Source organism: Mycobacterium sp. 3-98 (assembly GCF_035918355.1).
Lineage (GTDB): Bacteria > Actinomycetota > Actinomycetes > Mycobacteriales > Mycobacteriaceae > Mycobacterium > Mycobacterium intracellulare.
In genome coordinates this window covers 4,092,818-4,208,160 of record NZ_CP142360.1, presented here as the reverse complement: position 1 = coordinate 4,208,160, position 115,343 = coordinate 4,092,818, and the positions used below count along the sequence as shown (strand labels likewise).

General features: G+C 65.9%; 95 protein-coding genes and 3 pseudogenes (1 of these 98 cut by a window edge). 56 read left to right on the top strand and 42 right to left on the bottom strand.

The window, feature by feature from the left end; all coding sequences use genetic code 11:
* The 4 genes from QGN30_RS19770 to QGN30_RS19755 form a co-directional block, all read right to left on the bottom strand.
* Window positions 1-1,207 carry the 5' portion of an AMP-binding protein gene (locus QGN30_RS19770; protein WP_225346106.1) on the bottom strand. 560 nt of this gene lie to the left of the window's left edge, so only the first 1,207 of its 1,767 coding nucleotides appear in the window; it begins with the start codon at window positions 1,205-1,207; the stop codon falls past the left edge of the window.
* An 8-nt stretch (window positions 1,208-1,215) separates the two neighbouring features.
* A complete protein-coding gene (gene pe, locus QGN30_RS19765; protein WP_136243989.1) occupies window positions 1,216-2,343 on the bottom strand; it encodes an acyltransferase PE in 1,128 nt (375 codons plus the stop codon).
* Between the two features lie 57 nt (window positions 2,344-2,400).
* Window positions 2,401-5,409 carry an MMPL/RND family transporter gene (locus QGN30_RS19760; RefSeq protein WP_248923579.1) on the bottom strand — a complete coding sequence of 1,003 codons (3,009 nt, stop codon included), beginning with the start codon at window positions 5,407-5,409 and terminating at the stop codon, window positions 2,401-2,403.
* A 97-nt stretch (window positions 5,410-5,506) separates the two neighbouring features.
* Window positions 5,507-6,928 carry a condensation domain-containing protein gene (locus tag QGN30_RS19755; RefSeq protein WP_201358769.1) on the bottom strand — a complete coding sequence of 474 codons (1,422 nt, stop codon included), beginning with the start codon at window positions 6,926-6,928 and terminating at the stop codon, window positions 5,507-5,509.
* Window positions 6,929-7,248: 320 nt separating this feature from the next.
* Here QGN30_RS19755 and QGN30_RS19750 point away from each other — a divergent pair, with 320 nt between their 5' ends.
* On the top strand, window positions 7,249-18,270 hold the full coding sequence (locus tag QGN30_RS19750; protein ID WP_248923580.1) for a type I polyketide synthase: 11,022 nt from the start codon (window positions 7,249-7,251) through the stop codon (window positions 18,268-18,270).
* A 93-nt stretch (window positions 18,271-18,363) separates the two neighbouring features.
* On the opposite strand, the gene QGN30_RS19745 is transcribed toward QGN30_RS19750, so the two are convergent.
* From QGN30_RS19745 to QGN30_RS19735, 3 genes are read right to left on the bottom strand one after another with little or no spacing between them, the layout of a single operon-like run.
* Entirely contained in the window at window positions 18,364-18,786 is a 423-nt protein-coding gene (locus QGN30_RS19745; protein ID WP_008255252.1) for a PPOX class F420-dependent oxidoreductase, read from the bottom strand.
* A 3-nt stretch (window positions 18,787-18,789) separates the two neighbouring features.
* Entirely contained in the window at window positions 18,790-19,905 is a 1,116-nt protein-coding gene (locus QGN30_RS19740) for an acyl-CoA dehydrogenase family protein (protein WP_014379697.1), read from the bottom strand.
* Window positions 19,906-19,912: 7 nt separating this feature from the next.
* On the bottom strand, window positions 19,913-21,073 hold the full coding sequence (locus QGN30_RS19735) for an acyl-CoA dehydrogenase family protein (RefSeq protein ID WP_248923581.1): 1,161 nt from the start codon (window positions 21,071-21,073) through the stop codon (window positions 19,913-19,915).
* A 200-nt stretch (window positions 21,074-21,273) separates the two neighbouring features.
* Here QGN30_RS19735 and QGN30_RS19730 point away from each other — a divergent pair, with 200 nt between their 5' ends.
* The 3 genes from QGN30_RS19730 to holA are packed head-to-tail and all read left to right on the top strand — an operon-like array spanning window position 21,274 to window position 24,674.
* Entirely contained in the window at window positions 21,274-22,137 is an 864-nt protein-coding gene (locus QGN30_RS19730; protein WP_014379698.1) for a ComEA family DNA-binding protein, read from the top strand.
* A gap of 47 nt (window positions 22,138-22,184) precedes the next feature.
* The gene (locus QGN30_RS19725) at window positions 22,185-23,690 is read left to right on the top strand and encodes a ComEC/Rec2 family competence protein (RefSeq protein ID WP_014384185.1); all 1,506 of its coding nucleotides are present in this window, start codon (window positions 22,185-22,187) and stop codon (window positions 23,688-23,690) included.
* A gap of 30 nt (window positions 23,691-23,720) precedes the next feature.
* Complete coding sequence (holA, locus tag QGN30_RS19720; protein ID WP_085977676.1) at window positions 23,721-24,674, top strand: DNA polymerase III subunit delta; 954 nt, start codon at window positions 23,721-23,723, stop codon at window positions 24,672-24,674.
* Between the two features lie 9 nt (window positions 24,675-24,683).
* On the opposite strand, the gene rpsT is transcribed toward holA, so the two are convergent.
* Window positions 24,684-24,944, bottom strand: coding sequence for a 30S ribosomal protein S20 (gene rpsT, locus QGN30_RS19715; protein ID WP_008255272.1), 261 nt, complete (start codon window positions 24,942-24,944; stop codon window positions 24,684-24,686).
* Between the two features lie 145 nt (window positions 24,945-25,089).
* On the opposite strand from rpsT, the gene QGN30_RS19710 reads away from it, so the two are divergent.
* Genes QGN30_RS19710 through QGN30_RS19700 form a run of 3 tightly spaced genes read left to right on the top strand, consistent with a single transcriptional unit; the run spans window position 25,090 to window position 28,581 of the window.
* On the top strand, window positions 25,090-26,778 hold the full coding sequence (locus QGN30_RS19710) for a circularly permuted type 2 ATP-grasp protein (protein ID WP_014382197.1): 1,689 nt from the start codon (window positions 25,090-25,092) through the stop codon (window positions 26,776-26,778).
* Window positions 26,765-27,742 carry an alpha-E domain-containing protein gene (locus QGN30_RS19705; RefSeq protein ID WP_014382198.1) on the top strand — a complete coding sequence of 326 codons (978 nt, stop codon included), beginning with the start codon at window positions 26,765-26,767 and terminating at the stop codon, window positions 27,740-27,742. Before QGN30_RS19710 ends, QGN30_RS19705 begins: the two co-directional genes overlap by 14 nt.
* Entirely contained in the window at window positions 27,742-28,581 is an 840-nt protein-coding gene (locus QGN30_RS19700) for a transglutaminase family protein (protein WP_095763023.1), read from the top strand. The genes QGN30_RS19705 and QGN30_RS19700 overlap by 1 nt, the downstream gene beginning before the upstream one ends.
* A 16-nt stretch (window positions 28,582-28,597) precedes the next feature.
* Here the strand turns inward: QGN30_RS19700 and QGN30_RS19695 are convergent, their stop codons facing one another.
* On the bottom strand, window positions 28,598-28,957 hold the full coding sequence (locus QGN30_RS19695) for a winged helix-turn-helix transcriptional regulator (RefSeq protein ID WP_225330814.1): 360 nt from the start codon (window positions 28,955-28,957) through the stop codon (window positions 28,598-28,600).
* A 105-nt stretch (window positions 28,958-29,062) separates the two neighbouring features.
* Between QGN30_RS19695 and QGN30_RS19690 the strand changes: the two genes are divergently transcribed.
* Together QGN30_RS19690 and QGN30_RS19685 are read left to right on the top strand one after the other, a co-directional pair.
* On the top strand, window positions 29,063-29,431 hold the full coding sequence (locus QGN30_RS19690) for a DoxX family protein (protein ID WP_036396759.1): 369 nt from the start codon (window positions 29,063-29,065) through the stop codon (window positions 29,429-29,431).
* Window positions 29,432-29,527: 96 nt separating this feature from the next.
* Window positions 29,528-30,226 (top strand): hypothetical protein, encoded by a 699-nt coding sequence (locus QGN30_RS19685; RefSeq protein ID WP_248913591.1) that lies wholly within the window; start codon window positions 29,528-29,530, stop codon window positions 30,224-30,226.
* Window positions 30,227-30,230: 4 nt separating this feature from the next.
* Here QGN30_RS19685 and QGN30_RS19680 read toward each other — a convergent pair whose 3' ends face one another.
* Complete coding sequence (locus tag QGN30_RS19680) at window positions 30,231-31,073, bottom strand: ribonuclease Z (protein ID WP_026071544.1); 843 nt, start codon at window positions 31,071-31,073, stop codon at window positions 30,231-30,233.
* Between the two features lie 168 nt (window positions 31,074-31,241).
* Here QGN30_RS19680 and QGN30_RS19675 point away from each other — a divergent pair, with 168 nt between their 5' ends.
* Entirely contained in the window at window positions 31,242-31,670 is a 429-nt protein-coding gene (locus QGN30_RS19675) for a CBS domain-containing protein (protein WP_008255284.1), read from the top strand.
* 126 nt (window positions 31,671-31,796) lie between these two features.
* Here QGN30_RS19675 and QGN30_RS19670 read toward each other — a convergent pair whose 3' ends face one another.
* On the bottom strand, window positions 31,797-32,399 hold the full coding sequence (locus QGN30_RS19670; RefSeq protein ID WP_008255287.1) for a type II toxin-antitoxin system PemK/MazF family toxin: 603 nt from the start codon (window positions 32,397-32,399) through the stop codon (window positions 31,797-31,799).
* A 117-nt stretch (window positions 32,400-32,516) separates the two neighbouring features.
* Between QGN30_RS19670 and lepA the strand changes: the two genes are divergently transcribed.
* The 3 genes from lepA to QGN30_RS19655 are packed head-to-tail and all read left to right on the top strand — an operon-like array spanning window position 32,517 to window position 35,909.
* Window positions 32,517-34,388: a translation elongation factor 4 gene (lepA, locus tag QGN30_RS19665; protein WP_080587992.1), complete on the top strand. Its 1,872-nt coding sequence runs from the start codon at window positions 32,517-32,519 to the stop codon at window positions 34,386-34,388.
* A gap of 2 nt (window positions 34,389-34,390) precedes the next feature.
* Window positions 34,391-35,149 carry a sensor domain-containing protein gene (locus QGN30_RS19660; protein WP_009952323.1) on the top strand — a complete coding sequence of 253 codons (759 nt, stop codon included), beginning with the start codon at window positions 34,391-34,393 and terminating at the stop codon, window positions 35,147-35,149.
* A gap of 16 nt (window positions 35,150-35,165) precedes the next feature.
* On the top strand, window positions 35,166-35,909 hold the full coding sequence (locus QGN30_RS19655; RefSeq protein WP_014384191.1) for a sensor domain-containing protein: 744 nt from the start codon (window positions 35,166-35,168) through the stop codon (window positions 35,907-35,909).
* A 17-nt stretch (window positions 35,910-35,926) separates the two neighbouring features.
* On the opposite strand, the gene QGN30_RS19650 is transcribed toward QGN30_RS19655, so the two are convergent.
* A complete protein-coding gene (locus tag QGN30_RS19650; protein ID WP_172417567.1) occupies window positions 35,927-37,885 on the bottom strand; it encodes a glycoside hydrolase family 15 protein in 1,959 nt (652 codons plus the stop codon).
* 217 nt (window positions 37,886-38,102) lie between these two features.
* Here QGN30_RS19650 and QGN30_RS19645 point away from each other — a divergent pair, with 217 nt between their 5' ends.
* The 5 genes from QGN30_RS19645 (at window position 38,103) to QGN30_RS19625 (ending at window position 42,453) form a co-directional block, all read left to right on the top strand.
* Window positions 38,103-38,297, top strand: coding sequence for a hypothetical protein (locus QGN30_RS19645; protein WP_009952319.1), 195 nt, complete (start codon window positions 38,103-38,105; stop codon window positions 38,295-38,297).
* Between the two features lie 335 nt (window positions 38,298-38,632).
* Window positions 38,633-39,673 (top strand): sulfate ABC transporter substrate-binding protein, encoded by a 1,041-nt coding sequence (locus QGN30_RS19640; protein WP_051473031.1) that lies wholly within the window; start codon window positions 38,633-38,635, stop codon window positions 39,671-39,673.
* Window positions 39,670-40,542: a sulfate ABC transporter permease subunit CysT gene (gene cysT, locus QGN30_RS19635; RefSeq protein WP_009952316.1), complete on the top strand. Its 873-nt coding sequence runs from the start codon at window positions 39,670-39,672 to the stop codon at window positions 40,540-40,542. The genes QGN30_RS19640 and cysT overlap by 4 nt, the downstream gene beginning before the upstream one ends.
* Window positions 40,539-41,357, top strand: coding sequence for a sulfate ABC transporter permease subunit CysW (cysW, locus tag QGN30_RS19630; protein ID WP_248923582.1), 819 nt, complete (start codon window positions 40,539-40,541; stop codon window positions 41,355-41,357). Before cysT ends, cysW begins: the two co-directional genes overlap by 4 nt.
* A gap of 13 nt (window positions 41,358-41,370) precedes the next feature.
* A complete protein-coding gene (locus QGN30_RS19625; RefSeq protein ID WP_009952315.1) occupies window positions 41,371-42,453 on the top strand; it encodes a sulfate/molybdate ABC transporter ATP-binding protein in 1,083 nt (360 codons plus the stop codon).
* A 4-nt stretch (window positions 42,454-42,457) separates the two neighbouring features.
* Here the strand turns inward: QGN30_RS19625 and QGN30_RS19620 are convergent, their stop codons facing one another.
* The 3 genes from QGN30_RS19620 to QGN30_RS25795 form a co-directional block, all read right to left on the bottom strand.
* A complete protein-coding gene (locus QGN30_RS19620) occupies window positions 42,458-43,201 on the bottom strand; it encodes a phosphoadenylyl-sulfate reductase (RefSeq protein ID WP_009952314.1) in 744 nt (247 codons plus the stop codon).
* Window positions 43,198-44,865: a nitrite/sulfite reductase gene (locus QGN30_RS19615; protein ID WP_008255305.1), complete on the bottom strand. Its 1,668-nt coding sequence runs from the start codon at window positions 44,863-44,865 to the stop codon at window positions 43,198-43,200. The genes QGN30_RS19620 and QGN30_RS19615 overlap by 4 nt, the downstream gene beginning before the upstream one ends.
* A gap of 112 nt (window positions 44,866-44,977) precedes the next feature.
* Entirely contained in the window at window positions 44,978-45,034 is a 57-nt protein-coding gene (locus QGN30_RS25795) for an Ms4527A family Cys-rich leader peptide (RefSeq protein WP_350494663.1), read from the bottom strand.
* A 288-nt stretch (window positions 45,035-45,322) separates the two neighbouring features.
* Between QGN30_RS25795 and hemW the strand changes: the two genes are divergently transcribed.
* Window positions 45,323-46,495, top strand: a complete 1,173-nt coding sequence (gene hemW, locus QGN30_RS19610) for a radical SAM family heme chaperone HemW (RefSeq protein ID WP_009956572.1) — start codon at window positions 45,323-45,325, stop codon at window positions 46,493-46,495.
* Between the two features lie 8 nt (window positions 46,496-46,503).
* On the opposite strand, the gene QGN30_RS19605 is transcribed toward hemW, so the two are convergent.
* Window positions 46,504-47,715, bottom strand: coding sequence for a sodium-dependent bicarbonate transport family permease (locus tag QGN30_RS19605; RefSeq protein ID WP_009956571.1), 1,212 nt, complete (start codon window positions 47,713-47,715; stop codon window positions 46,504-46,506).
* A 282-nt stretch (window positions 47,716-47,997) separates the two neighbouring features.
* Window positions 47,998-48,210 (bottom strand): hypothetical protein, encoded by a 213-nt coding sequence (locus QGN30_RS19600; protein ID WP_009956568.1) that lies wholly within the window; start codon window positions 48,208-48,210, stop codon window positions 47,998-48,000.
* Window positions 48,211-48,556: 346 nt separating this feature from the next.
* Between QGN30_RS19600 and QGN30_RS19595 the strand changes: the two genes are divergently transcribed.
* A complete protein-coding gene (locus QGN30_RS19595) occupies window positions 48,557-49,909 on the top strand; it encodes a salicylate synthase (protein WP_009956566.1) in 1,353 nt (450 codons plus the stop codon).
* Between the two features lie 443 nt (window positions 49,910-50,352).
* On the opposite strand, the gene QGN30_RS19590 is transcribed toward QGN30_RS19595, so the two are convergent.
* The 6 genes from QGN30_RS19590 to QGN30_RS19565 form a co-directional block, all read right to left on the bottom strand.
* Window positions 50,353-51,270: a MerR family transcriptional regulator gene (locus QGN30_RS19590; RefSeq protein WP_009956565.1), complete on the bottom strand. Its 918-nt coding sequence runs from the start codon at window positions 51,268-51,270 to the stop codon at window positions 50,353-50,355.
* A gap of 14 nt (window positions 51,271-51,284) precedes the next feature.
* The gene (locus tag QGN30_RS19585) at window positions 51,285-52,787 is read right to left on the bottom strand and encodes a flavin-containing monooxygenase (RefSeq protein ID WP_009956564.1); all 1,503 of its coding nucleotides are present in this window, start codon (window positions 52,785-52,787) and stop codon (window positions 51,285-51,287) included.
* On the bottom strand, window positions 52,784-53,704 hold the full coding sequence (locus QGN30_RS19580) for a hypothetical protein (protein ID WP_009956563.1): 921 nt from the start codon (window positions 53,702-53,704) through the stop codon (window positions 52,784-52,786). Before QGN30_RS19580 ends, QGN30_RS19585 begins: the two co-directional genes overlap by 4 nt.
* Before the next feature lie 25 nt (window positions 53,705-53,729).
* The gene (locus tag QGN30_RS19575; protein ID WP_009956562.1) at window positions 53,730-54,569 is read right to left on the bottom strand and encodes an SDR family NAD(P)-dependent oxidoreductase; all 840 of its coding nucleotides are present in this window, start codon (window positions 54,567-54,569) and stop codon (window positions 53,730-53,732) included.
* Window positions 54,570-54,571: 2 nt separating this feature from the next.
* Window positions 54,572-55,576 carry an alpha/beta hydrolase gene (locus QGN30_RS19570; protein WP_080587993.1) on the bottom strand — a complete coding sequence of 335 codons (1,005 nt, stop codon included), beginning with the start codon at window positions 55,574-55,576 and terminating at the stop codon, window positions 54,572-54,574.
* 506 nt (window positions 55,577-56,082) lie between these two features.
* Window positions 56,083-56,676 carry a helix-turn-helix domain-containing protein gene (locus QGN30_RS19565; protein WP_042792355.1) on the bottom strand — a complete coding sequence of 198 codons (594 nt, stop codon included), beginning with the start codon at window positions 56,674-56,676 and terminating at the stop codon, window positions 56,083-56,085.
* 499 nt (window positions 56,677-57,175) lie between these two features.
* Here QGN30_RS19565 and QGN30_RS19560 point away from each other — a divergent pair, with 499 nt between their 5' ends.
* From QGN30_RS19560 to QGN30_RS19545, 4 genes are read left to right on the top strand one after another with little or no spacing between them, the layout of a single operon-like run.
* Window positions 57,176-57,916: a TnsA-like heteromeric transposase endonuclease subunit gene (locus QGN30_RS19560; RefSeq protein ID WP_225331798.1), complete on the top strand. Its 741-nt coding sequence runs from the start codon at window positions 57,176-57,178 to the stop codon at window positions 57,914-57,916.
* Entirely contained in the window at window positions 57,913-60,042 is a 2,130-nt protein-coding gene (locus tag QGN30_RS19555) for a Mu transposase C-terminal domain-containing protein (RefSeq protein ID WP_042909669.1), read from the top strand. The genes QGN30_RS19560 and QGN30_RS19555 overlap by 4 nt, the downstream gene beginning before the upstream one ends.
* Window positions 60,039-61,190 (top strand): AAA family ATPase, encoded by a 1,152-nt coding sequence (locus QGN30_RS19550; protein ID WP_248923584.1) that lies wholly within the window; start codon window positions 60,039-60,041, stop codon window positions 61,188-61,190. Before QGN30_RS19555 ends, QGN30_RS19550 begins: the two co-directional genes overlap by 4 nt.
* On the top strand, window positions 61,187-64,651 hold the full coding sequence (locus QGN30_RS19545) for a TniQ family protein (RefSeq protein ID WP_082278475.1): 3,465 nt from the start codon (window positions 61,187-61,189) through the stop codon (window positions 64,649-64,651). The genes QGN30_RS19550 and QGN30_RS19545 overlap by 4 nt, the downstream gene beginning before the upstream one ends.
* A 181-nt stretch (window positions 64,652-64,832) precedes the next feature.
* On the opposite strand, the gene QGN30_RS19540 is transcribed toward QGN30_RS19545, so the two are convergent.
* Entirely contained in the window at window positions 64,833-65,684 is an 852-nt protein-coding gene (locus QGN30_RS19540) for a hypothetical protein (RefSeq protein ID WP_042792267.1), read from the bottom strand.
* 220 nt (window positions 65,685-65,904) lie between these two features.
* Here QGN30_RS19540 and QGN30_RS19535 point away from each other — a divergent pair, with 220 nt between their 5' ends.
* Window positions 65,905-67,302 carry an ATP-binding protein gene (locus tag QGN30_RS19535; RefSeq protein WP_042792359.1) on the top strand — a complete coding sequence of 466 codons (1,398 nt, stop codon included), beginning with the start codon at window positions 65,905-65,907 and terminating at the stop codon, window positions 67,300-67,302.
* Between the two features lie 150 nt (window positions 67,303-67,452).
* Here the strand turns inward: QGN30_RS19535 and QGN30_RS19530 are convergent, their stop codons facing one another.
* Together QGN30_RS19530 and QGN30_RS25790 are read right to left on the bottom strand one after the other, a co-directional pair.
* Window positions 67,453-68,619 (bottom strand): hypothetical protein, encoded by a 1,167-nt coding sequence (locus QGN30_RS19530; protein WP_225346374.1) that lies wholly within the window; start codon window positions 68,617-68,619, stop codon window positions 67,453-67,455.
* A gap of 210 nt (window positions 68,620-68,829) precedes the next feature.
* A pseudogene (locus QGN30_RS25790) lies at window positions 68,830-69,189 on the bottom strand (TniQ family protein); the annotation flags it as partial.
* A 223-nt stretch (window positions 69,190-69,412) separates the two neighbouring features.
* On the opposite strand from QGN30_RS25790, the gene QGN30_RS19525 reads away from it, so the two are divergent.
* The 3 genes from QGN30_RS19525 to QGN30_RS19515 all read left to right on the top strand — a co-directional run bounded on the left by QGN30_RS19525 (window position 69,413) and on the right by QGN30_RS19515 (window position 71,642).
* On the top strand, window positions 69,413-69,697 hold the full coding sequence (locus QGN30_RS19525; RefSeq protein WP_042792269.1) for a helix-turn-helix domain-containing protein: 285 nt from the start codon (window positions 69,413-69,415) through the stop codon (window positions 69,695-69,697).
* 359 nt (window positions 69,698-70,056) lie between these two features.
* The gene (locus tag QGN30_RS19520; protein WP_042792270.1) at window positions 70,057-71,469 is read left to right on the top strand and encodes a deaminase; all 1,413 of its coding nucleotides are present in this window, start codon (window positions 70,057-70,059) and stop codon (window positions 71,467-71,469) included.
* Window positions 71,466-71,642: a hypothetical protein gene (locus tag QGN30_RS19515; RefSeq protein WP_165576450.1), complete on the top strand. Its 177-nt coding sequence runs from the start codon at window positions 71,466-71,468 to the stop codon at window positions 71,640-71,642. Before QGN30_RS19520 ends, QGN30_RS19515 begins: the two co-directional genes overlap by 4 nt.
* A gap of 232 nt (window positions 71,643-71,874) precedes the next feature.
* On the opposite strand, the gene QGN30_RS25785 is transcribed toward QGN30_RS19515, so the two are convergent.
* Genes QGN30_RS25785 through QGN30_RS19505 form a run of 3 tightly spaced genes read right to left on the bottom strand, consistent with a single transcriptional unit; the run spans window position 71,875 to window position 73,659 of the window.
* Complete coding sequence (locus tag QGN30_RS25785; RefSeq protein ID WP_225331762.1) at window positions 71,875-72,213, bottom strand: DUF6527 family protein; 339 nt, start codon at window positions 72,211-72,213, stop codon at window positions 71,875-71,877.
* Between the two features lie 50 nt (window positions 72,214-72,263).
* The gene (locus QGN30_RS19510) at window positions 72,264-73,382 is read right to left on the bottom strand and encodes a ThiF family adenylyltransferase (RefSeq protein WP_051473033.1); all 1,119 of its coding nucleotides are present in this window, start codon (window positions 73,380-73,382) and stop codon (window positions 72,264-72,266) included.
* Window positions 73,383-73,401: 19 nt separating this feature from the next.
* Window positions 73,402-73,659 carry a multiubiquitin domain-containing protein gene (locus QGN30_RS19505; protein ID WP_042792271.1) on the bottom strand — a complete coding sequence of 86 codons (258 nt, stop codon included), beginning with the start codon at window positions 73,657-73,659 and terminating at the stop codon, window positions 73,402-73,404.
* 145 nt (window positions 73,660-73,804) lie between these two features.
* Here QGN30_RS19505 and QGN30_RS19500 point away from each other — a divergent pair, with 145 nt between their 5' ends.
* Window positions 73,805-74,179 carry a helix-turn-helix domain-containing protein gene (locus tag QGN30_RS19500; RefSeq protein ID WP_042792272.1) on the top strand — a complete coding sequence of 125 codons (375 nt, stop codon included), beginning with the start codon at window positions 73,805-73,807 and terminating at the stop codon, window positions 74,177-74,179.
* Window positions 74,180-74,764 (top strand): ImmA/IrrE family metallo-endopeptidase, encoded by a 585-nt coding sequence (locus tag QGN30_RS19495; RefSeq protein ID WP_042792273.1) that lies wholly within the window; start codon window positions 74,180-74,182, stop codon window positions 74,762-74,764.
* A 301-nt stretch (window positions 74,765-75,065) separates the two neighbouring features.
* Here the strand turns inward: QGN30_RS19495 and QGN30_RS19490 are convergent, their stop codons facing one another.
* Window positions 75,066-75,908: an SDR family oxidoreductase gene (locus QGN30_RS19490; protein WP_009953190.1), complete on the bottom strand. Its 843-nt coding sequence runs from the start codon at window positions 75,906-75,908 to the stop codon at window positions 75,066-75,068.
* A 225-nt stretch (window positions 75,909-76,133) separates the two neighbouring features.
* On the opposite strand from QGN30_RS19490, the gene QGN30_RS19485 reads away from it, so the two are divergent.
* From QGN30_RS19485 to QGN30_RS19475, 3 genes are all read left to right on the top strand, one after another.
* Window positions 76,134-77,636: an aldehyde dehydrogenase family protein gene (locus tag QGN30_RS19485; protein ID WP_044059229.1), complete on the top strand. Its 1,503-nt coding sequence runs from the start codon at window positions 76,134-76,136 to the stop codon at window positions 77,634-77,636.
* Window positions 77,637-77,871: 235 nt separating this feature from the next.
* Window positions 77,872-78,666 (top strand): alpha/beta fold hydrolase, encoded by a 795-nt coding sequence (locus QGN30_RS19480; protein WP_038535367.1) that lies wholly within the window; start codon window positions 77,872-77,874, stop codon window positions 78,664-78,666.
* Window positions 78,650-79,339: a TetR/AcrR family transcriptional regulator gene (locus QGN30_RS19475; protein ID WP_038535369.1), complete on the top strand. Its 690-nt coding sequence runs from the start codon at window positions 78,650-78,652 to the stop codon at window positions 79,337-79,339. Before QGN30_RS19480 ends, QGN30_RS19475 begins: the two co-directional genes overlap by 17 nt.
* Before the next feature lie 18 nt (window positions 79,340-79,357).
* Here the strand turns inward: QGN30_RS19475 and QGN30_RS19470 are convergent, their stop codons facing one another.
* On the bottom strand, window positions 79,358-80,569 hold the full coding sequence (locus QGN30_RS19470; protein WP_080749698.1) for a CaiB/BaiF CoA transferase family protein: 1,212 nt from the start codon (window positions 80,567-80,569) through the stop codon (window positions 79,358-79,360).
* A 40-nt stretch (window positions 80,570-80,609) separates the two neighbouring features.
* Entirely contained in the window at window positions 80,610-81,371 is a 762-nt protein-coding gene (locus QGN30_RS19465) for an SDR family oxidoreductase (RefSeq protein WP_038535373.1), read from the bottom strand.
* A gap of 175 nt (window positions 81,372-81,546) precedes the next feature.
* Between QGN30_RS19465 and QGN30_RS19460 the strand changes: the two genes are divergently transcribed.
* The 8 genes from QGN30_RS19460 to QGN30_RS19425 are packed head-to-tail and all read left to right on the top strand — an operon-like array spanning window position 81,547 to window position 89,529.
* Window positions 81,547-82,545, top strand: a complete 999-nt coding sequence (locus QGN30_RS19460) for a dihydrodipicolinate synthase family protein (RefSeq protein WP_038535376.1) — start codon at window positions 81,547-81,549, stop codon at window positions 82,543-82,545.
* A 15-nt stretch (window positions 82,546-82,560) separates the two neighbouring features.
* Window positions 82,561-83,679, top strand: coding sequence for an acyl-CoA dehydrogenase family protein (locus QGN30_RS19455; RefSeq protein ID WP_038535378.1), 1,119 nt, complete (start codon window positions 82,561-82,563; stop codon window positions 83,677-83,679).
* On the top strand, window positions 83,676-84,680 hold the full coding sequence (locus tag QGN30_RS19450; RefSeq protein WP_225331755.1) for an acyl-CoA dehydrogenase family protein: 1,005 nt from the start codon (window positions 83,676-83,678) through the stop codon (window positions 84,678-84,680). The genes QGN30_RS19455 and QGN30_RS19450 overlap by 4 nt, the downstream gene beginning before the upstream one ends.
* Window positions 84,677-85,489 (top strand): enoyl-CoA hydratase/isomerase family protein, encoded by an 813-nt coding sequence (locus QGN30_RS19445; protein ID WP_038535380.1) that lies wholly within the window; start codon window positions 84,677-84,679, stop codon window positions 85,487-85,489. The genes QGN30_RS19450 and QGN30_RS19445 overlap by 4 nt, the downstream gene beginning before the upstream one ends.
* Entirely contained in the window at window positions 85,489-86,229 is a 741-nt protein-coding gene (locus tag QGN30_RS19440; protein ID WP_038535383.1) for an SDR family oxidoreductase, read from the top strand. The genes QGN30_RS19445 and QGN30_RS19440 overlap by 1 nt, the downstream gene beginning before the upstream one ends.
* A 2-nt stretch (window positions 86,230-86,231) precedes the next feature.
* Complete coding sequence (locus QGN30_RS19435) at window positions 86,232-87,863, top strand: AMP-binding protein (RefSeq protein ID WP_038535384.1); 1,632 nt, start codon at window positions 86,232-86,234, stop codon at window positions 87,861-87,863.
* Window positions 87,860-88,693: an acyl-CoA thioesterase gene (locus QGN30_RS19430; RefSeq protein WP_248923585.1), complete on the top strand. Its 834-nt coding sequence runs from the start codon at window positions 87,860-87,862 to the stop codon at window positions 88,691-88,693. The genes QGN30_RS19435 and QGN30_RS19430 overlap by 4 nt, the downstream gene beginning before the upstream one ends.
* Window positions 88,690-89,529, top strand: coding sequence for an enoyl-CoA hydratase (locus tag QGN30_RS19425; RefSeq protein WP_038535386.1), 840 nt, complete (start codon window positions 88,690-88,692; stop codon window positions 89,527-89,529). The genes QGN30_RS19430 and QGN30_RS19425 overlap by 4 nt, the downstream gene beginning before the upstream one ends.
* A gap of 122 nt (window positions 89,530-89,651) precedes the next feature.
* On the opposite strand, the gene QGN30_RS19420 is transcribed toward QGN30_RS19425, so the two are convergent.
* The gene (locus QGN30_RS19420) at window positions 89,652-90,158 is read right to left on the bottom strand and encodes a pyridoxamine 5'-phosphate oxidase family protein (protein WP_051473050.1); all 507 of its coding nucleotides are present in this window, start codon (window positions 90,156-90,158) and stop codon (window positions 89,652-89,654) included.
* A 79-nt stretch (window positions 90,159-90,237) separates the two neighbouring features.
* Here QGN30_RS19420 and QGN30_RS19415 point away from each other — a divergent pair, with 79 nt between their 5' ends.
* The 5 genes and pseudogenes from QGN30_RS19415 (at window position 90,238) to QGN30_RS19390 (ending at window position 93,388) form a co-directional block, all read left to right on the top strand.
* Entirely contained in the window at window positions 90,238-90,360 is a 123-nt protein-coding gene (locus QGN30_RS19415; protein WP_263656984.1) for a hypothetical protein, read from the top strand.
* 76 nt (window positions 90,361-90,436) lie between these two features.
* Window positions 90,437-91,000, top strand: coding sequence for a MarR family winged helix-turn-helix transcriptional regulator (locus QGN30_RS19410; protein WP_225331754.1), 564 nt, complete (start codon window positions 90,437-90,439; stop codon window positions 90,998-91,000).
* An 836-nt stretch (window positions 91,001-91,836) separates the two neighbouring features.
* Window positions 91,837-92,333, top strand: a pseudogene (locus tag QGN30_RS19405) (Dps family protein).
* A gap of 168 nt (window positions 92,334-92,501) precedes the next feature.
* Window positions 92,502-93,204: pseudogene (locus tag QGN30_RS25780) on the top strand (MIP/aquaporin family protein).
* A complete protein-coding gene (locus tag QGN30_RS19390) occupies window positions 93,158-93,388 on the top strand; it encodes a hypothetical protein (RefSeq protein WP_165576438.1) in 231 nt (76 codons plus the stop codon). The pseudogene QGN30_RS25780 and the gene QGN30_RS19390 overlap by 47 nt, the downstream one beginning before the upstream one ends.
* Here QGN30_RS19390 and QGN30_RS19385 read toward each other — a convergent pair.
* Genes QGN30_RS19385 through QGN30_RS19375 form a run of 3 tightly spaced genes read right to left on the bottom strand, consistent with a single transcriptional unit; the run spans window position 93,375 to window position 97,430 of the window.
* Window positions 93,375-95,000, bottom strand: a complete 1,626-nt coding sequence (locus tag QGN30_RS19385; RefSeq protein ID WP_038535389.1) for a class I adenylate-forming enzyme family protein — start codon at window positions 94,998-95,000, stop codon at window positions 93,375-93,377. The genes QGN30_RS19390 and QGN30_RS19385 overlap by 14 nt on opposite strands.
* Complete coding sequence (locus QGN30_RS19380; protein WP_038535391.1) at window positions 95,000-96,244, bottom strand: cytochrome P450; 1,245 nt, start codon at window positions 96,242-96,244, stop codon at window positions 95,000-95,002. The genes QGN30_RS19385 and QGN30_RS19380 overlap by 1 nt, the downstream gene beginning before the upstream one ends.
* Before the next feature lies 1 nt (window position 96,245).
* A complete protein-coding gene (locus QGN30_RS19375) occupies window positions 96,246-97,430 on the bottom strand; it encodes an amidohydrolase family protein (RefSeq protein WP_038535393.1) in 1,185 nt (394 codons plus the stop codon).
* 223 nt (window positions 97,431-97,653) lie between these two features.
* Between QGN30_RS19375 and QGN30_RS19370 the strand changes: the two genes are divergently transcribed.
* Complete coding sequence (locus QGN30_RS19370) at window positions 97,654-98,679, top strand: acyl-CoA dehydrogenase family protein (RefSeq protein WP_038535395.1); 1,026 nt, start codon at window positions 97,654-97,656, stop codon at window positions 98,677-98,679.
* A 4-nt stretch (window positions 98,680-98,683) separates the two neighbouring features.
* Window positions 98,684-99,850, top strand: a complete 1,167-nt coding sequence (locus QGN30_RS19365; protein WP_038535397.1) for an acyl-CoA dehydrogenase family protein — start codon at window positions 98,684-98,686, stop codon at window positions 99,848-99,850.
* 38 nt (window positions 99,851-99,888) lie between these two features.
* Here the strand turns inward: QGN30_RS19365 and QGN30_RS19360 are convergent, their stop codons facing one another.
* Together QGN30_RS19360 and QGN30_RS19355 are read right to left on the bottom strand one after the other, a co-directional pair.
* Complete coding sequence (locus QGN30_RS19360) at window positions 99,889-100,683, bottom strand: SDR family NAD(P)-dependent oxidoreductase (protein ID WP_038535398.1); 795 nt, start codon at window positions 100,681-100,683, stop codon at window positions 99,889-99,891.
* Between the two features lie 12 nt (window positions 100,684-100,695).
* Entirely contained in the window at window positions 100,696-101,460 is a 765-nt protein-coding gene (locus QGN30_RS19355; RefSeq protein ID WP_038535400.1) for an SDR family NAD(P)-dependent oxidoreductase, read from the bottom strand.
* Between the two features lie 153 nt (window positions 101,461-101,613).
* Between QGN30_RS19355 and QGN30_RS19350 the strand changes: the two genes are divergently transcribed.
* From QGN30_RS19350 to QGN30_RS19340, 3 genes are read left to right on the top strand one after another with little or no spacing between them, the layout of a single operon-like run.
* Window positions 101,614-103,284, top strand: coding sequence for a thiolase C-terminal domain-containing protein (locus QGN30_RS19350; protein ID WP_326565309.1), 1,671 nt, complete (start codon window positions 101,614-101,616; stop codon window positions 103,282-103,284).
* Between the two features lie 16 nt (window positions 103,285-103,300).
* A complete protein-coding gene (locus QGN30_RS19345) occupies window positions 103,301-104,500 on the top strand; it encodes an acyl-CoA dehydrogenase family protein (protein ID WP_009953683.1) in 1,200 nt (399 codons plus the stop codon).
* An 18-nt stretch (window positions 104,501-104,518) separates the two neighbouring features.
* Window positions 104,519-105,649, top strand: coding sequence for an acyl-CoA dehydrogenase family protein (locus QGN30_RS19340; protein WP_009953684.1), 1,131 nt, complete (start codon window positions 104,519-104,521; stop codon window positions 105,647-105,649).
* Here the strand turns inward: QGN30_RS19340 and QGN30_RS19335 are convergent.
* Window positions 105,646-106,584, bottom strand: a complete 939-nt coding sequence (locus QGN30_RS19335) for an alpha/beta hydrolase (RefSeq protein WP_009953686.1) — start codon at window positions 106,582-106,584, stop codon at window positions 105,646-105,648. The genes QGN30_RS19340 and QGN30_RS19335 overlap by 4 nt on opposite strands.
* Window positions 106,584-107,420, bottom strand: coding sequence for an SDR family oxidoreductase (locus QGN30_RS19330; RefSeq protein ID WP_036396783.1), 837 nt, complete (start codon window positions 107,418-107,420; stop codon window positions 106,584-106,586). The genes QGN30_RS19335 and QGN30_RS19330 overlap by 1 nt, the downstream gene beginning before the upstream one ends.
* A gap of 153 nt (window positions 107,421-107,573) precedes the next feature.
* Between QGN30_RS19330 and QGN30_RS19325 the strand changes: the two genes are divergently transcribed.
* The 3 genes from QGN30_RS19325 (at window position 107,574) to QGN30_RS19315 (ending at window position 110,486) form a co-directional block, all read left to right on the top strand.
* Window positions 107,574-107,762: a ferredoxin gene (locus QGN30_RS19325; protein ID WP_372457228.1), complete on the top strand. Its 189-nt coding sequence runs from the start codon at window positions 107,574-107,576 to the stop codon at window positions 107,760-107,762.
* A 133-nt stretch (window positions 107,763-107,895) separates the two neighbouring features.
* Entirely contained in the window at window positions 107,896-109,023 is a 1,128-nt protein-coding gene (locus QGN30_RS19320) for an amidohydrolase family protein (RefSeq protein WP_009953692.1), read from the top strand.
* 302 nt (window positions 109,024-109,325) lie between these two features.
* A complete protein-coding gene (locus QGN30_RS19315; RefSeq protein WP_009953694.1) occupies window positions 109,326-110,486 on the top strand; it encodes a thiolase family protein in 1,161 nt (386 codons plus the stop codon).
* 15 nt (window positions 110,487-110,501) lie between these two features.
* On the opposite strand, the gene QGN30_RS19310 is transcribed toward QGN30_RS19315, so the two are convergent.
* Window positions 110,502-111,524: a hypothetical protein gene (locus tag QGN30_RS19310; protein ID WP_014379498.1), complete on the bottom strand. Its 1,023-nt coding sequence runs from the start codon at window positions 111,522-111,524 to the stop codon at window positions 110,502-110,504.
* Window positions 111,525-111,603: 79 nt separating this feature from the next.
* Window positions 111,604-112,560 (bottom strand): hypothetical protein, encoded by a 957-nt coding sequence (locus tag QGN30_RS19305; protein ID WP_014379499.1) that lies wholly within the window; start codon window positions 112,558-112,560, stop codon window positions 111,604-111,606.
* Window positions 112,561-112,789: 229 nt separating this feature from the next.
* Here QGN30_RS19305 and QGN30_RS19300 point away from each other — a divergent pair, with 229 nt between their 5' ends.
* Complete coding sequence (locus QGN30_RS19300) at window positions 112,790-114,043, top strand: cytochrome P450 (protein ID WP_009953698.1); 1,254 nt, start codon at window positions 112,790-112,792, stop codon at window positions 114,041-114,043.
* A 39-nt stretch (window positions 114,044-114,082) separates the two neighbouring features.
* Window positions 114,083-115,294 (top strand): cytochrome P450, encoded by a 1,212-nt coding sequence (locus tag QGN30_RS19295; RefSeq protein ID WP_009953700.1) that lies wholly within the window; start codon window positions 114,083-114,085, stop codon window positions 115,292-115,294.
* The last annotated feature ends 49 nt before the right edge of the window (window positions 115,295-115,343 follow it).

The window sequence follows — 115,343 nt, the reverse complement described above, 5'->3', positions numbered from 1 at the left end:
GCGGGCATTCGCGGCTCGTCTCGCTGTCGACGATCCGGAGCATGGGCGACTGCGGCACCCGGTACTTGACGAGCGCCGTCGCTTTCGCGGTCGCCGTTCCCCTTCCGGGTGCGCACGGCCGAACGCGGCCCGCCCCGAGCTCTTCGGCGTCGAAGTGGCCCGCCGGCGCGGATTCACTCCACGTGCCGGTCGCCACGAAGACGGTCGCCTCGGCCAAGCCGTATGAGGGACGCATCATGTGGTCCCGGAAATTGAAGTGCGCGAACCGATCCACGAAGCGGTGCAGGGTGGCCGCCTCGACACGCTCCGCGCCGCTGATGATGCCCAGCACGTCGCCGAGGTCCAGGCCGGCCAGGTCTTTGTCGGTGGTCTTGCGGGCGGCCAGGTCGAAGGCGAAGTTGGGCGCCGACGACCAGGTGTGCGGATGTTCGGCCAGCGTTCGCATCCACCTGGCCGGCCTCTCCAAGAACGCGACCGGACTCGTCAGCTCGGCGCGGTGGCCGCTCAGGATGGGCGCGCAGACGCCCAGCACCAGACCCATGTCGTGGTAGAAGGGCAACCACGACACGATCGTGGCCTCGGTCGGAAACTTAGTTCCGAAGTCCACGAAGAAGCTGCGCATCAGCTGTTCGAAATTGGCCTCGAGGTTTCGATGCGAAATCATCACCCCGGTCGGCGTTCGGGTCGAACCCGAGCTGTACTGCAAATACGCGACGGTCGGCAAATCATCCGTCGGAACGTTTGCTTCGCCCTCGACATCGAGGTTCATCGAATCGATTTCGACGATCTTGGGGACATCGTCCATGCGTGCCCGGTCGACGTATTCGGCGACATCCTCCGCGACGTCGGACGTCGTGAGAACCACCGACGGCGACGTGTCGGCGAGGACCGCGCTGACCCGCGCATCACTGGAACCGCGATGCGGCAGCGGCAGCGGCACGGCGATGAGCCCGGCCTGCATGGACCCCAGGAACGCCGCGATGTAATCCAGGCCCTGGGGCGCCAGGATCACCGCCCTGTCGCCGACCGACCCGTGCGGGCCGAGGTCCCGTGCCACATTGAGTGTGCGGCGCGAGACTTGCGACCACGTGAGCGTCTCGCGCACACCGTCCCAGTCGTGCTGATAGTCGGTGAACGTGTAGGCAACATCGTGGGGCCGCAGGCTGGCACGTCCGTGCAGCATGGCGAGGATCGACGACTGAGACATAGGCGCGCTCAGTCGGTAACTTCGCTTGCGCCGTGCGAGAACACGGACGTGGCACCGGCGAGGATCTGCGAGAGCGGGTCGGCGTCGCCGCCGAAGGTCGCCTGGTTGGCCGGCGCGGTGACCTCCGCCGGGTCGAAGCCGTGCACCGGGTCCACCTGAATCGGGGCGGTCGACGGGTCGTCGTTTCGCGAGTAGCCCGCATTCACGCGGGGAATCAGGATCGCGTCGAGCTTGTTCAGCGTGTCCTCGTCAATCCCGACGTATTTCAGCGGCATGACCAGCGGAAGGTGCTTTTCCGGAACCATGATCGTCGTGTCTTTCGCGCCCCTGGAGTTGATCGTCGTCCTGATGTTCTGCGGCGGCACCATGCTCGGGTTCGTGAAGGCCACCGCCGTGTGACCGGTGGCGAGGCCGAGCAGCGTGTTGGCGAGCGCGAACATGTTGTCCGGCCGGTCGGGGAAGTCCGCGATCGAGTCGTACGCGGCCACGAACCTGTTTGTGTCGTACTGGCTCTCATACGGCGGCGGCATGGTGTAGTCGAGCGCGGGGACGACGCTGCCGACCGGGAACATTGCGGTCAGGAAACTCTGACCGAAGGCGTGACGTCCGATCGGGTCGCCGAACGTGGCGAAGTTGAGCTTGTCCGGCGGGGGAGCGGTCGGGTCGTTCGCCAGCCGAGCCTGCACGCCGTCGACCACGAACGCGCCCTCCGACAAGCCGATCGCCGTACCCGGGCGGCCGGTGCGGATCGCCGCATCGAGGTTGTCGATTCCCACGTCCACCGACTCGCCGACGCTGGGGCCGTCCGCGCCCAGCCCCGGGAACTGCTCATCGAGCTTGCCGATGCCCGGGAAGAGCCGCTCCAGCACGTGCCCCTGAACCTGGCCCGCCGGGTAACGGACGATTTCGCGCTTCTGACCGGGGAACCATTGCGCGCCCTCCTGACGGATGTACTCGTCGTAGGGGATGCCCAGAACGTGAGCCCCGCCGAGCGCGAACGCAGTCTGGTCGCCCGGGGCCCCCGGGGTCGGCGGACCGCCGATGGGCGACTCGTCGGCGGTCGCGGTATTGACGCCGAAACACCCTGTGGCACCGACGGTTACCAGCGCCGTCACTCCCGCGAGTAGTTTCTTCATCCCTACTCCTGACCGCTCGAATTCGCCTCGTAGTCTCACATACATCATGTGCAGGTGCTAACCGGGCCGCGCCTCGGCGCGTCCATCCAGTGACGGTTTTGGCGACGGCACGCCCCCCTGTGACGGCCACCAGTTTGCCCGTCCGACCAGCGCGGCGATGGCGGGAACGGTGATGGTGCGCACCAAGAAGGTGTCCAGCAATATGCCCACCCCGATCACGAAACCGCCCTGGACCACGGTGCTGATGCTGGAGAACAACAGGCCACACATCGAGGCCGCAAAGATCAGACCCGCCGCGGTGATCACGCCGCCCGTCGAGCCCAGCGTCCGGATGATGCCGTAACGCATGCTGTGTCCAGACTCCTCGCGCATTCGCGAGACGAGCAGCATGTTGTAGTCGGCCCCCACCGCGACCAACACCACGAATGCCAGCGGGGGCACACTCCAATGCAATTGCTGGCCCAATAGATATTGAAATACCAGCACGCCGATGCCCACCGCCGACAAATACGAAATGACCACGGAAGCAACCAGATACAGCGGCGCGACAACCGCGCGCAGCAGGGCGATCAAGGTTAAAAGGACGACGATGAGCGTCACCGCGATGATGAACCGGATATCGTGCTGGTAGTAGTCACGCGTGTCCTTCAGCGCGACGGTATATCCGGCCATCGACACCGTGGCGTCCGCCAACGCGGTATTCGGCTGCGCTCCCCGAGCCGCCGCGATGATCGCGTTGACCTGGTCCATGGCTTCCGTGCTGAACGGATTCAGTTTGGTTTGAACCAAATACCGCACCGAGTGGCCGTCCGGCGAAATGAAGACCTTGGCCGCCTTCTGAAACTGCTCCAATTGCAACAGCTGGGGCGGGATATTGAACCCGGCCATTGCCGGATGTGCCGCATCGCGTTTCAGTGACAACAGAAACGCCGCCGACTCGTTGAGCCCGCTACCGAGCTGCTTGAGTTGGTCGACGAGTTGAGCAACGGCGTCGGCCACCTGGCGGCTGCCACCGGCCAATCGGTTCGCGCCGTCTTGCACCGTGTTCAGATTCGTTTGCATGCCACCGGGTTTGTCCAACCCCATGGAGTGCAACACCTTGGTGAGCTTGGCCAGCGAGGCGCGCACGCGGTCGGTCGACGCCTTGAGCGTCCGTTTGTCCGGGGACTCCTGCAGTCGATGGGCCAACTCGTTGATCGCATCGAGGTCCGCTTGGTTTTGCGGGCCGACCAGTTGCTCGAACGCCCCGCGGGTGTCGCTGCACGACGGATCGGCATCGCATCGCGGGTTGCCCTGCAGCGCCGCCAGCACCGGGCCTATCCAGGCGAAGACGTTCTTGGCCGCCGAGAAGTTCCAACCCATGGAATTGCTGATCGCGTTGACATGGTCAACGAGCTGGGCCGTGAGGTCGACCTGTTTCACCAGCGCGTCGCCGCTGTACTGGTTCTTCGCCGACGCGAAGGCGCTCTCCAGTTCCTGCACACTCGCGGCGAGCTGGACGACCTGGCCTCGCACGTTGCCGAGGTTGTCGGCCAGCGTGCCCGCGCCGGCGACCAACCGGTTGAGGTCGCCTGTGTGATCTTTGATCAGGGTGGACCCGTCCGCCAGCAGGGTGCCGATGGCGCCGGCCTGATACGTCGCCCGGAATTGTTCCGGCACATTGCCGGTCGGGCGCGTGATGCCGCTGACGGCAGCGACATTCGGCAGTTGGCTGACCCGGTCCGCCATCTGTTCCAGGTCCGCGAGGGCCTTGGGCGTGCGCAGGTCATGCGGCGATTGGACCAGGATGTATTGCGGAATGGACTGATTCACCGGGAAATGGCGATTCAGCGCGGCGTACCCGATGGAGCTCGGCGCCGAAGTCCGCAGGGCCTTGCGATCGTCGTAGTTGTAGCGCACCAGGCCGGCGCAGCTGGCCAGGACGATCAACACCAGCACACTGGCAATCAGATTGACCTTCGGTCGGCGCACGATGCGGATGCCCGAACGCCGCCAGAATCGTGTGGTCAGTTCGCGCCGGGGTTTGACCCAGCCGCGTCGCCCCGCAAGCACCAGGATGGCCGGCAGCAACGTCACCGCGGCGAGGAATGCCACACCGATCCCGATCGCCGCCGACGCCCCGACCGTTTTGAACACGCCCATCCGGGCGAAGCTGATGAGGAGAAACGTGAAGCCGACGGTGGCGGCGGATGCGGCGATCACTTTGCCGATCGAGAACATCGCACGCTGTACCGCCTCATCGGAATTCGCACCCGACCGCAAATAGTCGTGATACCGGCTGATGAGGAAGACCGCGTAATCTGTTCCGGCGCCGGCCATTATGGCGCTGAGGAAGACGACGGACTGATTCGAGACGCCCGACCCGGTCAGTTGGGAGTAGCCCGCTACCACCGCCTGGGCGATGACCAGGGATGTGCCGATGCTCAGCAACGGCAGCAGCATGGTGACCGCGCTACGGTAGATCACCAGCAGGACGACGAGCACCAGAACCGCGATCGCCAGCTCGATGGGCATCCGATCCCGAGCGCCGGCGACCGTGAGGTCGGCGACGGTCGCCGCGGGGCCGGTCAGGTTGACCGTCAGCGGCGTGCCGCTGACGACGCGTTGGACGATGCCGTCGATCCGGTTGAACGCGGCATACGAGCTGGGAGTGCCCAGCTCGCCCGCAACGCCGACCGGGAGCACCCAGGCCTTGTGGTCTTTGCTGGTCACGGCCGAGCGCAGGGCCGGTGTGCTGACGAAATCCTGCAGCATCAACACATCTCGCGTGTCCTGCCGCAGCGTGTCCACCAGTGTGCGGTAGGTGGCTTCGTCGGCGGGGCCCAGACCCTTGTCGTTGGTCAGGACCACCAGCAGGAGGTTTTCCGAGCCCGACTCGTGAAACGCCTCGGTCATCTTTCGGGCCGTGACGCTCGATGGCGCGTCGCTGGGCAGGATGGCGAGCGGGTGCCTCTCGGCCATCTCGCCGAGCGATGGGAAGGTCAGCGGCAGCGCGACCGCAATCGCGACCCAGATCCCGATCACTGCCCAGGGCCACCGCACCACGAAATCGGCTAGCCGTCGCATACCGCCCTCACCCCCGGTCGGCGGCAACTCGGCCGCCCTCGACCGGGCCCGGTCAAACCACGCGATTTCGCATCACGTGCCATCGAAGTGCTCCACGCTACGCGACGCGCCCCCAGCTCCCGCTGCCGGCGACCCGCACACAGACCGACTTCATCGCTTCCATATAGCGGACAACCGATTTCCGGGCGACCCGGTTGTCGGGATGCATAATCGCCATGACCGTGCCCTCGCCGTACCGGAATATATAAATGGTCAGCTGATGTGAATACCGGCCGTCCGGGTAGATCCCGATATTGTTTGCGAGTCCCAGGTCGGCGGCGGCAAGAATGGCGTTGAGGGGAGCGGCGCCGCCGTGAAAGAAGTTCGACACCGGAAAGTTCGATTGCGGCCAGCTCAGCCACGGCGCCAGTTCCAACACGCGGTAGTAGGGCACCTTTGCCATGTCCAGGCTGTTATCGAAAGAAGCCTGCGCCGCCCATGCGGCGTCGCCGAAGGAGGCGGCGGCTATCGGCACGGTGATCGGAATCAAGCCGGTAAACCAACCCTGCGTCATGAAATTGTCGGTGGCTTTGCGTGAATCCCGGGGAGTGAGCCCGTAATACGTCAGGGCGCCGGTGAATTCGTGCTCCACCAGGGCGAGGCAGGCGAACAGGCCCCCGACAAAGCGCGCGCCGGCCGCCGCGCAGGCCGATTCGAATCGCTCCGTCTGCGCGACGTCCATCAACAGTTCGGAGGTCATGTCGCTCCTACTGGATTCCTGCGGGTTACCCAGCGGCAGCGGGAATTCGGGAAAGCCCCCATTATTGTTCTCGGCGAAGTCAATCCACGCGCGCACCTCAGGCGAATCAAGAGTCAACGCCGACGTGTATTCGCGTTCGCGGATGCAGAAATCGTCGAAGCTGCCGGCATCGGGAAGAGTGAGGGCCTCACCGCCCCCGCTCAACGCCGTGTACATGCCGTTGGCCTCCATCATCGTGGTGCCGATCAATGTCGCGTCCCCGTGGACATGATCCATGGCCGCAAAGAACGTGAAATGGTTCTCGCTCTGGATGATTCCGAACGTGAAGCAGCCCCATTCCAGCGGATTCGGTATGGCCACCACGTGAGCATGAATTTCCTCAGCCGTCATCTCGCCGTGTTCGACCGGCGCGAATTCGATGTCGGCGGGATCGCCGATGGTGTGCCTGATGAACTCCCCGTCACCGGTGTCCTCGAACCAACTGCGGAAGGTGTCGTGCCGGCGCAGGTAGGTGTTGACGGCGTGGTTCATGGCGGCGATGTCGCACGTCCCGGCGACCTCACAGGTGGCGATGATCTGTCGTGAGAAATTCAGTCCGGCGGCCGTGCGGTCGCGGTAGTTGCGAAGGTGTTGGCCCTGCATATAACTGACCGGCACGGAGCTGACCGGGGCTTGTCGGGCCTTTTCGGCGGCCGCGGCGGTCGGGTGCCATGAGGTGACCGAGCCCGGCGTCAGCGTCCAATCATCGAGTGAGCCGATCGTTATCTTCCCGATGCGCAAAACTTCGTCCTCCTCGGTTTGAACTGCCGCGGCACGCTGGCGTCGCGACCAAGATAACCCTCGAAGTGATCGCCGTCGCAGCCGTGCGCGGGCCACCGCCTACACTCGCTCACGGATCCGACCGGTCTTTGGCGACCGAGTTGCGGCGATCGAGTTGTTGCGATCGTGCGGCCGGGCGGGGACGCAGGGCGACGGCCGCGCCGGCTGTCGCTGCGCAGTGCGGCGCTGCACACGCGGTGCCGGCCTAAAGGACATGATTCTCCGAGTGCAACTGGGCCCCCGCGCGGATCGATCTTGACCGGCCAAGAGAGGACAAGCGCATGGCATCCGTCGAAGGTCTGGGGGAATCGGCATCGGGTTTTGCGATCGTGGGTTATGCGGCGCGATTTCCGGGCGCCGCCGACGCGGATGAGTTCTGGGACGTCTTGCGGCACGGTCGGGATGCGATATCCGAAGTGCCGCAGGACAGGTGGGATGCCGATGAATTCTTCGACCCCGAGCCGGGTGCGCCGGGCAAGGTCGTCACCCGTCGTGCGGGCTTCGTCGACGACGTAACGGGGTTTGACGCCCCGTTCTTCGGATTGTCGACGCGCGAGGTCAGGTTGATGGATCCGCAGCACCGGATCTTGCTGGAAACGGCGTGGCGCGCGGTCGAGCATTCGGGCTACGCACCAACGGATCTCGCTGACAGCAACACCGGTGTCTTCGTCGGTTTGGCCACGCACGACTACCTCGGAATGGCCTCCGACGAGCTGACCTATCCCGAGATCGAGGCCTACATGGCCATCGGGACGTCCAACGCCGCCGCGGCCGGGCGGATCAGCTATCGGTTGGGGCTGCAGGGTCCCTCTGTCGCCGTCGACACCGCGTGCAGCTCGTCGCTGGTGGCCATCCATCAGGCGTGCCAGGCCCTGCGCCTCGGCGAATGTGACCTCGCGCTGGCCGGCGGCGCCAACGTCCTGCTCACCCCGGCCACCATGATCACGTTCTCCAGCGCGCACATGCTCGCGCCCGACGGTCGGTGCAAGACATTCGATGCGGCCGCCGACGGCTACGTGCGCGGCGAGGGATGTGGCGTCATCGTGATCAAGCGCCTCGAGGACGCGTTGCGCGACGGGGACCGGATTCGGGCGGTGATCCGCGGCAGCGCGATCAACCAGGACGGCGCTTCGGGTGGGTTGACGGTTCCGAACGGGGTTGCCCAGCAACGGGTCATCGCCGACGCGCTCAAGCGTGCCGACCTCGAGCCCCGCGATGTCGGGTACCTGGAAGCGCACGGCACCGGGACATCGCTCGGCGACCCCATCGAGGCCCAGGCCGCGGGAGCGGTGCTGGGGGCCGGGCGCGAACCCGACCAGCCCCTGCTGATGGGGTCGGTGAAGACCAACATCGGACACCTGGAAGCGGCCGCGGGCATCGCGGGCGTGATCAAGGTGATCCTGTCCCTGGAGAACGAGCTGCTGCCCCAGCACCTCCACTTTCAGAACCCGTCGCCCCACATCCCCTGGGATCGGCTGGCGGTGGAAGTCGTCAAGGAAGCCACGCCCTGGAAACGCAACGGACAACGGCGCATTGCGGGGATCAGCTCATTCGGCTTCGCCGGGACGAACGCTCACGTCATTGTCGAGGAAGCGCCCGAACAGGCGGTATCGGCCCCCGCGGCACCGACCCCGGTCGATGCGCCCGGGGACCGGCGGTTCAGCATCCTTCCGCTGTCGGCCCGAACGCCCGCGGCGTTGATGCGGCTCGCCGACGAATACCGCGCCTGGCTGAGCGCGAACCCGGAGGCCACCCTGGCGGACGTGTGCTTTACCGCCGGGGCGGGGCGGGCGCACCTGGAGCAGCGGGCCGCGTTGGTGGTCAATTCGCGCGAATCCGCCATCGAGCTGCTCGGCGCGCTCGCCGAGGAGCGCCCGGCGCCCGGTTTGTTTCGCGGAGAATCCCATGACACACCGAAGACGGCGTGGCTGTTCACCGGTCAGGGCAGCCAATACCCCGGCATGGCCCGGGAGTTGTTCGACACCGAACCGGTGTTCGCCGAGACGCTGAATCGTTGCGCCGCTGCCGTCGCCGACATTGTCGAAAAGCCGTTGCTGGACGTCGTTTTCGATGTGGACACCCCGGACAGCGAAGCGACGCTGCAGCAAACCTCCTATGCGCAGCCGGCCTTGTTCGCCGTGGAGCTAGGCCTCGCCCGGCTGTGGCAGTCGTGGGGCTTCGAGCCCGACGTGGTGCTGGGCCACAGCGTCGGCCAGTACTCGGCGGCCTGCGTCGCGGGCGTGCTCAGCCTCGAGGACGGCGCGCTGTTGATGGCCGAACGCGGCCGTCTGTTCGGCAGCTTGCCTTCCGGTGGCCGGATGGTCGCGGTGTTCACCGCGGCCGAGCGGGTCGAGCGGCTGACCGACGAGGCTCCCAGCCTGTCCGTGGCCGCCTACAACGGCGCCAACACCGTATTGTCCGGTCCGGCAGCCGATTTGGAACGCGCGGTGGCCGCATTGTCGGCCGATGGTGTCCGGTGCGACTGGCTCGACACCAGCCACGCGTTCCACTCGGCGCTCCTGGACCCCATCCTCGACGAATTCGAGGCGTATGCGGGAGGATTCGACTTCGCTGCGCCGCAACGGATTTTGATCGACAACCGCACCGGAACCGCGCTGGGTCGCAGCGTGAAGCTCGACGGTGCCTACTGGCGCCGGCACGCGCGCCAGCCGGTGCAATTCGCCAAGAGCGTGCGCACGCTTGCCGAGATGAACTGCAAATTGCTGCTGGAGATCGGCCCGCGACCGGTCCTTACCGCCGCGGCTCTCGGCGCGTGGCCCGACCCGGCCACCGCGCCCCGGGTGATCACGTCGCTTCGGCGCAATACCGCTGACCACCGCCAGATCACCGAAGCGGTCGCCGACGCGTATGTGCTGGGCCACCTGCCCGATTTCGCCGCCTTGCGGCGGCCGCACGCGCGAAAGCTCGACCTGCCCACCTATCCGTTCGAGCGCCGTCAATACTGGTTCCGGGACGATCGCGAGCGCCCCGAGCAACCCCGGGACACCGGCGGACCGCGAACCGAAGCCGTCCGCCTGCTCGAGGACGACCGGATCGAGGAACTCGCCGCCCTGCTCGGCGGTGCGAGCGACGACCAGCACACCCTGCAGGTGCTCACCAAGCTTGCGGCGCAACACAATCAACAGCGCACGACCCGGTCCATCGCGGACGACCGCTACGAGATCCGCTGGGACAAAGCAACCTCTCCGCTCTCCGGTGCCGACGTGGACCAGGCAGGCAGCTGGATCGTCGTCTCCGACGATGCCGACGCGGTCCGGCCGTTGGTCGACCTGCTGGCCGCGCGCAACCAACCGCACCAAGTGGTCGGGTTGCCGGCGTCTGACGCCGACGAGGAACGGCTCGCGGAAACGTTGCGCGCTGCGGCAACCGACGATGCAGCGTTACGCATCGTGCATGTCGCGGCCCTGGAAGCCGGGGCCACACCGTCGATGCGGTCACTGTTGCGGATGCAACACCGGATCCTGGGCGGAACGCGGCGGGTCTTTCGGGCGGCGGTGGCCGCCGAACTGCGCAGCCCCATCTGGATCGTGACCCGCGGCGCGCAGCGCGTCGCCGACACGGACACGGTGGCGCCGCATCAGAGTTGCCTGTGGGGATTCGGCCGAGCCGCCTCGCTGGAACTCCCGCACGTGTGGGGCGGACTCGCGGACCTGTCAGAGGGCGGCGACGCGGCCGACGAATGGCCTGCGCTCGTCGACCGGATCGCCGCGCCGCACGGCTCGGCCGTCCGGGAAGACCAGCTCGCAGTGCGTGATCGGGAGGTCTACACACCCCGGTTGGCGCGGCGCTCTGCGCCGCCGAGCGGGACACCGCTGCACCTGCGCGGCGACGCAACATATCTGGTGACCGGCGGGCTGGGCGCGATCGGACTGGAGATCGCCGGCTACCTGGCCGCGAATGGCGCCCGGCATCTGGTGCTGACCAGCCGACGGGATCCCAGCGATGCCACGCAACAGCGCATCAACGCCCTGGGCGAACAGCACGGCTGCCAAATCCGCGTCGTGGCCGCCGATGTCGCCGACGCGCACGACGTGGCACGCCTGCTGGCAAGCGTGCAGGCCGAGCTGCCACCGCTGGCCGGCATCGTGCACGCCGCGGGCGAGATCGGCACCACCCCCCTGAGCGCGCTGCAGGACGCCGAGGTCGATCGCGTTTTCGCCGGCAAGGTTTGGGGCGCTTGGCATTTGAGCGAGGCGGCGGCCGACCTCGATCTCGACTTCTTCATCAGCACCTCCTCGATCGCGTCGGTGTGGGGCGGATTCGGCCAGACCGCCTACGGCGCCGCGAACGCCTTCCTCGACGCGCTGGCCTGGCGCCTGCGCGGGCAGGGCATCCTCGCCGTCAGCGTCAACTTCGGGCCGTGGTCGGCGGGCATGGCCGACGCGGAATCCCGCGCCCGACTCGATCAGCGCGGAGTCCGGACGTTGTCTGCCGCCGATGCGCTCGCGGGTCTGGCCGATGCCGTGGCCGCTGCGGCGGGGCAGGGCCTCGTGCAGGGTGTGGTTGCCCGCATCGACTGGGCCCGCTTCTTGCCGCTCTATCAGCAGGCGGGCAGGCGGGCGTTCCTGGCGGAGTTGGAACGCGAGGTGCCCGGCCTGACGAGTACCGCGGGGCCGTCCGCGACCGTCGCGGGCAAGACCCCGTTGGTGGAGCGGCTCACCGGCGCCCCGGTGCAGCAGCGCAAGAAACTTCTGACCGACTACCTGCGGGACGCGGTGGCGGAGGTGACGCGCGTCGATCCCGCGGAGATCCGGGAGGACGCAGGCTTTTTCGATCTCGGCATGGATTCGCTGATGGCCGTCGAATTGCGGCGCCGCATCGAACAGGGGGTGGGCAAGGAGATCCCGGCCACCCTGGCGATGGACCACCCACGGCTGTCCGACGTGGCCGACTACCTGCTGCGCGACGTGCTCGAACTCGGCGACCCGGGGTCGCCGAAACCGAGGCCGCAGCCGGCATCGGTCGTGACGACGCGCACGGATGAACCGATCGCGATCGTCGCGGTGTCCTGCCGCTTCCCCGGCGCACCCGACCCGGAAGCGTTCTGGGAGTTGCTGTCCGACGGGGTCAATGCGATCCGCGAGGTCCCCGAGGACCGCTTCGACATCGACGAGTTCTACGACCCCGATCCGGACGCAGCGGGCAAGACCTACACGCGGTTCGGCGGCTTCCTCGACGAAATCGACGGGTTCGATCCCGAATTCTTCGGCATCTCACCCCGCGAGGCCGTCTGGATCGAGCCGCAGCAGCGGCTGATGCTCGAAACGGTGTGGGAGGGCCTCGAAAGGGCGGGGTACGCGCCAGCCGCCTTGCGCGGCAGCCCAACCGGGATTTTCGTGGGCGTGGCGGCCAACGAATATGCGCACCTGTTGTCCTCGGAGTCGATCGACAAGATCGAACCCCACTTCATCACCGGCAACGCGCTCAACGCCATCTCCGGCCGGGTCGCCTTCGCGCTGGGATTGGAAGGACCGGCGGTGGCGATCGACACCGCATGCAGCTCGGCGTTGGTCGCCGTCCACCAGGCCTGCCAGGCGCTGCATTCCGGTGACTGCGACATGGCACTGGCCGGCGGCGTGAACGTGTTGCTGAGTCCGGTGACGGTCGTCGCGGCCTCCCGCGCGCGGATGCTTTCGCCCGTCGGGCGCTGCAAGACCTTCGACGCCTCCGCCGACGGTTACGTGCGCAGCGAGGGCTGCGGGATTCTCGTACTGAAGAGGCTGAGCGACGCGGAGCGCGATGGCGACCGGATATGCGCGGTCATCCCCGCCAGTGCGGTCAACCAGGACGGGGCGTCCAGCGGTCTGACGGTGCCCAATGGCGGTGCGCAGCAACGGCTTATCGGCTCGGTGCTGGCTCGCGCCGGCCTGACGGGCGGGGACGTCGACTATCTCGAGGCGCACGGGACGGGCACCCCGCTCGGTGATCCGATCGAGGTACAGGCGGCCGCGGCCGCCTACGGGGATGCCCGCGACGCAGACCGGCCGCTGTTGATGGGCTCGGTGAAGACCAACATCGGGCACACCGAATCAGCTTCCGGCGCAGCCGGTTTGATCAAGGTCGTGTTGTCGCTGCAGCACGAGGTCCTGCCGCAAAGCCTGCACTTCGACGAGCCGTCGCCGCACATCCCGTGGGATTCGCTGCCGGTGCGGGTCGTGGACACGGCCATGCCGTGGCGGGCCAACGGCAGACCGCGGCGCGCCGGGGTGAGTTCCTTCGGGTTCACGGGCACCAACGCGCACGTGCTGGTCGAGGAGGCGCCGGCGAGAGCCGCCTCCGCCGACCGGCGCCCTGTCGACGACGCCGCGACGGAGTCGACGGGCCGGGCCCGGGATGGACAGCCGAGCGTGCTGGCGCTGTCCGCGCGGTCACCCGAAGCGCTGGTGGCGTTGACGCGGCGCTACCAGAAGTGGCTGACCACCCACCCGGACGCGGATCTCGCCGAGGTGTGCCTCACCGCCGGAACGGGCCGCTCGCACTTTGAACACCGCGCCGCGCTGGTCGTGGACTCGGTCGAGGGTGCGCGCGAGGCGCTGGCCGAATTGGCCGAGAACCGCCTGCGACCCGGCGTCGTGCGGGGCGAGCACACCCACCACCCGACGACGGCCTGGTTGTTCACCGGCCAGGGCAGCCAGTACCCGGGGATGGCGCGTGAATTGTTCGACACCGAACCGGTTTTCGCCGACACCGTGACACGTTGTGCCGACGCGGTCGCCGAGATCCTGCCGCATCCGTTGCTGGAGGTGCTGTTCGCCACCGATCGCGAAACGGGAGGCGAAGCCGGAGAAAGGCTGCGGCACACGTCCTTTGCGCAGCCGGCGCTGTTCGCCGTCGAGATGGGCCTGGCCCGGCTCTGGCAGTCGTGGGGGATCCAACCCGATGTGGTGCTGGGGCACAGCGTGGGCCAGTACGCGGCGGCATGTGTGGCTGGCGTGTTCAGCCTCGAGGACGGCGCCCGGCTGATGGCCGAGCGCGGCCGGATGTTCGGCAGCCTGCCCGAAGGTGGGCGCATGGTGGCGGTGTTCGCCGACGCCAAGCACGTCGAGCAGGCCGCCGGCGAATTCCCGCGAGTGTCGGTCGGGGCATACAACGGACCCAACACCGTGCTGTCTGGGCCGGGCGAGGACCTCGAGCAGATCGTCGCCAAGTGCGGTGACGAGGGGATCCGCTGCACGTGGCTGCAGACCAGCCACGCCTTCCACTCGGAACTGTTGGATCCGGTGCTCGACGAATTCGAGTCGTACGCGGCGCAATTCCGGTTCGCCGCCCCGACGATGCCGCTGGTGTGCAACCGCACCGGCGCCGTGCTGACGACCCAGACGCCGCTGGACGCGCAGTACTGGCGTCGGCATTCCCGGCAGCCGGTGCAGTTCGCCGAAAGTGTGCGCACGGTGGCGGCCCTGGGTTGCTCGGTGCTGATGGAGATCGGGCCGCAACCCGTACTGACGGGCGCCGCGGTGCAGGTCTGGCCGGAGCACCTGTCCGCGCCGCGCGCGATCGTCTCGCTGCGCAAGGGTATTGGCGATCGGCGCCAGATCGCCGACGCGCTGGCCGCGGCCTACGTCGGCGGGCTTCGCCCCGATTTCGCTGCGCTGCAGGGTCAGCCGCGTCGCAGGCTCGAGCTGCCCACCTATCCCTTCCAGCGCCGCCGCTTCTGGCCCAAGACGTCCGGCATCGCCGTCGACGGAGGGGCCGGTTCGTCCTCGGGCATCCTCGGCAACGCGAAGGACCTCGCCTCCGGCGACTCGGTCTACACCAGCAGGCTGTCCGTCAAATCGCAGCCGTGGCTGTCCGATCACGTCATCTACGGGACCGTCGTCGTCCCTGGGGCTACCTACGCGGCGATGGCCCTCGCCGCGGTCGGCGCCCCGGCGCGGGTGAAGGACGTCTTCTTCTACGAGCCGATCATCCTGCCCGAGAAGAGCTCTCGCGAGGTGCAGCTCACCCTGCACCCGCTGCAGGACGGCGGTGGGTCCACGTTCCAAGTGCACAGCCGCCCGTACGGTGAACGCGGCGCCGAATGGTCGCTGAACGCCGAGGGCACCGTCGGCACCGGCGCGGATGACGAGCCGGTATCCGAGGGTGATCCGATCGACGAAACGATCGAGCGCCTGAACCGCATGCGCCCGCAGGAATTGTTCGAGACCTTCGCCGACCTGGAGCTGGCGTGGGGGCCGACCTGGTCGGGGTCGCTGAAGTCGCTGTGGCTCGGCGAGGGTGAGGCGATCGGCGACATCCTCGTCGGCGAAGAACTCGCCGAACAACTCGGCAGCGAACCGATGCATCCGGTGCTGATGGACCTGTGCACCGGTGTCGCATTCCCGGCCTTCCCCGCGCTGCTCGCGGCCGAACAGGGCGTCAACGATCTGTTCCTGCCGCTGCGCTACGGCCAAGTGGCGTTGCGGGAGAAGATGCCTCGGCGGTTCTACTGCCACGCGAGGTGGCACAGCAGCGAGCTCAACAGCGAAACCCAGGTCTTCGACCTCGATTTCGTGGACCGGGATGGCCGTCACCTGGGCGGAATTCGCGAATTCACGGTCAAGCGCGCACCGCGCGAGGCGTTGCTGCGGGGCCTGGGTGGGGACGCCACCCGGCTGCTCTACACCCTCGGCTGGCACGAGGTGCCGCCACCGGCGAGCGAAGAAGCCGGCGAGCCCGCCGGTACCTGGCTGATCGCCGGCTTCGACGAACTGGCCGCCAAGGTCCCCGGGTGCATCCCGCTCGACCGCGCCAACGATCCGGATCCGTTGGGGCAGGTGCTGACTGAAGCCCACGAGCGCGGGTTGCCATTCTCCGGTGTCGTCTGGCGCAGCACGGCGCCGAACGGGGAAGAGACGAGCGCGGACGTCACGGCGCGCCTCGAGACCGAGATCGCCAATCTGCTCAGCGCCGTGCACACCGTGCAACGCGGGGAGGTGAAGCTGCCCGGCGGATTGTGGATCGTCACCGAGCGTGCGGTGGCCACCGAATCCGGCGAGCCCGTCGAACCGGTGCAGGCGGCGCTGTGGGGCTTCGGCCGCACCACGATCAACGAGGAACCGGCGCTGCGCGCCAAGCTCGTCGATTGCGACGGCTCACCCGAGGCCGTGCACGCGCTGGCCGCGCTGCTTGGCACCCCGGTCGACGAACCGGAACTGGCCGTGCGGCAAGGAAAGCTGCTGGCCTCGCGGTTGTTGCCGTGGGCGCGCAGCGGTCATCTCACGGTGCCACGCGGGCGCGACTTTGCCCTGGCGCCCACCGAACGCGGCGCGATCGACAACCTGCGGCTGACCGAGGCGGAGGTGCCCGCGCCGGACGAGGGCTACGTGCAGGTCCGGGTCGAGGCCGCGGGCCTCAACTTCCGCGACGTGCTCAACGTCCTCGGCCTCTACCCGGGCGATCCCGGACCGATCGGCGGCGACTTCGCCGGCGTCGTCACCCAATTGGGCGCCGGCGTCACCGGAGTCGAAGTGGGACAACGTGTCTACGGCTCCATGCAGGGCGCGTTCTCCAGCCGGTTCAATGTGCCAGCCCAGTTCCTGGCGCCGATCCCCGATGGGGTGAGCGCGGTCGAGGCGGCCACCATTCCCGCCGCGGCGCTGACGGTGCGGCTGTCCTTCGACTGGGCGCAGCTGAAACCTGGTGACAAGGTCCTCATCCACGCCGCGAGCGGCGGTGTGGGCCTGGCGGCGGTGCAAATGGCGCAGCGGTTCGGTGCCGAAGTGTTCGCCACGGCGAGCACCTTCAAGCGTGCGACGCTGCGCAAGCTCGGCGTGAAGCGCGTCTACGACTCGCGGACAACGGATTTCGCCGATCAGATCCTGGCGGACACCGGCGGTGCCGGCGTGGACGTGGTCCTCAACTCCCTGACCAGCGAGGGGTTCATCGAGGCGACGCTGAAGGCCACCGCCCAGAACGGCCGCTTCGCCGAGATCGCCAAGCGCGACATCTGGACACCCGAGCAGATGGCCGAGGCGCGTCCCGATATCGCCTACGAGATCGTGGCATTGGACACGGTGATGTTCACCGAACCCGATCGCATTCGCGACTTGCTCACCGAGGTGTCGCAAGGCTTGGCCGACGGCGAGTGGACGCCGCTGCCCGCCGAGATCTATCCCCTGACCGAGGCGAGGGCCGCGTTCCGCCGCATGCAGCAGGCGCGGCACATCGGGAAGATCGTGGTCCAGATACCGAATCCGCTGCAGCCGCGGCCCGATCGGAGCTACCTGATCACCGGCGGGCTTGGCGCGATCGGTCTGCACACAGCGTCGCATCTGGCCCAACTCGGTGCCGGAGACATCGTGCTGACCAGCCGGCGCGAGCCCGGTGCGGACGCGCAACGGCTGATCGAGGAGATCACCGAGCGCTACAAGTGCCGCGTCCACGTCTTCGCCACCGACGTCGGCGACGAGTCCGCGGTGGCGGGTCTGCTGGAGCGCATCCGGTCGGAGTTGCCGCCGCTGGCCGGTGTGGTGCACCTGGCGGGCGTGCTCGACGATGCGCTGCTGTCGCAGCAGACCGTGGAGCGATTCCGAACGACGCTGTTGCCCAAGGCGATCGGCGCCTACCACCTCGACAGGCTGACGAAGGCCGACGAGCTGGACTTCTTCATCGTGTCGTCGTCGGTGTCGAGTTTGTTCGGTTCGCCCGGCCAGTCCAACTACGCGACTGCCAACGCGCTGCTCGACGGTCTGGTCGCGCAGCGCAGGGCGCAAGGCTTGCCCGCCACGGGGGTCAACTTCGGTCCCTGGGCCCAAGGGGGCATGGCGTCTTCGGACGCCGCGACCGCCAATATCAATGCGCAGGGCCTGATTCCGCTGGAACCGTCGGCCGCGCTCGGCGCCCTCGCCGAGGTCGTGGCGAACGGCACCGGTCAGGCCACCGTCCTCAAGGCCAACTGGCAGCGTGCCGCGAAGGTGCTGGGCAGTTCGCGTCCGCCGATCCTCGATCTGGTGTTGCCCAGTGCCGCCGGGGAGGTGACCGGTGACAGCGAGTTGCTCAAGCAGCTGATGGAGATTCCGGTGCCCCAGCGTGCCGGTTTCGTGACCGAATTCCTGCAGCGCGAGGTGCAGAACTTCCTGCGGCTCGCGTCGCCGCCCGCCGCGAGCAGCCGGTTCTTGGACCTGGGCACGGATTCGCTCATGGCCATCGAGCTCCGCAACCGGCTGCACAGCCAGTTCGGCGGCAAGTTCACCATCAACGCGACGGCGGTCTTCGACTATCCGACCATCGGGGGGCTCGCCGAAGATCTCGTGGCCCAGCTGCCCGATGCGGAACCGGAACCGGTCGAGGAGGCGTCGTAACATCCGGCGCCGGCGCGCCGGCGCGAACGTGGACTTGTGGCGCGGAAAGCCGGCGTGTCGGCCCAACAACTCGACGTTCGGCCGGTTACGCGCTCAGTCGCTGATGTCGAATCCCGCGTTGATCTTGGTCGGTCGCACCCGCACCACGAGCTCGCCGGGCGAGGAGTTGCGCCGGCCGAACTCCTCGGCGCGCTCGGCGCCCATGTACCGGGCGCCGGTTCGGGTGGCGATGTCCAGCACGTCCGCGGGGTCTTCGCTCACCGTCGCCACGCCCTGCACCTGGACGAACGAGTAGGGCGGGTGCGGGTCGTCGACGCAGATCACGACGCGTGAATCACGCGCTATCGCACGCCCTTTCGACGTGTCACGGCCGGTATTGAAGGCCAGCTGACCCTCGTCGACGACGAACCACACCGGGGTGACCAGCGGCCGGCCGTCGGCGGCGACGTACCCCAGCATCCCGGTGCGGGTGCCGGCCGACAGAAACTCGATGACCCTGTCCGACAGCTCGGCCATGGGTCAGAGGCGGACCAGCTCGTAGTCGCCGAGCCGGTCGATCAGGTTGTGCAGGTGCTCGCCGGAGGTGCCCAGGGTGTGCTCGATGGCGGTGAGCCGGGCGGCGTAGTGGCTGATCGGATATTCCGCGGTGACGCCGATGCCGCCGTGCATCTGGATCGACTCCTGCGCGATGTGCCGGCCCGAGCGGCCGATCTGCAGCTTGGCCCGCGAGGCGATCACCGGATCGAGGTTGCCGTCGGCGATCGACATCGCCGCGTACAGGCTCATGCTGCGGGCCAGTTCCAGCGACACGTACATGTCGGCGGCCCGCTGTGTCAGCGCCTGGAATTTGTTGAGCGTGACACCGAACTGCTTGCGGGTCTTGAGGTAATCGGTCGTCAGGCGCAGCGATTCCTCCATCGCCCCGAGCGCCTCGGCGCACAGCGCCGACTGGATGCGGATGATGGCGTTGCGGATGGCGCCCGACGCGTCGGCCGCCTCACCCAGAGGTTCGGCGGCGGCGGAGTCGAGGTCGATCTGGGCGCCGCGCTGCCCGTCGAAGGTGCGGTACGGGTGCCGTGTCACAGTCTTTTCGACGCTCGCGTCGACCAGGAACAGGCCCGTGCCGCCGTCGGGCAGGGCGGCGCTGACCACCAGGGTGTCGGCGCAGTCCCCGGCGAGCACCGGGTTCTTACGGCCGCTCACCGTCCACGAATCACCTTGCTGCGCAGCCTTGGTGGTCAACGCGGCGGACGGCCTGCGTTGGCCCGGTTCGAGGTGGGCGAAGGCCAACAGCCGCTGCCCGGACGCGACCTCGTCGAGCAGCTGCTTCTGTTCCTGGCTGCCCAGCTCGGCGACCAGCGCGCCGGGTCCCAGCGCGGCGTGCAGGACGGGTTCGGGGGCCAGCCGGCGCCCGATCTCGGTCAGCACCACCGCGATCTCGATCTGGCCGGACTCGTCGGGCTCGAATCCCAGCCCGAGGATCCCGGTGTCGGCGAGCTGGCTCCAGACCTCGCGGCTCCAGCCCAGATCGGAGCCGATGACCTTGTTGCGGCTTTCCGGGTCATAGGTGCGCGCCAGCAGGTCGCGGGTGGTGTCTCGGAGCAGGGACTGCTCGTCGCTCAACTGAAAGTCCATGGCTGCCTCACAATCCCAGAATGGTGGACGCGATGATGTTGCGTTGCACTTCGCTGCTGCCGCCGTAGATCGACGTCTTGCGGTAGTTGAGGTAGTGCGGCGCACTGTGCTGCGCCCAGGACGGCGACGAGATGTCTTCGCCGTTGGCCGGTAGCGCATCCGGCCCGGCGACCTCGACGAGCAGTTCGGTGGCGATCTGCTGCAACTGGCTGCCGCGCAGTTTGAGCACCGACGAGGCCGGGTTGGGCTGCCCGTTGGCGGAGTCGGTGACTACACGCGACTGCGTGAGTTCCAGTGCGAGCAGCTCGTTTTCGGCTTCGGCCAGCCGCGCCGCGAACAACGGATCGTCGAGCACCCCGGTGGCCGCGGCGTGCTTCTTCACCTCGGCGAGGCGCACCTTGGTCCGGCCCACGCCGGCGATGCCGGTGCGCTCGTTGCCCAGCAGGAATTTCGCGTACGTCCAGCCCTTGTTCTCTTCTCCGACAAGCTGATTGGCCGGCACGCGGACGTCTTCGAAAAACACCTCGTTGATCTCGTGGCCGCCGTCGATCGTCTTGATGGGCCGCAGCGTGATGCCCGGCGTCTTCATGTCGAACAGCAGGAACGAGATGCCCGCCTGGCGCTTGGGCGCCTGGGGGTCGGTGCGGACCAGGCAGAAGATCCAATCCGCGTACTGGCCGAGGGTGGTCCAGGTCTTCTGGCCGTTGACGACGTAGCTGTCGCCGTCGCGGACCGCGGTGGTGCGCAGCGACGCCAGGTCCGACCCGGCCTCCGGCTCGGAAAACCCTTGGCACCACCAGATGTCGAGGCTGGCCGTCGGGGGCAGAAAGCGTTGTTTGACTTCCTCCGAACCGAATTCGGCGATCACCGGGCCCACCATCTTGGTGTTGAAGTTCAGCGGCTCCGGGACGCACGCCAGCTGCATCTCGTCGGCCCAGATCTGGTGCTGGGTCGGCGTCCAGTCCTTGCCGCCCCACTCGACCGGCCAGTTCGGTACCGCCAACCCGTGTTCGTGCAAGATTTTGTGGCTGGTGACGATGTCGTCGCGGTTCACTTCCGCCGAGCCCTGGCGCACCCGGTCGCGCAACTCCTGGGGGATCTTGGTCGTGTAGATGCTGCGGAGTTCGTCGCGGAACGCGCCTTCCTCGGGTGTGAGCGCCAGTTGCATGGCAGCCTCCTGTCGTGTCGGGGTGACCGTGGCGACCCATCACCCAGAGCCGATTTCTGGCGATGCTGGTCGTTCGCTCAACCTCCATCTTGACCCATTCCCTGCGGGCGCTGTGCACAGCCTCGGGTTAATCCACAGATCGGCCCCGAGGCGTCCTGCGCCGGGCCGGTTGCGGCGGCGGGCGGACCTACGGTCGGCCCATGCGAACAGAACTTCCGGCCGAGCGCCTGCAGCGGCGGCTCCGCGCCGAACCGGATGCCGATGCGGCCGCCGGGGATTCCGGGACGACGTCGGCCGAGGACTCCGCGAACGACGACCAGAACTCGCTGCTGCCGCGCTGGCTGCCCGACGCGTCCGACGATCGGGGCTGGGTGGCGAAGGTGCGCGCCGACCCGGGACGCGCGGGCGCCATCGGGCTGGCGATCGTGGCGGCGCTGGCGGTGCTGGTCACGGTGTTCACGTTGGTGCGCGACCGGCCGGCGCCGGTGATGTCGGCCAAGCTGCCGCCGGTCGAGAAGGTGGCGACGGCGAGCCCGCGCTCCTCGGCGAGCCCCGCCGCCGAACCGGACCACCCGGTGGTGGTCAGCGTCGTCGGCCTGGTGCACACCCCTGGGCTGGTGACGCTCGCGCCCGGCGCCCGCATCGCCGACGCGCTGCAGGCCGCCGGCGGCGCGGTGAACGGCGCCGACACCATCGGACTGAACATGGCCCGACCGCTCGGCGACGGTGAGCAGATTGTGGTCGGTCTCGCTCCCGCTCCGGGACAGCCGACGGCGCTGGGCAGTTCGGTGGCCTCCGGATCGCCGCCCACGTCCAAAGCGCCGCCCCCTCGGCCAGGGTCGGGGCCAGGGTCGGCCAAGCCGAAAGCGGGCGAGGCGGTCAACCTCAACACCGCGACCGTCCAGGAACTCGACGCGCTGCCGGGCGTCGGGCCGGTCACCGCCGCCGCGATCGTGGCGTGGCGGCAGGCCAACGGCAGGTTCACCAGCGTTGACCAGCTCGCCGATGTCGAGGGCATCGGGCCGGCGCGGCTGGAGAAGCTACGCGCCCTGGTCCGTGTCTGAGGGTGCATCACCCCGGGTTGGGTGCCCCGCCCGGCGCCCGAGTCGACGTGCGCCTGGTGCCGGCGGCGCTGACCTGCTGGGCGGTCACCGCCGGCGGGATCTGGTGGCCGATCGGGCGCGCCCTCGCCTGGTGCTGCGTCGTGTTGATCGGCGCCTCGGCGGCGCTGGCGTGGCGCGCGCGAGACCGTCCCGCTGCAGGGGCGCGGTTACGGGCGATCAGCGCGGCGCTCGCGGCGATCGGCGTCGTGGGGGCGGGTTTCGGGTTCGCGATCGCGTTGCGCGCCGACGCGGTCGATCGCCACCCGATCGCCGCGGTGTACGGCATGACCGCCGCGGTCACGGTCACCCCCACCGAGAGCCCGGTGTCGTTGGGTAGCGCCCGGTTGATGTTTCGGGCCACCCTGCAACGCCTGCGGGACGACGAGATCTCCGGGCGGGTGGTCGTTTTCGCGCGCGCCGCGGATTTCGGTGGGCTGATGGTGGGACAACCGCTGCGGTTCAGCGCGCGCATCGGCCGTCCGATGCGGCGCGATTTGACGGTCGCGGTGCTCAACGCGTCGGGCCGGCCGACCATGGGCGCCGCGGGCGCCGTGCAACGGGTGGCGCACGGCGTGCGCAGCCGGTTCTCCGGGGCGGTCCGCGAGGCGTTGCCCGGCGAGCAGGCCGCGCTGCTGCCCGCGCTGGTGCTCGGCGACACCTCGGCGGTGTCCAGCGACACGGGCCGTGACTTCCGCGCGGCCGGCATGACGCACCTGATGGCGGTGTCGGGGGCCAACGTGACGATCGTGTGTGCCGCCGTGCTGTTCTCGGCCCGATTACTCGGCCCCCGGACGGCCGTCGTCCTTGCCGCGCTGGCTTTGGTGGCCTTCGTCATCGTCGTGCAACCGACCGCCAGCGTGTTGCGGGCCGCGGTGATGGGCGCCATCGCGTTGGCGGGAATGCTGTCTTCGCGTCGGCGCCAAGCCATTCCGGCCCTTGCCGCCGCGGTGCTGCTGTTGTTTGCCGTCGCCCCGCAGCTGGCCGTCGACGTCGGGTTCGCGCTGTCGGCGCTCGCCACGGCCGCGCTGATCGTCGTCGCACCGGTCTGGTCGCGGCGGCTGACGGCCCGAGGTTGCCCCAAGCCGCTGGCCGATGCGCTGGCCGTAGCCTGGGCCGCGCAGATCGTGACCGCGCCGCTGGTCGCGGCGATCTCCGGCCGGTTCAGCGTGGTCGCCGCCGCCGCCAACCTCGTCGTGGCGGCCGTGATCGCGCCGATCACGGTGTTGGGCACCGCGGCCGCGGCACTCTGCCCGCTATGGCCGGCCGCCGCGCGGTTGCTCATTCGCTTCACCGGCCCCGAGTTGTGGTGGGTGGCCGGCGTGGCCCGCTGGGCGGCCGGCCTGCCCGGGGCGACGGTGCCGGTCCCGGAGGGCACGCCCGGCACGATGCTCGTCGGCGGTGTGACCGTGCTGGCGATCGTGCTGTGGCGGTGGCGCCCGTTCCGCCTCGTCTCGGGGGTGGCCGCGCTGGCCGGGCTGGCCTGGGCGCTGTCCGGGATCGTCGGTCGGCCGTGACACCATCATGGGGTGAGCGAGGTTTCGCCGTTGCACCTGGTGCTGGGAGATGAGGAGCTGCTGGTCGAGCGGGCGGTGGCCGACGTGCTGCGGTCGGCGCGGAAACGGGCCGGCAACGACGCGGACATTCCGGTCAACCGGATGCGGGCGGGCGACGTCAGCACCTACGAGCTCGCCGAGCTGCTGAGCCCCTCGCTGTTCGCCGACGAACGCATCGTCGTGCTGGAGGCCGCCGGCGAAGCGGGCAAAGACGCTGCCGCAGTGATTGTTTCGGCCGCGACCGACATGCCGGCGGGCGTCGTGCTGGTGGTGGTGCACTCGGGCGGCGGGCGGGCCAAGGCGCTGGCCACCGACCTGCAGAAGCTCGGCGCCCAGGTGCACCCGTGCGCGCGGATCACCAAGCTCAGCGAACGCATCGACTTCGTCCGCAAGGAGTTCCGCGCCCTGCGCGTCAAGGCCGACGAGCAGACCGTGACCGCGATGCTGGACGCGGTCGGCTCCGACCTGCGCGAGTTGGCGTCCGCCTGCTCCCAATTGGTCGCCGACACCGGCGGCGCCGTCGACGCCGCCGCGGTGCGGCGCTATCACAGCGGCAAGGCCGAGGTGAAAGGCTTCGACATCGCCGACAAGGCGGTGGCCGGCGACATCGAGGGAGCAGCCGAGGCGCTGCGCTGGGCGATGATGCGAGGCGAGCCCCTCGTGGTGCTGGCGGACGCCCTGGCCGAGGCGATCCACACCATCGGCCGCGTCGGACCGCTGTCGGGCGATCCCTACCGGATGGCGTCGCAGCTGGGCATGCCGCCCTGGCGCGTGCAGAAGGCCCAGAAACAGGCCCGGCATTGGTCGCGCGACACGGTGGCCGCGGCGATGCAGGTTGTCGCGGCGCTCAACGCGAACGTCAAGGGGGCGGTGGCGGACGCCGACTACGCCCTGGAATCCGCGGTCAGGCAGGTTGCCGAGCTAGCCGCCCAGCGCAGCCGCTGAGGCCGGGCCTCAGAGCTTGTTGAGGGCCTGCGCCAGCGCCGACTTCTTGTTGGCGGCCTGGTTCTTGTGAATCACGCCCTTGCTGGCGGCCTTGTCCAGCTTGCGGTTGGTCGACACCAGCAACTCGGCGGCCTTCTCCTTGTCGCCGGCGCTGGTGGCCTCGCGGAACGCGCGGACGGCGGTGCGCAGCGACGACTTCACCGACTTGTTGCGCAGGCGAGCGCGCTCGTTCGTCTTGTTGCGCTTCTGCTGCGACTTGATGTTGGCCACGCTCGAGTTCCTTCTTCGATCAGACGTTTGGTTGGGGCGCCGGAAATCACCACAGCGATTGCCCAGGTTATCAGTGAGTTACGTTTTCTCCCAAAACGGGAACACGTCGGCTGCCAGAACATCGATTTGAGGCAGCATCTGAACAGTGAGTCTGACGAACCAGCTTGAGGAGACCAGGCGGGGTTTTCGCGCTGCGCGTTCTGAGCGGATTTTCGGTGGATACAACACATCCTCGGACGCCTACGACATGGCCTTCGACGAGATGTTCGACGCCCAGGGCGCCGTTCGTGGCCCCTACAAGGGCATCTACGCCGAACTTGCGCCGTCGGACGCCTCGGAGCTCAAGGCTCGCGCCGAAGCGCTCTCGCGCGCGTTCCTCGACCAGGGCATCACCTTCTCTTTGTCGGGCCAGGAGCGGCCCTTTCCGCTGGACTTGGTGCCGCGGGTCATCTCGGCCGCCGAGTGGGCCCGGCTCGAACGCGGCATCACCCAGCGGGTCAAGGCGCTCGAGATGTACCTCGACGACATCTACGGCGACCAGGAAATCCTCAACGACGGGGTGATCCCGCGCCGGTTGGTCACCTCGTGCGAGCATTTCCACCGCCAGGCGATGGGCATCGTCCCGCCCAACGGCGTCCGGATCCACGTCGCCGGCATCGATCTGATCCGCGACGAAAAGGGCAATTTCCGGGTCCTCGAGGACAATCTGCGCTCGCCGTCGGGCGTCTCCTATGTAATGGAGAACCGCCGCACCATGGCCCGCGTCTTCCCGAACCTGTTCGCCACGCATCGCGTGCGTTCCGTCGACGACTACGCCTCCCACCTGCTGCGGGCGCTGCGCAACTCCGCGGCCACCAACGAGGCCGACCCGACGGTGGTGGTGCTGACCCCGGGCGTCTACAACTCGGCGTATTTCGAGCATTCGCTGCTGGCCCGTCAGATGGGTGTCGAGCTGGTCGAAGGGCGCGACATGTTCTGTCGCGACAACCAGGTGTACATGCGCACCACCGAAGGGGAGCGCCAGGTCGACGTCATCTACCGGCGCATCGACGACGCCTTCCTGGACCCGCTGCAGTTCCGCGCCGACTCGGTGCTGGGGGTGGCCGGCCTGGTCAACGCCGCCCGCGCCGGAAACGTCGTCATCTCCAGCGCGATCGGCAACGGCGTCGGCGACGACAAACTCGTCTACACCTACGTGCCCACCATGATCGAGTACTACCTGGGCGAGAAGCCGCTGCTGGCCAACGTCGAGACGCTGCGCTGCTGGCTCGACGACGAACGCGAAGAGGTGCTCGACCGGATCGACGAGTTGGTCCTCAAGCCGGTCGAGGGATCCGGCGGCTACGGCATCGTGTTCGGCCCGGAGGCCTCCGACAAGGAGTTGGCCGCCGTCGCCAAAAAGATCCGCGACGATCCGCGCAGCTGGATCGCCCAGCCGATGATGGAGCTTTCGACGGTGCCGACACAGGTCGGCAGCGCGCTCGCCCCCCGCTACGTCGACTTGCGTCCGTTCGCGGTCAACGACGGCAACGACGTCTGGGTGCTGCCCGGTGGCCTGACCCGGACCGCGCTGGTCGAGGGATCACGGGTGGTCAACTCCAGCCAGGGCGGCGGCTCGAAGGACACCTGGGTGTTGGCGTCGCGGGCATCGGCCGGCGACCACGAGCTCGAGGCGGCGGAGGTGGTGCGGGCGCTGCCGACCTCCATGCCCGACCCCATGCTGGACGACTCGCCGCGGCTGGCCTCGCAACAGCCGCAACCCACCGAACGGCCCGTGCGCGAGCAGCTCGAACAGCAGCAGCAACAGCGGGCGGTGTTCGATGCTGGCACGTAACGCCGAGGCGCTCTACTGGATCGGGCGCTACGTCGAACGCGCCGACGACACCGCGCGGATTCTGGACGTTGTCCTGCACCAGTTGCTCGAGGATTCCAGCGTCGACCCCGATCAGGCTTCGCGCCTGCTGCTGCGGGTGCTCGGCATCGATCCACCGGATCATGAACTCGACGTGTGGTCGTTGACCGATTTGGTGGCCTACAGCAAAAACGCCCAGGGCGGCTGCTCGATCGTCGACGCCATCACCGCGGCCCGCGAAAACGCGAAGTCGGCGCGGGAGGTGACGTCCAGCGAGATCTGGGAGTGCCTCAACACCACCTACCACGCCCTGCCCGAACGCGAGCGCGCCGCCAAACGCCTTGGGCCGCATGACTTCCTGTCGTTCGTGGAACGGCGGGCGGCGATGTTCGCCGGGCTGGCCGACTCCACGCTGTCGCGCGACGACGGGTATCGCTTCATGGTCTTGGGTCGGGCGATCGAGCGCGTCGACATGACGGTGCGCCTGTTGCTGTCGCGGGTCGGAGACAGCGCCTCGTCCCCGGCCTGGGTGACGCTGCTGCGGTCGGCGGGCGCGCACGACACCTATCTGCGCACGTATCGCGGTGTGCTCGACGCGGGGCGGGTGGTCGAGTTCATGTTGCTCGACCGGCTGTTTCCGCGTTCGGTGTTCTACTCGCTGCGGCTGGCCGAACACAACCTCGATGAACTGGTCCGCAATCGGCAGAGCCGGATCGGGGCGACCGCCGAGGCCCAGCGGTTGCTGGGGCAGGCCCGCAGCGAGTTGGAGTTCGTCCAGCCGGGGGTGCTGCTCGAGACGCTGGAGGGCCGGCTGGCGGGCCTGCAGCGCACCTGCCGCGACGTCGGGGAAGCCTTGGCGCTGCAGTACTTTCACATCGCGCCGTGGGTGGCGTGGTCGGACGCCGGTCAGCGCCCCCGACTGGTCAGCAGGAAAGAGGACGGCTGATGTGGCGGCTGCGGGTGGTGCACACCACGGGGTACGCCTACCAGTCACCGGTGACCGCCTCCTACAACGAAGCCCGGCTGACGCCGCGGTCGAACAACCGCCAGAACGTCATCCTCAACCGCGTCGAAACCATCCCGGCAACCCGGTCCTACCGCTACATCGACTATTGGGGTACCGCGGTGACGGCGTTCGATTTGCACGCGCCGCACACCGATCTGACGGTGATGTCCTCTTCGGTCGTGGAGACCGAACGCGCCGAGGGGCCGGCCACCGAGGCGGGCTGGGACGACCTGCGCTCGGATGCCGTGATCGATCGCTTCGACGACCTGCTCCGCCCCACCGGGCACGCCCCGGCCAGCAAGCGGGTGGCCTCGGTGGGCAAGAAGATCAGCAAAACCCACGCGCCGGCCGAAGCCGTTGTCGCCGCGGCCCATTGGGTGCGCGACGAACTGGACTATCTGCCGGGAACAACCAGCGTGCACTCGTCGGGGCTGGACGCGCTCAAGGCGGGCAAGGGTGTCTGCCAGGACTTCGTACACCTGACGCTGATGTTGTTGCGGGGCATGGGGATTCCCGCGCACTACGTTTCGGGATACCTGCATCCCAAACGCGACGCCGTCGTCGGGGACACCGTGGAAGGGCGCAGTCACGCCTGGATCGAGGCGTGGACGGGCGCCTGGTGGAGTTATGACCCCACCAACGACACCGAGATCACCGAGCAGTACGTCGGCGTGGGTGCGGGTCGCGACTACGCCGATGTTTCCCCGTTGAAGGGCATCTACTCCGGGGAGGGCGCCACCGATCTCGACGTGATCGTGGAGGTGACCCGGCTCGCCTAGCGGCCGGTATGCACCGCTATCGTGACGTGCGGTTGGCGTTGATCTCCTCGTGGTGCGCCATGGTCCATTGGGCCAACGAGATCACCAGCGGTAGCAATGTCCGCCCCAGTTCGGTCAATTCGTACTCGACTCGCGGTGGCACCTCGGCGTAGGCCGTGCGGTCGACCAGGCCATCCTCGACAAGATGCTTGAGCGTCAGGGTGAGCATTCGCTGCGAGATGCCTTCCACGGCCGCCTCCAGCGCACCGAACCGCATTGGCCCGTCACGCAACGTGCCGATTACCAGCAGGCTCCACTTGTCGCCGATGCGATCCAGGACCTCCCGGACCGCCCCGCCCTCGGGTATCCGTGGCGTCTTTCGTGTGACGTTGGTCATAGCGAGGTCTCCGTCCTGGATACATACACCGATGTGCCTTATGCGGCCGCCCCAGCGCTGACACACGATGTGGCTACGCACAAATGGTAAGGATTCGGGATCATCGTGAACATTGCACTGTGGGCCGTGCAGGGTCTACTCGCATTCGTCTATCTCGTCGCGGGCGGGCTCAAAGTCCTTCGGCCGCGCGAACAACTCGTAGCGTCGGGCCGGCTCGACTGGATGAAGGACCACTCGGACGCCGCGGTCAAGGCCGTCGGCGCGGTCGAGATCGTCGGCGCGCTCGGCGTGATCCTGCCCGAGGCCACCGGAATCGCCCGCATCCTGACCCCGATCGCTGCGGTGGGTCTGGTCATCGTGCAGATCGGCGCGATGCGCGTGCACCTGACGCGTAACGAGCGAGAACCTCTGCCCATCAACGTGATTCTCCTGCTGCTCGCGGCTTTCGTCGCCGTCGGCCGATCCGTGAGTTGAGCCCTCCGCGAGGGTGCCGCTGTCCTCTCGCCCGACGCGCTCGGTAGCCCGACGCAGAGGCGCCGAAGGCGAGCGGGTGCGCGATACCGTTTGGCAATGAACGGTATCCGCGAAACCGGGGCCCACCCCGAGGCGAACCGCCCCCACCGCGGGCCGCCCCTTACGGCGCTGTCCCTGCTGTGCGTCGGGCTACTCTTCGGGGGGATCGCGATCGGCGTCGGGATCGGCGGTGTCATGCCGTTGCCGTACGGCCCCGTCGGCGCGGTGGCCGCGTACGTGCGGGCCCAGCCAACCGCCGTGCGCGTCATGGCCGTTGCGACGTTCGCGTCGGCGGTCCCGCTGGCGGTCTACGCGGCGACGGCCGCCGCGCGGCTGAGGCAACTCGGCGCCGGCCGCGCGGCGGCCGCGATCGCGCTTACGGCCGGCGCCTTGGCCGCCGGCGCGCTCGGCTTGGCCGGCGCGCTGGGTTGGGCGATGTCGTGGCCGGAAGTCAGCGCCGACACCGCCGTGGCGAGAGCGCTGTACTTGCTCGTCTTTCTCACCGGCGGCCCGGCCCACATCGTGGCGTTGGGCCTGTTGGTGGCCGCGATGGCGGCGCCCGGGGGAGTGCTGCCCGGCCCGCTCGCCCGGGCCGGCCTGGCGACCGCCGTCCTCGCCGAATCGGCGGCCGGCGTTTTGATCTGGCCCGCGCTGGGGGTGCTGTTGCCGGTCGCCCGGGTGGTGGCGCTGACCTGGCTGGTGGTGGCGGGCGTCGCGATTACCCGTGCGGCGCAACACGATTCGTCGTCCCGGTAGGGCGTCAGGTGGGCGCGTCGACCTGAACCCGGTGCAGGTCGTCGCCGAGCTCGATGCGCCCACCGAACTGCTCGGCGGCCAGCGCCCGCCACTGCTCTTCCTGGCCGGGCACCAGCGCGGGCACGTAGTGCGTCATGACCAGGGTGCCGACGCCCGCGCGGGCGGCGGTCGCCGCCGCCTCTTCCACCGAGGAGTGGTAATCGCAGATGTCGACGAGCCGCTGCTGCGGGATGGCGGCGACGATGTCCTTGCGGATCACGGTGTGCACCAGGGCGCCGGCCCCGGCCGCGAGCTCGTCCAGGCTCGCGCACGGCACGGTGTCGCCGGCCAGCACCACCGATGCCCCCTCGTATTCGATGCGGAACCCGATGGTCGGGGCCACCGGCCGATGATCGGTGGCGCCGACCCGGATCGATACGCCGTCGCGGTCCCACACCGGACCGTCGGTGTATTCGTGGACCTCGACGGCCGGCGGCGCATTCAGATCGGCGTGATGGGCGATGCGGTAGCCGATGTCGTGGTGAAACGCCTTCAGCGTCGCCTCCACCAGTTCCGCGGTGCCGGGCGGCCCGATGATGGGCAGCGGCGCGGGATCGGGGGTGAAGGTGCTGATCCACCGCGTGATGAGGACGTCGCCGAGGTCGCCGACGTGATCGCTGTGAAGGTGGGTGAGGAGCAGCGCCGACAAGCCGGCCGCACCCACCCCGACCGCCGCCGCCCGCTGCAGCACCCCGCGCCCGCAGTCCGCCAAAAACACCTGCCCGCCGGCCCGCACGAGGGTCGACGGCCCGGCCCGGTTCGGGTCGGGGATCGGACTTCCGGTGCCCAGCAGAGTGACCTCGATCATGGCCCTATCTTGCAGGTCCCCTCGGTTTGCGGTGGCCCGATCGAACGATCCGGCCGGCCGGCGGCGCTTGGACACGATCTGTGTGCAGGTTCTCGTGGTGGCTTTTCCGCCGCGCGAGTTAGCCGTAGCCTGATGTGAAGCGGATCACAAACCCGGCTGGAGGCCTTAATGCGGATTGCGGACGTCTTGCGGAACAAGGGCGCGGCGGTGGTGACCATCAACCCGGACGCGACGGTTCGTGAGCTGCTGGCGGGTCTGACCGAGCAGAACATCGGCGCCATGGTGGTGGTCGGCGACGAGGGGGTCGTCGGCATCGTGTCGGAGCGCGACGTCGTGCGCCAGCTCCACACTCATGGCGCCAGCGTGCTGTCACGCCCGGTCTCCAAGATCATGACCAGCATGCTGGCCACGTGCACGAAGGCCGACACCGTCGATGCGATCAGCGTGCTGATGACCAAGAACCGGGTGCGTCACGTGCCGGTGCTGGACGGGAAGAAGCTGATCGGCATCGTCAGCATTGGTGACGTGGTGAAGACCCGGATGGAAGAACTCGAGGCCGAGCAGCAGCAGCTGCAGTCCTACATCACCCAGGGCTGACTCGGCGGGGGCTTGCTCAACCCGCCGGCCCCGCTCGCCGAACGTGCAATCAGGGCGAAAATTCGGCGGTTTTCTCGCCGTGAGTGCACGCTCGGCGAAGTGCCAGGGCTCGGCGGAACGGCCGACTCAGCGCCACGAGTAGTCGGCGCGCAGCCGCGCCGCCACCACGTCGAAGATCTCGCGGTCCAGGATCGCGCCCTCGCGGCGGATGCCCTCTTCGGGCACGTCGAGCACGCGGTCCAGCCGAACCCAACTGGATCGTCCCTCGTAATCCCAACTGCCCGAGCCGATTCCAACCCACTCCGGATCGGCGGCGTGGCGCTCCTGGCTGGAGACCATCAAGCCCAGCAGGGTGCCGCGGTCGCGTCCGACGACCAGCACGGGCCGGTCCTTGCCCCGGCTGGGATCGTCCTCGTAAACCACCCACGTCCAGACGATCTCGCCGGGATCGGCCCGGCCGTCCAGGCTCGGCGCGTACACGAGTTTGCGGGCCCGCTGCGCGGTGGGCCGGCTGTTGCTGGTCACCGGCCGGCCCGCGACCGTCGTGTCGGACGGTGGCGGCGCCGCGGCGGCGATGACGTTCGCGGTGATCCGCACGGCCTGTTGCAACTCGCGCAGGACGGTCTGGGAATTCTGGACGTGCCGGGCCAGCCGCGGGGCCCCGTTGAACACCAGATTCTCGGCAAACCGCTGGAACGTCTTCCACTGCGATTTCCGGGCAGACGCCATATTCGCAGCATAGACGCGAGCAACCGGGGGCGACTGTGTCCAAGTAGGTCCGGGCGACGCTGCATAGATACGCTGGACATGCCCGCGAACCGCCAGTAAAGCGGCCGCGCCGCGCCCATCACGTTTGAAGTAGACCAGGAGATTCCCATCAGCAGTTTCGCCGACAAGACCTTCACCGCGCCGGCGCAGATTCGGAATTTCTGCATCATCGCCCACATCGATCACGGCAAGTCGACGCTGGCCGACCGGATGCTGCAGCTCACCGGCGTCGTCGATGAGCGCTCGATGCGCGCCCAGTACCTGGACCGGATGGACATCGAGCGCGAGCGCGGCATCACCATCAAGGCGCAGAACGTCCGGCTCCCGTGGAAAGTCGACGACGAAGACCATGTCCTGCACCTGATCGACACCCCGGGCCACGTCGACTTCACCTACGAGGTGTCGCGCGCGCTGGAGGCCTGCGAGGGCGCGGTGCTGCTGGTCGACGCCGCCCAGGGCATCGAGGCGCAGACCCTGGCCAACCTCTACCTGGCGCTGGACCGTGACCTGACCATCATCCCGGTGCTCAACAAGATCGACCTGCCGGCGGCCGACCCGGACCGCTACGCCGGAGAGCTCGCCCACATCATCGGCTGCGGGCCCGACGACGTGCTGCGGGTGTCCGGCAAAACCGGCGAGGGAGTGGCCGAGCTGCTCGACGAGGTGGTGCGCCAGGTGCCGCCCCCGCAGGGCAAGGCCGACGCGCCCCTGCGGGCGATGATCTTCGACTCGGTCTACGACATCTACCGCGGCGTGGTGACCTACGTCCGGGTGGTCGACGGCAAGATCACACCGCGCGAACGCATCGCGATGATGTCCACGGGCGCCACGCACGAACTGCTCGAGGTCGGCATCGTCTCGCCCGAGCCGAAGGCCAGCGAGGGCCTGGGCGTGGGCGAGGTGGGTTACCTGATCACCGGGGTCAAGGACGTCCGCCAGTCCAAGGTGGGTGACACCGTGACGACGGCCAAGCGCGGCGCCGCCGAAGCGCTGACGGGATACCGCGAGCCCAGGCCGATGGTCTACTCGGGGCTGTATCCCGTGGACGGTTCGGACTATCCGGTTCTGCGCGACGCGCTGGACAGGCTGCAACTCAACGACGCGGCCCTGACCTACGAGCCGGAGACGTCGGTGGCGCTGGGCTTCGGATTCCGTTGTGGCTTCTTGGGTTTGCTGCACATGGAGATCACCCGGGAGCGCCTGGAGCGAGAGTTCGACCTGGACCTGATCTCGACGTCGCCCAACGTCGTCTATCGCGTGGTCAAAGAGGACAACACCGAAGTCGTCGTGACCAACCCGTCGGACTGGCCCGAAGGCAAGGTCCGCACCGTCTACGAGCCGGTGGTGAAGACCACCATCATCGCGCCCAGCGAATTCATCGGCACCATCATGGAACTGTGCCAGTCGCGCCGCGGCGAGCTCGGCGGGATGGACTACCTGTCACCCGAACGCGTGGAGCTGCGCTACACCATGCCGCTGGGCGAGATCATCTTCGACTTCTTCGACTCCCTGAAGTCACGCACCCGCGGCTACGCCAGCCTCGACTACGAGGAGGCCGGCGAGCAAGAGGCCCAGCTGGTCAAGGTCGACATCCTGTTGCAGGGCGAGGCGGTCGATGCGTTCAGCGCGATCGTGCACAAGGACGGCGCCTCGGCCTACGGCAACAAGATGACCACCAAGCTCAAAGAGCTGATCCCACGCCAGCAGTTCGAGGTGCCGGTCCAGGCGGCGATCGGATCGAAAATCATTGCGCGCGAAAACATCCGAGCCATCCGCAAGGACGTGCTATCCAAATGTTACGGCGGTGACATCACCCGCAAGCGCAAACTTCTGGAAAAGCAGAAGGAAGGCAAGAAGCGGATGAAGACCATCGGGCGGGTCGACGTACCGCAGGAGGCGTTCGTCGCGGCGCTGTCCGCGGACGCGGCGGGGGACAAGGGCAAGAAGTAGCCATGCGGATACTCAAAGCGGCGGCGACGCTCGCAGCGCTGGCCACGCTGGTGACAGGATGCGGCGCGGTCGTGAACGGAACGGCGAAGCCGGCACCGAACCTGAAGCTGCGTCCGCTGAGCGGCGCGACGGTCAGCAAGGTGCTGCTCGACGGCGCGATGCTGTCGCGGATGCTGGACCAGACGCTGATCTCCCGCGAGCCGGCGCAAGTCGGCGGCCCCGAGAAGCTCTACCAGGTCAAGCGGTCGACGTCGCAGGCCGGTTGCCTGGGCGTGACGGCGATGCTGCAAAAGAGCGTGTACCGCTCAGCCCAGGTCCAGGACGTCGCCTCGGTGTCGTGGTGGAACAACGGCGAACCGGCGCAGGTGATCACCGTGATGGAGGGCGTGGTCACGCTGCCTTCGGCCGCGCAGGCTCAGGCGTTGTTCGCGCAGTTCTCGCAGCAGTGGCAGCAATGCAACGGCATGACGACCTCGGAACAGACCGGCCCGATCAGCACGACGAACGTCATCAGCGATGTCCGCGGCACCGCTACCACCATCGCGGCGACCAAAACCGCCACCTCGGTGCTGCCCAACATGCCCGCCCTGCGGCCCACCCCCCAGGCGCGGGCCATCGGTATCCGGTCGAACTGCCTCGTGGAGGTCGAGGTGGTCTTCTTCGGCGGGCGGCGATCCACCGACCCGGGATCGGCCAACGTCAACAGCAGCGCGCTCGACATCGCGCGCGCCATGATGGACAGGGTCAACGCCCTGAGCTGAGGTCGGGAGGGGTGAAGTGAAAAGCACCTGGCACTCGCTGGCCGCTGTGGTCGCGGTGCTGCTGGTGAGCGGGTGCACCCAAACCATCTCCGGCACAGGCACTCTGGCGCCGAACGCGGGTCGGGTGCCGGCCATCAAGCGGGCCTTGTTCGACGGTACCGCGCTGGCGAAGCTGCTCGACCAGCCGTTCCAGCCATACCCGCATTACTCGTTGTTCGGGGGCGGCGACAAATTGGGAACCGCGTGGGATAAGGCGAAGCCCGCCGAGTGCATCGGCGTCGTCCATTTGATGCAGCGGGGCCCGTATGGCTCGGCGCCGATACTAGAAACGGCCGCCGAAATGTGGGTGGGCAAAAGGGATTCGGTGAAGATCGACATTGTCCAGCAAGGCATCGTCGCGTTGCGGACGGCCGCTGACGCCGACGCGCTCTTCGCCAGGTTCGTCGCGCGGTGGCAGAAGTGCGACGGGACCACGCTGATAGCGCCGCCGACCGATATCTACGGTACGGATGCCATCTCCGACGTGCGCGTCCTGAATTCGGTTGTCGCGGCTACGGTTTCGATGGGGTCCGCCCCGTACTCGGTTTTGAACGCAACACCCGTGGCCCGGGCCCTCGGCGTCAAGGGGCCTTACGTTGTCGAGGTGAGGGTCGACTTCATTCCCATTTATGGTCCGGGAGATCAGGGCAACGGCAACATCAACACCACCGCCATCGACCTCGCCCACGCGCTCATGGACAAACTCGGCGCCCGCAGCTGACGCGGGCTCCCTTCCGGCTACATCGGCGCGTTGGCGGGCTGGAACATCCCGGAGCCGTCGGCCTCCTCCTCGGCCCGGATGACGTGCACCACCGCGTTGATCAGCGCCAGGTGGGTGAACGCCTGCGGGAAGTTGCCCAGCTGGCGGCCGGTGCGCGGCTCGATCTCCTCCGCATACAGGTGCAGCGGGCTGGCGTAGGACAGCAACCGCTCGCACAGGCGTTTGGCGCGGCGCACCTCCCCGATCTCGACCAGCGCCGACACCAGCCAGAACGAGCAAATCGTGAACGTGCCCTCCTCGCCGGACAGCCCGTCGTCGGTCTCCTCGACCCGGTAGCGCAGCACCAGGCCCTCCTGGGTGAGTTCGTCGGCGATCGCCAGGACGGTGTTGCGCACCCGCGGGTCGTCCGGCGGCAGGAACCGTGTCAGCACCACCAGCAGCAGCGAGGCGTCCAGCGCGTCGCTGCCGTAGCGCTGGGTGAAGACCCCGCGGGAATCCACGCCGTGCGCCAGGATGTCGGCCTTGATCTCCTCGGCGATGGCCCGCCACTGCTGGGCGTAGCTCTTCTCGCCCTGCCGTTCGGCCAGCTTCGCCCCGCGGTCGAGCGCCACCCAGCACATGACCTTCGACGACGTGAAGTGCTGCGGCTCCCCGCGCACCTCCCAGATTCCGCGGTCGGGCTCGCGCCAGTGCTTGATCGCCTCTTCCACCTGCTTCTTCAGCACCGGCCACAACGTCTCCGGGACCTGTTCGCGCGACTTGGCGTGCAGGTAGAAGGAGTCGAGGATGGAGCCCCAGATGTCGTGCTGGACCTGGTCGAAGGCGCCGTTGCCGATGCGCACCGGCCGGGCCTGGTCGTAGCCGGACAGGTGATGCAGTTCCTCCTCGACGAGGCTGCGCTCCCCGCCCACGCCGTACATCACCTGCAGCGGGTGCCGCTCGTTGTTGTTGGCCCCCGAGACGTCGGCGATGAACGCGAAGAAGTCGTCGGCCTCGCGGTCGAGCCCGAGCGTGTACAGGCCCCACAACGCGAACGTGGAGTCGCGCACCCAGGCGTAGCGGTAGTCCCAGTTGCGTTCGCCCTGCGGTGTTTCCGGCAGCGACGTGGTGCTGGCCGCCAGTAGCGCGCCGGTAGGCGAGTAGGTCAACCCCTTCAGCGTGAGCGCGCTGCGCTGCAGGTAGGCCCGCCACGGGTGGTCGGGGAAGTTACCGATGTTGATCCACTGCCGCCAGCACTCGGTGGTCTGCCACATCTTGTCGGCGGCCTCTTGGTAGGTCTGCGGCGCCGGGTGCTTGGTCCAGCTCAGGGCCACGAACACGTCGTCGCCCTCCTTCATCCGGGTGCGTGCGCGCGCTTCGCGGCCTTCCAGCCCGATCCGCAGGTTGGTGGTGAGTCGCAGCGTGGGGTGGGCGTCGGGCTGCCTGGTGGCGCGCGCGATGGCCTCGCCGTACGCGTTGGCGGAGTATTCCCAGGTGGCCCCGACGCGGTGGTAGTCGAACGCCGGCTCGCAGCTCATCATCAGTTCGACGGTGCCGCTGACGCAGCGCACGGTGCGCAGCAGGATGTGCTCGGCGTCCCAGTCCATCGGGGTGCGGCGATGCGTCCGCGACCGGCGGTCCAGGTCGTGCCAGGGCCCCATGACCAGCGCGTCACGCACGATCAGCCATCCGGTGTGCGTCTGCCAGGTGGTCTCCATGATGAGGCTGCCCGGCAGATACCGGCGGGCCGAGGGCACCGAGACGCCGTAGGGGCCCAGCCGGAAATGGCCGGCGCTGCGGTCCAGGATCGCCCCGAACACGCTCGGCGAGTCCGGCCGCGGCACACACAGCCATTCCACCGACCCGGCCGGCGAGATCAGGCAGGTGGTTTCCCAGTCCGACAGGAACGCGTAATCGGCGATCGGCGGAAACGGGTTACGCAGGGCCGCGCTGGGAGCGAGGGGCCCGGGAGTGCGCAGGTCGATGGACGACGACATCGACGTGGCGGACGCCGCTGGAAACGCTTCCTCGGGCATGTCTTCGTCCGGCTGGGCCGGTTGGTCGTCGGGCTGAACATGCAGAACCATCTGGACATCATCGACCGCACGGCGGCCCGGCGTCCAACGTTTCGCCGACGCGGCGTGGCGTACCCCTTCCCGGGCGCCGATGTTCACGCATTGGTTTTGTGTGGCGGCGCCACATAGGGTGAGCTCCGTGAACGCGTTCCTCAACTGGTGGGACGGCAACGAGCTGTGGCTTTCGGGGCTCCCTTTCGTGCTGCAGGCCATGGTGGTGATGCCGGTCGTGCTGGCGGTGGCCTACGTGACGGGGGCCCTGCTCGACGGCCTCCTCGGCAAGGGCATCGAGTTGATGCGCCGTGCCCGCCATGTCGGTGAGACCTCCGGGTGACGCGCATGCCTCGGTCACACGTGACGCTGGTTCTCCTCATCTTGGTGGCGCTGGTGATCGGCACGTGGCTGGTCACGCACCTGATGCACCGGTGAGGCGCCCGCCGCGGTGGCGTGCGCCGGCTGCGGTGGCGGCACCGTCAATTCCTGTTAGGCTTCCCGCCATGCGCGTGGCGATTGGCATCCCGGGGTGCTATGCCTTCGTGCACTGTTGTCGCTGACTCCCAAACCCGTGTGCGGTCTGGTTCTGGAGTTCTCGAATCCTCCTGAAGTTCTAGTTGCCTTTCCGCTGAGACGGGACCGAGATCCGATAAGTCCCCCACCGGAAGGCCTTCGATGGACATCAGGACCGCATTGCGTTGGCGGCCTGTACTTGCCCTGGTTTCGACAGCCGGCGTGGCCGCAAGTATCGCCGGCTGCCACGGGGGCGCTAGCGATGCCGTCGGCGGCGGCGGGCTGGCCGGCGCACGCACTTCCATCACGCTGGTCGCCTATTCGGTCCCAGAACCCGGGTGGAGCAAGATAATTCCGGCGTTCAATGCCTCCGAAGAAGGCAAGGGCGTGCAGGTGGTGACCTCGTATGGGGCCTCCGGTGACCAATCCCGCGGTGTCGTCGACGGCAAGCCGGCCGACGTCGTGAACTTCTCCGTCGAACCCGACATCGCGCGACTGGTCAAGGCCGGCAAGGTTTCCAAAGACTGGAACACCGACGCCACCAAGGGGATCCCGTTCGGCTCGGTGGTCACGCTGGTGGTGCGCAAGGGCAATCCGAAGCACATCAAGGACTGGGATGACCTACTGCGGCCCGGCATTGAGGTCATCACGCCCAGCCCGCTCAGTTCGGGGTCGGCCAAGTGGAATCTGCTGGCGCCGTACGCCGTCAAGAGCGAAGGCGGCGCCAACAGCGCCGCCGGCGTGGATTTCATCAAGAAGCTGGTGACCGAGCACGTCAAACTCCGTCCCGGATCGGGACGCGAAGCCACCGACGTCTTCATCCAGGGCAGCGGTGACGTGCTGATCAGCTACGAGAACGAGGCCATCGCGACCGAACGGGCGGGCAAGCCCGTCGACCACGTCAACCTGCCGCAGACCTTCAAGATCGACAATCCGGTCGCCGTCGTCAACACCAGCCCCCACCTGCAGGCCGCCGTCGCGTTCAAGAACTTCCAGTACACGGCCGCGGCCCAAAAGGTTTGGGCGCAGGCCGGTTTCCGGCCGGTCGACCCGTCGGTCGCCGCCGACTTCCGCGCCCAATATCCGGTGCCGACGAAGCTGTGGACCATCGCCGACCTCGGCGGCTGGAGCGCGGCGGATCCGCAGCTGTTCGACAAGAGCACCGGCAGCATCACCAAGATCTACACGCAGGCCACCGGATGACGGCCATCACGCCGGACCCGCTGGCAATCCGGCCCGAACTCAGCGGCGACCCCGGGCACGGGCCGCTGCCCGGGCGTGGCCGCGGGACCACCGCCCTGCGGGTCGGGGCGGCAACGGTGTGGCTTTCGGTGATCGTGTTGCTGCCGCTGGCGGCGATCGCCTGGCAGTCCGCCGGCGGCGGCTGGCACGCGTTCTGGCTCGCGGTCACCTCCAATGCCGCGCTGGAATCCTTCCGGGTGACCCTGACGATCTCGGCCGGGGTGACTGTGCTCAACCTGATTTTTGGTCTGGTGATCGCGTGGGTGCTGGTGCGCGACGACTTCGTCGGGAAGCGACTGGTCGACGCGATCATCGACCTGCCGTTCGCGCTGCCCACCATCGTCGCCAGCCTGGTCATGCTGGCGTTGTACGGCAACAACAGCCCGGTGGGTCTGCACCTGCAGCACACCGCGTGGGGTGTGACGGTGGCGTTGGCGTTCGTGACGCTGCCGTTCGTGGTCCGCGCGGTTCAGCCGGTGCTGCTGGAGTTGGATCGCGAAGTCGAGGAGGCGGCGGCGTCGCTGGGCGCCAGCGGCCCGAAGATCTTCACCTCGGTGGTGCTGCCGGCGCTGCTGCCCGCGCTGTTGTCCGGTGCGGGCCTGGCGTTCTCACGCGCGATCGGCGAGTTCGGGTCGGTGGTGCTGATCGGCGGCGCGGTGCCGGGCAAAACCGAAGTGTCATCGCAGTGGATACGGACCCTGATCGAAAACGACGACCGCACCGGCGCCGCCGCGATATCCATTGTGCTGTTGGCGATTTCGTTCGTGGTCCTGCTCATCTTGCGGATCGTGGGTGGGCACGCGGCCAAACGCGAGGAGCTGGCCGCATGACGTCGTCCGCCGGAGTCCGCTATTCCCTGCGATTCGTGGCGCTCGGATACATCTTCGTGTTGCTGGTCGTGCCGGTGTCGTTGATCCTGTGGAGGACGTTTCGGCCCGGGTTCGGCCAGTTCTACGCCTGGGTCAGCACTCCCGCGGCGATATCGGCGCTGAACCTGACCCTGCTGGTGGTGGCCATCGTGGTGCCGCTCAACGTAATCTTCGGCATCCCGACGGCATTGGTGCTCGCGCGCAACAGGTTTCGCGGCAAGGGCGTGCTGCAGGCGATCATCGACCTGCCGTTCGCGGTCTCACCCGTCATCGTGGGTGTGGCGTTGATCGTGTTGTGGGGCTCGGCCGGTGCGCTGGGATTCGTCGAAAACGACCTCGAGTTCAAAATCATCTTCGGCCTGCCGGGCATCGTGCTCGCCAGCATCTTCGTCACCCTGCCGTTCGTGGTGCGTGAGGTGGAGCCGGTGCTGCACGAGCTGGGAACCGACCAGGAGGAGGCGGCGGCGACGCTGGGTTCGGGCTGGTGGCAGACGTTTTGGCGGATCACGCTGCCGTCCATCCGGTGGGGCCTGACCTACGGCATCGTGTTGACAATCGCACGTACCCTGGGGGAATACGGTGCGGTGCTCATCGTGTCGTCGAACCTGCCGGGAAAGTCGCAAACACTGACATTGCTTGTTTCGGACCGATACAACCGCGGCGTCGAGTACGGCGCCTATGCGCTGTCGACCTTGCTGATGGGGGTTGCGGTGCTGGTGCTGATTTTCCAGGTGGTTCTCGACGCCCGCCGCGCCCGAGCGGCGAAGCAGGCCTGACGAGGAGGATGACGTGACAGACACCGGTACCGGCCGGGACGACCTCGCCATCATCGTGCGCGACGCCTACAAGCACTATGGCGACTTCGTCGCGCTGGACCACGTGGACTTCGTCGTGCCGACCGGGTCGCTGACGGCGTTGTTGGGTCCCAGCGGTTCGGGCAAATCGACGCTGCTGCGCACCATCGCCGGTCTCGACCAGCCCGACAGCGGAACCGTCACGATCTACGGTCGCGACGTGACCCGGGTGCCACCGCAGCGCCGCGGCATCGGGTTCGTCTTCCAGCACTACGCGGCATTCAAGCACCTGACCGTCCGCGACAACGTGGCCTACGGGCTCAAGGTTCGCAAGCGGCCCAAAGCCGAAATCAAAGCCAAGGTCGACAACCTGCTGGAAGTGGTGGGGCTCAGCGGTTTTCAGAGCCGCTATCCCAATCAGCTCTCCGGTGGTCAGCGACAGCGGATGGCGCTGGCTCGAGCGCTGGCGGTCGACCCGCAGGTGCTGCTGCTCGACGAGCCGTTCGGTGCGCTGGACGCCAAGGTGCGTGAGGATTTGCGGGCGTGGTTGCGCCGCCTGCACGACGAGGTGCACGTGACCACGGTGCTGGTCACCCACGATCAGGCGGAGGCATTGGATGTCGCCGACCGGATTGCGGTGCTCAATCACGGTCGCATCGAGCAGATCGGATCCCCGACCGACGTCTATGACGCCCCGGCGAACGCGTTCGTGATGTCGTTCCTCGGCGCGGTGTCCACCCTCAACGGCGCCCTGGTGCGTCCGCACGACATCCGGGTGGGTCGCAACCCCGAGATGGCGATCGCCGGCGGCGACGGCACCGCGGAGTCGATCGGGGTGGTGCGGGCCACCGTTGACCGGGTGGTGGCGCTGGGTTTCGAGGTGCGGGTCGAATTGACCAGCGCCGCCACCGGTGGCTTCTTCACGGCGCAGATCACACGCGGCGACGCCGAGGCCCTGGCATTACGCGACGGCGACACCGTCTACGTGCGTGCCACCCGGGTCCCACCGATCGCCCCGACTGCGGCGGAGCCCGGTCACAAAGCGGCCGAGGATGAGAACACGCTGACCTCAGCGTGATTCGTCACGAGGCGTGCAGACCGCACTCCGTCTTGGACAGCCCCTGCCAGCGCCCACTGCGCGGGTCGGCGCCCGCCAGCGGCCTGGCCGTGCACGGGGCGCAGCCGATCGACGAATAGCCGTCGTAGATAAGCGGATTGACCAGCACGCTGTGCTCGTCGATGTAGTTCTGCACGTCGTCGTCGGACCAGGTCGCCATCGGGTTGACCTTCACCAACTTGAAGCCCTCGTCGAAGCCGACCACCGGGGCGTTGGCGCGTGCGGCGGTTTCGCCCCGGCGCAGCCCGGTCACCCAGGCCGAATAGCCGCGCAGCGCCTTGCCCAGCGGGGCGACCTTGCGCAGCCGGCAGCATTCACCGGGATCACGCGCGAACAGGTCCTTGCCCAGCAGTTTGTCCTGCTCGGCGACGGTCTGCTCGGGCGTGACGTTGAGCACCCGGATGTCGTAAACGGACTCGATGGCGTCGCGTGTACCGATGGTCTCCACGAAGTGGTAGCCGGTGTCCAGGAACACCACCGGCACACCCGGGCGCACCTTGGCGGCCAGATCGATCAACACCGCCTCTTGCATGCTGGAGGCCACCACGTAGTTGCAGGTCGCCCATCCGCGCGGTCCGTTGACGCCGCCGAACGTCTCGTCGGTCCAACGCAATACGTCGCTGGCGCTGGCGCCCTCGAGCTCGGCCGCCCCCCGGGCGGCGAGTTCGCGCAGCTCGGCCTCGGAATGTCTGGTTGTTCGTTCGCTCATCGCAAATCGTCCTCGTCTGCCCTCATGGCCCACTGTGCGAAACGTTCACCCTCGCCGCGATATTTCAGGAAGTTGCGTGCGACCCGCTCGATGTAGTCGCCGAGCTCGTCGCTGGTGACCTTGTGCTGACGCAGTTTTCGGCCGAAGCCGCTGTCTTGACCCAGGCTGCCGCCCAGGTGTACCTGGAAAGCCTCGACCGAGCCACCGTTTCCGTCGTCGACCATCTGGCCTTTCAACCCGATGTCGGCGACCTGAATGCGTGCGCACGAATTGGGGCAGCCGTTGAGGTTGACGGTGATCGGAACATCGAGCTGCAGGTTGATGTCCGCGAGCCGACTTTCCAGCTCGGGCACCAAAGACTGCGCCTTGACTCGTGTTTCGGCGAATGACAGCTTACAGAATTCAATTCCCGTGCAGGCCATCACATTCCGGCGCCAGTGTGACGGTTGGGACTGCAGGCCGAGCGCCTCCAAACCGGCGATCAGCTCCTCGAGCTTGTCGTCGGGGACGTCGAGGATCACCAGCTTTTGGTAGGGGGTCAAACGGATCCGGTTCGAGCCGGCCGCCTCGGCGAGGTCGGCCACCGCGGACAGGGTGGTGCCCGAGACCCGTCCCGCGATCGAGGCGACACCCACGGCGTTGAGCCCGTTCTTGAGCCGTTGCACACCGACGTGGTCGATCGGACGCGGGACCGGCTCCGGTGCCGGTCCGTCGATCAGCGGACGCTTGAGGTACTCGGTTTCGAGGACTTCACGGAACTTCTCGACGCCCCAGTCCTTGACCAGGAACTTCAGCCGCGCCTTGGAGCGCAGCCGCCGGTACCCGTAGTCGCGGAAGATCGAGGTGACCGCGTGCCAAACCTCGGGCACTTCCTCGAGCGGCACCCAGGCACCCAGCCGTTGGGCCAGCATCGGGTTGGTCGACAGGCCGCCGCCCACCCACAGGTCCAGCCCGGGGCCGTGCTCGGGGTGGTTGACGCCGATGAACGCGATGTCATTGACCTCGTGCACCACGTCCTGCAGGCCCGAGATGGCGGTCTTGTACTTGCGCGGCAGGTCGGCGAAGTCGGGCTGGCCGATGTAGCGGCGGGCGATCTCGTCGATCGCCCAGGTCGGGTCGAGCACCTCGTCGAGCGACTCCCCGGCCAGCGGTGATCCCAGGATCACGCGGGGGCAGTCGCCGCACGCCTCGGCGGTCTGCAATCCGACGTCGGCCAGCCGCCGCCAGATTTCGGGGACGTTCTCGATCTCGATCCAGTGGTACTGGATGTTTTCCCGGTCGGTGATGTCGGCGGTGTCGCGTCCGAACTCGGTGGAGATCTGGCCGACGGTGCGCAATGCGGCCGTCGACAAGGCACCGCCGTCGCAGCGCACCCGCATCATGAAGTACCTGGCCTCGAGCAGCTCGGCGTTGTCGTCGCCGGTGAAGGTGCCGTCATAGCCCTGCTCACGCTGGGTGTACAGGCCCCACCAGCGGAAGCGCCCACGCAGGTCGCTCTTGTCGATGCTGTCGAAGCCGTTCTTGGCGTAGATGGTCTCGATGCGCTCGCGCACGTCCAGTGGGGCGCCGGCCTGCTTCATCTCTTCGTTCGGGTTCAGCGGCTCACGATTCCCCAGTGCCCATTGGCCCTCGTTACGGGCCTTCGCGGGTCGGGCGGTGGTCATCGGAAGTTCTCCTTCAAAAAGATCGCCAGCGCGGCCAGCACAGTTCACCGGCACTTATGGGCGGCACGAAACCGTCGGCCTGCTGGAGACACAGTGGGCTGGGTCTACCAAGTCAAGGCAGACAGATACAGCTGCAAACGCGCTTGAGATCGATGTGCCGTCGCGCCACGAGCACAATGTGCGGGCTGGGCTGGGCGACAGTCACGCCCCCATTGTGCCATGGATGCCGGGGGGCCGTGCGAGCAGGTCAAATCTGGGCTCACGATGATTAAAAGTGCCGCTGACGGGCCACCGCGGCATCAAGTCCGGGGGATCCACCGCGCGGCAACGCCGAGCGTGCACCCAGCGCGAAAATCCGGCTGGAATGTCGCAGCCGGCGCATGCTCGGCGCACGGGCAGCCCCCGGCAGCCGGGATCGACGGCGCCGGCGCCGGGCGTCTGCGTGGGATCATTTGGCATGGCCATTCGCGAGGAGCTGGTCGACCTGCCCGACGTGCGGGTGACCGCCGGGCAGCCGTTTGGCATCTACGTGCATGTCCCGTTCTGCGTAACGCGTTGCGGCTATTGCGATTTCAACACCTATACCCCAGCGGAGCTGGGGGGCGTCAATCCAGACGCCTGGTTGGGTGCGCTGCGGGCCGAATTGGAACTGGCGGCCGCGCGACTGCAAGCGCCGCCGGTGAGCACCGTGTTTGTCGGTGGTGGGACGCCCTCGTTGCTCGGCGGTGCGCGCCTGGTGACGCTGCTGGACATGGTGCGCGAGCACTTTCCGCTGGCAGCGGATGCCGAGATCACCACCGAGGCCAACCCCGAGTCGGCGTGGCCGGACCTCTTCGACGCCATCCGCGCGGCCGGCTACACCCGGGTGTCCCTGGGGATGCAATCGGTGGCGCCCCGGGTGCTGGGTGTCCTCGACCGCATTCACACGCCGAACCGATCGGCCGATGCGGCCCGCGAGGCGCTGGCCGCGGGCTTCGAACACGTCAGCCTCGATCTGATCTATGGAACCCCGGGGGAGTCCGACGACGACCTGCTGCGATCGGTCGACACCGCGATCGAGACCGGCGTCGATCACGTCTCGGCCTATGCGCTGGTGGTCGAGGAAGGCACCGCCCTGGCCCGGCGGGTGCGTCGCGGCGAACTGGCCGCTCCTGACGACGACGTGCTGGCCCACCGCTACGAATTGGTCGACGCGCGCCTGAGCGAGGCGGGCATGTCGTGGTACGAGGTGTCCAACTGGTCGCGGCCAGGGGGTGAATGCCGGCACAACCTGGGCTACTGGGACGGCGGCCAGTGGTGGGGCGCGGGACCGGGCGCGCACGGATACGTCGGCACCACGCGCTGGTGGAATGTCAAGCATCCCAACGCATATGCCGAGAGGCTGGGCGCGGCCGCGCTGCCGGTCGCGGGATTCGAGCGGCTCGACGCCGACACGTTGCACACCGAAGACGTGCTGTTGAAAGTCCGCCTGCGCCAAGGCCTTCCGGTTGGCCTGTTGAATTCCGAAGAGCGTGAACGCGCCGCGGGCGTCGTCGCCGACGGGTTGCTGGTGACAACCGGTGACAGGCTCGTCCTGACGGATCGGGGACGGCTGCTGGCCGACGCCGTGGTGCGGACGCTATTGGGGTAGCGGCCCGGTCAGACCCCGAACCATTGCTCGAAGACCCGGGCGATCTCGATGTAGAGCGGGATTCCGACGGTGACGTTGTAGGAGAACGTCAGACCCAGCGAGGCGGCCAGCGGCAACGTCGGGCTCGCCTCGGGGATGGCGAGCCGCTGCACCGCCGGGACGGCGATGTAGGACGCCGCGCCGCACAGGACCGCGAACAGCACATAGGTGCCCGTCTTGAAGTCGGTGTGGGTCAGCGAGGCGTAGCTGCAGGCGACGAAGATGCCCAGCGTCGCAAAGACATTCGGCGCCACGAGACCGAAGACGATGAATCCGGGGCCCGCCGTGCGCAGGTCTTTCAGCTTGCGCGACGCCGTCATGCCCATTTCGAGCAGGAACAGGCACAGCACGCCCTGGAACGCCAGCACGAAGAACTTGTCGTCGTCGGCGACGACCTTCTGGCCCTGCAGCCCGCTGACGAGACCGATGATGATGCCGCCCATCAGCAGGACCAGCCCCGGATTGAGGAACACCTCCTGAAACAGCTCGCGGGAGAGGATCGGCATCCGCTTGGCCTTGGCGTCGTCCGGGCTCTGCTCGGGCTCCCAGTCCTCCAGCTCGTGCTCCAGGCTTGCTTCCTGCCTCTCGAGGCTCCCGCCCTGCGGGGGCCGCGCGGCGCTGCCGGGGCCGACCCCGACCTTGACGGGCGGGGTGTAGCCGGGCTCGTCGGGCATGTATCCGCCGGCGTCCATGCCCCGGTGGCGCAGTCGGGCCACGAAGTACAGCGCGACCAGGCAGCCCGGGATCTCCATCACGGCCAGCATCACCGGCATGTAAGCGTTGAAGGCGATGTTCACGGCGGCCAGCACGGCCACACAGGTGGCAAAGGTCCCGGCCGAGTCCGACCCGTAATAGCCCGCGATCGTCGCGCGGTCCACCTTCCGCAGCGTTTTCAGTCGGCTCAGGCCCACGTAGGCCAAACCGCCGATGGCACAGTTCAACACGAAGCCCAGGACCATGAATCCGACGATGGCGCCGACGCTCGAGGCGCTGATCTTCGCGAGCTCTTCGCCGCCGTGCCAGCCGATGGCCAGCAGCAGATACATGGTCAACCCCTGATAGATGACATAGGGGAATTCGAAGCGCACCTTCAGGATGGGGATCAGAAAGCCGAAGTAGAAAAACAGCAAGAGCGGCTTGAAGAGGTTGTGGGTGAAGTTGTGCCAAAACTCTTGCAGCATCGATGCCTCCGTTGAGTAGACCCGCGATCAGGGGGAAGCACCGTCCGCAAACGCGGAGCAACCACGAAACATCCCGACGACCGTCAGAAATTTATCCCCGTGGCGGTCGACCTGCCACTCGAAAGCACGGCGGGAAGGACGGGCCTTCCAGACCCGCCTAGCGCCGCAAATGCGCTGGTCAGGCCCGATCTAGCGGAACGAAATCCGGTGCCGGCAGGCGTCCCATCAGCCGTGAGATTGGTGTGAAGATGCTGTCTATTTACTGTGTAGTCAAAATCTGAGTCAGTGGGGCGGCCAGTTGGGCGACGGCCTGACCCCGGCTCCCTTTTGCCGGTGGGTCACCGACAGCCAGGCCGAGGGCGAGTAGTGCGTCGTGATTTCCTCGAAGCCGTCGACCCGGGACACCGAAAGCACACCGGTCTCTTGATTGATTTCGAGCTCGTCGCCTGCGCTCGCCTGGACCTCCTCGCCACTGCTGAGGCGAATGCTGAACACGTCGTTCCTCCAATCAGCGAATCCGGGCGGACGGGCCAGTGCCACTAGGACGAGTCTCGCGGCCCACGCCGTTCGGTGCGCGACCACGACGTAAACGGTGGGAAAACGTTCCAGGTGGCGAGCCTCACACCGGATCGGCAGCGCCTGACCTTCCGCGCCGGCGGCGACCCCGACCTAGCTGCGCGAACGGAACGGCTGGAGCGACGAATCGGCGCGTTCCGGCGGGTAGCCTCGGGCGGGGCCGGGCTTTAACTCCGAGGGAGTTTTAGCCGAAGGCGCCCCGCGGGGGGCAACTCGATGGGATCGGTTGCGCACAGCTACATAGGTTAGGCTACATTTACTAACCGTGACCGAGGTCAGCGTCGAGACAAGTTCCGCCGGTTCTGCGTCGCCATCGATCCCGCTTCCCGCCCATATCGACCCGGCGGACCTGGCGGCCGAGTTGGCCGTGGTGCTCTCCGAACGCGTCGGGGAAGAGTATCTGCTCTACGAGCGCAGCGGGGAATGGGTGCTGGCCACCGGTGTGCACGCCATGATCGAGTTGGACAGCGACGAGCTGCGGGTGATCCGCGATGGGGTCACGCAGCGCCAGCAGTGGTCGGGGCGACCCGGGCCGGCGCTGGGCGAGGCCATCGACCGGCTGCTGCTGGAAACAGACCAACTCTTCGGCTGGATCGCCTTCGAATTCGGGGTCTATCGCTACGGGCTGCAACAGCGCCTGGCGCCGGAAACCCCGCTGGCGCGGGTGTTTTGGCCGCGGGGCCGCATCGTGGTGTCCCGGGAGGCGATTCGTCTGTTCGACGCGTCGGCCGACCACCGCGACGTAGTGCTGGCTGTGCTCGGCGACGGCGTCTCCGGGCTGCGCGAGGCCTCCGCGATCGACGTCATCGCCGACACCTCCGACTACCGCAATCGTGTCGCGTCGGCCGTGGCGGAGATCGCGGCGGGCCGCTACCACAAGGTGATCCTTTCCCGTTCTCTCGAAGTGCCTTTCGCGCTCGATTTCCCGTCCACCTACCGGCTGGCGCGCCGGCACAACACCCCGGTGCGATCGTTTCTGTTGTCGCTGGGTGGGATTCGTGCCGTGGGCTACAGCCCCGAACTGGTCGCGGCGGTCCGTCGCGACGGTGTCGTGGTGACCGAGCCGCTGGCGGGCACCCGGGCGCTCGGTCGTGGCGAGGCGCGTGACCGTGAGGCGCGAGATGACCTGGAGTCGAACTCCAAAGAGATTGTCGAGCACGCGATTTCGGTGCGCAGCTCGCTGCAGGAGATGACCGAGATCGCCGAGCCCGGCACTGCGGTCGTCACCGATTTCATGACGGTGCGCGAGCGGGGGAGTGTCCAGCACCTCGGGTCCACGGTCAGCGGGCGCCTGGGCACGTCGAACGACCGGATGGACGCGCTCGAAGCGTTGTTCCCTGCGGTCACCGCCTCGGGCATCCCGAAAGCGGGCGGTGTCGAAGCGATCATGCGCCTCGACGAAGGACCCCGTGGCCTCTATTCGGGTGCGGTCGTGATGATTTCGGCTGACGGCGGGCTGGACGCGGCGCTGACGCTGCGCGCGGCCTACGAACGTGACGGCAGGACCTGGTTGCGGGCCGGTGCCGGCATCATCGAAGAGTCCACGCCCGAACGCGAATTCGAAGAGACGTGCGAGAAGCTGTCCACGCTCGCGCCCTATCTGATTGCGCGCGCCTAGGCGAGGAATTCGACGAGTCCAAGCGCCTCCGAAGGTGAGGCGCGAAGGGCCGAGAAGATCACCGCCAGCAAAGTCCTTCAAACAGAAGGAACACTGACACTGATTAACGTGATATGCAGCGCAAGCGGCGGCTATGGCCGCGCGACGGGTGAATTCTCAACGGCCGGTAAAGGGTTGACAGCGAATATCCGTCATTCTCAAGTTTTTTCGCGGTGTTGCGTTTAGCATCTGTCCCAACTTCAACGGGATGGAGTATTCGTGGCTGGTCTCAAGTCGAAAGTCGTTCTTGCCGTCATGCTGGCGCTCACTTTTCCCACGGCAGCGGCCTGCACGGGCACTTTTACGTGCCCAACCTGCACTGTCGTCCCTGTTTAGCGCTCCACCGTTAGGTCGCGCGCTCACGGCATGAGGCGGCCGAGGACAATCCCGAAAGCCACCGCCGCTCAGGCCGAAGAGCTCGACTCGGCGAGATAGTCCGCCAGAATGCGGCTCACGAGCGACTCGATATTGGATTCGATCGAGGACGCGAGCGTCGCGGTGACCGTGGCCACGGCTTGAGTCCGAAAGCGCACGAGCATGGTGATCAGCTCGGCGATCTCGGCGTCGGCCGGGAGCGGCTCGCCGGGCCTGATGCGGTCCAGCACGTGTTCGGCGCCGGCGCGCACGAGCATGTCGCTGATCTTGTCGATCTCGGGCACGATCTGCTCGTGCAGGTCGATGAGCTTGTCGAATTCGACACCGTAGCCGCGGATTTCATTGAACGCCTCGATCAGTTTCGGGCGGGTGATCGTCGCGTTGGACCCGTCAATCCGAATCACTTGAAGCGCGACGAGCCGCTCGAAGGCTTGCGGGTCGTCGACGAGTCGCTGGGCGTCGGCGAGCGGCATGGTTTCCGGCTTCTCGGTCGTCCACGGGCCCGCGATGGCGGTTTCGAGGCCCAGCACGTCACCGAGGTTCTTGCCTTCCTCCCACGCGCTGAGCATTTCTCGTACGTGCGCGATGGTGTAGCCGCGGTCGAGCATCGAGGTGATGAGCCGCAACCGGGTCAGGTGGGTGTCGTTGAACAGCGCGATGCGCCCGACGCGCAGCGGGGGCGGCAACAGCCCGCGGTCGCGGTAGACGCGGATGTTGCGGGTGGTGGTGCCGGCCAGCCGGGCCAGGTCGTCGATGCGGTACTCCCCGGAGTTCGCGGCGCCGTGCGGGTGTCGGACCGCCGCGTCGAACAGCTGGGACACCGCCGTTTCGATGAGTTGTCGATATTCCCGCGATTGGCGCCGCACGCGTTTGGGGGCGCGGCGCACGTTGTGCAGCACGCTGGCGATGGTGCCGGGTTCGGGCCGCGACGCACGCTCGGTTGCCATGTCAGGGCGCGATCTCAGGCGGATCGGCTGGCGCGCGCCCGGGCGTGCGCCACCGCCTGATAGTCCTCATACCGAAAATCCCTCATCTGGCGAAGATACTGCGTGGCGAATCCGGGATACATCGACCCGTTGAATCCGTCCTTGGTGAGGTACCAACTGCGGCATCCCGACATCCAGGTCGTCCTGGTCAGCCGGCGCTGGAGATCCTCGTTGTGGCGCCGCTGGACCTGTTCGCGGACATCGAGATAGCGCAGGTCCTCGTCGAGGATGGTGGTGATGCCGCGTACCACGTAGTCCAGCTGGCCCTCGATGTAGACCAGCAGCGAGTTGTGCCCCGGCCCGGAGTTGGGGCCGGTCATGACGAACAGGTTCGGATACCCGTGCACGTTGATGCTCTTGTAAGCCTGTGCGCCGTCGGCCCATTCGGCGGCCAGCGAGCGCCCACCGAGTCCGGTCACGGCGAAAGGCGGACCGGTCAGATGCACGTCGTAGCCGGTGGCGAACACGATGCAATCGAGGCGGTGCTCGATGCCATCACTGGTGCGGATGCCCGCCGGGCTCAACGTGGCGATCGGCCAGTCGATGAGCTTGCAGTTGTCCCGTTGCAGCGCCGGGTAGTAGTCGCTGGAGACCAGCATGCGCTTGCACCCCGGCCTGAAGTCGGGCGTCAGCTGGCGCCGCAGCCACGGATCCTTCACCTGAGCGCGCAGGTGGGCCCGCCCCAGCCGGGCGACCAACGACGTCAGCGGCGTGTCCCACACCAGCGCCGTGGCGCTGGCTTCATGCCCCCAGTACAGCGTCTGGCGCGCAAGCTGTTGGGTGGCAGGGACTTTGGCGAACAAGGCTTGCACGGCAGGTGGGGTGGCGACGTCCAAGCGCGGCAGTACCCAGCATGGGGTGCGCTGGAAAACCTTGACGAATTCGGCGCGTTTGACCAGCTCGGGGATGATCTGGATAGCGCTGGCACCGGTCCCGATGACCGCGACGCGCTTGCCCGCGAAGTCGTAATCGTGATCCCAACGGGCGCTGTGGATCTTGTGCCCCTGGTAGCTGTCGAGGCCGCGGATGTCGGGGAAGCTGACGTCGGACAGGGGACCGGAAGCCAGCACGACGGTGCGGGCGCGAAATTTCTTGCGGTTCTTGGTGGTGGCGGTCCAGACGCCGGCGTCCTCGTCGAAGGACAAGCCCTTGACCTCGTGGCCGAACCTGATGCGGTTGCGGATGTCGAAGCGGTCCGCCATGTCCTCGAGGTGGCGATAGATTTCCGGGGCGGGGGAGTAGGTTCGCGACCAGGTCGGATTTTTGACGAATGAGTAGGAGTACAGCAGCGACGGGACGTCGCAGCTGGCACCCGGATATGTTGTGTCGCGCCAGGTTCCGCCGACGCGGTCCGCGCGCTCGAGTATCACGATGTCATCGACTCCGGCTTCGGCCAACCGGATTGCCGCGCCCAGTCCGGTGAAGCCGGCTCCGATGATGAGCGCCGCATGGGCGCCGTTGTTGTTCGCCATGCTCATGCCGCCGGCTCGTGGGTGAGTTCTCTGACCCACGTCGGTACCGACGGTAGCAGCGGCCGCGGATACCGGTCGGAAAGCCATACCATCGAATTCGCCAGCAGGTGGTACGGGTGGCGTGGATTCGTGACCACTCCGGCGTAGCGCCTTAGGAACCGGTAAGTCGGTACCCGGCTGGTGCGATCGCCGCGGTCGCCAAGCTCTCTAAAGCGTTTCACGGCCCGGTAAAGCCGCTCGGGCTCCATACCCATGGCGATGATCTCGTTGCGGATCCTGTTGATCAGCGGTGCACCCATGATCGCACCGATGATGAGACCCGGAGTGGCATTGTGACCGACGAAGTCGATCAGCAACCGCCGGATCTTCGCGTGCCCGATCATGTCGAGAACTTCGAAATCGACGACCAGGTGGCGCGATTCGTCGTTGTTGATCTTCTCGAAGACCTGGTGACAAACGGGATCGTGCACCTCGTCGAGGAGGAATTTCAACAGGGCGCCGTCCAGCGCGACTTCGAGCATCGGGATGACGGTGCCGAGCAGAGACAGCGGCATGTCGTCGGCCCAGCGGTCCAGCCAGTCGATGGCCAGTCGGATGTTCACGTTCGGCTCGGGAATCTCACCGTCGGTGAGCATGCCCCAGCGCTTCATCAGCGCCAGTTCGGCGTTGGCGTGGCGCTGCTCCTCGGCGTGGAAGTAGCGGTAGATCTCGGCGATGGTCGGTGTGGGGGCCTTCTTCGCCAGTGCCGCAAAGCCTCTGGCGCCGATGTTCTCGATCCAGCACAGGTCGGCCATGAACGCCTTGAGCTGGGGCCGCTGTTCGTCACTGATCATGTCGGCGCCGGGGGCGTCCCAGTCGATATCGGCGAGTGCCCACTGCCGGTCTTTGATCTTGGCGAGCATGACTTCCATGTCGATGGCCATCGGGAACTCCTTTGCGTCGACGTGTTCAGGGCAGGTTGATGCGGGAGAGCAAGCCGGCCGTGCGCGTATAGGCCTGCGGGGCCAGGCGTTTGATGTTCCAGCCGACCTTGGCGTCGAACTGCGGCATGCAGTAGAGCTCGCCGCGGTCGTGTGCGTCCAGGCAGGTTCGCGCGACCTTCTCCGCGGACAATCCGGTCCAGCGCATCAATTTGGTGGCGAGTTCGCTGGATTGTTCGCTGATGCGGCCGGACTCGAGAATGTTGGTCTTTACGAAGGTCGGGCACAGCACGGTGACCCGCACCGGGGTTCCGGCGAGTTCGGCGGCCAGGGTTTCCGAGAGTGAAAGGACGCCGGCCTTACTGACGTTATAGGCGGCCATACCCGGGGCGGCGCCGAACGCCGCCGCGGAGGCCACGTTGATGATGCCCCGCGGCGCACGCGACTCGGCGTCGCGCAGGATCGGGGTGAACACATGGCAGCCGTGAATGGGGCCCCAGAGGTTGATCCCCAACGTCCACGCCCAATCGTCGAGCGGCGCATCGCCGATCGCGGCGCCGCCGGCACCGACACCGGCGTTGTTGATCACCAACGTGGGTGCCGCCGGGAACCACGCCTGCGATTGCTCGGCCAACGCCTGCACCTCGTCGAATCGCGATACGTCGCAACGGATCGCGATCGCCTTGCCGCCCTGCTCGGTGATCGCGTCGGCGGTCTTTTGCGCCGCGGTTTGGTCGATATCACTGCACACGACCGCGCCGCCGCGACGGCCGAGTTCGACGGCGAAGGCGGCGCCGATGCCGCTTCCGGCACCGGTCACCACCGCCGAAGCGCCGCGGCTGATTTTGGGCTTATTGAGTCCGAACATCGTCAGCGGGCCCCTTCGGTGACGGCGCGCGCATCCTGCAGGGCGTGCGCGATGAAGCGCGCGACATAGGCCATCGCCTTGGCGGCTTCGGGTGTCATGCGTGGCAGCGCCTGAAAGACGTGCACCTGATGGGGCCAGATCTGCAGTTCGCATCTGCCACCGGCAGTTCGGATGTCGGCGGCGAGCTGGCGCGCGTCTTCTTGCAGCATCTCGGCGCCGCCGGCCTGGATCAGCGTGGGTGGAAGCGCGGGGCCGCCCGCGACGTCGAGTGTCAGCCGTTGATGGGTCAGCTCGACGCCGCTGTGGTAGAGGCCGACCAACCGCACCGCGTTCGCGGCGCTGGTGGCGGGATCGGGGCGAATCCGCTCACGAGCGAGCGCCAATTCGAACGAGAGGTCGTACAGCGGCGAGAACAGCACCATGGCGGCGGGGTGCTCGACCCCGGGTTGTAGCAGCAGATCGACGGACAGGTGACCGCCCGCCGAATCTCCGGCGATCACAATGTGTTTGGGCAGTAGGCCGCACGTGTCGACCAGCCAGTCCCAGCCCGCGCGGACATCGTCGGCCGCGGTGGGGAAGCGATGCTTTGGGGCGAGTCGGTAGTCGATGCAGAACACCGGAAGGCCGGTCAAGGACGAAAGCCAGGATGTCAACCGGCGGTGCGTCTTTGGCGAACACACGGCGTACCCGCTGCCGTGCACGTAGTAGATGGCTCCCGCGGTTGTCGATGAGCGCTCAGCTTCGCTGGTGGGGGTGCGCGGCCCGTAGACCCATTCCCCTTTGACGCGGCGGCCGTCGGGCAGCCTGGTGTCGACCGGTTCGACGCGCGTGCCCGCGAGCGAGGGTCCAAAGGTGCCCATGATCCTGGCGATGATCTGACGCGAGAGCCATAGCCCCCATGCCCGCTCGGGCGGGATCACGCTGGTGATCGGCCGCAAGGTGTAGGCACTTACCGCTGCCGCCCCGCGGGATCGCAGCGACCCGCGAGCCGGAACACCGTCCGTCATACAACGCAGTCAATACCAAATGGTGACATTCGTCAATGGCAGATTCGCGGTGGGGTGTCGAGCCGGTCGCCTACGAAAGTGTAGGTTCTCATCCAACATGGCGGAATTCTCATCTTTGTGACGTCAAAATGGCGGATCCGCCACAAAGATGAGAATGTGCATAGCCGTCCTAAGCGTTGACCGTCGCTTTGGCTTTGCGCTTACGTGCGTGGGCTGTTCTATTGGACTCGCGAACTTCGTTCTGTATCAGCGACATTGGTGGTCGGCGATCGTGGATCGCGTTCGTAGTGTCTGGGGATATCAAGCACACTGTCGCGATGGGCGACGGGTTGCGGTCCTAGACGGGGGCCCATCGCATTGACGGTAGTGCGGGCTCGCCGCATCGCTCGTTTCAGGACAGGACGTGTGGTGCAGTGGATTCGCCACAATATGCCCGCGTAGTCGACGACGTGGCGGGCTTCTTTGGTGAGCCGTTGGGCGGTGTGTGCTGGACTTTTTTGGGGGGCTCACCAGCGGCCGAGATCGGACACGAAGTCAGCGATCAGTGTGGGGTCGCCGCCGGCGGCGAGATGTTCGATCGGTGTGTGATCGCCGAAATCTGGCTGCGGTGTCTTCATGAAAGCCTCCATAGAGGCGGGAGTGGTGTCGCGTGGTATCGCCGACACGATCACGTTGAGACCAGGAAGGAGCTTGGAGCCTAAGAACTGCCAGCGAGGGATGCGGGGGCTTCCGTTAATGCGGAAGGCCCACAATCTTTTTCTGGCGATGCGCCGAGATACACCGGACGGGTCGATGTCCAGCAGTGTGGCGGCTTCCTTGATGCTCATCGACCCAGACAGGGTGTCAGCGAGCGCCCTTACGGCCGAGCGCGCCTGGGCCTGGCGTAGCTGTTCGCCGGACCAGTTGTCGATGACCGCCGCGACGCCAGTGTCATCGTGAGCGTGAAAAAATTGCACTTCGCCCATTGAGAGAGGCGCTGCACCGGCAGGGGAAATTGTCGCGAAGATCGAGTCCATCTGGTCTAAGACCTCTTCGCTGGTTATATCCAGCTGATGCTTCCTTAGAAGCGCATCCAGTCCGGGACAATCTGGTCCACCCATAACGCACATTCTAGAACGCCGGTGCGCCTACGTGCGCTGGTTGAATTGCGAGCATGCCACCGGCCGGTCATATGGCATGACCCTGGAATAGGACTTCCGGTGGCCACCCCGGATCTCGGTGATTTCATGGAAGATGACATTCTCTCGGAAGGCGGTCGCGTTATTCATAGAATGAGGCTCCTGGCTCGAAACCGACTGCGGTTGTTGATAGTTGATGTATCGAGAAGTGTAGATCACACGTGATCGGTCGCGAATCGCGATGGCCATCTTTCGTCGTTTGGCGTGCGAGTGACAGGTGATCAGAGCAAACTGGTTTCATGGCGACGTTGGGTGGGTGCCATACAATCTGACTTGGGGTCCCCCTCGTACGCGTCCGCCGCGCTGAGCTGGGGGCGAGAAGGCCTTGTAAATCGGCTTTAAATCCTCGATGATTGCCGCAGAACGCCGGTAGTGGCGCCAGTTGTACTTGGTGGTGCGTTGTGGTGTTCGGAGTTTTACGGTGTCGCTCGAGCCTGCTGTTGACCTGAGTACCGCGACCATTGCGTATCGGCCTGCGGTGGGCGAAGAGCGGTCGGTATCTGCGGAGAAGGTGTCACCGGCTGCGCTGTTTGACGCGGCGCCGTGGCGGACTTTCCGTTGGTATTTCGGGCAGCGCCATTACTCGGGAACGTATTGGTCTGCCACGCAGAATGACCACGTCATCTACGAGTCGCGGCTCGAGTTGGCGAATTTGCTGTTGGCCGACTTTGACCCTGGGGTCCTTCGCATTGTCGCCCAACCATTCGTGTTGCGTGTCGAAGTGGATGGGCAGGTGCGCAAACACATTCCGGATTATCTGCTGGACAGCGCCGGCGAACCGGTGGTGGTCGATGTCGTCCGCGGTGGGCGGATGACTGAATCGAAGGTTGTGCAGTTGTGCGCTTGGACCCGCGAAGTCGTCGAATCGTTGGGTTGGTCGTATCTGGTGGTGAATGAACCACCCCGAATCCTTTTAGCGAACGTGCGCTTCCTTGCCGGTTATCGGCGCGAGTGGCTGATCAACCAACCTATCTTGGCTGAGATCCGTTGTTGTCCTGGGCACTTCGTCGGCATGTCGATTGCGGACGCCGAACAAGAGGTTCGGGGATACCCGCAGCAGCTGGTCCGCCCGGCGTTGATGCATCTGTTGTGGCGCCATGAGTACCGCGCGGATCTCGGCGTACCACTTCGTCCATCAACAGTATTCGAGGAGTCACTATGAGACATGCGGGTGTACGGATAGGCGTAGGAACGCGATTCACTTACGACGGAGAAATCGTCGAGGTCGTCGAAATCCACCCTGTCGCCGGAGTGCTAGAAGTTATTGCTCGAGAGTTGCGGTCTCAGTCAGTCCGCCGGTTCGCGCTCGATGAACTGATGTTTTCTGATCGCTCGCGTCTACTCAGCGAAGACCTCGTCGTCGAGGTCCTCGAGGCCGGCGGTGATATCGCGTCGGTGAAGTGGTCGGCTGTGCCCGAGTCGGCGCGTAGCCAAGTGCGTGAGCGCGCCGCTCACGTACGTGAGGCGCTCACAGGCTATCGATCTGGTTGTGCGCTAACGGCTTTACCGGGTGAGCCGCGACGCCGCTACCGAGTGGAGCTGTCCAAACAAGAACGCATGGCGGCCAAGGCAAAAGAGCTCGGCATCGGAATGAGAACTGTTGAACGCTGGGTCAGTCGATACGAGGCCGAGGGCGAAGTCGGATTGCTTTCGGCTAAAGCGACGCAACCTGCGTTGGGCAGCAAAGCCTTCGAATTATTCGAACATGCTGCACTCGACGTCATGCGTGAGCACACCGATATGTCCAGGCCGACGGGGGGCTACGTGATTGCCCACGCGGCGGCACGGCTGGCCGCTACCTATGGCGCCGGGGTGGTGCGGCTACCGTCACAAGCGACGGCGTATCGCATCCTCGACAAGCTCGACCGGCTGTATCCATTTTTCTCCAACAGCACGAAACGCAACCGCGACATCGCGGCGCGTCCCGTGTTGCCTTACGGCAAGATGCATCCCGCGCGTCCAGGTGAGTATTTGTTGATGGACACGACCCCTTTGGATGTGTTCGCGATGGATCCGCACACGCTGCGTTGGGTCGCCGTGGATCTCACCGTGGGGATGGATTGGTATTCGCGGTGCATCACCGGGTTGCGGCTGACCCCGGTATCGACCAAAGCGATCGATGCCGCATCGGTGCTCTACCAGTGTTTTCGCCCAATGCCAGCGGGCCGCGACTGGCCCTCTAAGGCAGTGTGGCCACCGCACGGGGTGCCACGATCGGTCTTGGTCGAACAGCAGGTGGTAGATCCCCAGAGTGTGTTCGCGGCGACGCCGGCGATCGTTCCGGAGACCGTGGTGGTCGATCACGGGAAGATCTATGTCGGTGAGCATCTGACCAGTGCGTGCCGGCAGATGGGGATTTCGATTCAACCCGCTCGGCTGCGTGTCCCGTACGACAAGGGCCCGGTGGAACGGTTTTTCCGGACGGTCCGTGAGGGGTTTCTGCAGGAGCTTCCCGGTTACAAAGGCCCGGACCTGTATTCGCGCGGTATAGCGCCCGAACAGGACGCCGTCTTCTTCATCGACGAAATCGAAGCGATGCTACGCGAGTGGGTGGCCGCCGTATATCACCTACGCGACCATGACGGGGTCGGCGAGCCGGGCTTGTGGGCGCTCGGCATGTCCCCGTCGCAGATGTTCGAGCACGGCATCGCCCGCGCCGGCTACATCGAAGCACCTCGCGACCCGTGCCTGGCTTACCAGTTCCTGCGGGTCGAGTGGCGCACCATTCAGCATTATGGCTTTGAGATTGATCACCGCTTCTACCGTGGTCCTGGACTCATCGGATATAAGGCTCGCGAGAAAAGTCCATATAAGGGTCGCAAAGGGCATTGGCCCGTCCACGTCGATCCCGACGACGTGCGACAGGTGTACTTCTTCGACATCAAGAACACGCGTGAGTGGCACGCATTGCGATGGAGCGAGGCCGACGCCTGCGACGGCCCGATGAACGAGGACGGGCTCAAGTACGCGCGCAAACTTGCCGCCGCCAAATATCGTCACTTCGACGACAAGCTAGCTCTGGCCGAACTGTTGGAGCGCCGCAAGCTCAGCCAGGGTCACACCGTGGCCGAGCTGCGCGCAGCGCTGCGGCTCTCACGGCAAGAATCCACCTTAGGAATTGACGTTCACACGGCAGTCAGCGTTCCTGAATCACCCTCTGCGGGAAGGGTTCTCAACCGTCCAGAATCTCTTCAAGATGGTGATGAAACCACTTTCGTCGACGAACTCGACGAGGACGTCATCGTCGACGACGGCCATATCTATGACGAGGTCTTGGAGGACGTATGAGCACCGCACCCGCCGCGCCTCCCCGTGGCTCCTCGAACCTCGACAACCTCACGTTGTCCCGCAAGGAGGGATGGCGCGCCTATGTTGAGGCGCCGAAGCGGATCCGGCCAGAGACGTTGTCACGAGGTCAGATTCGGCGGCTCAGCGAACCAGCAGCCGATATCTACAACCAGCGGCGCGCCGACTGGCACAACAACATCGGACCCTTACGAACGCCGCAGTTGGCGGCCCTGCACGAGGACCTCTGGGTCATCACGGATAGCAGCACTCAGGATGGCAACCACGCCAAAGGCGCTGTCGCGCTCGATGGCTACCCGGGCCTGGGTAAGACGTGGGCGGTCGAGCCCTTCGCCAAAGAATTTCACCGTCGGGAAGTACGGCGCCACGGCGAATTCACTCGGGCGGGCGACGAACGATGGCCGGTCTGCCGTATCGGGATGCGCGGCAATACCAGCATGAAGGACTTCAACGCCGCCTTGTGTGACTTCTACGCGCACCCGGGTAGTCGCCGCGGCACAGCCGAAGAACTAGGCCGACGGGCGTTGGACTGTGTGCTCAGTTGCGAGACAAGACTACTCATCATCGACGACCTCCATTTTCTGCACTGGCAGCGAAGCGGGGGAGTGGAGATCAGCAATCACTTCAAGTACATCGCCAACGAGTTTCCGTTGACGCTGCTGTCGATCGGCATCGGTTTGGGCAACCGCGGGCTGTTGATGGAAGACCTGTGCTGCAACCTCAACAGCGCTGGCTATAAAGACATAGTCTTGGAACAGACCACCCGCCGCACGACCATACTCAAAATGCTTCCCTACCAGGTCGATACCGAACGTGGACGCCGGCAGTGGCGCACACTGTTGACGACCATCGAGGAGCGCCTTGTTCTGGGATCCAAACGCCCTGGCATGCTCGCCGAGGACCTGTCGGACTACTTGTTCAGGCGAAGCACCGGACACATCGGGTCGTTGATGGAATTGATCCGACGCGGATGTGTCAAGGCGATCCGCAACGGCGCAGAAACATTGAATCAGAACGTATTCGATTCAATCAGGATCGATAGCGCGGCGGAAAAGGCACGCCAGGAACTGGCGGTGGCATTTCGCACCCGCCGTGCATACCAAACGGTCACCATAGCGGATGCACTGTGACAGCCCGCACCTTCCCCATTCGGGTCGCTCCCATCGACGGTGAGGCGATCGATTCGTGGCTCGAAGCCCTCGCCCGTCGAATGGCAACACCCGTGGGCGAGGTGCTGGCGGCACTGAACCTCCCGGTGACTCGACGACCCAGCTGGCGGGTGCGACCATCCCCGGCGCAGCTCGACACCATCGCCACCGCGACCGGTCTACATCCCGATGCAGTCCTGGCGATGACCCTGAGCCGCTACGACGGCACCGGGCTCGAGATCGACCGCACTAGTGACCGCATCGCGGCATCGTTTCCCTTCGGATATCGGCCGTGGTCACGATACTGCCCACACTGCCTAGCCCACACAGACGGACGCTGGCAGCTGCACTGGCGGCTGGGCTGGTCGTTCGCCTGCGTACGCCACCATTGCCTGCTCGCCGACGAATGCCCCCGGTGCGGCAAGCATCCACGCCCGACATTTATGCCCGGTTATTCGGTACCCTCGGCGAGTCTGTGTGCGTGCGGTTGCAACCTCGCCGACGCGGCGACTCTAACCCTGCGGCCACGCCATCCGATCAGCGAAGCCCAACAGCAGATCCTCGACGTGATCGCCGACGACCGCGCCGATTTCGGCATCTACTCGACCCACACGGGCTCGAGGCAGGCTCGGTCAGCGCTCAACGACGTCAAAGTTCTGGCTAACCGAGCTCTCAATTACGCCTCCCTGCACGGCCTTACCGCGGTAAAGTCGGCAGACCTGCCAGCAGATAGCCACCAAGAGTGCGTAGCCGCGACGGAGCGGCCCCCACGCAGGGCGACACTTCACGCGAGAGCTCCGCAGCGAGCGATCGACACCGCGGTCGGAGTGACAGCAGCACTTGACATCCTGCGGGCGCCGACTCTGAATGCGGCTGCTGACCGCGCGCGTTGGCTAATCAAAGGACAGAACAGGGAAACGGGCCCTGCCGAGCTGCATTCCTGCTCACGTGAAGGAACCGTCTCTGCAGCGATCATCATCAGGGCCAGCGCCGCCTGGATGGGACCGATTAACCAATTGCGTTATCGCACTGTGCTACCCGCCCCACGCCCGCCGGACCGCAGCCAACTCCGTCTGCAGCGCCTGGCCGCCAGCGTGCCGGCCGTGTTCTGGCCGGCATGGTCGGCACGTTTCATCGTCGAAGGGACCAGAGCCATCAACCTGCGCCCGGTGCTGTCGGCGGCAACGTTGCTTGTGGGAACTAGTGCGCACCTCACTGAAGTCATGAACCAACTCGGGGCTATCAGTGCTCAAGCCGTGAAGTGCTACCTGTTCGCGCTGTCTCATTCACCGGCCTGGCCAACCATCAGCACAGCGATAGTGCGGCTCAACGACTTTCTCGCCGAACAACCCGCGCCTATCAATTACACACGGCGACGCCAACTCGACTACTCCGCACTGCTACCGCTGGACCGCTGGCAGCAGATATGTCGGACCGCCGGTGACCTCCCTGGCGCGGGCCGCAAAGCGATCGCCGCCCGGTACTACCTGGCCGAGAAGATCAGCGGATCCCCGACACGTACCACCGCGATCAATCATCAAAGGGCGCATTCTCAGAGTCTGTGGAACCAAGTGCGAGATTTCACCCGCGTAATGACTGCTCAACTCCGCGAACATCTCGACGACGAAGCACGACAATTCTTGCAGCGCAACGCAATCCACGAGCCGCTGACCTGGCAACCTCCACTTGATGTGGTCTCTGACCTCGCTCTTCCCGCCCCAGACCCTGCGGCGATCGACCGACAAGAACTACGCCGGCTGGCGGTAGATGGTTCCTATACCGTGGGACAACTCGCGGCACACTTCGGGATCGATTCGCTCACCGTTCGCTACCTTTTCGACGAAGAACCCATCGATCTCAACCACTATCCTCTGCAAAGCAGACCGGGCAAGGCGGTGTTCGCTTCTCGGTTGCGCGCTGAACTTGGCGAGCAGACACTGCGCGACTTGTACGTCGACGGGCGGCTGAGCCTGCGGCAGATCGCCGGACGCTACGGCATCAACGTCCATCGAATCCAAGACTTAGTGGCGCAGTACGGCATCCCAATGCGCCGCCGTGTAAATTCGCCGTCCAGGGCATGGCTAGCCGAGCAGCGATTCGACAAACGTAGAACTATCGCCGACATCGCCAACGAGGTCGGCGTTCATCCGGCCACACTGAGCCTGTGGCTGTCGCAGGTAGGGCTCAAGAAACCCGCGACTACCTATCATCAGAGTCGGCTGCCGCCAATGGACACCCAGGCGGCCATCGAACTTCTCAAGCCTGCTCTCACAAACAAATATGGACCGCCCTGGCTGCAGATGCTCACCAAAGCCGTGGAATTCCCAAGCATCCCAACAGCAGAGCGCGACCTCGGTTTGGGAACAGGAACTCTACGGCGACGGCTGGGCAAGCTCGAGACGGCGCTAGGCGCACCGGTAATCACGCGCAACGCGGCGGGACTTGCGATGGCTCCCACACCCTTCGGCATCGACGTAGTGCGGGCCGTACAGGCACTCCATGGCACCGTTACCATTAGCGGCACCAACCCGCCCGGAGTGGCTCCGCGGCTGACAGTCCACGTGGCGCCGTTGCCCGGCGAAGCGCTCGATTCTTGGCTGGAAACCACCGCCCACCGATGCCGAACGTCGCTGGCTGACCTGCTGGGCGCGGTCGGGCTCACGCAGGGAAGTAAAGGCCCACGCTGGATCGTGGTCATGACCCCAGACGAACTGCGCTCAGTGTCAAAAGCCACCGGCATTACCCAACGACAACTTCGGACGATGACGCTGCAACGCTACGACGGCGTGGCCATAGACATCGACCATGGTCGCCGTGTGGTCGCACGGACCAGATACTGGGGATTTGGGGCGGGGTCGCGCTACTGCCCGGCGTGCCTGGCACAAACACAAGGTCGCTGGAAAATCGAATGGCGGCTCGTGTGGTCCTTCGCGTGCCGGCGCCATCAATGTCTGCTTGCCGACACCTGCCCCAGCTGCGGCAACTATCCCCGCGTCGGTGCCCGTAAGCCTGACGCGGTGCCTCAGCCTGGCAGGTGCGCAAGCCCACCACGAGGCAATCACAGGGGCGGTAAGCGTCGTTGCCTCGCCGATCTGACCGACACAAAAGTCCTCAAGGTGCCGTCCGGACATCCGGTCCTCGAAGCCCAACGCCACATCGACCATCTTCTAGCGGGCGCGAATGCAGCACGGCCGTCCACGGAGTGGACACCCTCGTTGACACTGGACGACATCGCGACACACGCACGCCAGGCCATTAAGGACCCGATGCTGCTGAGCGATGTTGTCCCGCCAGACCTGTTAGCCGCGGCAATCCCGCACCAGGGCACAGATCTGCACACCACCTCCAGGTCGCAATTATCAAGACTGTTCAAACCCTCCGCCTATGACGTCGCCGCCGGCACCCTCCTCGCGCTTGCCGTACTCAATCCGGGGCGACGATGATGCGCGTCGGTGGGACGTGTCAACGGTTTCGTGAATCGGTCCCCGAGATGAGTACCGGATCAGGGACGGGTCGCGTCACGCGAGGCCCTATCCCGGAAACGCTGGCACTGAAGCCCGGTTCAGCAATGCTGCGAAGTCAGAACAGTGTGTACAGACGGGCGCCTGCATGCACTCCGGTTGGCTAGCGCCTGGGCAGACGGGTTCCGCAGGCCGGGCACCACGTGATCGGGGTGCCGAGCAGTCCCTCAATCGATGACACATCGTCGTGATGCAGCGTGCATATCTGGCGGGCCAGGTGGATCCGGATGGTGTCGATGATGAACTGTGCCCGCTCAACAGGCCTGGCGCCGTAGCGGTCGTCATCGATGGTGCCGTGGGCGATGATGTCACCCTCGTCTAGCTCTTTTTGTCCGTATTGGGGTGTGCCGTCGCTGTTGGTGCCGGCGAGTGTGCGGATGACACGGCCGCTGGGGCGAAGGTCGAGCTCGATGCGCCATTCGCCGTGGCGCTCGCGGAAAAAGAAGCTATGCCCGTCCACCTCTCCGTACCACTGCTCGGGAGTCAAGCCGCCGTGGCTATTCACGGTGACACCCTGTTGGCCCGCCAGCCAGGCCTGCAGGTCGGCTTCAGCAGCCTGTTCATCGGCCGTGATCCGTTGGCCCTCCGGTGATTCCCAGAACGCGTTGATGTTGTTGAGCCATTCGTGCCAGGTGTGGCGGCGCTCCTCGCGGGTGCGGGCACAGGTGCAGGCGAATCCATAGTCGTGCAGGTCGGTTTCGGGTAGCCGCGGGTGACACCCGCACCGGCAGCGCTCGCCGCTGTCGACGTAGCGCCAGACGGTGAGCGCGTCTAGGGCTACGTCGGCGAGCACAGCGGGTTCAGGGGCACCGTGCAGGTCGAACACTGTCGTCAGGTGGTCTCGGTAGCGGCGGCGTGCCTCGCGACGGGCGCTCTCGAGCTGTTCCCGGTATTCGTCGGCGCCGGGAACGTTGGAGAAGTCGGTGACATAGAGCTCCTCAGGTTCCTCATCCACGCCATCGAGGATGTCATCAGCGCGGTGTCGTGTCGTGCGAATTTTCCGGTGAGGGGCGCGAGCCCGGACGTCAGGGAACTTGTGCGCCCAGCAGCGAGCGCCAAGCCTGATCCCGATGCATGGCAAGGCGAATCAGCGTCGGTGGAAAACCAAGTTGACTACCAGCCAGGGGAGTGCGATTCTGTGCGGCTGCCCTTTTCCCGGAATGACGAATGAGGCGATGAATCAAACTGACGACGCATTGACCGATGTGACCGCCGAGCACGCCGGCGGTGCTAACGCGCATCGCCGACCCATCACCGACGTCAACGCGTGGCTGGAAGGCCTTGAGCATGGTGTGCGGCCGGCGCTGCGCGCCCTGGGTGAGTTGCTGGTCGGCGCCACAGAGCGCGACACGGCCGAGCGGGCCGAGAGCGCAGAGCAGTTTACCGCCCGTTGCTTGGGGGTGGCGGACTGCGGGCATTTGCTCGATGAGGAACGCGCCCTTAACCCCGTGTCGCGGTTGACCTTCGCGCTGGCGCTGGCCGAATGGATCGAGGAACACACCCCTGTCTGCGAGGTCGGTCCAGGCGAGCACACCAACCCACCCAAGTGGACCCAGACCGAGATCGGTGGCCTGCGCTACCGCCACCCGCTGTGTGTGCGGGTGCACTTTCCGGCCGGGACGCTGCTGGCTGGCACCGGATGTGTGATCGCTTTGGAGGGACGCCAGAGCATGCTGCGGTCGGCCGAAGTGAGCGCCTGCGTGACGCCGGACCAGCAGGACGGCGCCCGCGCGGTGCTTGACCGGCTCGCTGAACGCGCTAACCAGCTCAACCCGTACCGCGGCCGCGCGGTGCGGGCCACCTACGCCGCTGGCCTGACTTTGGCCATCATCGAGTTGCCCTGCACCGTAAGCCGGGAGAACGTCATTGTCGGCGATCAGGTGTGGGCCGAGATTGATCTAGGCGTGCGCGCGGTGCGCGATCGCCACGATCTGCTCAACGCCCACCGCCTGGGCGCGCGCCGCGGTGTGCTGCTGTGCGGTCCACCCGGTACCGGCAAGTCGGCGATCAGCGCGGTCGTGGCCCGCGAGGTGGTGGGGGAATTCACGGTCATCTACGTCGAGGCCAAGGCCGGCATTCAGCTGCTGGGCGCCGTCGTGCAGGAAGCCCAGCGCCTCGGCGGCCCGGTCCTGCTGGTGCTCGAGGACATCGACCTGTGGTGTCGGGACCGCACCACTGGTGATGCAGGGTTGTCGGAGTTGTTGCAGGCCATGGACATCGGACCGGATGCCCGCATCCTGACGCTGGCCTCCACCAACGACGCCGCCACCCTGGACAAGGCCGCCATCCGCACCGGGCGGCTCGATTCCATCGTCGAAGTCGGCTATCCAAGCCACACCGACGCTGCCCGAATCCTGGCGGCATTGATCGGGGACTTGCCCGGCGGTCAGGCTGTGGACGTCGCGGCGGTGGCTGCCGCGCTTCCCGAGAACACCAGCGGCAGTGACATCCGTGAAATCGTGCGCCGCGCCGTCCTGGCCGCCGTCGACGGACACATCAGCACCGCAACGCTGTTGGCCGAGGTGGGCAGCCGACGCTACCGCCCCACAATTCCGGAAGGGATGTACCTCTAAATGAGCGAAGACGACATCCCCGAATCCACCGAGGCCCAGAAGATGCGTTGGTGGGCCGAGAGACCCGACCGATGCGTCACCGATGATTGCCCAGCGCGGTCCATCCGAGTCTGGGGATTCCCGGAAGTTGCCGCGAGTTTGGAGCAAGGTTCAAAGGGCAAGCAGTGTGCTAGGTGGGTGCCAGCAGAGCGGCTCCGCACCGCACCCGTGCCGTTCGAGAAATTGTTTAGCTGATCGGCCGAGACTCGCGGTGGAGGTGGGCGTCCTCGTCTGGCGCAGTTCGGTGAGCTTTTGCCGAAACTCGCGGGTACGAACCGCGGCGGGGCATAGGCGTGCGGGGGAGCCGGTCATCTGCTCATACATCCAGCATGTGACCAACTGGAGGCTCATTGCCGAATCAGCTAATCCTGTGAGGTCGCAGCAGATTTCATGCCATTCATCACCAACCAGCAGATCGGAGTAGGGGAGTGCGCGCCGCCGTTCGTAGTCGATTGGGCACGCGCCTGAATCAACAGCGTCCGCGAGCCGAATCAATGCGGCTCTCATTGCCTGCCAATTCTCGGCAGTGCTCAACTTTTGAAGGATGCGCGATATTAATGGCGGTGTGGTGACCGACCCTAGACTCGTAGCCGCGTCGGCCAGGGTGATTCGGGTGCCGACCGCCACGACAGCGCAGGCCAACGCCGCGGCCAGCTGTTCGGTCGCTGGGCCTACTTTGGTAAAGCGCAATGTGGCCTGAAACCACAGCAGCCCCGGAACGTGACGATGTCGCTCAACCGACTCTTGCGGATCGCACGGCCACGGAGTACCGACCCGGTAACGCAGTTGATCGCTGGGACCCAAATAGGTTTCGAGCGCCGATAGCTGGGCGGCGCGCAACGCACTACTGACTTTCTTGCCCTTGCCGAACTGAGTCGGTGTGACCACAGTCGTGGGTGCGCGTGGAGCTGTCAACATCCAACGCATCTGCGCCCCTGCCGCGCGCGCATCTGCGCTATCAAGAATGGCGAGTGCACTCACCACGGCAAAGGCCGTGGCCGCCAAGGCCATAGCATTATCCGCGCTGGGGCGGCGGGCGTCGCCCTGACGCCGACGCGCGTAAGGCTCGATGCGATCCATCGGTATACGGCGTGTGATGATGTCGGCGGGTGGATCCCTGAGCACGCGATTAGCGATTGCGTTCATGTCGGCAAGGAACTGGGATACGTCCACTGCGGCGCGGACATATATGCCCTCCGACACCGACTGTTGAGAAAGACACTTCAGGATGCGTTGCTGTGCGATCAGGACTGGATGATCGGCCGCAAAATGCGGCACCGCTGAATCGGCTAAGGCGGCACCGCACCGAGACTGCTTGCCGGCGTGGGACGTGACGGCCCTGCGTGGGCAAAACCCCGGCGCCGCACGCGTGTCAGATGACGGCGCTCCTACCCGCTGCCAGCACCCGCAGGCAGGGCAGCAGTCGGCAAGCAGGCACTGGTGCGTAGGGCAAGCAATTGCCCAGCGCAGCCGCCACCACAGCTGCCAGCGGCCGCCACTGTCGGCTAAACATTGTGGGCAATAACGCGATCTTGCGGGCGCTCGCAAAATGGGCGCCGGCGCGGACGGTCCCGACGTGGCGCTCGCGCCGGATGCGAGTCCTGCGACGGTCATCGAATCAAGTCGGGTGGCGTCAATCCCGGTTGCTCGGCCCAACGCTGATGATTGCGAGCGTGTGAGTCGCATCAACCATCCATAGATTCCCGACCGCATCGTCGATTCGCCCAGGCCGACAGCGCTGACAATGTCGCCCCATGCCGTGTGCGACCGATAGGCAAGTGCTTCCAGATAAGAGTCAAGTGCTTCGCCTATGGCCGGCGTCAGCCGGATAGGCAGCGTGCGGCACATCGCGGCCGGCTCACACTCGGTCGATGCGCATACCGTCGAGCTGAGGACGATTGACGTCCTCGGCTCGAGCGTCCCTTTGCGGTCCGGCCATCGGCTTGATTCCTTCAGCCAGGCAATGCAGTCTCTGTCGCTGATTAGGTGGTCCAAGAGGCCGCCGTCAATACTTACCTAATGTACTACTAGTAGGGCAGACAATTGTCGGTTTGCCACAGTTACTGGCTGCGTGCCTACCCGACCCAGCCAAACCAATCCCGAGCGTGCGGCAACTTGGGAAGACAGGCGTCGACAAGTCGGTCAGCGGATCAGAACTTTGCGAATCCAGCGAGGTCTCACTCAAGAACAGCTAGCCCTGAAGTCCGGTGTGACCCGTAACATCCTTATTGATGTCGAGCATGGACGACGGGGACTGCTCTACGAGCGACTATTCGACATCGCTGATGTGCTGCAAATCTCTGCGGCAGATCTCCTGCGTAGCCCCGGCGATCCCCTGAGCGGATTTCGAATCTGAAATCTGTTGCAGGGCGGCGTATTAAATCCCTGCATAACCGGTGACTTGAGCAAGCGAGCCGACTGGCTGACAAAATTGGCCAATTATCGGCGAATTCGGTTGTGCAGCAGAGGTGATAGTGATTGTCGACGCCGGCCGCACAACCACATGCGACACAAGGTTCGATCTGTTGCGATAGGCCTGCAACGCGACGCCGTCAAACTTCTACCCTCGACGGCATCAGTGTGGCGCCGTTTTGCGGTGTACCGAGAGTCGCAGCATCGGAAGGCTCTGATTGCGGCGCGCGGCCGTTCTGGTCGCTACGTGTGTCCGCACGAGTGACAGTAATTGGTCCGCTATTGGTTGGGTACGCTGCGGTCATGGCTACCAATGATCCGGAGCTGGTCATCGGTTTAGTGGCGCCGCTGGGAACGAGTACCACCGATCTGACTAAAGAGATCCGAGGGTCGTTGTCGCGCTTCGGCTATAAGGCTGTACCGATCAAGGTGTCGGAGCTACTACCGACTGCTGTGCCGGCGCCTACCGGTGAGGCCGAGGATCTGCGGATCCGGCGGCTGATCGATGCTGGTAACCAATTTTGCCGGGTCAACGAGGATGCCGCCGCGGTTGCGCGTTTGGCGGTGAGCGCCATTCGAGCTCGACGGATCGAGCTGATTCGGGCGGACGGCGATCACCGGCCGATCGACGAGATCGCCGGTCGGCCGCGGACGGCCTATGTTGTGCAGTCGCTAAAGCGGCGGGAGGAGGTGCAGCTACTGCGAGAGGTCTACGGCAGCCGGTTCATTCTGGTCGGCAGCCAGGGAAGTGTCGCCGAGCGCACGGGGAGCCTGCTGCAACTCAATCTGTCCTCGGCTGATGACGCGGAGAAGAATGACATAGTCGAGAAGCTGATCGAAATCGACGCCGACGAGCGGGAACAGCTGGGGCAGAACGTCAACCGCACCTATCCGCAGGCTGACTTCTTCATCCGAAACAACGAACGCGCGGATATCGACCGAATGTTCGACTTGCTGTTCCAGAAGCCTGAGGCGCCAACGATCGGCGAGTACGCGATGTATGTGGCGTTGGCCAGCAGCGCCCGCTCCCTGGCCGCCAGCCGCAAAGTCGGCGCTGCGATCGTCGTCGACGACGCGGTCATTGCCACCGGATACAACGATGTGCCCCACGGTCAGGTTCCAGACGTCTTGGAGGGTGAAGACACCAGCGAACTGTTCAAGCGCGAAAACCTACGGGATACCCTGAAACGATTGAAGGAAGCCGGTCTTCTCGCAGACACGCTTGACGCCGATGACGAGGGGGTGGCGCATGCGGCAGCGGCGCTCGATAAGGGCGAGTTGCTGAGCGTCATTGAGTACCAGCGTGCGGTGCATGCTGAGGCCAGGGCGATCGACGACGCCACAGTCCGTGGAGTATCACCTGCTGGTGGAACCCTCTTCGTCACCACCTATCCATGCCACCTGTGCTACAAGCACGCATTATCGGTGCGCCTGGACCATATTGAGTACATCGAGCCGTACCCGAAGAGTCGCGCGGTTGCGATGTTTTCCAAGGGGGCCGAGGACAAGTTGGTCCCGTTCGCCGGCGTGGCGCCGCGCCGCTACATGCAGATTTTCGGCGACCGCCCAGCGTTTGTCGCAGATGCCTCTGGGAAATTCCCCACGTATGACCGGAGGGCCGCGCAGCCACTTGTCGGTCAGGTGCGAGAAGATGAGGACCAAGCCGATAGGGAGCGTCGAGCGATTAACGCTTTGAAGAAGGAGTTCCGGATATGACCTCACCGTTGTCGCGATTGACACCAGAAGATCGTGCGGCCCTGAGTAGGTCGGCCGATGACCTCAGCGACATTGATGATCGCCGCCTGGCGCGCATCGACGCAGGGTTCGAGCGCGCATACGAGACGGCACGAGGTATCGCCAACGACACCCTCAACCCGCTTACACACTGAACCGGCGGTGTTTGCGGGGCAGAAGTGTCACTGGAATGCCGGGCATGCGTCGATCATTGGGGTCATTGAATCCACCTGCACTGTCCTGTCAGCGGTTATCGATGAAAAGAGACTCTCTACGGCATGGTAAACGTGTTGCAGGACAGTATCTTTAACGTCAACTCAACGGTCGGGTCGTCAGTGACCGCACGCTGACATTACGCTGAGGTGCCGCAGAATCGTTGACTACGTGTTATCGCCGCATTCGCAGACGCCGCCAGAGCCGCTTTGCGAAGCCTTCGTTTCTCGTCCGGTGGCTGTTTACTGCATGCCTATCGGCTTCCCGCGCCCGTGCTGTCTGGATACTGGTGAGGTTATGGCGCCAGTCGACTTCACCACGAGTAATGAAGTAGTGGGAGTTACACGGCAGCCCGGTGGCTGCCACCGATGGCCAGAGTGACACTTCGCCGTCGAATGTGATTCGCCATCTGGCAGGGGAAAGCTTCGTGACGACTTCGCGGCTGCATCCGCATGGGCAGAGGTGGCCTGCGGTGGAGTACTTGCTGGAGATATAGAGGATGCCGGGTTCCATTGGCGTGGGGAATTTCTCGACGAATTCGGCGGCGTAGCGCGGTGTGCGACTCATATCGCGTCGCCGTTTCGAAGTTCGTTGAGGTATAGCTTGTAGACCGTCTCGTTGGCCAGGCTATGGGTTGCGTAGAAACCGAGATAGCGCTTCCAGCCGATCACTGCGAGCAGTGCGTTGAGGGCGTTGAGGTCTGCAACTTGGATGTTGGTGCTGTACTCGTCTTCGCCGGGCGTCGGCGCCGGCTTTGTCGGCAAGCCGATGCTGCCGCCCGGAAGGTACGTGGTGGATTTCAGGAGCCCGGTGAGGCCCCCGTCTACCTGATGGAGTCCCATGCCGACATCGATAAAGGGGATGTCGTGATCGCGCAGCCATGCCATAATCATCGGCCGCTCGTGAGCGTCCGCCGCTGCGAGGAAGACAAACGTGGCGTTTGCGAGTAGGTGGATGTTGTCCAGGCTGAGGTGTTCGGGATGGGCGGTGATCCCGGTGTGCATGCGGGAGTACTCCTCGGCGAAGTACTCCGCCTTGTTCCGCCCAGCCTGAAGCGTCTCGTGTGCGGCAGCGCCGGGTGCGCGGAACGCGTTGTGGTTCTCGAACACGTCACCGTCGAAGAGGTCGATGCAGTCAACCCAGGTCTTGGCGACTTGGTCGAGGATGTAGCTGCCGCTGCCGCCGACGCCGACAATGGCGATTCGGTGGCCGCGGAAGACAGTGTTGAGTGCCGTGAGTCCCGCGCGAGTCGTGTTGGTATCGCGGTACACCAGCGGCAGGTCGTCTTCGACGACCTGGAAGGCCGCTCCGGGTGTCGCGGTCAGCGTCGGGTCGATGCCTCGAGCCGGAGTGCTGAGAATGCTGGCATAGGTTCGCACCTTATCGTACAGGCTGGCATAGCTGCCGCTAGGCGGCTTGAAGGACAACATGAAGCTGACTTTGTCCCCATCGCCGATATCACGCACACTTGCACTGCCGAGAGGTGCGCTGCGTTCGTCGCGGGGTTCTTCGCCGGCGAACCAGATGGTGTGATCGCCGATGGCATCAGCCATCACACCACCGCTGTCATTCACGGGTAGAACCAACCGTCCGTCGGTGCGCGCCCCGCTGGGCGCGAGATAGGGAATGCGACGGACGATAAGGTGCCCGTTCTGCATTACCAGGTCGTAGCCGTCGGTCAATAAGCCACTAACGGGGTCCTCAGGACCGGTTGGTGGGTTCGACATCGAAGATCATTCCGTCCTTGACGTGAACGCTTTGGCCCGGGCGCAGCGACTTGTCGGGACCATGACCGCGGCTGTACTCCACCGTGGTGCCCGCCGGGTCGTACGGCTGCCCTGGGGAGGCGAGTTCGACGACCTGCTCGAACGTGATGTCTTTTTCGCTCCACCTGTGTGCCTTTGTGTTCACGATGATCGTCACCGTCTTGGTCTTTTCGGCTGCCTCGACTGCGGTCATGTCGTAGTTCTCCTGTCAACGTTCGCTAGTTAACAACTGCTGTGTGTCACTTTCGACCCACCATTTCGAGTTTAGAATATTAACGCGTCGAGTTTCAAGCAGTGCGCCGGAAGTGCGACACTGATGGCGACGATAGAGGAGACCCATGACAAGAACGCGAATCAACGTGGAGGGCCTGTACGCCGCATTGGATGCTGAGCGCACTACCCGTGGCCTGTCTTGGCGCCAGCTCGCCAAGGAGATCGGAGTTAGCCCATCCCTGTTGTCGCGCCTGGGCAACAACCTTCGTCCGGACGCCGACGGATTCGCGACGCTGGTCCGCTGGCTGAACATGCCGGCCGAGCAGTTCATGGTCGACATCGACGCTGAGTATCGCCCACAGTCTGAACCCGACCTGGTCACGCAGTTGGCACCGTTACTGCGCGCGAGTCGCGACCTCGGCAAGCGCGATGTCGCCTACCTCGAAGAAGTTATCCGGGCAACAATCCGTCATGCCCACGCGTCACGGGAGGAAGCCTGAGTGTCCAGAAGCCGCAGTTTCAACAAGGCCGCTTGTAAGCGGCTTGCTGCTGAGCTGCGCTCCGAAGTCGGCCTGCACCCGATGGACGCCCTCGATCCTTGGAAGCTCGCTCAGTTGTACGGGATCGATGTGATCCCACTGAGCAGTCTTGCCATTAGCGGCGATATCCGCGACCACTTCACTCTGGCCCGTCCCGAAGTGTTTTCCGGTGCGTTAGTGCCAGTCGGTAACGGTGCAGTCATCGTCGAGAATGATTCGCACCCTCCGGTGCGCAGACGTTCAACGATGGGTCACGAATTGGCACATGTGTTCGGCGAGCACAAGTTCGATACCAGCCTCGTGAACGAGCGGGGCTGCCGGCTAGCGAACCAGGTCCAAGAGGACGAAGCGGCTGAGATCGCCGGCGAGCTTCTCGTCCCATTCGAATCTGCCAAGCTGCTCGCCAGACGGAAGGCGACGAATGAAGAGGTCGCGCTCCAGTTCGGCGTCAGCGTCGATCTGGCGCGCTGGCGAATGGACGCAACAGGTGCGCGCCTGATTGCACGGCGCCGAGCGGCAGCGCGGAGCCGGGTCAGCGGCGGTTAACACCAGTTCGCGGCTGGCCGCAGCGGACGTGTGCGGATCAGTGTCGGGTCGGCGGCACCACTCTTTGAAGTACTTCAGGGAAAGCGGGACTGCGCATCCACATGGTTCTAGGATCCGCCACGAAGATGAGAAAAATGCCTCCGCCATTTTGTTGAGAATTCAGCAAACTGGAGCGTAGGCAGGTGTCGGTGTTCGTCCAACATGGCGCAATTTCGCGCACCGCTTGCCTTTGCCCCCTTTGATGACAGGCTTCGTCAAGGCGACGTGCGGCGCTGCGCTCCGGGGAAGGGTCGAGTAGCCGTCAAGCTCCGGTGGCGCTGATGTCTGGGGTGTCGAACATCTTGCCGAGGTCGAGTTGACCGGACTGCACCGCGCCGAAGAATCCGCCATCGGTAACCAATGCTTCGCCGTTGATGTAGCTCGATCGGGGGCTGTTAAGGAAGATCAGAGGCCACGCCTGTTCCTCGGCGGTTGAGCGCCGACGGATCGGCCCGACGAAGGCGTCAATGATGTTCTGCCCGGCGAATTCCACGAAATGGGGCAGCATCGCGGTGTCGGTGGGGCCGGGGTTGATGCAGTTGAGCCGGATGTCATCGGTGATCAGCGTGGCGGCCCGGGACGCCACCCAGGCGTTGATCGCCTTCTTGGAAAGTGGGTATGCACCGACCGCTCCCATCTCGTCATTAGCCACACACCACCGCTTGCCCTCATCGAACCCGTCGGTGGACACCAGTTCCATAAGCTGCTCCAGCTCCTTTTGCCACCCCATGGCGGCATTGGACGCGACCACCGCGATCGCACCGCCGGCAGGAATCTTGGGCAGGACCAGGTCCACCAGGTGCCGGGCTCCGACGAAGTTGACCAGCAACACGTCCAGGCCAGAGAACGGCGGCCCAGGCAGGCCCGCGCAGCCAAAATAACCATGGACGGGCCCGTCGATGGACTCGGCTGCCCGCTCGATCGATGTGCGATCACGCAAGTCCACTTCCAGCGCCCGGTCGACCGATGCCTCGGTAGGCCGCACGTCGAGCGCAGTGACGCGTGCCCCTAGCTTGGTCAAGATCGTTGCCGTCGCTGCGCCCATGCCCGACGCGGCGCCGGTAACCACCACATGGCGCCCCGCATATCCCAGTACGTCTTCCATGTTTCCTCCAACCAAGTTGACCGCGAAGATGATGACTACCGGTATACAGATATAACAGGTGTCCAAAGAGGAACATTATATTCTCCCTATAGGGATACGCTGTTGCTAGCGTCTTCTGGCATCGGCACGTCTGCGGCAGTAGGCCCGACTGGGCGATGCAGCGGGCGTCAAATTCTTCAGAGTTGGAGGTAATGCGCGGTGAGCGACCGCTGGGATTACGACAACATGTTCATCGACGGCGCTTGGACGGCCGACGACACGGTCGGGGTCATCAAAGTCATAGACCCGGCCACCGAGGAGGCCATCGGCTCGGTCCCGGAAGCGGGCCTCAAGGCCACCCGCGCGGCGATCGCAGCCGCCCGCCGGGCATTCGACGACGGCCCCTGGCCGCGGACGTCGCCGCGAGATCGGGCAAAGGTCCTACGCCGATTCGCCGCCATCCTTGATGAGCGCCATAATTTCCTCAAGAAGCTGGTGATGGCCGAGTCCGGGTCGGTCGGCTTTCTCGCCGACATCATTCAGGTGCGCGGCACGATTGACATCGCCGAGTGGATTGCCGAGGCCATGGAACTCGCGGTGCGGTGGACCGAAGTGTCTCCGCCGGCCGGGGGTCCGACCGGAATGGCCGGGCACGTTGTGGTCCGCGAACCGGTCGGTGTGGTGGCCGCGATCACCCCGTTCAACTTCCCGTTTTTCCTCAACATTGTGAAGGTCTTGCCGGCTCTGGCGGCCGGCTGCACCGTGGTGCTCAAGCCGCACCAGTGGACGCCGCTTGACGCCTTCGAGATCGCCAAAGCGGCTCAGGATGCTGACCTTCCGCCAGGCGTGCTCAACGTCATCGCGGGTGGCCCCGAGGTCGGGGCGGAGATGACCACCCACCCGCTGGTCGACATGGTCACTTTCACCGGCTCGACTACCACCGGGCGAGCCATCATGGCGGCCGCTGCCCCCACAGTCAAGCGCCTGCAACTCGAGCTCGGCGGTAAAAGTGCGTCGATCGTCTTGGACGATGTCCCTGAAGACCACGTCGCCAACATGGGCATTATCACCTCGATGATCCATGCTGGGCAGGGCTGCGCCATCCAGACGAGAATGCTGCTGCCCGAGCACTTGCTCGATGCGTACGTCGACGGCGCCAAGAGGTCGGCGTCGTCTCTGAAGGTCGGCGACCCCCGCGAGTCCGACACGCTCATCGGCCCGTTGATCCGAGAGCGGCAGCGAGCCCGGGTCGAGGCATACGTGCAATCCGGTCTGGATGAGGGAGCCGAGCTGGTCTTCGGCGGCAAGCGTCCCGCGCACTTAGCCAAGGGGTTCTTTTACGAGCCGACGCTGTTCGTCAACGCCCGCAATGACATGCGGATTGCGCGGGAGGAAATCTTCGGTCCGGTCCTCACCGTGATCACCTACAAGACTGAAGAGGAGGCGATTCGCATCGCCAACGATTCGATTTACGGACTCGGCGGCGGCGTCATCACGGGCAACACCGCGCGCGGCTTCAACGTTGCCCGTCAGATCCGGGCCGGAAATGTCTCGGTGCAGACGGTGGGGCCGCCCACCGTCAACGTCGAGGCTCTGGGCAGCTCCGGCCCTGGCTGGTCAGCCGATCAGCCCAATGGGGTGGGCATCACCGGTGTCTTCGGCGGATTCAAGCAGAGCGGCATTGGCAGGGAATGGGGCCACCACGGAATTGAGGAGTTCACCGAACTCAAATCCATCGCCTGGAGCTGAGTTGCAATCACTATCACGTGTGCGATAGGCAGGCTGGCTTTGATTCAGCATGTTAACCTCGTGAGACAGCACCTGAGCGTTTTGCACTGGTAGAACATGGTGGGCGTCATGCAAGAATTTGCTCACTCAAACCGAGGGCATGAGGGAGACAAGTGGAGGCTCAATGGGGGTCATCTGTCTCCGAACGGACCTGTGGTGTGCCGTTGAACGAGAAGCAGGTTGTTGAGGGCCGTGCATGACTGGGCAGCTGGGAGCGCCTCGTCCCTTCACCTATCAACACGATGGGTTGACGTTGGCCTATGCGGTGGTCGGCGACGGACCTCAGCCGGTCTTGTTCGTCCACGGCGCGACCGCCACGGGCGAGTTCGAGTGGGCTGGCCTGGCCGCGGCCCTGGGGCCGGGGTACCGATGCATCCTGCCCGATCTACGCGGCCACGGCCGATCGGAATTCCGGCCGACAGCCATGACGGGGACCGCGGTCCGTTCCGACCTGCGCTATCTCATCGATTACCTGGGCCTGGGTCACCCGCACATCGTGGGTTTCTCCTACGGCGCGGAGATCGCGCTCACGCTGGAGCTGGAGACCCCGGGAACGGCCCAATCTTTGGTTCTCATTTCTCCTGGGACCGGACGCCCCAGCGATTACCGCGCTCCGCGGCTGGAGCATCTGCACCGCACCTGGCCCTTCGCGCTACGACGCCTGCATGAGGCCACCCATGGCCCCGAGCACTGGCGCGACCTGGTCACGGCGCTACACGAGGACAGCGTTACTTGGCCCGAACTGAGCGATGAGGCGTTGGCTGGCATCGCGTGCCCGATTCTGTTGATGGCAGGCGAGCGGGATGAACGTACGCGTCAGGAGCAGGGTCGGCGGTTCGCCCAAGTCAATCCGCGGGCCCGATTTGTCGAGATCGAGGGCGCGGCGCACTCGGCCCACCAGAAGTGCCCAGATACGGTCAGGGGAGTTATCGGTGACTTCCTGGCCGAAGTCGACCTTGAGAGAGCGGAGCGTCATGGCGCGGTCAAGTGAGCTGAAGGCGACGAAAGATCATCAGCCGGCGGAGGCGCCCGTACCGAGTTGGCAGAAGGACAGTGTCGATCGTTCGCTGCGCAACGCCCGCGCGCGCGCCCAGGCCCGCAGTGATCGCTTCGTCGCGGCGGCGATAGAGCTGCTCGGGGAGAGAGACGAAAGCGATTTCACGATTCAGGACGTCGTTGACAAATCGAACATGTCACAGCGGACCTTCTACACCTTTTTCGATGGCAAAGACAGCCTGCTGCTGGCGGTATACGAGACAATTCTGCGGACTACGGCGATGCCGATGATCCGGGAGCGGTGCGAGGGCATCGCGGATCCCGTGCTGCGGGTGCGGGCCTTGATGGAGGCACTGTCCGAAATCACCGCGATGCCGGCCCGACTGGCGCGGGGGCTCAGTGTCCTGCACCTGCGACTGGCGGAGTCCCGCCCCAATGACCTCGCTTACGCCTTGGAACCCTTGCATTCCTTCATCGTTGAGTTGCTCGAAGAGGTTGCTGATGCCGGCTTGCTGCGGGACGACGTCCCGCTGGCCACCCAGGCTGCGCTGCTCCAGGAGCTGCTGTTGGCGACGTCGCACTCCGCGGTGTTGTCCGGTGGGCGCTCGACCAGCGTCGATGACCTGTGGGCTTTCTGCTCGGCGGCCATCCTCCGCGTTGCAACCTGACAGCCGTGGCGCCGCCTGCTAGGTCACCGCGCCACTGATCTTGAGGTCGATCAGTTCGTCGTCGGACTTGCCGAGAGCCCGCAGAATGTCGTCGGTGTGCTCAGCGAATTGCGGTGCCCGCGTGAGCTGTACCGGCTTCTCATCAAACTGGACCGGGTTGGCGACCAGTTCCCGCGGAGTGCCGTCGCTGTCGAGCACTTCGGCGATGAGGCCATTGGCCCGCAACGCCGGGTCCTGGCCCACTTCCCACGGGTCTTGCGCGATGGCCCACTGGCCTTCCATGCCGGCGAACCGGGTGACCCATTCGGCCAGCGGCCGCTCGGCGAGTACCTCCTGCACGATCTCGGCCGCTGTCGTCGCATTGGCCATTAGTGCTTCAGCGGTGGAGAATCGCGGGTCGGTGATGAGGTCCTCGCGGTCGATGTGCCGACAGAACTCGGGCCAGTAGCGCCCGGGTTGGAGCATGGCCAGGACGAGCCAACGGTCGTCGGCGGTCCGGTAATTGCCGACCAGCGGGTTCGTCGGCGCCGAGTTGCCGGGAGCGCGGGGCGCCGGCGGGCCACCTTCCAAAAGTGCGAAACCCACCGGGAGCGCGTTGGCCCATGCGCCGACCCCGAGCAGGGATACATCAATGACAGAAGTCTCACCGGTGCGCTGCCGGGCGAACAGGGCGGCGGCGATGCCGCCCGCGATGGTCATGCCGCCCAGCGAATCACCGTAGGCGCCCGCCGGCATCTTGCACAGGCCGTCGTAGTCCACCGGGGTGGTCCCCACCGCGCTGCCGGCTCGAGCCCAGAAGGCGGTGCTGTCGTATCCGCCTTTCTCGCTGTCGGGGCCGCTGTTGCCGAAGCCGGATCCGCGGACGTAGACGATGTCCGGGTTGATCTTGCGGACGTCGTCGAGTTCGATGCCCAGCCGCCGGCGTGCAGCGGGCAAGAAGTTGGTCAGGAACACGTCGCTGGTGCGAATCAGTTCGTGCAGGACCCCCAACGCCCCGGGCTGCTCGAGCGCCAGGCCAAGGCTGCGTTTGCCACGATTGGGGTGTTCCATCAACGGTGCGAAGGACCCGCTGCCGACCGGCATGCCCATTAGGGCGCTCAGGCCACGCTGAGCGTCGCCCTTCTCCGCGTGTTCGACCTTGATGACGTCGGCGCCCCAGTCGGCCAAGACCGCACCCGCGGCCGGGACGAAGGTGAACTGCGCCACCTCCAGCACGCGGACGCCGTCCATCGGTCGAATCACTTTGTCTCCTTCGCGGTTCGGCGGGGGGTCAGCTGCTCGCCGGACGGATGTGGATCACGTCCATCATCACTTCACGTGGCCGGGTGATGACGTCGTGGAGCACGTCGGCAACGGTGGCCGAGGTGAGCAGGTGGGTGCCGCTCATCCGGGTGAGGTAGCCGTCGGCTTCCCACAGCGGCCAGGCCTTTTCGAGGTCGCCCGGGCCGAAGTTCTCGTGGATCCCGGTATCTCCGACCGCACCGAGAACCACCAGGGTCACCCGGATGCCCTCTCGTCGCAGCTCCTTGCTCATGGCTCCGGTGAAACCGTTGAGGCCACGCTTGGTGGCGGCGTAGAGGGTCATCATCGGCATGTCGTCGAGGGTGATCTCCGAGGAGATGTTCATGATGTCGCCGCCGCCGGCCGCGCGCAGCAGCGGAATGGCCGAGCGCGTGGTGTAGATGGGAGCCACCAGGTTGGTGTTGATGGTGACGGCGATGTCTTCGTCGCTGGCTTCTTCGATCAGCCGAATGCGGCTGGCTCCTGCGGAGTTGATCAGGACGTCGATGCGGCCGAACTGCGCTGCGATCTGATCGAAGGCCGCGTGCACATCGTGGCTGCTGGTGACATCGGTGACGATGGGGACGGCGGGGGGCCCGATGATCTCGACGACCTCATCGAGAAGCAATTTGCGGCGGGCCAGCAGCACTACCGTCGCGCCTTCCCGCGCTAGGCGAATTGCGGTGGCCCGCCCGACGCCCATCGACGCGCCGGCGACCACGGCGACTCGGCCCTCCATGCTCTGCGACATCACGCTCCTCATGCTTGCCGTCTGCGGCTATATCGAAATACGCGGATCATGGTGTATTTGGCGCGCACTTGTTCCTTGCACGCAACGCACATATCGTTCTACCATGACGCGTACGTGATAGTCATCACCTGGCCCGAGAAACTCGCGTCCGGCAATAGTGCAGAAGGAGTCGGTTGTGGTCTCAGGTGTCACCGGCAAAGAGGCGAAGGACTGGGCGTCGGAGCACCTGTGGGGCAACTGCAGTTCGCTCTACACCCCGTTCTGCGGCCTCGACGGCGACGAAATCGACTACGCGGCACTGCGTGCGCTGGTGCGGCACTGCCTGGTCGAGCTGGACCAGGACGGTATTTGGCTGACCGGTGGCATCGCCGAATTCTGGTCGCTGACCACCGACGAACTCAAAGAAGTAGTCCGCGTCGCCATCGAGGAGGCCCGACGGGTCAAACCCCACGCGCTGGTGCAGGTGATGTCGAGCACCGACACCGCCAAGCAGGCCGTCGAGCTCACGCTGAACGCCCAAGAGCTGGGCGCCGACATCTGCTACATCCTGACGCCCTATTTCGAATGCTCCGGCAAGCCCGGTGTGCTGGAATACCTGCGCTACGTCGCCGACCGCACCGACATGCCGCTGGGCTTCTTCAACTCCCACTCGACAGGGCTGGTCCTAACCCCCGAGGAATGCGTCGAGCTCTACCGTGAGATCCCGGCGCTGTGCGGCCTGAAGAACGGGCTGCTCGACGCGGAGCACAGCCTCGCGATCCATCGGCTGGCCCCGGAAATGGTGTTATGGGAAGCGGCCGACGAGGCCGGGATCCGGTTAGGGATACCCCACCCAGGAGCGCTGGGTTCGGCGCTCTATCTCTACGAAAAGCCGGGCGCGCTGCTGTTCAGCGAATGGCGGGCACTGCTGATACAAGGCGATTTCGAGCGCGCCGACGCCTTCGCGGCCGAGACCGGTTTGACCGCCATGCGCGAGGCGAGCCGCCGCTATCAGTCCCATCCCGCCCGCCCCGGAATGTTCACGCACTGGGGAGCCGGGTTCAAATTCGGCGCCTCGTTGCTCGGACTGCCCGTCGGCGACCACCCGGCCCGGCCGCCGCAAACTGCGTTCCCCGACGACCTGAAGCAGCCGATCCGTCAGGCCTATGTCGCCTCTGGGTTCATCGAGTCCTGAGAACGGAGAGCTGTAGTGGAGGTGCGCGAATTTCGCGCCGGGGTGCGAGCCTGGATCGACGAGGTAGGAGAGGCGCTGGTCCCCGCGATCGAGGACCAAAGCGTTGACGCCCAGCTGAACCACCAACGTCGAGTGCAGCGGCTGCTGTTCGACGCCGGCTGGATGCGCTGGGGATGGCCGACCCAGCTCGGCGGCCTTGGGGGCTCGCCGATTCTGCGCGCCGTCCTCGGCGAGGAACTCACCGGCCGAGCACTGGTGCACACCACATCCTGGTCAATGCACGAAGTGCTCGGGCCGGCGGTGGCCGAGTTCGGCCGGCCCGAACTGGTCGAGGAGATTTTCCCGCGACTGTTACGCGGTGAAGAGTTCTGGTGTCAGGGATTCTCCGAGCCCGATGCGGGCAGCGACCTGGGATCGATGCGGACATCTGCGCGCCCGCACGGCGCCGACTGGGTCATCAACGGCGAGAAATTGTGGACCAGCTGGGCCCACCACGCCACCCGATGCGTCGTGTTGGCCCGTACCGGCAGTCCCGGATCGCGGGGTATCAGCGCATTTCTGGTGGACATGGATTCGCCGGGGGTGAAGGCGAGCCCACTCGAGACGATGGCCGGTGTCGACGAATTCTGCTCGACGTCGTTCGTCGACGTTGAGGTCCCCGCGCAGCGCCTGCTCGGTGAGCTCGACGCCGGCTGGCGGGTCGCGCAGTTCATCTTGTCCTGTGAACGCGGCCCGATCTTCTGGCAGCGCGGTGCTTGGCTCGCCCACCACCTCCGTCTGCTCCTCGACGCCGCACGCGATGGAGCGTCCGCGTCGGCGCTCGGCGAGGCCTACCAGCTGTTGTGGGCCTTCCGCGCCACCTCAAAGAACACGCAGGACCGCATCGCTACGGGTGATCTGCCGGGACCGGAAGCCTCGGTGGACAAGATCATGATCGCCGCCGCCGATCAGGCCGTGTTCGACGCGGCGCGCGAGCTACTGCGCGGGGGCATGGAAATCGACGACACCGCGCGCAGCCGGGCGTGGCGCCGCGAATGGGCCTACTCGCGCGCCGCCACCATCTACGGGGGCACCAGTGAAATCCAGAAAGACATCGTGGCTTCCCGGCTGCTCGGATTGCCGAGAAGCGCGTGACTCGCATTTCCCAGGCCCAAACCATCGACGCCGCCGAACGGGCGCTGCTGGCGACGACGATCCGCGGACTGGCGGAGGAACTCGACGGAGCCGAGCTTGCGCAGGCACTCGATGCATTCGGGTTCGCCGACCTGCTCGCCGAGGCGCCCCGGGATGCGGTGTCGGCGCTGTTCACCGCGCTCGGTCGAACCGGATCGATGTCGACGTCGCTGCAGGATGTCCTGCTGCGACCGCTGGCCGAATACCTGCCTGGGGCGACAACAGGATGCAATGTTGTGCTGCCGGGCGTCGGTGCCGATCTGGTCGGCGCGGCTGACGGCGAGATGCTGGCGGTGCGCGGCCTGGTCATCGGCGCGCAGCCGACCCCGAGATATTTGGCGCCGGTCGCGATCGGCGGTGAGCTGGCCTGGATTGGCCTGCAGGAGTCCTCGGGGGTCTCGACACGGCGGATCGATGGTCTTGATCCGGCGTTGGCGATGACCGAAGTCACCGGCGTCGAGGTGCTGGCCGACGTGATCCTGGCGGGCGAGCAGGCCGTTGCGGCCTGGGAGGCGGTGGCGACCGCAGGCCGGCTGGCACTGGGATACCAGATCGTCGGTGCGGTCGGCCAGATGATCGACCTGGCCGTCGACCATGCCCGCAGCCGAGTGCAGTTCGGCCGGCCCATCGGCTCCTTTCAAGCGGTTCGCACTCGCCTGGCCGACGCGCACGTCGCCCGCGAGGGCGCCGCCGCGGCCCTCGCGGCGGCCTGGGACGCGGACGACGCCGTTTTGGCGGGTCTGTTGGCGAAGTCGTTGGCGGGGCGTGCAGCCCGCATCGCCGCCACTCAGTGCCAGCAGGTGCTGGCCGGCGTCGGCTTCACCGCCGAGCATCCCTTCCACCGCTTCTTGGCCCGCGCGCTGGTGTTGGATTCGGTGCTGGGTTCGGCCAGCGAACTGCCCGGGGTGATTGGCGCTCATTTGATTTCGGTCGGGGCGATTCCCCGGCTGGTGGACCTGTGAGCGGCGGCGGCGATCCGTCCGGCACGGACGCCCATCCCGTTGTCGTCGACCGTCTCGGGTCGGTGGCGCGCGTGACCTTGGCCCGGCCCGAGAAGGCCAACGCCATGGATACCGAGATCACCGATGCCCTGCTCAGCGCGGTCCTGGCGCTGCGTGACGACCCTGACGTGCACGCGATGGCGCTCACCGGTCAAGGCAACGCCTTCAGCGCCGGCGGGGACTTCGAGACCATCCGCGCGATGCGCGATGACCGCTCTCTGCGCGACACCGTGCTGGCCGCCCACCAGGAACTGTTCTGGGTCATGACGCGCCTGCCGTTTCCGACCGTCGCCGCCGTCAATGGCGCCGCGGTCGGCGCCGGCGTCACGGTCGCGCTGCTATGCGACCTGGTCGTCATGGCCGAAGACGCCTTCCTCAGCGATCCGCGGGTTTCGCTGGGACTGCTCGACGGCGCCGGCGGTTTGCTGCTCTGGCCGTTGCTGACCAGCCTGTCCGCCGCCAAGGAACACCTGCTCCTCGGGGACCGGGTCAGCGGCGTCGAAGCCCACCGCCTGGGGCTGGTGAACCGCGCGGTTCCCGTATCCGAGGTGTTGGAGGAGGCACTGCGGCTGGCCAACCGCCTCGCCGCGCTCCCGCCGCAGGCCGTCCGGCAGGCACGCCAGCTGCTGAACTTCCACATCGATCGCGTCGCCCCGTTACTGCCGCGCTGTGCCCGCGCCGAAAGCGAGTGCTTTGACACCGAGGAGCATCGCGTGTTGCTGGAGCGGCTGAGCGCACGAGTGGCAGCCAAGAACGCGGGGAGCCCGTAATGGGCCGTGTCGCATTGGTCACGGGCGGCACCCGGGGGATAGGTCGTGCGATCACCGACCGGCTGACGCACGCCGGTGTCGCGGTGGCCGCGGCCTACGCCCGCGACGACGCCGCCGCACACGCGGTGCGCGACGAGGCTTCGCGGTGCGGGGCCATCGTGACGCTGCATCAGGCCGATGTCGGGGAGCCGTCATCCTGCCAGCGGCTCGTTGCCGAGGTTCTCGAGCAGCACGGGCGGCTGGACTATCTGGTCAACAACGCCGGGATGGTCAACGAGCAACGGCTCAGCGAGGTCAGCCCCGAGGACTGGCAACGCCAGCTCGCGGTCAACCTGTCGGCGGCGTTTTTCCTCAGCCAGGCCGCACTGGCGCACATGAGCCAGCAGCGTTTCGGGCGGGTGGTCAACATCGGCTCGGTCACGGCGCTGCTGGGCAGCCCGGTGCAGGTTGCCTACGGCGCGGCCAAGGGCGGCATCGTCGGCCTGACCAGATCGTGTGCTCGCGCGGTCGCCCGCAAGGGCATCACCGTCAACTGCGTCATCCCCGGCAGCTTTGACACCGATATGTCCGCCGACTTGGCATACACCGACCGGGACGCGGTGACGTCGATGATCCCGGTTGGACGCTGGGGCCGTCCCGAGGAGCTGGCGCACGCTGTCGCGTTTCTGCTCGACGACCTCGCCTCCTACGTCACCGGCGCGGTCCTGACCGTCGACGGCGGAATGAGCATGGGTGGATGAGGATGAACCGAACTCGACTCACCGCAACCGATATCGTGGCGCCGCCGGTTGCCCCCGACCGCCTCGCCGAATACCGCCGCTTCGGCTACATCAGCGACCAGACGATTTCTGCGTCGGTCGTCCGTGCCGCCCGTCAGTGGGGCTCACGGCCGGCCATTATCGAAGGCGGCCATCAATTGACCTACCAGGAGCTGCTCGAGGTGGTCGAACGTGCCGCCGCGTGGCTGGGCGGAGTGGGTGTCGGGCCCGGTGACGTGGTCTGCTGGCAGACGCCGAACTGGTGGGAAGCTCACGTGCTGGGTCTGGCGGTGTGGCACGCCGGCGCGGTGAGCTGCCCGATCGCTCCGTTCTACCGGGAACACGAGCTGCGTCAGGTCATCGAGCAGGTACGGCCGGCGGCTGTGGTGACCGCCGAGACGTTTCGCGGCTTCGCCCACGCCGAAGCGTTCGATGACCTGCTTGGCGGGGCCGGCCTCGCCGACGTCGCCCGCGTCGTGCTGCGCGGAACCCGGTCGGGCTGGTCGCCGTTCGACGCGGTGGTCTCGCACGGCAGCCGCCAGCAATCCGCCGACGTTGCGGCCGACGATCCCTGCCTGATCCTCTTCACTTCTGGGACCACTTCGGGCGCCAAGGCCGCCGCGCATTCCTCGCGTAGCTTGCTCGCCGAAACCCGCCAGCTCGCCGGTGCATGGGGCCTGTCGTGGGAGGACGTCGCCTACATGGCCGCCCCGCTGCAGCACATCACCGGTGTGCTCAACGCAATGACCATCCCGCTGCAGGTCGGCGCCTCTGCGGTGCTGGCCGACCGGTGGGAAGCCGACGTCGCGGTGGCCGACATCATGCGGCACCGGGTGACCTATTCGGCCGGGGCGACGGTGTTCCTGCAGGAATTGACCGACGCCGCCCGCGCCGCCCGCGTGCACCTGCCGCTGCGGATGTTCGCCTGCGGCGGCGCGGCGGTGCCGCGCGCGGTCATGGAACGCAGCGAAGAACAAGGGATTCCGGCCGCGCGCGTGTACGGCATGACCGAGCTTCCGACGGTGACGGTGATGAACCGCGCGCATCCGTTCGACCTGCGCGCCGAGACCGATGGCGCGATCGCGCCGGGGGTGCAGGTCCGGGTCGTCGGGACGGATGGCGAGCCGCTGGCCGCGGGCTGCGCGGGCGAACTGCTGGTGCGCGGACCGGAGCAGATGCTCGGCTACCTCGATCCTGACGCCAACCGGGCGGCCCTCGACGACGCGGGATGGTTCACCACCGGGGATGTCGGTCTCGTCGACGGCGCCGGCTTCGTCACGATCACCGGGCGGGTCAAGGACGTCATCAACCGCGGCGGCGAGAAGTTCTCCGCCCGCGACATCGAAGACCTGCTCGTCAAGCACCCGGCGGTGCGCCACGCAGCCGTAGTGCCCGGACCCGACGCAAGGTTCGGCGAGGTACCCGTGGCGTTCGTCGTGTTCGACCAGCCGGGCCAAGCGTCCGCCGAAGACCTGTCCCGTCACCTGCACGCCGCCGGACTGGCCCGCCAAAAGACCCCCGTCGCATGGCATTTCGTCGACGCCTTGCCGATGACGCCGTCGGGCAAGGTCAAGAAGTTCGAGCTGGTCGCAACCGCGGAGGAAAGGCTGGGATGAATCTCGATCAATTTCGCGCCATGCTCACCCTGGGCGACGACACCGACGGCCGCACCGTGCTGCCCGTTCCCGACCCGGGCGTGGAGCGGATATTCGGCGGACAGATCATGGCTCAGCTCATCGTGGCCGCCGCACCGCCGGGATCGGCCAAGGCGGTAAAGTCACTGCAAATCGCGTTCCCCCGCGCCGGACGCGCCGCTGAGCCCTTGTACCTGGACCTCGAGCAAACCCACGACGGCCGCTCGCTGGGGCATCGGCGTGCGGTGGCGTGGCAGGGCCAGGAGTCCCACCGCCGGGTGGTCGCGACCGCGTCGATCCTCGTCGACCGCGCCGACCCAACCGAGCAAGGGTACGACTACCAATACAGCGCCGCCGCAGCCGGTGATCCGATGGCCGCCAAACCCATTGACCTCGCGCTGATCCCGGGCGAAGCCCGCCTGATCGGCGACGGCCTGGATGTCGAGGACGCCGTGGGCGCGGACCTGGCGTTCTGGATGCGCTGCCCGGACTTCACCGATACCGCGCTTGCCCAACCCGTCATTACCTACATCTCGGACTGGCCGCTGATCGGCACCCTGCTGAAAGCCGTGCCCGGGGTCAGCCAGCGCGACGCCCACGTCAGCGTCCAAACCGGCGTCGTCACCCATTCGGTGTGGTTTCACCAGCCGTTCGACGTCGCCCAGTGGCTGCGGGTGCAGATCCGTGGCGTGCGGTTGGTCGGTGGCCGCGGCTTCGGCACCGGAGACGTTTACACCCAGTCCGGAACACATGTCGCGTCGTTCGCGCAGGAAAGCGTCGTGAGGACCCCCCCGAAAGGAATGCAGCCATGACAGCTCAACACTTCGTCCACTATGAGGTCGACGATCGGGTCGCGGTCATCACCCTGGACCGCCCCGAGGCCGCCAACGCCCAGACCCCGGGCATCCTCAAGGATCTCGACGTTGCCTGGCGGCGCGCCGACGAGGCCCCCGAGGTTCGGGTCATCGTCCTACAGACCACCGGTAAGCACTTCTCCGCCGGGCACGACATGTCGGGCACCGATCCGTCGGCCGACGGGCGCAGCCTTAGTCCGAAGCGCACCGATGGCAAGCTGCTCGCGGAGACCTACTACGACTGGGAGGCCCGCGGCTACCTGGAGTATGCGAAGCGCTGGCGCGACATCCCAAAGCCGTCCATCGCCGCGGTGCAGGGCAAGTGCATCGCGGCTGGGCTGATGCTGTGTTGGCCGTGCGATCTCATCGTCGCCGCGGACAACGCGCAGTTCTCCGACCCGGTCGGCCTGATGGGCATCATGGGCGTCGAATACCACGCTCACACTTGGGAACTCGGGCCACGGAAGGCGAAGGAGATGCTGTTCACCGCCGGTTCGGTGACGGCCGAGGAGGCCCTGCGATGCGGGATGGTCAACCACGTCGTACCGCTGGACGACTTGCGTTCCGCCACAATGGATCTCGCACGCCGCGTCGCGGAAACCGATCCCTGGGCGCTGCGGATGGCTAAGCGGGCGGTCAACCACACCCTGGACACCATGGGCTTCTCGACGGCGGTCGCGTCATGTTTTGACATGCATCATCTCGGCCACACCCGGGCCCTGGCCGCGACCAACGGCCAGACCGTCGTGATGGCCGACCTGGAACGGATGAAGGCCGCGGGCCGCAGCAAGTGAGGAGGTTTGGCGCCAGGGTCGCCGCATCAGCGCCAAGCCTTGCGACACTGGCGGGCTTCACGCCGGCGTCGTAGATGACCGCTGTGACGCGCTCCGAGGGCATTTCTCGGTTACATCGATCATCAGTTCGCCGGCGTGTCGGGAGCGTCCCAGGGCATCGACGCCGAGGCCCAGTGGGCCAGTTCCTGCTGGTCGTTGCTGTGCAAGTGTCGCGGCGGCGTCACGAAGGTAGCGTAGGACCGGCAGCGCAGCAGCACCCGGCCTTCCTGCTCTGCGACCGCTTTGACCGCGGGGCGTAGCTCGGTGGGTACTGGCTGACCCGACATGCGTTCAGCCACCGCCATCATCACATCGATGAGGGTTTCCTCGTCGTCGTCGATGACGGCGTCGCAATAGACCTGCACGTAGGCGAACGGCCAAGTCTCGTCGAGTACACAGCGGCCGACTTTGCCGTTGCGGGTCACGGCTTTAGCCTTGGCTCGATCGGCCATGGTCGCGATCAGCAGGTCGCCGTTGTCGTCTGGGACGTAGTAGACGATCGACATCGCTGGGCCGTCGGATCGGCGGCCGTAGCCGAATACACAGGTGCGGTGGGTCTGGACGAACAGCCGCCGCTCAGAGGGCAGCATGTCGCGGTCCGTCGGCGCCTGGAACGGATCCTTCGACAGCGGCAACAGACGCACCGAAGCGCGATCTTGGTCTCGGTTCGTGGTCTGTGTGAACGCCCCCGAATTCCGGCTTCTCACCGGCCAGGATCCGAAGAACCCCAAGTGGATCGACGCTCACGCCAACGGATTGGTCGCCATCCTGCTGCCGAGATTAGCCCCCTGATAACCGGACGCGCTTACCGTGCTTAAGTCGGCGCTTTACTTGCTCGCGCGAACAGATACTACGTATGTTGAGACTCATGGCAGCTGGTAAGTCGGGCAGCAAGAGAGCACGGAGTACGAAGATCGAAGGGGCGACGCTGCTTAGCCCGGGTGAAGTCAAGGTGATTCGCGCCCTGCACCCGGGTTTTATGACCATGATGCGGCAACTCGATGCTGACCTGCAGCGCGAGCACCGCATGTCGCACGCCGAATTCGTCGCGTTGATGTTTTTGTCCGAGGCTTCCGACCGCACGTTAGGGCTCAGCGAACTGGCGCGGCGCTGCCAGCAGTCGTTGAGCGCGATTAGCCGTACCGTCGGGCGGCTGGAGGCCCAGGGGTTGGTCCGCCGTGAGCAGTCATCCCAGGACGCCCGCGCCTACAACGCTGTGCTCACCGACGCAGGACTCACCCGACTGGAGCAAGCCGTCCCCACCCACGTCGTCAGCCTGCGCCGCCACCTATTCGATCACCTCAACAGTGTCGACCTCAAAACCATCGGCGATGCCTTCGAACGCATCGCGGCCGCCGCTAGCGGAGACCCGCACGCAGTTCCCGGTCAACCATCACCAGACACCCCGGTGGGGCGACACATCACGGCCTGAACGGATCGCACCGCGCCGGGTTGGCATTACTACCGACGCGGTTACTTGGGCTGGGTCGGTGGCGGGAGTCCCGGCAACCGGGCAGAGAGACCCGCACGGATTCCCGACTCTATCCCTTCCGCCCGCTGAGCTAGGCTGCCGTCGGCTGGGGCTGTCTTCTGGCAGCTACAGCTGAGGCCGCTAAACGGGTTGGGGTTGGTGCCGCCGATCGCGTTCGGGTCGGCGTTGGCGGGGGCTGCCCCAACAACGGAGCCGAGAGCGATCGCAGCGCTGACCGCTATTTTCGTGATCAGTCGGCGTTGCTGAGTTGTCATGTCATCTTCCCCTTCAGATGAACGGACGTCTCATGTCTGCGCCCGTCCAGCTTGTTTGCGCTAGCAAGTTTATGCTTGCTTGCGCCTACAAGCAAGTCCTTGGGTCTGCCGACATGACACGCAGCAGTGCGGTGCCGCCGCTGACCGCTCAGGAAGGCCAAGGTTGATCGGGGTTCTGTCCGCGGCCTTCCCGGCCGTGATGCGCGAATTCGACGCCGCATTGTGGTAGGAGCCGGCACGCAGGCTTCCCGCCCCGTGCCAGGATTCGGGGTGCCGCGCCCCCGGCACTGTGCGCTCTAACGCATTGCCGCCGACCAACATTCGCCTTCGGTGCCCAGCTTGTGAGTGCGGGCCGCCAGCGCTGACCCCAGGGTGGTTGCGGTCGATCTTCTCGACGTCGCTCTCGCGTTACCGGCGCCACCAATTGGCCTTTGCCATGAGCACTTGTTTGTTGGCGCCAGCCTATAATTGTTGGCGCAAGCAAATTACTCGAAGGATACCTGACCCATGACCGCAGCCCCAATGACCTATCGGCGTGGCAACCGTCGTTTCCCTGACGACATCCGGAACTTCACGGCGTCCCTACAACTGGCCACCAATCTGCAGCGTGTGCTAGTCAACCTCGTGGAGCTGCACCTGCAGGGCAAGCAAGCACACTGGAACGTCATCGGTTCCAACTTTCGCGACCTGCACCTGCAGCTCGACGAGCTCGTCGATGCCGCCGCGAGGCCAGCGACACCATCGCCGAGCGGATGCGTGCCCTCGACGCCGTTCCCGACGGCCGGTCCGACACGGTCGCAGCGACGACCAGCCTGCCGCGGTTCCCGGCCAACGAAGTGAACACCGGCGATGTCGTCGATCTGGTTACCACCCAGACGTACGCGGTGGTTGACACCATCCGTGACGTGCACGACGCCGTCGACGCCGACGACCCCACCACGAGCGATCTGCTCCACGAGATCTTCGACTCGCTGGAAAAGCTCGCCTGGATGATCAAGTCCGAGAACCGCAAGATCTAACGCCTGCAAGACGTCCGCGTCGGCTGGTTGCCGCTGTTTTGGCACGGGGACCATTTCGGCGTCTTCGTCTCGCTGTCCGGCCGGCAGGGCGCTGTCACCATCGCGACAGCATAAAGACCACGCGGCCACCAGAAGTACCGACCCACCAGCGGCCAGAAGGAAAATCTCATGACTGACGAAGAGTCAACCGAAGTCGTCAGCGGACCTCGCTCGGGAGTGAAGTACGTCGCCGAAGCGATCGGCACGTTCTTTTTGATGTTCACGGTCGGTGCGGCAGTCGGCAGCGGCAGCCAGTTCGCCCCGCTTGCTATCGGTGCGCTTTTGATGGTGATGGTCTACGCCGGTGGACACATCTCGGGCGGGCATTACAACCCTGCGGTGACCTTGTCGGTGCTGGTGCGGCACCGGATCACCGTGCGTGACGCCTGCATGTACTGGATCGTGCAGTTCGGCGCCGGGCTGCTGGCTGCTGTGGTGGTGCGTGGGATCGTTGATCCGGCACGGGACAGGAACCGTGACGATGACGCTGACCGGTCACGCTTTGGTGGCCGCATTCGTGGTGGAGCTGTTGTTCACCTTCGCCCTGTGTTACGTGGTGCTCAATGTAGCGACGAGCAAAAGCCATCCGGACAACTCCTACTTCGGCCTGGCAATCGGTTTCACCGTGCTGGCAGGCGCTTTCGCGGTCGGCGCGATCTCCGGTGGCGCGTTCAACCCGTCCGTCACCGTCGGCGCGGCCCTAATGGGGATGTTCGCCTGGTCGACGCGGTGGGTGTATCTGGTCGCCCAAGTAATCGCCGGCGCCGCGGCTGGAGTCACCGGCCATGATGACGCTGACAACGGTGATCAACCTCAACCCGATGGCCCCTAGCGGCTGGTGGATCGGCCTGCTGCGCATCGAAGACACCGCATTGGGCGCCGGGGTGGGTATGGCCGTCTCGCTGCTGTGGCCGCGAAGCTGGAACGGAACAGAGATCGTGTCAGAGATCGCCTGTTCCACTTCATATTTCATGCTCGTTCGCCGATCAGATCGCCGACGAGTCAATCCCCACTGAGGACTCGCACGAGTCCCTGGCGGTCGAGTTTGCCGGTGGGCAGCATCGGTAGTTCGCTCTCGGCGAGGATCGCGATGACTGTCGGCACCTTGAACCCGGAGAGGTTGGCGCAGGCATGGGCGGCGACGGCGTCGGTGGACAGCTGGGCGCCGTGCGCCGGCACGACGGCGGCACCGACGACTTCGCCGCGTACCGGATGGGGCAGGGCGACCACGAAGCTGTGCAGCACGCCGGGCATGGCGTCGAGGACCGATTCGACCTCGGCCGGAGAGACATTGGACCCGGCGGTTTTGATGAGGACGCTGGCGCGACCGGTGAAGTGCAAGTGCCCGGCGTCGTCGAACCATCCGCGGTCCCCGGTGTCGTACCAGCCGTCGGCGGTGAACACCTCGTGGCGTTCCTGTTTGTAGATCCCGCTCATTAGGATCTGGCCGCGCACCTGAATCTGGCCCTCCTGCCCCTGCGGCACCGCAAGACCCGCAGTGTCCACGATCCGGTGCTCCACGAGCCCGGGCAGCGGTATCCCCCAGGAGCCGCGCCGTTCCGGGGGAAGCGGGGCGTCGGGCACCTCGACCATGGTGTGCGGGCCGCCGGTCTCGGTCATGCCGAGCAGGTTAGGGGTGAGCTCTGGTTCGCTGGGTCGACGTTCGGGCGGCAGGGCCTGCAGCATGGTGCCGCCGCGGACGCTGGACAGGTCGCGCTTAGCGAAATCGGGGTGGTCGGCCATGGCCTGGCTGGCCTGCGCCCAGCACGAGATGAAGGTGGCCCGTTCCCGTTCGAGCAGGGCCAGCGTGGCCCCGGCGTCGAACACGTCCTGGGCCAGGATCGCGGCTCCGGTGGACAGCGCTTGCAGCACCACCATGGTCAGTCCGCCTACCCAGAAGAACGGCATCGGGGAATAGATGCGGTCGGCGGCGGTGACGCCGCGGTGGCGGGCCAGGATGGCCGCGTGACGCACCAGGCTGCCGTGGGTGTGCGCGACGGATTTCGGTAGCGCCGTGGTCCCGGACGTCGTGACCAGCACGAGCTCGTCGGCGGGTCGGACCTCCTGTTCGGCCGGGCCGGTCAGCGGCGCGACGGGGCCAAAGCTGGCGGGCCACGGCGTTGCCCACGCCCGGTCGCAGGCGGGCCAGACGTGCACCCGGCGCAGGTAGGGGACAGCCTCGAGGGCGATCTCCCCGTCTCCGTCGGCCAGGCCGGGCAGCGCGTCGGCGACGCGGGCGACGAGGTCGTGGCCGGCGATCGAGCGGCCCATCAATAGCACCTGGGTGTCGGTGTGGCGCAGCAGCCGAGCGAGTTCGGCGCCCGGCGCGAAGGTCGACAACGGGACGGTGAGCGCGCCGATGCGTGCCGCGGCCAGCCACGCGATGAGCCATTGGGCGCAGTTGGGGAACAGGATGCCGACGCGGGTTCCTTTGCCCACGCCCGAGGCCAGGAGCGCATCGGCGAGCGTCCTGGACTGCGCGTCGGCCTCAGCGAAACTCAGCCGCTCGCCGTCGGTGACCAGGAACTCGCCGTCAGGTTGCGCGCGGCGCCGCGACAGCAGTTCGGGAACACTGCCCGGCAGTTCCGCGTATGCCGGATCGTCCGGCGCGGTCTGCGCCGCGCTCATCAGCCGACGTGGACCGGAACGTGTGAGTAGCCAGCCACATTGGACATCGTCACCCGCCGCAAACCCTCGGTGTTCACCGAGAAGCGCGGCCAGCGCTCGCGTATCGCGTGCAAGGCGACTCGGGTCTCGAGCCGCGCTAACCAGGAGCCCAGGCAGCTGTGGGCGCCGTATCCGAAGGCCAGGGTGGTCGCGCCGCCCCGCCTGATGTCGAATACGTCGGCCCGGTCGTAGGCCCGGGGATCACGGGTCGCGGCGCCGGTGACCAGCAGAGTGGGCGATCCCGCCGGGATGGTGCCGTCGTCCAGCACCACGTCGCGGGTGGTGAACCGCCCCTGATATTGCGAGGGCGGATTGAGGCGCAGCATCTCCTCGATCGCGCCGGGGATCAGTCCGGGATCGGCGAGCACCAGCTGCCACTGATCGGGGTTGTTGTGAAAGGCCATGATGCCGTTGCCCACCAGCTTGGTGACCGTTTCGCTGCCGGCCGAGGCAAGCAGCACCGCGAACGTGGCGATGTCCTCGTCGGTGAGCCGGTGCGTCACTCCCGTCTCGTCCTCGTAGGTCGCGGTCACCAGCCGGCTGATGATCAGGTCGTCGGGCCGGCGGCGCTTCTCGCGAGCGAGGTCCAGGAAGTACTCGCCCATCGCCGCCGAGGCCGCCACTCCGCTCTCTGTGGCGAACGGATTGTTCTTCTCGCGGTGCAGGAACTCGTCGGTCCAGAGCCGGATCTGTTGGCGTTCCCCGGCCGGAACGCCCAGCATCGAGGAGATGATCTCCACCGGGAACAGCGCCGCGAAGTCGGCCACAAAGTCGAATTGGTCTTTGCCGCTGAGGGAGTCGACGTACGAGGTGACGACGTCGGTCACGAGTGGCTCGAGGTTGGCGATCGCCGCCTTAGTGAACACCTGACGCACCAGCTTGCGCAGCCGCTCGTGTTCCGGAGGATCCAAGAGGATCAGCATGTTGAGCTCGTCGAATTTCCTGCGCATCGACAACGCGTCCAGGGTGACCCCGTAGGCGCTGCTAAACGTCTCCCAGTCCCGGTGTGCGGCAACGACGTCCTCATACCTGCTCAGCGCATAGAAATCCCAGCGTTCGCTGTAATACACCGGCGCCTCGTCGCGCATCCAGCGATAGGTGTCGTACGGATCGTCGAAGAAACTATCCGAGTACGGGTCGAACTCGATGGGGGAGCCGTCCTCGCGGGGTTTGGTGGCCGACCCCGCACCGCGATCAGTCGACATCTCAGGCGCCGACCCGCATCATGCTCGACAGCGTGCCGCCCATCACCATGGCGAGCTCGTCGTCACTCAGCTCCGGGTGCCGCTCGGGGTAGCTGAGCGGATCGGCCAAGCCCTCCGGATGAGGATAGTCCGAGCCGAAGAACAGGTGATCGATCGGCACCAGCTTCGCGAGTTCGGCGACGTTCTCCTCCCAAAACGGATTGAAGTAGATGCAGCGTTGGATCGCCTCCACGGGATCCTCGGCGTAGAGCTGCGGCATCTTTTTGCGGGTGTCCTGGAGGTTCTCTAGTAGCCGCGGCAGCCAGGTCGTTCCGTTCTCCACCATGCCGATCCGAAGCTCGGGAAACCGCGTCAGCAGTCCGTGGCAGGCCAGCGCCGCAACAGAGTCCTCGGCCGGGTTGCGCGCCAGGCTGTAGTAGGAGCGGAACGGCGACGGCTGGAACGGCCGGAACTCGCCGGAACCCTCCCAGTCGTTGGCATAGCGGGAATACCCGCTATCCGAGGCGTGCATGATGACCAGCACCCCGGTCTCGACGACCCGCTTCCAGAACGGGTCGAATTCGGGGAGGGCGAATGAACGCGGGCCGTGGAGCCCGGGTACCGGCGCCGGCCGGATGAGAATGGCGCGCGCACCACGCTCGACCACCCAGTTCAGTTCGTCGATGGCCCTCTCCACGATGGGCAGGGTGATGATCGGCGTGGTGAAGATGCGGCCCTTGTAGTCGAATTGCCACGTCTCGTGCAGCCACTGATTCAGGGCGTGAATGATTGTGTGGGTCGCCTCGGGGTGCTCGCGGAAGCGTTCTTCCACCAGACTCGCCAGCGTCGGGTACATCATCGACTTGTCGATGCCCTGTTCGTCGAGCAGCGCCAGGCGAGGCGCTGGTTCACGGAACGCTGGGGTTGACTCGATTGGTTTCCCCAGAATCTCGCGGTGCGATTTGCCTTCGGGGTTGCCGTTGTGGAAGTAGTCCTCCTGGGCTCCCGGCGCAGCGACCTTGTCGAAGGTCGGGTTGGGGATGTAGTCGCTGATCTGTCCCAGGGTGGCGATCTTGGTGCGTCCATCCACTTCCACGTACCGGATTGCGCCGTGGTACTCCGGCGGCAGGAACTTGGTGAGCGCATCGCGTGTCTCGTACATGTGGTTATCACCATCGAAGACCGGAAATCCCAATCGCGACGTCATTGAACTCCTCCTCGTGCGCGGCCAAGCATGCGATGCCAAAGTGCCCTACTCAACCAATGTGACAATTAGGTGTGCGACTGACTCTAGCATCGAGTGCAGAAAAAGAAGATATAGGTTTACTTTTTCGTCGTGCTTCAGTCCGGGACCGGGTAACGTTCCTTCTGCGACGGTGCTTGCGTGTTGCCGAATGTCGAGCATTGTCACGATCGCCAGGAGGAATTAGGTGGATCTATCGCTGACGCGGGAGCAACGCGCGGTCCGCGACGCGTTCGCAGCCCTGTTCGGGAAACAGGCCACGCCACAGCGGGTGCGTAGCGCAGAGCCCACAGGTTTCGACCTACTGCTCTGGCGGCATTACGCCGACATCGGTGCGCTTGGTATCGGAGTGCCCTCGGACTGCGGGGGCGGGGACGGCGGCCTCCTCGAACTGGCATTGGTGGCCGAGGAAGCCGGCCGACGCCTCGCCCCGATCCCGGTCGCCGAGGCCGCCGCCGCGGCCCGATTGTTGGGTCGCCTGCGTGAGAAGGAACTGCTGGCATCGGTCCTAAGCGGATCGGTCATCGTGTCGCTGGCCACGCAACCCGGTCCGGTAGCACAGCAGTTGCTAATCGACGGCGCAATCGCGGACGCTGTGCTGACCCTCGACGGAGACTCCCTGGCGTACGTGAACCGCCCGGACGGCCTGTCCAAGACCGCACACCGCAACCTCGGTGGACTGTCGCTGGCCCAGTGGCACACTCCGGGCGCAACCACCGTCCTCGCCGAGGGCAGTGAGGCGCGCTCGATCTTCGACATCGCGGTCGACGAGGTACGCGTGCTGCGTGCGGCGGCGCTGGTCGGGTTGGCTTCCGAGGCCGTGGCGATCGGTTCCCGCTACGCGATCGTGCGCGAGGCGTTCGGTCAGCCCATCGGCATGTACCAAGCGGTCGCGCATCCATTCGCCGACGCGGTCACCGCCCTTGATGGCGCCCAGCTACTGGTCCGCAAGGCCTGCTGGGCAATGGATTCCGCGCAGGACGACGCCGGCGCGCTGGCGGCGATGGCGTTCGTGTTCGCCGCCGAAACGGCCTACCACGCGGCGACGCACAGCCTGCACGTCCACGGCGGATATGGGTTCATGGAGGAATACGACATCCAGCTGTATTACCGCAGGGCAAAAGCGTGGTCGGCAGCGTTCACCGACCCGCGGCGCGAGCTGCTCACTGTTGCGGACCGGCGGTTCGGCCCCGTGACGACCGAGGGTCGGTGACTCGATGGACTTCAGCGAACCTGAGAACTGGGCCCGAATCCGCCGCGAGGCAGAGGAATTCGCCGCCGAGCATGTGACCCGCGATGTGATCGAGCACGAGCGCCGGAACGGCGACGGCGTTGATCGCGCCCTCACCCGGAAGTTGGGGGAGCGCGGCTGGATTGCCTCGGGGTGGCCGGTCGACGAGGGTGGTGCCGGACTGGATCCGTTCGAGGCGGCCGCACTGTGGAACGCATTGCGCAAGGCGGGTGTGCCCACCGCCGGCCCCGGTACGACGATGCTGCCCGCCAACGCCATCCGCGCCACCGGCTCCGCGGAACTCAAAGCCAGAGTCCTGCCTGGCGTCGCCGCGGGTGAGGTTCTGATCTGTCTGGGCTACACCGAGCCCGCGGGCGGCTCGGATGTGTTCGCCTGCGCGACCCGGTCTGAGCGCGATAGCGACGAGTGGATTGTCAACGGGCAGAAGATCTTCACGACGTTCGCACATCTTGCCGACTATTGCTTCCTGCTGACCCGCTCCCAGCCCGGATCGGTGGGACCTCGGGGCCTGACGATGCTGCTCGTGCCGCTTGACACGCCCGGTATCGAGATCCGGGCGGTGCACACCATGGGTCACGAGCGCACCAATATCGTGTTCTACAACGATGTCCGGGTCGCCGATGCGAACCGAGTCGGCGAGGCACACGAGGGCTTTGCCGTGATGCGGGCGGCGCTGGAGGCCGAACAGAATGTTGCGCCCGGTTCGCGGACGGGGTGGGTCGCCGACGATGCGCTGGAGTTCGCCCGCACGCACCGTGGACCCAACGGCGCTGCGCTGATCGCCGATGTCCTGGTCCGCGAGCGCCTGGCCCGGATGGCGATGGAAGCGGAGGTGGCCGACTTGCTGGACTTGCGGGTGGCCTTCCTCGACGCGGAGGGGGACAAGCCAGGCCCGGTATCGGCATTGTTCGGGCCGGAAAGCTACGTGCGCGCGTCGGCCGCGGCGATCGACATCGCGGGGGCCGCGGGCATGATCGACTGGACCGATCCGCAGAGCGCGGTGGACGGCGCCTTGGACGCGCACTACCGGAGTGCGGTCGCGACAACGATTTACGGCGGGTCCAGTGAGGTGCTGCGCAGCCTCATCGTCGAGAACCGGCTGGGGTTCCCGCGCAGCCGTCCTCGGCGGTGACGCGCGCACCCGGACAACACGCTGAGAAGGCAACGCGCTCAGAGGAAGTCACTGCCACCGTCGACGTTGAGGTGGGCGCCGGTCATATACGTGTTGTCCGGTGAGGCGCAGAACGCGATGACGGCGGCAACCTCGTGAGGCAGCCCGAGCCGACCCAGGTCCACCGACATGCCGTGAGCGCGGCCCAGCAGTCCGAAGGCCGCCTCCGGGTCATCCGTCGCGATCCCGGCGGAGGCGAGCACCGGCCGTGCCCAATCGGTGAGGATCGGACCCGGGGCGACGGCGTTGACCAAGATGGCATCGCCCGCGAGGCTGCGGGCCAGGTTCTTCGTCAAGCTGAGTAGCGCGCTCTTGGCCGCGGTGTAGCTCACCAATCCCGCCGACTGGTGCTGCACCGACATTGCCGTCACGTTCACCACCCGGGCCCACTCCGCGGCTCGCAGCAGCGGCAAGGCCGCACGCACACACCGAACCGCGGACAACACCCCCTCGTCGAATGCCGCCGTCCACTGCGCGTCGCCCAGGTCCTGAAAGCGACCGGCCCCCGTCGGACCGGCGGCATTGACCAGCACGTTGAGTCGGCCCCAGCGCACGCCAACCAACGCAAAGACGGCGTCGACCTCCGACGCCGAGCTCAGATCCGCGGTCAACGTCAGCACTTCCGGGCTGCCGGCGTTCGCCAATGCCGTGGCGGTCTCCGTCAGCCGAGCTTTGTCCCTGCCGATGACGCCAACCCGCGCGCCCTGTTCGGCGAGGCACATCGCGGTCGCGAGTCCGATGCCGCGGGTGCCCCCCGCGATCACCGCGGTGGCATCGGCGAATCCGAGATCCATGATCGTCGCCGGCTACTTGGGCGCGAACCGTTGGCCGGCGTCGAGTCGGATAGTTGACCCGTTGAGCATCTGGTTCTCGGCGATGGACAGCGCCAGGGCGGCGTACTCATCGGGCTTGCCCATCCGACGCGGGAAGGCCGCGTCGCGGGTCAGCTCACCGGCCTTTTTCTCCGGAATCCGCGACGTGATCCCGGTCGCGAACAGGCTCGGCGCGACGGCGGTGACCCGGATGCCGAGGCTGCCGAGATCACGCGCCATGGTCAACGTCATTCCGGTGATCGCGGCCTTCGCGGCGCTATAGGCGACCTGGCCGATCTGCCCTTCGAACGCCGCAATCGAGGAGGTGTTGACGATCACGCCGCGTTCGTCGTCGTCGGGCTCATTGCGGCTCATATGCCAAGCCTGCAACCGGTTCAAATTGAAGGTGGCGATCAGATTGAGCTCGATCACGGACCGGAACGCATCCAGGGAATGCGGCCCGCTCTTGGAAAGCGTTCGTGCTGACACGCCGCCACCGGCGGTGTTGATCGCGATGTGCAGGGCTCCCAGGTCTTCGACGGCCGCCTCCAGCGCGGTCTGCACGCCGTCGCTGTCGGTCACGTTGCACGGGTGAAACGACGCGCCGGCGCCCAGTTCCTTGGCCACGGCGGCCCCGTCCGACGTCGGCAGGTCCAACACGGCGACTCGTGCACCCCGCTCTGCCAGCCGTTCGGCGGTCGCCCGTCCCATGCCCGAGGCGCCTCCGACGACCACCGCGGCGCTGTCCTTGACCTTCACACCAACCCCTGTCTGCTGTCGTGACTGATTGTCCTCTTACAAGGTCTTCACCGTACAGCTGAGTAGAGTGACGCTCTACTATTACGGCCGATCATATATTCGTTATCTGTTACGGTTCGTGTTGGTTGTTCGTCGGTTGTGACCGGAGGTGTGATGACAGAGCCCGGCCCCGCCGAGCCGGCCGTGCGGCCGTTGCCCCACACGAGCGTCAGCAGCGAGCCGTTCTGGGCCAGCGGAGCCGACGGGCGTTTGCGGATCGCTCAATGCCAAACGTGCGGCCGGTACCACCACCCGCCGCAGCCGATCTGTCCGCACTGCCGCAGCTTCGAGGTGGCGATGACGCCGGTGTCGGGACGCGCGACGGTCGTCGGTTTCACCGTGAACCATCAGCAATGGCTGCCGCGCTTCCCGCCGCCCTATGTCGTCGCCGTCGTCGCGATCGCCGAAGACCCGTCGGCCCGGCTCACCACGAACATCGTCGGCTGCGCACCCGAACACGTCGCCATCGGTCTGCGGGTCAGGGTGGTTTTCGAGCGGCAGGACGATATCTGGATTCCACTGTTCGAACCGGATTCCGAGGCCGCCGATGCCGGCCCGGTCCCCGGGCCCCGTGATCTCACAAGCGACGTGCGGCCCATGTCGTCCACCCGCAAGTTCGAGGACAAGGTGGCGCTCACCGGGGTCGGCAGCTCGACGATCGGGCGTCGCCTCATGGTCGATCCGTTGTCGCTGACCGTGACGGCGTGCCCGCGCGCCGTGGCCGACGCCGGCCTAGACCTGGCCGACATCGACGGCCTGGCCACCTATCCGGGCGGACTTGCCGGGGGGATGTCGGAGGGCGGGGTCACCGCGGTCGAGGAGGCATTGCGCATCCGGCCCACCTGGATTGCGGGTGGGGCCGAAGTCCCCGGGCCCAGCGGCTGCGTCGTGGCCGCCATGCTCGCCGTCGCCGCCGGACTGTGCCGGCACGTGTTGTGCTTTCGGACAGTCTGGGAATCGACCCATACCGCCCTGGCCAGGCGCGCGAAGTCCGCGGGAGGGGAAAGCCGGGCGTCGGGCATGTTCGAGTGGCGCGCGCCGTTCGGCGCGATGTCGGCAGCCAACTGGATCGGGGTCAACGCCTCGCACTACTTCTGGCGCTACGGTGGTGACCGCGCCTCGACGCTGGCCCCCATCGCCCTGACGGCGCGGGCGAACGCGTCGCGCAATCCGGCCGCGATCTACCGCGATCGCCTCACCCTGGACGACTATCTGTCAGCACGGATGATCAGCTCGCCGTTCGGCCTCTACGACTGCGACGTGCCGTGCGACGGGGCGATCGCGGTGGTCGTGTCATCGATTGACACCGCGGCGGATCGGCCGAAACCGCCGGTGCTGGTTGAAGCGGTCGGAACCCAGGTGCTCGACCGGATCTCTTGGGACCAGGACACTCTCACGCACGAACCGCAGGTGTTTGGTCCCGCGAAACACCTGTGGACCAGAACCAGCCTGCGGCCCGACGATGTCGACGTCGCCGAGCTCTACGACGGGTTCACCTTCAACGCCGTCTCGTGGCTGGAGGCGCTCGGGTTCTGCGGTGTCGGCGAGGCCGCGGATTTTCTCGACGGCGGAACCACGATCGCGCTGGACGGGAAGTTACCGCTGAATACCCACGGCGGTCAGTTGTCTGCCGGACGGACCCACGGCTTCGGCTTCTTGGCCGAGGCCATCGCGCAACTGCGTGGCGAGGCGGCCGGGCGACAGGTCGCCAACGCACAGGTTGCGGTCGTCACTACCGGCGGCGGTACGCCCGGTGGAGCGCTGCTGCTGAGACGGGAGAACTGATGCGCAGGACGGACGGATGAAGCTGCAACAGGATCCGGAGATCGAGAGTTTCCGCGCCGAGGTCCGAAGTTTCCTCGAGCAGCACCGCCCGCGGGTGCGCACACTGGGTAAAGCCGGGGTGCGCGCACCCGACGCCGAAGACATTCCCGCCCTGCGGACGTGGACCGCCCAGCTGTTTGAGGCCGGGTATGTGGGCGCTGACTGGCCCACCGAATGGGGCGGTGCCGGCACCAAAGATGCGCTGCGCGCGACGGTCGTCGGCGAAGAAATGGCGCGGGCTCGGGTACCCACGCCGATCGGTGCCGGCCTGCTGGCCGCCGCGGCCCTCATCCACTGCGGGCGCCCCGACCAGCAGAGGCGCTACCTGCCCCGGATCCGGACCGGCGAAGACATCTGGTGCCAACTATTCAGCGAACCCAGCGCGGGCAGCGACCTGGCGAGCCTGACCACGCGCGCGCGTCGCGACGGCGATGACTTCGTCGTCGACGGTCAAAAGGTCTGGACCACCAACGGCCAGCACGCCCAACTCGGCTACCTGTTGGCCCGAACAAACCCCGATGTACCCAAGCATGCCGGCATAACCGCGTTCGTCCTGGACATGACGAGCCCGGGCGTCGACGTGCGGCCGCTGCGCGAGATCACCGGCACCAGCGACTTCAACGAAGTCTTCTTCGATGGTGTACGGATACCTGCGAACAATGTGCTCGGCGAAGTCGACCAAGGCTGGAAGGTCGCGACCACGAGTCTCGTTGAGGAGCGCTCCAGTGTGGGCACCGCGGGCATCATCCAGGTGCGTGCGGTACGTGACGCCGTGGTGATGGCGCGGTCGCTGCGGCGCGGATCCGGCCCAGCGCTGGACAACGATACGGTCCGCCAAGACATCGGCCGGCTGTACGCGGCCGCGCGGGTCAGCGTTCGGCTGGGCCAGTACAACTTGTCGCGCGCGTTGAGTGGCGATTCCGATCCCGGCGATGCTCCTTTGGCCAAGGTGCTCTACAGCGAGACCAATCTCGCGCTCACCGAGTTCGGGCTCGGGCTGCAGGGCACCGATGCGCTGCTCACCGAAGACGACCCCGAGGCGATCGCGGGCGGTTGGTGGCAGGACGCATTCCTTTATTCGCGGGCTCTGACGATCGCCGGTGGCGCCAATGAGGTGTTGCGCAACATGATCGCCGAGCGTTCGCTTGGACTGCCCAGGGAACCGCGCGGTTCTTGACGTCTTCGGAGGTAAGTCGTGGATTTCACCGTGAGTGATGAACAACGGATGCTCGTGGAAAGCAGCCGCAAGTTCCTGGCGCGCGAATCGCTGATCAGTCGTGTGCGCGAACTCGCCGATTCCGATGAGCGCGGCTACGACGAGCGCGTTTGGCAGTTGGGCGCGGAACTGGGGTGGGCCGGCTTACTCATCGCCGAGCAATATGACGGTTTGGGGCGCGATCTGGTGGACGTCGCGCTGATCGCCGAGGAACACGGCAGGACGGTGCAGCCGGGCCCGCTCATCGGTAATACCCTTGCGGCAGTGGCGATCTCACAATCCGGACGCGACGACCTGTGTTCGGAGATATTGCCGCTACTGGCAAGTGCCCGGGGCGTCGCAGCGTGGGCCTTCGCGGAGTCGCGCCAGCCGTGGGACGCCGACGGAGTGTGCGCGGTGGCTGCCGAACATGCCGGGGGCTTCCGGCTGAGCGGCATCAAGGTCGCGGTGCAAGACGCCGACGCCGCGGGCTGGATTCTGGTCACCGCCCAGCTGGGAGGCCGCGTGGCGCAATTCCTTGTCGACCGACGGTCCGCAGGAATCGGTGTGCGGCGCCAGCACACCCTCGACATCACCCGGCGCCTCGACGAGGTCGTGTTCGACGATGTTGCGGTGCCGCCATCGGCGCTGCTGCACGCAGGCGACGCTGCGGAAACGGCGGTTGCACACCAAAATCGCTGTGGTGCAGTACTTGTCAGCGCTGACAATATCGGTGTCGGTGAGGCCGTGCTGGAGATGACTGTCCGGTACGCAAAGCTGCGGGTCCAGTTCGGTCGCCCCATCGGTAGCTTCCAGGCGGTCAAACACAAGTGCGCGACGATGCGGATGTGGCTGCAAGCTTCGAAGGCCGCGACCTATTACGCCGCGATGGCCGTGGCCGCCGAGGCGGATGATGCCGAGGAAGCCGCCAGCGTCGCAAAGGCGTACACCTCTTCGGCGATCGCCGCTCTGACCAGTGAGGCCCTTCAGGTGCACGGTGGTATCGGCTTCACCTGGGAACACGACCTGCATCTCTACCATCGTCGGGCCAAGGCGAACCAGGTCCTGTTCGGTGATCCTTATCTGCACCACGAGCGGCTCGCGGCGGTGCTGGAAACGGCTACCGCCTAGGCAACCGTTCGCCGGCCGAACTGGCGGGCCAACCAGTCCGCGCTGTCGCGTGCCGCGGTTCGCGCCACGGCGGTGTCGGCGAACATGTCGAAGCCATGCACAGCGCCTGAGTAGACATGCAGTTCGGTGGGCACCGCCGCCCGGGATAGTCGCGCGGCGAAATCGATCGACTCATCGCGCAAGCAGTCAGCCGTGCCGACGGCGATGAAAGTCGCTGGCAGACCTTTTAATTCGGTCGCCCGCGCAGGCGCCGCATCTTCTGGCACGTCTTCGGTGCGATACCGGTCGCCGAGATAGCTGCGCCAGCCGAACGCGTTGGATTCCCGGGTCCACACCGGCAATCCTTCGAGCTGGCTCGACTCGGTGCGGCCGCGGTCATCGAGCATCGGATATTCCAGGTATTGAAATGCCAAGGGGGCGTTTACATTATCGCGCCACCGTAGCGACAGGCCCGCCGCCAGTGCCCCGCCGGCACTGCGTCCGGCGATACCGACCTGCTGCGGGTCGACCTCTAGCTCATGGGCGTGTTCAAAGAGGAAGCGCAGCCCGGCCTCGCAGTCGTCCAGCGGCATGGGGTAAGGCGATTCGGGTGCCAGCCGGTATTCGACGCTGACGCAGACGCAACCCAACCAGCGGCACCACTCGATCAGGCGGGCATCGTCCATGTGCCGGTTACCGATCACCATCCCGCCGCCGTGCATCCAGAACAGGACGGGCGGCTCGGCCGCGGCTTCGACGGGTCGTAGCAGCGACAGAGCGACGCCATCGCGTTCGGTGGTCAGCTCGAGGCGCTCGATGTCGGGCGCGGACTGCGGCTCGAACATCGATCCGGCGCGCATGGCCGGAAGCGTGTCGATGGAGAAGTCGAAATCGGGGAATCCATCCAAACTTTCGTTTATCTCCGGGTCGATCCAGGTGGCTTTGATCGTCGCCATTAACCGACACCCATCAGGTGCTTGCCCGCGCCTACGAGACCACCGTCGACGCGGATGTCGCAGCCGGAGATGAACCCCGCGGCGTCGGACTCCAAGAAGGCCACCGCGGCGGCGATGTCCTCGGGACGCCCGGGCAGCGGTCGGTCTGGGCGCTTGACCGGGGTCACGTCGATCATGACCGGGATGATCTGCTGACGATCCAGTTCCAGCCTGCCCATCGGTGTGTCGATCAGGCCGGGTGAGATCGCGACGGTGCGGCCGCCCCTTTTGCCCCACGGCGTGGCCAGCCGTTCTGCTAGCCGGACCACGCCGCGTTTGGCCAGGACGTAGGCCGTGGCACTGTCGAGCTCTTGGCCCATGGCCTGTTCGATCGTGGCGAAGAACCCTTCGGCCAGCGGATCGTCCAGCAACGGCTCGACGCCCGCGGGGACGTCACTGTATCCGGCGATCGATCCGATCAGGATCGCGGAGCTCCCCGGGTTGACCAACGGGAGCAAGGCGTCGGTGATTCGAACCGATCCGGCCAGGTCCACGTCGAGCACCGTCGCCGCACCGGCCATTTCCGGTGAGACACCCGCGGTGTGCACGAGGCAGCGCAGACGCCCGAGCTCGCGTACCCGATCGGCGACCGCGGCGACATCGGCGGGGGAGGTCACGTCGCAGCGCAGCGTCTCGACGTCGGCCCCGTGCCCAGTCAGCGCCTTGCGCGCCTGGTCGAGTAGATCCTCGCGCATGTCCACGAGCAGCAGGCGGCCACGATCGGCCAGCGCGCGGGCGCAGGCCAGCCCCATGCCGCCCGCACCCCCGGTGATCACCAGGACGTTGTTCACAGTCATCCGGCTCCTCTCCATCGGTGGATCACCATCGGCCCCGCTGGCCGACGAATCCGCCGACAAGCCGTAGTGTGCCATAAAAGCAACTTAAAATATGCGATGGAGGAAACCCTAGTTGTCCTAGAAAGAATGTGATGGTCTACTCGACTTGTGAAGGTGACTTTCGAGCCCGATCTCTGTGAAGCCAATGGATTATGCGTGCTAGCGGCGCCCGAAGTATTCGAACTTATCGATGACGACGTCGTCGAGATCCTGTTTCCGGAACCGGCACCCGAGGTGGAGTCCGCCGTCACTGACGCGGTGATTGCCTGCCCTAAGCAGGCATTGCGACTACCTGCGGACTGACCTCAGCGCTTGTTGCAACGCTACATCGCACACGAACGTTGCAGAATACGAACTTATCGTTCTACTCTGAGGGAAGTCTGCCTTACAGCTGACTGCGAGCTTGTTTATCCGTCTGTGCCATGAGGAGTCCTTAATGCTGCCCGACGACGCCAAGATCATTTCCGTCGACGACCACGTCATCGAGCACCCCCGAGTGTGGCTGGACCGCGTCCCCGCCAAGTACGCCGACGTGGCTCCGCGCATCGTCAAGCTGCCCGACGGCAACGACACCTGGCTCTACGAGGGCAGCCAGTCCGGCAACTTTGCCCTCAACGCCGTTGCGGGCAAGCACCCACGCGACTTCGGCATGGACCCGCGCAGCTACGACGACATGTTGCCCGGATGTCATGAAATCGCCGACCGCATCAAGGACATGGACACCGAGGGCGTGTGGGCGCAGCTGTGTTTCCCCAACTTCGGCGGATTCGCCGGCAGCACATTTCACAAGGCCAAGGACAAGGACTTCGCCAAACTGTGCATCAGCGCCTACAACGACTTCATCCTCGACGAATGGTGCGGCTACGCCCCGGAACGTCAGATCCCACTGATGATGGTTCCGTTCTGGGATGTCGAGGCCTCGGTCGCCGAAGTCGAGCGCACCGCGGCCAAGGGCGCGAAATCCATCTCGTTCATCGAGGCGCCGCACAAGATCGGACTGCCGTCGTTTCACACCGACCACTGGGATCCGCTGCTGCGCATCTGCGAGGAAGCGGAACTGCCGCTGTCCATGCACTTCGGCTCCGGTGGGATGCCGCAGGGGCTCGCCCCCGACGGCGACCTGTTCATCGGCATCGCATTGTTCGGATTGAATTCGATGATGGCCACCGTCGACCTGCTGATGTCGGAGGTGTTCTACAAGTTCCCCAAACTCAAGGTCGCGCTGTCCGAGGGCGGTATCGGATGGATGCCTTATCTGTTGGAGCGCATCGACTACTCGTTCGGGCGGCACAAGTATTGGTGCAACATCAACGCCGACAAGTTGCCCTCGGAGTTGTTCCGCGAGCACATCTACGGGTGCTTCATCTCCGACCGGTCCGGGATCGAGCAGCGTCACCGCATCGGTGTGGACAACATCATGTTCGAAAGCGACTACCCGCATTCGGATTCCAACTGGCCACACACCCGCAAGCTGCTCGCCGAACACCTGGTCGACGTACCCGACGAGGAAGCGCGCAAGATCGTCGAACTCAACGCCCGGGCCCTGTACAACTTCTGGGTCTAAACCCGGCCGGCTCGTGACGACCCGGCAACCGCGCCGTTTACCCGTGCCAGCTCGGATACCGCGGGCGTGCTCATCTGCGCATGATGAAAGGTGACCGAATGATTGACCTCACACGGGGAAAGCGACTGCGATGCCGGCTGCGTGGCTCGAAGACGCCGGTGGTCATTCGCGACGCGCTGCCGCAAACCTCGACCGGAAAGGTCCTGCGGCGCGATCTCATCGCCGACCTACTCGGCGCGAAGCGGACAGCGACTTTATGACCGATCAACCGCCGCACCCAACCTTCGACGGAAGCGACAACAATGCCTGACGCGCTCATACTCTCGGCCGCTAGAACACCAATCGGCAGGGCCCGCAAGGGATCCCTGACGTCAGTCGACGCCTACGAACTCGCCGAGGTCGCCGTTACCGCGGCCGTCGAACGGTCACAGATCTCCGTGGCTGACCTCGACGACCTGTTGCTCGCGGAGTCCCTGCAGGGCGGAGGGGTGATCGGGCGCAACATCGCAGTGCGCCTCTGCATGACCAACGTGCCCGGGGTGGCTATCAATCGGCACTGCGCCTCGGGCGCCACTGCCGTGCAGTTGGCGGCGGCCACCATCATGGCCGGCATGGCAGACGTGATCGTCGCCGGTGGAACGGAAAGCGCGAGCACCATGCCGCGGCTGACCAAGGTGGCACCAGGTGCCCAAGAACCAACCCCATGGTCGCCGCAGAGCCATCCCGACGCCCCCGGCATTCCCGCTTTCGATATGTCGGTCACCATCGGTGAAAACACCGCCCGGCTCCACCATGTTACCCGCGAGCAAGCCGACGCCTGGTCCGCACGCTCACAGCAGCGGGCGCTCAACGCGATTGCCAAGGGCTACTTCGATGACGAGATCGTCACCGTCCCAATCAACCACGGCGAAGCTGTGTTCGACACCGACGAGCACCCGCGAGACACCACGCCCGACGCGCTCGCCGGGCTGAAGGTCCTGCACCCGGAACTACCCGATGCGGTCGTTACTGCCGGAAATTCTGCGGGCATCAACGATGCCGCCGCCGCGCTGGTTATCGGAGGCTCTGACTTCGCGTCCAGTCGCGGCCTCACACCGCTGGCACGGATCCGGGGTTGGGCATCTGTGGGCGTGGAGGTCGAACACACCGGAATGGCCCCGGTGACCGCAATCCCGTTGGCGCTCAGGCGCAGCGGTCTCACAGTGGACGACGTGGACCTCTTCGAGATCAACGAGGCGTTCGCCACGATGGCCGTGGCGTGCACGCGTGACCTCGGATTGGACGAGTCAATCGTGAATGTGAACGGCAGCGGTATCAGTCTTGGCCACCCCATCGCGGCGACTGGCGCTCGGATGGTGGTGTCGATCGTTCATGAACTCGCACGCCGCGATTCGCGCATCGGGGTGGTGGCGATGTGCGCCGGGGGAGGGATGGGCTCAGCGATGGTCGTCGAACGGATCTAACTCGAGCCCGAACGCTCAGCGCTGGACGGTGAGCTTGGTGTAACGGCCGCCCAAAAGCCATTCAGACACATAGAGATTTCCGTCGGGGTCCGTTGCGACAGCGTGCGGGGAGTTGAAGCGATCGTGGCTGGGCAGGTGCGGTATCTCCGTACGCCCATCGCCGGCGAGCGTGTTGGGCCAGCCCGGCCGGGTCGGCCACCCCGGGGCGGCAGTGGGGTCGTCGCCGATGTATCCCAGCAGATTGTCCTCGGGATCGAGTACGGCCACTCGCCCATAGAGCTCGGCGACGACCAGCAGGTCGCCCCACTGCGCAAAATCGCTGGGGCTGTTGAGGAACTGTTCACCGAAGGACCGCAGATAGCGGCCGCCGATATCGTAGACCAGCACGCGGGTGTTGACTCGGTCGGCAACGTAGAGCTCAGGGACCGTTTTGCGGCGATCGATGAAAATTGCGTGTGGACATGCGAGTCGTTGGCCGACTTCCTCACCGGTCAGCGTCGACCGATGGTTTCCCTGCTTGTCGAAGCGGTGCACGACACCTGACCCGTATCCGTCCGCCACCCAGATGTCGCCCGTTCCACCGAACCGCTCCTCGTCCACAGCGCAACCACACGGACAATACGGTCCCATCGGGCCGGCGGGGATGTCCGGATTCTGTTGGGGCACAGGCAACTCGGACCGGATCTGACCGTCCACGGTCATCTTCACCACTCGGGGTGCCCGGGTCTGGCAGCGGACTCCCTTGCCGAACATCGGAGTCCAGTCGGGGTCTCCGTCGTCGGCGCCGCAGCTGAACACGAACCCTGGATCGCTCACCCAGAGGAGTTCGTCATCGCCCTCGCGCACGAGAGTGATGCCATGGCCTTCGGTGAGGTCTGTGTCGACCACGCGGAGCAGACGGCCTCCGGTGTCGAACGCGACGAGTCGCCCGGCGTGGAAACTGATGATCTCGCCACCGTCGGTGGCGACGACAGCGTTGTGCACCCAACAGGACGGGGCACCCGGGACGGCGGACAGTTCTGCCCAATCACCGACCACCTCGTAGGAGGGGATGCTAATGGGCCTGCGGGTATCTGATGACACGACGAGCCTTCCGCTCTACTCGGCGGCGATAGCGCTACCGCAGCTCGCCTGAACTTCGTGATATTGACGAAACCCTCTCGGGTTCAGCGTCGTTCGCTCTGGACCACACCTGGCCCGCATCGTCTTCAAACTTGATCCGCACGTCGGGTGCAGCGTTGGGTTCCAACGAATAAAGGGCGGAAGCGTGTTGGTTTGGCCGTAGCCAGCGCGGGAAGTCCACTGCGTTGTGGGCAGCAACAAGGTCCATCCGGTTGGCTAGGAACGCCGGCTGCCGAGTTGGTAAGGCCCCGCCCCTTTCGAGCAGTGGGTGATGCTCGTCGGGCCACGGACCAGTGCTCAGCTTGGCGACGACGTCGGCGATCGCTTGCGTCGAGCGTTTGGCACCGCCGGGTCGAGCGCGTCCTTTGGAGTCGACCGCGCCTACCGAGACCTGTAGGTCGACGGCTAAAGAGGTGCCGTGATTCACCACTGTCACGGCCCAGATCTGCGGGCCAAGAAACGCCACTGGCGTCCGGTAGATCCTTACTTGCCGTGCCGATGCGATGCGTTCGGATTCCACGGTCAGCGCGCCGAGATCGGCGTCGGTCAGATCGGCTGCAATCGCGCTTTGCAAGCGGCCCTCGAAGTCAGCATCCCCATGACCAATGTAGCGCGGACAGATCCCTTCCCTTGTCAGTCGCTGCGTCACGTTGTCAAGCCAACTCTGGTCGTCCGAACTGGGCCCGTGCGAAGGTGATTCGGCGATGAGCCAAACGAGTACCAACTTGCCGGCTCGCTTTGCGCGCTCTACGTCACCCATCACCTCAACGACATCGCGGCCCATCGGGTCGAAGAGGGCGATGAACGCGTCGCAGCGGTCGGTGATCCCGCTTGACGGAATTAACGCAATCTGGGTCCGCTGCCCGCTCGCGCAGTTCCACCAATTCAGAGCATGACCAATGGCGGTGCGAGATCGCCCCGGGTCGTCGGGCGAGGCGATTGCCACCTCCATAACGTGGGCGGGGAACACTTTCTCATCTCCTCAGAGATACGTCAGCACTCAAGCGGTGCTGCGATGGATGACGTTGAGTGCTTTTTAATCTACCGGTCCTTGCTTCAGTGGGAAATAACATCCTACTATAGCGAACACAGCCTTGTAGCTTAGTGCTGATCGACCGGTTGCAACATGGCTCGCAGGCGTTCGCCAGTGAACAGGAGGGACATTGTCGACGGAGGGAAGCGTGCTGGAGTTCGACCCGTTCAAGCCTGGTCCCGCTGACGAGTTGCCAGCGGTTTACGCGGCGCTGCGAGAGCGGTTTCCGGTCTACCGGACCGGTACGAATATCTGGGTGATATCGCGATTTGATGATGTGAAGGCCGTTCAATCCAATCCCGCTGTTTTCTCGTCCCGTCCCAACCCCTACGAGGGAGATTCAGCACCGGCGGATGCCGAGATGAAGCCCGAGGTCATCGAGCGACTCATGGCCCTGACCGCGGGGATTCCCGTCGACATGAACGAGATGGCCTCCGCCAAGACCATCGCCGCCGCGGACCCGCCTCAACACACCCGGATACGCAGAATCGTGAGCAGGGGTTTCACACCCCCTCGAATCAAGGAGATGGCTGACGCGATCGCCAAGATCGTCGACCGCTGCCTAAGCGGTATTGACGAGCTTCCCAGCTTCGACCTGGTCGAGCGGCTGGCTATTCCACTGCCGGTGGAGATGATCTGCCACATCCTCGGTATCGACCGAAGCGAGTACGGGCGCGCCAAGTGCTGGTCCGACGCTTTCGCCGCCGCCGCCGGCGGCAATTTCAGCAGTGCCGCCGAACGCAACGAGTTGATGTTGACGACGATCAAGGAGTTCAGCACCTACTTCGTGCCGTTGATCGAAGCGAGGCGAGTTGAGCCGAGGAATGATTTGGTCAGTGCGATGGTCGCGGCGATCGACAACGAGTCGCTGAGCAACGTCGAAACATTGATGGTGGCGATCACCATCATGGTCGCCGGCAACGAGACGACCACGAACCTCATCGGCAATGCCGTGGTCGAACTGCTGGCCAACCCCGACCAGCTCAAATTGTTGCTCGACGATCCGTCGTTGTTGCCCAACGCCGTCGATGAGGCGAACCGGCTGACGACGCCGATCCAGTTCGCATTTCGGGAGGCGACCGAAGACACCGTCGTCGCTGGTACGACGATTCCGAAGGGGGCCATCATCGCTCTGCACATGGCCGCCGCGAATCGCGATCCGCGTCGCTTCGACGAGCCCGATCGTTTTTTGATCACTCGTCCTCCCGGTAAAAGCCTGGCCTTCGGTCACGGCATCCACTTTTGTCTGGGTGCTCACCTGGCAGGGCAGGAAGTGCGCGCGGCGATCGGCGGGCTGCTGCCCTACCTCGACCGCCTCAAATTGACCGATGCGCCGCTGGAACGCAACCCGACGGCGCTGCTCAACGGGTGGCAACGGGTCGAACTAGCGTGGGTGTCGTAGTGGCCCTGGGGAATTCCCGTTGAACGCGGACAGATAACGATGTTGACGGCATCGATGCTGCTAGACCCGGCAGTCCTGCAGAACCCCTACGCCTTCTACGCGATGCTGCGGGAGCAGGCGCCGGTCTGGATGGTGCCTGGTACGGACGTCGTCGCAATCAGCACTTTCGCACTGTTGTCGGAGGCGGTCGCGCGGCCCGAGGATTTCTCCTCGATCATGCGTTGTCTGCTTTACCGCGATCAGGATGGACTGCCTGCGCGCCTCGATTTCGGTGAGGCGGCCATGCCGACGCTGGCGACCGCGGACCCGCCCGTGCACACCACGCATCGGCGCGCGGTCTTCCCCGAATTAGTGGCACGGCGCATGCGCACCCTGGAGGACGACATTCGCGCGTTGTCAGCGGCCGCAGTCAAGCAAGCCCTAGATGACGGCAGCTTCGACTTCATGGCGAAGATCGGCAACATGGTGCCGATCACCGTGGTGGCCAGGCTGATCGGTTTTCGCGACATCGACCCCATGCAACTATTGGAAGCGGCCTTTGACTCCACCACGATGGTGGGCGGCACGATGTCAATGGATGAGCTCAGTACTTTTGTCGCGCGCACCGAGACTATCGAGGCCTGGATCGCCGATCAGATCGCGGGCACCGGCGAGGGGGGAGAAGAGGGAATCCTGCTGGCGGTTCGGCGGGCGCTGGATGCTGGCACCTTGCGCATCGGGGAGGCCACCATCATCCTGCACACCATGCTAAGCGCCGGCGGGGAGTCCACGACCAGCCTGCTGGGCAATGCGGTCGGGATGCTCGCTGAAAATCCCGGATTACAACAGCGGCTGCGCGAAAAGCCGCAGGACATCGATGTTTTCGTCGAGGAGGCGCTGCGGCTCGAGTCACCGTTTCGGCAAATGATGCGCAGCGTGCCACGAGACACCACGCTCGGCGGCGTCGAGATCGCCTCGGGCTCCACGGTGTTGCTTCTCTTCGCGGCCGGGAACCGCGACCCCGCTCAGTTCAAACACCCCGACCGAATCGACCTGACGCGCGAATCCCCCAAACGTCACCTCGCTTTCGGGCACGGCATTCATTTCTGCGTCGGGGCGGCTCTCGCGCGTATCGAAGCCCGTGCGGTGCTCGGCGCAATCCTCGAGCAGACCCGATGCTTCACGCTCGACGAGGATCGCGCACCGCGGTGGGTGGACAGCCTGTTGGTCCGTCGGCACGCAGAACTCCACGTCTGCGCTGCTCCCCGGTGAGCTATGAGTCCCGACAGCGAGGGGGAGGGGAATGTCGCCTCCGTCAATG

Excerpts from the sequence above, each read along its gene's own strand:
- QGN30_RS19520 (WP_042792270.1), top strand. The coding sequence starts at position 70,057 with ATGGCTACCAATGATCCGGAGCTGGTCATCGGTTTAGTGGCGCCGCTG.
- QGN30_RS19565 (WP_042792355.1), bottom strand. The coding sequence starts at position 56,676 with ATGGGTGGACCAGATTGTCCCGGACTGGATGCGCTTCTAAGGAAGCAT.
- QGN30_RS19365 (WP_038535397.1), top strand. The coding sequence starts at position 98,684 with ATGGACTTCAGCGAACCTGAGAACTGGGCCCGAATCCGCCGCGAGGCA.
- QGN30_RS19705 (WP_014382198.1), top strand. The coding sequence starts at position 26,765 with ATGCTGGCACGTAACGCCGAGGCGCTCTACTGGATCGGGCGCTACGTC.
- QGN30_RS19360 (WP_038535398.1), bottom strand. The coding sequence starts at position 100,683 with ATGGATCTCGGATTCGCCGATGCCACCGCGGTGATCGCGGGGGGCACC.
- QGN30_RS19670 (WP_008255287.1), bottom strand. The coding sequence starts at position 32,399 with ATGGCGTCTGCCCGGAAATCGCAGTGGAAGACGTTCCAGCGGTTTGCC.
- QGN30_RS19315 (WP_009953694.1), top strand. The coding sequence starts at position 109,326 with ATGCCTGACGCGCTCATACTCTCGGCCGCTAGAACACCAATCGGCAGG.
- hemW (WP_009956572.1), top strand. The coding sequence starts at position 45,323 with ATGGCCATTCGCGAGGAGCTGGTCGACCTGCCCGACGTGCGGGTGACC.
- QGN30_RS19730 (WP_014379698.1), top strand. The coding sequence starts at position 21,274 with ATGCGAACAGAACTTCCGGCCGAGCGCCTGCAGCGGCGGCTCCGCGCC.
- cysW (WP_248923582.1), top strand. The coding sequence starts at position 40,539 with ATGACGTCGTCCGCCGGAGTCCGCTATTCCCTGCGATTCGTGGCGCTC.
- QGN30_RS19590 (WP_009956565.1), bottom strand. The coding sequence starts at position 51,270 with ATGGCAACCGAGCGTGCGTCGCGGCCCGAACCCGGCACCATCGCCAGC.
- QGN30_RS19485 (WP_044059229.1), top strand. The coding sequence starts at position 76,134 with ATGTTCATCGACGGCGCTTGGACGGCCGACGACACGGTCGGGGTCATC.
- QGN30_RS19490 (WP_009953190.1), bottom strand. The coding sequence starts at position 75,908 with ATGGAAGACGTACTGGGATATGCGGGGCGCCATGTGGTGGTTACCGGC.
- QGN30_RS19750 (WP_248923580.1), top strand. The coding sequence starts at position 7,249 with ATGGCATCCGTCGAAGGTCTGGGGGAATCGGCATCGGGTTTTGCGATC.
- QGN30_RS19760 (WP_248923579.1), bottom strand. The coding sequence starts at position 5,409 with ATGCGACGGCTAGCCGATTTCGTGGTGCGGTGGCCCTGGGCAGTGATC.
- QGN30_RS19740 (WP_014379697.1), bottom strand. The coding sequence starts at position 19,905 with ATGGACTTTCAGTTGAGCGACGAGCAGTCCCTGCTCCGAGACACCACC.
- pe (WP_136243989.1), bottom strand. The coding sequence starts at position 2,343 with ATGAAGAAACTACTCGCGGGAGTGACGGCGCTGGTAACCGTCGGTGCC.
- QGN30_RS19500 (WP_042792272.1), top strand. The coding sequence starts at position 73,805 with ATGACAAGAACGCGAATCAACGTGGAGGGCCTGTACGCCGCATTGGAT.
- QGN30_RS19615 (WP_008255305.1), bottom strand. The coding sequence starts at position 44,865 with ATGACCACCGCCCGACCCGCGAAGGCCCGTAACGAGGGCCAATGGGCA.
- QGN30_RS19580 (WP_009956563.1), bottom strand. The coding sequence starts at position 53,704 with ATGGCCATCGACATGGAAGTCATGCTCGCCAAGATCAAAGACCGGCAG.
- QGN30_RS19735 (WP_248923581.1), bottom strand. The coding sequence starts at position 21,073 with ATGCAACTGGCGCTCACACCCGAGGAAGGCGCGTTCCGCGACGAACTC.
- QGN30_RS19620 (WP_009952314.1), bottom strand. The coding sequence starts at position 43,201 with ATGAGCGAACGAACAACCAGACATTCCGAGGCCGAGCTGCGCGAACTC.
- QGN30_RS19745 (WP_008255252.1), bottom strand. The coding sequence starts at position 18,786 with ATGGCCGAGCTGTCGGACAGGGTCATCGAGTTTCTGTCGGCCGGCACC.
- QGN30_RS19380 (WP_038535391.1), bottom strand. The coding sequence starts at position 96,244 with ATGTCGACTGATCGCGGTGCGGGGTCGGCCACCAAACCCCGCGAGGAC.
- QGN30_RS19605 (WP_009956571.1), bottom strand. The coding sequence starts at position 47,715 with ATGCTGCAAGAGTTTTGGCACAACTTCACCCACAACCTCTTCAAGCCG.
- QGN30_RS19430 (WP_248923585.1), top strand. The coding sequence starts at position 87,860 with ATGAATCTCGATCAATTTCGCGCCATGCTCACCCTGGGCGACGACACC.
- QGN30_RS19440 (WP_038535383.1), top strand. The coding sequence starts at position 85,489 with ATGGGCCGTGTCGCATTGGTCACGGGCGGCACCCGGGGGATAGGTCGT.
- QGN30_RS19480 (WP_038535367.1), top strand. The coding sequence starts at position 77,872 with ATGACTGGGCAGCTGGGAGCGCCTCGTCCCTTCACCTATCAACACGAT.
- QGN30_RS19515 (WP_165576450.1), top strand. The coding sequence starts at position 71,466 with ATGACCTCACCGTTGTCGCGATTGACACCAGAAGATCGTGCGGCCCTG.
- QGN30_RS19505 (WP_042792271.1), bottom strand. The coding sequence starts at position 73,659 with ATGACCGCAGTCGAGGCAGCCGAAAAGACCAAGACGGTGACGATCATC.
- QGN30_RS19330 (WP_036396783.1), bottom strand. The coding sequence starts at position 107,420 with ATGACTGTGAACAACGTCCTGGTGATCACCGGGGGTGCGGGCGGCATG.
- QGN30_RS19640 (WP_051473031.1), top strand. The coding sequence starts at position 38,633 with ATGGACATCAGGACCGCATTGCGTTGGCGGCCTGTACTTGCCCTGGTT.
- QGN30_RS19420 (WP_051473050.1), bottom strand. The coding sequence starts at position 90,158 with ATGCTGCCCTCTGAGCGGCGGCTGTTCGTCCAGACCCACCGCACCTGT.
- QGN30_RS19385 (WP_038535389.1), bottom strand. The coding sequence starts at position 95,000 with ATGAGCGCGGCGCAGACCGCGCCGGACGATCCGGCATACGCGGAACTG.
- QGN30_RS19650 (WP_172417567.1), bottom strand. The coding sequence starts at position 37,885 with ATGTCGTCGTCCATCGACCTGCGCACTCCCGGGCCCCTCGCTCCCAGC.
- QGN30_RS19390 (WP_165576438.1), top strand. The coding sequence starts at position 93,158 with ATGATGACGCTGACAACGGTGATCAACCTCAACCCGATGGCCCCTAGC.
- QGN30_RS19700 (WP_095763023.1), top strand. The coding sequence starts at position 27,742 with ATGTGGCGGCTGCGGGTGGTGCACACCACGGGGTACGCCTACCAGTCA.
- QGN30_RS19335 (WP_009953686.1), bottom strand. The coding sequence starts at position 106,584 with ATGGCGACGATCAAAGCCACCTGGATCGACCCGGAGATAAACGAAAGT.
- QGN30_RS19475 (WP_038535369.1), top strand. The coding sequence starts at position 78,650 with ATGGCGCGGTCAAGTGAGCTGAAGGCGACGAAAGATCATCAGCCGGCG.
- QGN30_RS19660 (WP_009952323.1), top strand. The coding sequence starts at position 34,391 with ATGCGGATACTCAAAGCGGCGGCGACGCTCGCAGCGCTGGCCACGCTG.
- QGN30_RS19435 (WP_038535384.1), top strand. The coding sequence starts at position 86,232 with ATGAACCGAACTCGACTCACCGCAACCGATATCGTGGCGCCGCCGGTT.
- QGN30_RS19295 (WP_009953700.1), top strand. The coding sequence starts at position 114,083 with ATGTTGACGGCATCGATGCTGCTAGACCCGGCAGTCCTGCAGAACCCC.
- QGN30_RS19585 (WP_009956564.1), bottom strand. The coding sequence starts at position 52,787 with ATGAGCATGGCGAACAACAACGGCGCCCATGCGGCGCTCATCATCGGA.
- QGN30_RS19675 (WP_008255284.1), top strand. The coding sequence starts at position 31,242 with ATGCGGATTGCGGACGTCTTGCGGAACAAGGGCGCGGCGGTGGTGACC.
- QGN30_RS19535 (WP_042792359.1), top strand. The coding sequence starts at position 65,905 with ATGAATCAAACTGACGACGCATTGACCGATGTGACCGCCGAGCACGCC.
- QGN30_RS19465 (WP_038535373.1), bottom strand. The coding sequence starts at position 81,371 with ATGTCGCAGAGCATGGAGGGCCGAGTCGCCGTGGTCGCCGGCGCGTCG.
- QGN30_RS19550 (WP_248923584.1), top strand. The coding sequence starts at position 60,039 with ATGAGCACCGCACCCGCCGCGCCTCCCCGTGGCTCCTCGAACCTCGAC.
- QGN30_RS19305 (WP_014379499.1), bottom strand. The coding sequence starts at position 112,560 with ATGGAGGTGGCAATCGCCTCGCCCGACGACCCGGGGCGATCTCGCACC.
- QGN30_RS19320 (WP_009953692.1), top strand. The coding sequence starts at position 107,896 with ATGCTGCCCGACGACGCCAAGATCATTTCCGTCGACGACCACGTCATC.
- QGN30_RS19375 (WP_038535393.1), bottom strand. The coding sequence starts at position 97,430 with ATGACGTCGCGATTGGGATTTCCGGTCTTCGATGGTGATAACCACATG.
- QGN30_RS25785 (WP_225331762.1), bottom strand. The coding sequence starts at position 72,213 with ATGGAACCCGGCATCCTCTATATCTCCAGCAAGTACTCCACCGCAGGC.
- QGN30_RS19575 (WP_009956562.1), bottom strand. The coding sequence starts at position 54,569 with ATGTTCGGACTCAATAAGCCCAAAATCAGCCGCGGCGCTTCGGCGGTG.
- QGN30_RS19345 (WP_009953683.1), top strand. The coding sequence starts at position 103,301 with ATGAAGCTGCAACAGGATCCGGAGATCGAGAGTTTCCGCGCCGAGGTC.
- QGN30_RS19350 (WP_326565309.1), top strand. The coding sequence starts at position 101,614 with ATGACAGAGCCCGGCCCCGCCGAGCCGGCCGTGCGGCCGTTGCCCCAC.
- QGN30_RS19680 (WP_026071544.1), bottom strand. The coding sequence starts at position 31,073 with ATGATCGAGGTCACTCTGCTGGGCACCGGAAGTCCGATCCCCGACCCG.
- QGN30_RS19570 (WP_080587993.1), bottom strand. The coding sequence starts at position 55,576 with ATGACGGACGGTGTTCCGGCTCGCGGGTCGCTGCGATCCCGCGGGGCG.
- QGN30_RS19470 (WP_080749698.1), bottom strand. The coding sequence starts at position 80,569 with ATGGACGGCGTCCGCGTGCTGGAGGTGGCGCAGTTCACCTTCGTCCCG.
- QGN30_RS19425 (WP_038535386.1), top strand. The coding sequence starts at position 88,690 with ATGACAGCTCAACACTTCGTCCACTATGAGGTCGACGATCGGGTCGCG.
- QGN30_RS19410 (WP_225331754.1), top strand. The coding sequence starts at position 90,437 with ATGGCAGCTGGTAAGTCGGGCAGCAAGAGAGCACGGAGTACGAAGATC.
- QGN30_RS19695 (WP_225330814.1), bottom strand. The coding sequence starts at position 28,957 with ATGACCAACGTCACACGAAAGACGCCACGGATACCCGAGGGCGGGGCG.
- QGN30_RS19555 (WP_042909669.1), top strand. The coding sequence starts at position 57,913 with ATGAGACATGCGGGTGTACGGATAGGCGTAGGAACGCGATTCACTTAC.
- QGN30_RS19685 (WP_248913591.1), top strand. The coding sequence starts at position 29,528 with ATGAACGGTATCCGCGAAACCGGGGCCCACCCCGAGGCGAACCGCCCC.
- cysT (WP_009952316.1), top strand. The coding sequence starts at position 39,670 with ATGACGGCCATCACGCCGGACCCGCTGGCAATCCGGCCCGAACTCAGC.